Below are 115,343 nucleotides of genomic sequence, written 5' to 3'. Positions count from 1 at the left end.
TCTTCAAACGAAGCCTGTTTGAGCTCCTTACGGTCTGCCAGATAATTATTGCTGACTTTCCACGGAGCATGTTTGCCTTGCTTTGGCATGACGTCTGCAGCCCGGGCAATATAACCCGAACTGAGACTGCCCATGACGGTATCCTGAAGCAATTCACTCTGATCTCCCTGAGGAATTACCTGTGCATAACCTTGCTGATCCATATAGTTCAACAGACGGCAAATATATTCTGCTGCAATGTCGACTTTAAGCGTCCAGGAGGCATTAATATAGCCAATAATCAGCGCCATATTTGGTATATCACTGACCATGATGCCTCTATACAGCATATGCTGTGAGGTATCGATAGGCTGACCATCCATCGTCGCCTGAATCCCGCCGAGGATTTGAATATTCAGACCCGTTGCAGAAACAATAATATCAGCATCCAAATGTTGACCTGATTTCAGCTGAATTCCAGTTTCGGTCAAGGTTTCTATCTGATCCGTTGCAACCGATGCCTGCCCTTCACGTAAAATTTCAAACAGATCCCCATCCGGCACCACACAGAGACGCTGATCCCAAGGTTCATAATTCGGGGTAAAGTGCTTCATGTCCACTTTACCTTTCAGCTGGAATTGCACCGATTTAAGCAAAAGTGATTTTAATAATTTTGGCTGTTTCTGTGCCAAAGCATAAATCCCGCGCTGCATGCCGATATTACGCGCACGTGTCAGCTTGTAGGCGACCTCCTCAGGCAGATATTTACGCATTTTTGAATAAATAAAATCGACCGAGGGTACAGAAGCAATATAAGTTGGGGAACGTTGCAACATGGTGACATGCCCTGCTCCACCTTTCACCATCGCAGGAACCAAGGTAATCGCGGTCGCACCACTGCCAATGATGACCACTTTTTTGCCTTTATAGTTTAAATTTTCCGGCCAATGTTGCGGATGAATAAATTCACCTTTGAATGCATCTTGATTTGGAAACTCCGGCTGAAAACCCTGATCATAATTATAATAACCGGTACAACCCAGTACAAAGTTGGCGATCCAGATCTGCTTCTTACCGTGTGCATCCTCGATCTCTACTGACCATTTGCAGGTTGTAGAATCATAATTGGCACTTAAGACCCGATGCTGAAAATGGATTTTCGGCTGTAGCTTAAACTCATCCACCACTTCAGTCAGATAATTTTTGATGGATGCGCCATCGGCAAGCACGCTTTCTTTCTTCCAGGGTTTAAAATTAAAACCAAAAGTCGACATATCCGAATCAGAACGGATTCCCGGATATTTAAACAGGTCCCAAGTTCCGCCAATACTTTCGCGGCGTTCAATAATCTCAAAAGAGCGTTGTGGACAATGTTTAGAAAGATGCGCTGCCAGACCAATCCCCGAGATCCCCGCACCCACGATTAAAATATCTACCTGCTTTTCCATCTTGTTCTTTTACCTAAGCGATGCTATCTGTTTTTATTAAATCACAAAACTGACAATACACAATGTCAAGTTTATTAAAAAGGCGTTATTTTTTTATCTTTTGAGGCCAGATCAGTTATCTGAAACTGAATCACTCTAAATTAAAATATACAGACAATAAAAAAGGCCGGTTTATTCAACCGACCTTTTCGAACAACTTGCGTTATTCTTCACGAAATTAGTTAACTTCGCGATCTACTAGCTCAACGTAAGCCATCGGTGCAGCATCACCTGCACGGAAGCCCGCTTTAAGAACACGTAGATAACCGCCGTTACGCTCTTTGTAACGAGGGCCAAGAACGGTAAATAATTTACCAACAGTTGCTGCTGAACGAGTACGAGCAAACGCCAAACGACGGTTTGCTACTGTATCGTTTTTAGCTAAAGTGATTAAAGGCTCAGCTACACGACGTAACTCTTTTGCTTTAGGCACAGTTGTTTTGATCAACTCGTGCTCGAACAAAGAGTTAGCCATGTTTTGGAACATCGCTTTACGATGACTGCTTGTACGGCCTAATTTCACACCACTATTACGATGACGCATGGTGATAGTCCTACTTAATTAACGGCTACGATAGGCGAAACGATCGTCCATACGGAGACTAGCCGGTGGCCAGTTCTCTAAACGCATGCCGAGTTGTAAGCCTTTAGAAGCCAGAACATCTTTGATCTCAGTAAGCGATTTTTTACCCAAGTTAGGAGTTTTAAGCAACTCAACTTCGGTACGCTGTACAAGATCACCAATGTAGTAAATGTTTTCTGCTTTCAAACAGTTAGCAGAACGAACAGTTAGCTCTAGATCATCTACTGGGCGAAGCAAGATTGGGTCAACTTCTTCACGAGGCTCTTGAGCAACAGGTGCTTGATCTTTCTGAAGGTCAACGAAGATCGCAATTTGTTGCTGCAAAATAGTTGCAGCTTTGCGGATCGCTTCTTCAGGATCTACAGTACCGTTGGTTTCAAGATCAATGATTAGTTTATCAAGGTCAGTACGTTGTTCTACACGCGCGTTTTCCACGGTGTATGAAACACGTTTGATTGGGCTGTAAGACGCATCTAACTGCAAGCGACCCACTGGGCGAGTTTCGCCTTCTGGGAAGCGTGAATCAGAAGTCTCGTAGCCACGACCTTGAGCCACTTTCAGACGCATTTTCAATGAGCCTGAGGCACTTAAAGTACCGATCAAATGTTCAGGGTTAACCACTTCAACATTATGAGGTAAACGAAGGTCAGCCGCAGTTACGTCGCCTGCACCTTGTTTCTCTAATGTTAAATAAGCTTCATTTTGATCGAACAGCTTAATCGACAATCCTTTTAGGTTCAGCAAGAGCTCGACGATGTCCTGCTGCAAGCCTTCCAAAGTACTGTACTCGTGCTCGACCCCTTCAATCTCAACTTCTACCACAGCTGCGCCAGGTAGAGAAGAAAGAAGGATGCGACGTAAAGCATTACCAAGAGTATGACCAAAGCCACGCTCTAATGGTTCTAGAATAACTTTTGCCGAGGTCCCGCTTGCCGCTTCGACCTTGATCGCTTGCGGAGTTAGAAACTCATTTGCAGTACGCGTCATATTGCTTCCTCAAGGATTATTTAGAATACAATTCTACAATCAAGCTTTCGTTGATTTCAGCAGGTAAATCAGAACGATCCGGTGCAGCTTTGAACGTACCTTCTAATTTAGAATGGTCAATTTCCATCCAAGAAGGCATGCCACGTTGAGTAGCTAATTCAATTGCGTTTTTGATACGTAATTGTTGCTTAGCGCCTTCGTGAACTGCGATCACATCACCCGCTTTAACTTGGATAGACGCAATGTTAACACGACGGCCATTCAAAGTGATGCTACGGTGAGATACTAACTGACGAGCTTCTGCACGAGTAGAACCGAAACCCATACGATAAACAACGTTATCAAGACGGCTTTCAAGTAGCTTCAACAGGTTTTCACCAGTTGCGCCTTTAACACGAGCAGCTTCTTTATAGTAGTTACTAAATTGACGCTCTAAAACACCGTACATGCGACGTACTTTTTGTTTTTCACGTAATTGTAGTGAGTACTCAGATTGTTTACCACCACGAGCCCCGCCGTGTTGGCCAGGAACTTTCGCATGTTTTTTTGTCTTAACATCAAACGGTTTAACGCCTGATTTAAGTTGCAGGTCTGTCCCTTCGCGACGAGAGAGTTTGCATTTTGGACCAATATAACGAGCCATGAATGTTTCTCCTTACACGCGACGTTTTTTAGGTGGACGGCAACCGTTGTGCGGGATTGGCGTCACATCGGTAATGCTGTTAATTTTATAACCCACTGCACCTAAAGCACGAACCGCAGATTCACGACCAGGACCAGGACCTTTTACAAGGACGTCCAAGTTTTTCAAACCGTAGTCTAAAGCAGCTTTACCAGCAACTTCAGCAGCCACCTGAGCAGCGAACGGAGTTGATTTACGTGATCCACGGAAGCCTTGTCCACCTGAAGTGGCCCAAGCCAGTGCATTACCTTGACGATCGGTAATAGTCACAATGGTGTTATTAAAAGAAGCGTGAATGTGTGCGACACCTTCAGAGACGGTACGAGTGACCTTCTTGCGTGCGCGAGTATCTTTAGCCATCTTTTAGCTTCCAGAAATCTTATTTCTTAATAGGTTTGCGCGGACCTTTACGGGTACGAGCGTTAGTTTTGGTGCGTTGACCGCGGACAGGCAAGCTGCGACGATGACGAAGACCGCGGTAGCAGCCTAAATCCATTAAACGTTTAATGTTCATGGAAATTTCGCGACGTAAATCACCTTCGGTCGGAACCTTAGCAACTTCTGCACGAATCGCATCAAGCTGAGCGTCATCTAATTCACGAATCTTAGTAGTTGGAGCAATACCAGCAGCAGCTAAGATAGCTTTTGAAGTATGGCGACCAATACCAAAGATATACGTTAGAGAGATAACAGCGTGCTTGTTATCCGGAATGTTTACACCGGCAATACGAGCCATTCAATTTTCTCCAAAAAGGCAGTAGATAATCAACCGCCCCACAAAAATCTTGAGGGGCGGATAATAACCTAATTCGCCTACAGAAATCAACAGGTCTTAATCAGATTAACCTTGACGCTGCTTATGACGAGGTTCTGCGCTACAAATTACGCGGATAACCCCATTACGACGGATAACTTTACAGCTACCACAAATTTTCTTAACAGAAGCTTGTACTTTCATGATGAAACCTCAAGTGCGCTTATCCCTTAGGATGAGCAGTCGTTTTTCTCATTAACGTTTGATTATCGTATTGGTGCGAAGTAAGGTGTGATTGCAGCTGAGCCATAAAGTCCATCACTACTACCACAACAATCAGCAAAGAGGTACCACCCAAATAGAATGGAATACCAAATGAACTTTGCAATACCATCGGCATCAAACAAATGACTGCGATGTAAATCGCGCCAATAAAGGTCAAACGATTGAGAATATGATCTAAGTAACGAGCAGTTTGCTCACCTGGACGTATACCAGGGACGTAAGCTCCGCTGCGTTTCAAGTTCTCTGACACTTCTTTAGGACTAAATACCAGTGCTGTATAGAAGTAACAGAAAAAGATAATTAACGCACCAAAGAGCACCAAATACAACGGCTGACCAGGCGACAATACCAATGCGACATCTTGCAGGCTACGCTTAATAAATCCAGCATTTGGATCTGCACTACCCACCCACTGACCTAAGCTCGCAGGGAACAAAAGCAATGAGCTGGCAAAAATTGCCGGAATCACACCCGCCATATTAATTTTTAATGGCAAATGTGTCTGCTGTGCAGTAAATACACGACGACCTTGTTGTTTTTGAGCATAGTTTACCGGAATACGACGCTGCGCTTTCTCGATAAACACGATCGCTGCCAAAACACCCAGAGACAACAAACCAAAAATTACCAAGCCAATCAGGCTGGTCTGACCATTATCTACAGATGAGAAAGATTGCATAATCAGATTAGGCAATCCGGCAACAATACCTGCGAAGATGATCATGGAAATACCATTCCCCACCCCACGCTCGGTAATCTGCTCACCCAACCACATCAAGAACATGGTCCCCGCAACCAGTGAGGTTACTGCAGGAACATAAAAAGCCAAACCAGTATTCAGGGTAATCCCCTGACTGATCAGGCCTGCACACATACCTATCGCCTGTACCAGCGCCAAGAATAATGTACCTTGTCGTGTGTATTGATTAATTTTACGTTTGCCCTGCTCGCCTTCTTTCTTTAAAGCTTCCAGCGAAGGAACCACAGTTGACATCAACTGCACAATAATCGATGCAGAGATGTATGGCATAATCCCGAGAGCAAGAATAGACATTCGTTCTAATGCACCACCGGAAAACATGTTAAACAAACCAAGGATAGTACCTTGGTTTGCATTAAACAGGTTTTCTAGGGCCGCATTATTGATGCCCGGTACTGGAATATGCGCTCCTAGCCGAAACACCAACAACGCACCAATGAGAAACATCATTCGACGAATAATTTCACGGTATTTCACATGAAATGGTTGGCCTTTCATCATGTTGACATGACCTGAAGAACTAGGAGTCATAGACACTGGGGATTACTCCTCGACTTTGCCGCCAGCAGCTTCAACAGCAGCTTTAGCGCCTTTAGTCAATGCAACACCTTGAACAGTGAATGCACGAGTAATTTCACCAGAAAGTACGATACGAGCACGGATCATGTCTTTACGTACAACGTTCGCCGCTTTTAAAGTTTCTAGAGACACGATGTCGCCTTCCACTTTAGCAAGCTCAGATAAACGTACTTCAGCAGTTTTCAAAGCCAATTGGCTAGTGAAGCCGAATTTAGGCAAACGACGATAAAGTGCTGTTTGACCGCCTTCGAAACCTGGACGAGTACCACCGCTCTTACGTGAGTTTTGACCTTTGACACCACGGCCACCGGTCTTACCAACGCCAGAACCGATACCACGGCCTAAACGAAGGTTGTCACGTTTAGCACCTTCTGCAGGTGCAATTGTATTTAAACGCAGAGTCATGGCTTATTCCTCTACACTAACCATATAGTAGACTTGGTTGATCATACCACGGTTAGAAGGTGTGTCTAACACTTCTACAGTATGACCAATACGACGCAGACCTAAACCTTGCAGGCTAAGCTTGTGATTTTTCAAGCGGTGCGATGCAGATTTAGTCTGGGTAACTTTAATCGTTTTCATGATTGATTACCCTTGAATTTGTTCTACTGAAAGACCACGTTTCGCAGCAACCTTTTCAGGAGTAGTCATATCACGCAAACCATTGAAAGTTGCGTTTACTACGTTAGCAGCGTTAGTAGAACCACGGCATTTAGTCAACACGTTACGTACGCCTACAGCTTCTAGAACTGCACGCATAGCACCACCAGCAATTACACCTGTACCTTCAGAGGCAGGCTGCATGAATACGCGGCTAGCGCCGTGACGTGCATGAATTGGGTGCTGTAACGTACCATCAACAAGGTCAACAGTAATCATATTGCGACGAGCAGCTTCAAGTGCTTTAGAGATAGCAGCTGGAACTTCACGTGCTTTACCACGACCAAAACCTACGCGACCATTACCATCACCCACAACAGTTAATGCTGTGAAAGAGAAGATACGACCACCCTTAACAACTTTGGCTACACGATCAACGGCAACCAGCTTTTCAACAAGACCTTCGTTTTGTTCAACTTTAGCCATGATTAGAACTCCAAGCCGTTTTCACGAGCAGCATCAGCCAAGGCTTTGATACGACCATGATATTTAAAACCAGAACGGTCAAATGCAACTTTAGTAACACCAGCTGCTTTAGCGCGTTCTGCGATTAAAGCACCTACTTTTTGAGCTGCTTCAACGTTACCAGTTGTACCCGCACGTAGAGTAGCGTCTAAAGTAGAAGCTTGCGCTAATACTTTGCCACCATCTGCAGAGATAACTTGAGCATAGATGTGACGCGGAGTGCGGTTTACACACAAACGAGTCGCACCCAATGCACGGATGTGCAAGCGTGTGCTTTTCGCACGACGCAAACGGGATTGTTTCTTTTCGTTCATAAGAACCTCGCGCCTTATTTCTTCTTAGCTTCTTTACGAAGTACAACTTCGTCAGAATAACGAACACCTTTGCCTTTATATGGCTCTGGTGGACGGTAACCACGGATATCTGCAGCAACCTGTCCTAAAGCTGCTTTATCAGCAGATTTAAGAATGATTTCAGTTGCAGTTGGAGTTTCAGCAGTTACACCTGCAGGAAGTGCATAATCGATCGGGTGAGAGAAACCAAGGTTAAGATGAACAACGTCACCTTTAACCGCAGCTTTATAACCAACACCGATAAGCTGTAACTTACGTTCGAAACCTTCGCTAACACCTTTTACAAGGTTGTTAAGCACAGCGCGAGCAGTACCAGCTTGCATCCAAGCGTCTTTCGACTCTTGTACTGGAGCAATAGCTAGAATACCGTCTTCCTGTTTAAGCTCGACCAGCGCATGCAGGTTGAAAGACAATGTACCTTTAGTGCCTTTCACTTCGACCTGCCGGCCGTTCTGAGTAACTGTTACACCGTTAGGTACAGTTACTGGGGCTTTAGCCACACGAGACATGAGGAATCACCTATTAAGAAACAAAAGCAATAACTTCACCACCAACGCCTGCAGCACGTGCAGCGCGATCAGTCATGATGCCTTTGCTTGTAGAAACAATTGCAATACCTAAACCTTGCTTAACGCTAGGAAGTGCATCTTTACCGCGATACTGACGTAGACCTGGACGGCTTACGCGCTTCACAGTTTCGATAACTGGTTTGCCTTCGAAATACTTTAAAGTCAAAGTAAGAGTTGGTTTGCCTTCAGCATCCGCAACTTCTACGTTTGAAATATAACCTTCTTGTTGAAGTAAGTTAGCAATTGCTACTTTCAACTTAGAATTAGGCATAGAAACAGTTTGTTTCTTTGCCATTTGTGCGTTACGAACACGTGTTAGCATGTCGGCAACGGTATCTTGCATACTCATCTATAGTGCTCCTTACCAGCTTGCCTTAACAACGCCAGGTACATCACCTTGCATTACTGTTTCACGTAATTTGTTACGGCTTAAACCGAACTTACGGAAGTAACCATGAGGACGACCAGTTAAACCACAACGGTTACGTAGACGTACTGGAGATGCATTACGTGGTAATGCTTGTAATTTCATCATCGCTTCGAAACGTTCTTCGTCTGATGCATTTACGTTTGCAATAACAGCTTTTAATTCAGCACGTTTTGCAGCGTATTTAGCAACAGTAGCTTCGCGTTTCAATTCGCGATTAATCATACCTTTCTTAGCCATATCGACCTCTTATTTGAACGGGAAGCCGAATGCACGCATAAGCGCACGGCCTTCGTCATCGGTGCGAGCAGTCGTAGTAATGGTAATATCCATACCACGAATACGATCAATCTTGTCAAAATCGATTTCAGGGAACATGATTTGTTCCTTAAGACCCATTGAGTAGTTACCACGACCGTCGAATGATTTCGCAGAGAAACCACGGAAGTCACGGATACGAGGGATCGCAATCGAGATCAAACGGTCCAAGAATTCGTACATACGTTCGCCGCGTAAAGTAACTTTACAACCGATCGGCCAACCATCACGGATTTTAAAACCAGCGATTGATTTACGAGCTAACGTAAGTACTGGTTTTTGACCAGCGATAGCTTGCATATCTGAAAGAGCACCATCAAGGAGTTTTTTGTCGGCAGCAGCTGCGCCAACACCCATGTTGATCGTGATTTTAGTGATGCGAGGAATCTCCATCACATTCTTAACGCCCAATACTTCTTGTAATTGAGCTTTAAGTTCGTCGTTGTAACGTGTTTTAAGTCTGGCCATGGCCTATATCAACCTATTACTTCGCTACCGCCACTGATTCACCATTTGATTTGAATACGCGAGTTTTCACGCCATCAATCACTTGGTAACCAACACGGTCAGCCTTTTGGGTTGTAGCATTAAAAACTGCCACGTTTGAAATATGAAGCGAAGCTTCCTGAGTTACAACGCTACCTTCAGCGCCTGTAGCACGGTTCGGCTTCTGATGCTTCTTCACCAAGTTAAGGCCTTCAACCTTAACACGGTCATTAGAAACAGACAGAACAGTACCCTGTTTGCCTTTTTCTTTACCTGCGATCACAATTACTTGATCGCCTTTTTTAATCTTAGCCATGATCGCCTCTTATAGAACTTCAGGAGCCAATGAAATAATTTTCATGAACTGTTCAGTACGAAGTTCACGAGTCACTGGTCCGAAAATACGAGTTGCAATCGGCGCTTTGTTGTTGTTCAAAATAACAGCAGCGTTATCGTCGAAACGAATCACTGAACCGTCTGCACGACGGATACCGAATTTTGTACGAACCACAACCGCATTCATCACGTCACCTTTTTTAACACGTGCGCGTGGAATTGCTTCTTTTACAGTAACTTTAATAATGTCGCCAACAGAAGCATAACGACGATGCGAGCCACCAAGTACTTTAATACATTGTACGCGGCGTGCACCACTGTTGTCTGCTACGTCGAGCATAGTTTCGGTCTGAATCATTGCCCTACTCCAAAACCGAGCAACACCGGTCGAAATTTCGAAAGGCTCAAAGAGTACTCGAAATTGACCGATGATGCAACAAGAACGTTAATTACTCAGCAGCTGCTTCAACAACTTCAACTAGAGTCCAAGACTTAGTTTTAGAAATTGGGCGGCTTTCTTTAATGGTTACAACATCACCAGCTTTCGCTGTGTTGTTCTCATCATGAGCATGTAATTTTGTTGAACGGCGGATTAATTTGCCATACAACGGGTGTTGAACTTGGCGTTCAATAAGAACAACGATAGATTTATCCATCTTGTCGCTTACAACTTTGCCAGTTAACGTGCGGACTGTTTTATCACTCATTGTCCGTTCCCCTGTTTTTCGGTAAGGAGGGTCTTAATACGAGCAATAGTCTGACGAGTAAGTGCAACTTCATGCGATTTACCCAATTGACCAGTTGCTTTCGCCATACGAAGACGGAATTGGTTAAGCTGTTGCTCATCAAGCAAAGCTGTCAACTCTTCTACCGACTTTTCACGTAGATCTTTAGTTTTCATTACATTACCGTCCGAGTCACGATAGCGGTTTTAAACGGAAGCTTAGCTGCTGCAAGCGTAAACGCTTCGCGAGCCAATTCTTCGTTAACACCATCAATTTCGTACAAGACTTTACCTGGTTTGATTTGGCAAACCCAATATTCCACAGAACCTTTACCTTTACCCATACGCACTTCAAGAGGCTTAGAAGTAATCGGCTTGTCCGGGAATACACGGATAAAGATCTTACCACCACGCTTAATACGACGGCTAATTGTACGACGCGCTGCTTCAATTTGACGCGCAGTCATTTGACCACGTTCAACTGATTTAAGTGCAATAGTACCGAAAGATACTGTGCTACCGCGGTGTGCTAGACCAGTGTTACGGCCTTTCTGCACTTTACGGAATTTAGTACGCTTAGGTTGCAACATGGATTATTCTCCTTTTTCAGCAGAACGATCATTGCGACGACCACGACGCTCTTGACCTTCACCACGACCACGACCGCGTTTAGCTGGACGCTCTTCTGCTGGAGCTGGGTTCATGACTTGTTTCATGCCGCCCAAGATCTCACCACGGAAGATCCAAACTTTAACACCGATCGTACCGTAAGTAGTCTCAGCACGCATAGTCGCATAGTCGATATCTGCACGAAGCGTATGTAGAGGTACACGACCTTCACGATACCACTCAGTACGAGCAATCTCAGCACCACCTAAACGGCCTGAAACTTCTACTTTGATACCTTTAGCACCAGCACGCATTGTGTTTTGTACCGCACGCTTCATAGCACGACGGAACATTACACGTTTTTCTAATTGAGAAGCGATAGCTTCAGCAACTAGACGCGCGTCTAAGTCTGGACGATCAATTTCATTGATACTTACTTGCGCAGGAACACCCATGATAGATGTCAATTCGCGTTGTAGTTTCTCAATATCTTCGCCTTTTTTACCGATTACGATACCTGGACGAGCAGTGCTAATAGTTACTTTAGCAGCGCCTGTAGGGCGTTCGATAAGAATGTTGCTGATCATCGCGTTTTTAAGTTTTTTGATCAAAAACTCACGAACTTGAAGATCTTTAAGCAAGTATTCAGCGTATTGTTTCGGATTCGCATACCAGTTAGCGTTATGACGTTTCACAACACCTAGGCGGATACCGATTGGATGAACCTTCTGACCCATATCAAACCCCTACCTTAACGGTGATGTGACAAGTACGCTTAGTAATACGATCTGCACGGCCTTTAGCACGTGGCATAATACGTTTCAGGCTCATGCCTTCATCAACGTAGATCGTAGAAACTTTAAGGTCGTCTACATCTAAACTGTTATTGTGTTCAGCGTTTGCAATCGCAGATTCCAACGCTTTCTTAACTAGAACTGCAGCTTTTTTGTTGCTGAAGTTAAGGATGTTAAGAGCGTGCGCAACAGATTTGCCGCGGATAAGATCTGCAACCAAACGAGCTTTTTGTGCCGAGATAGCGGCACCGCGTAATTTAGCAGTTACTTCCATCATAGCACCCATTAACGTTTAGATTTCTTGTCAACACCGTGACCGCGATAGGTACGAGTTGGTGCAAATTCACCAAGCTTGTGACCAACCATGTGCTCAGAAACGATCACAGGAACGTGGTTACGGCCATTGTGTACAGAAATTGTTAAACCAACAAAATCCGGGAGGATCATCGAACGACGCGACCAAGTTTTGATCGGCTTACGGTTATTAGCCGCGATAGCCGCTTCAACCTTAGCGAACAAGTGCGCATCGACGAATGGGCCTTTTTTCAGAGAACGAGGCATTGTCAGATTCCTTTACTTGTTACTTAACGCGACGGTCGCGAATAATCATCTTAGTCGTACGCTTATTGGTACGTGTCTTGTACCCTTTAGCTTTTTGACCCCATGGGCTTACAGGTTGAATACCTTTGTTACGCCCTTCACCACCACCATGTGGATGGTCAACTGGGTTCATCGCCATACCACGAACGGTAGGACGAACACCACGCCAGCGTGATGCACCAGCTTTACCTAGTGAACGAAGGTTGCTTTCTGAGTTAGATACTTCACCTAACACAGCACGGCATTCAACGTGAATTTTACGCATCTCGCCTGAACGCAGACGAACGATAGCGTAAGAACCGTCACGACCCAACAGCTGAACTGAAGTACCAGCTGAACGAGCTAACTGCGCGCCTTTACCGATTTTAAGTTCGATGTTGTGAAGAGTAGAACCGATAGGCATGTTGCGAAGCGGCAAGCAGTTACCTGGACGAATTGGAGCATCGTTACCAGACTGTACTTTATCGCCAGCGCGAAGGCCTTTAGGAGCGATGATATAACGACGCTCACCATCAGCATACAATACAAGTGCAATGTGTGCAGTACGGTTAGGATCGTATTCGATACGCTCTACAGTTGCAGGAATACCATCTTTGTTACGTTTAAAATCAACTAGACGGTAGTGCTGCTTGTGACCGCCACCAACGTGACGAGTCGTGATGTGACCGTTATTATTACGGCCGCCAGTACGTTTTTTAGCTTCAACCAACGGAGAGTATGGTGCGCCTTTGTGAAGGTGATCGTGAACCACTTTCTCTACAAAGCGACGTCCTGGAGACGTTGGCTTACATTTTTGAATAGGCATAATTCTCGTCCTTATTCCGCTGTGCTTTCAGCGGTATCGCCCAAGTCAGCCATTTCAACATCTTGGCCAGCTTTCAGGGTGACGTATGCTTTTTTAACATCAGAACGACGTCCTAATGTTTTACCAAAGCGTTTAGACTTACCTTTAGTGATAGTCGTGTTAACTTTAACAACTTCCACACCAAAGAGTTGTTCCACTGCTTTTTTGATTTCAAGCTTGTTTGCATTTAATGCAACTTTAAACACTTGAACACCAGCAGTTTCACCTAAAACTTGTGCTTTTTCTGAGAATACAGGTCCTTGCAGGACTTGATAGATACGTTCGTTGTTCATCCGAGTTCTACCTCAATTTTCTTAGCAGCAGCTACAGACATAACAACTTTGTCGAACGCAATCAAGCTAACCGGATCGATTGCAGCAGCATCAACCACATCAACGTGTGGAATGTTGCGCGCAGCAAGATACAGGTTCTCATCAACAGCATCAGTAACGATCAATGCGCGAGTCGCATTCAAGTCGTTAAGTTTTGCAAGCAATTCTTTAGTTTTTGGAGCTGCAACAGCAAACTCTTCAACTAAAACTAAGCGATCTTGACGAACAAGTTCAGCTAGGATGCATTGCATAGCACCGCGGTACATTTTACGGTTTACTTTTTGAGACCAGTCTTGTGGACGAGCAGCAAAAGTTTTACCACCGCCAACCCAGATTGGGCTACGAATAGAACCAGCACGAGCGCGGCCAGTACCTTTTTGACGGAATGGCTTGCGACCACCGCCAGAAACGTCTGCACGTGATTTCTGAGCTTTTGAACCTTGACGGCCACCAGCTAAATAAGCTGTAACCACTTGGTGAACAAGAGCTTCATTAAATTCACGACCGAACGCAACTTCTGATAATTCAACAGCAGAGCCGGAAACAGTATTTAAATTCACGTTATTTCCCCTCAGGCCTTGATCGTAGGACGAACGATTACGTCGCCACCAGTAGCACCAGGAACCGCGCCTTTAACAACTAGAACTGAACGTTCTGTGTCGATAGCAACGATCTCAAGACCCTGTGTAGTTACGCGTTCAGCACCTAAATGGCCAGCCATTTTTTTGCCTTTGAATACGCGACCAGGAGTCTGGTTTTGACCAGTAGAACCTAAAACACGGTGAGAAACTGAGTTACCGTGAGTTGCATCTTGCGTACGGAAGTTCCAACGCTTAACACCACCTTGGAAACCTTTACCTTTAGATTGACCAGTTACGTCAACAACTTGACCAACCTGGAACAATTCAACGGTAAGCGTACCACCAACTTCACGACCTTCAAGATCAGCTTCTGTAGCACGGAATTCTTGAACTAGACGACCAGCTGCAACACCCGCTTTCGCGAAGTGGCCTTTCTGAGCGTTAGTTACGCGAGATTCGCGACGTTCACCAGTAGTGATTTGAATCGCTTGATAACCATCAGTTTCAAGCGTTTTGATTTGAGTGATGCGGTTAGGATCAACCTCAATCACTGTAACAGGCACAGAAACACCAGCATCTGTAAAGATACGTGTCATACCGCACTTGCGACCGACTAAACCAATAGCCATGTGCATAAACCTCTAAAAAAGCGGCCTAATTAACTTAGAGTGTTAATTAACCCGAAAGCCTTAACCCAATGCGATCTGAACATCAACACCAGCTGCAAGATCTAACTTCATCAATGCATCTACAGTTTTGTCTGTAGGTTGAACGATGTCGATCAAACGCTTGTAAGTACGGATTTCGTACTGGTCACGCGCGTCTTTGTTTACGTGTGGTGATGTTAAAACGTTAAAACGTTCAATGCGTGTTGGCATTGGAATTGGACCACACACTTGTGCGCCAGTACGTTTTGCGGTTTCTACGATTTCTTGAGCTGATTGATCAATCAGGCGATGATCAAAAGACTTAAGACGGATACGAATTCTCTGGTTAGACATACCAGTAAACTCCAAGCCAAATATATAAAGAATCACTCTTGACGCATCTCACCCCACTTTATGTGGGCAAGTGTCAAGAGCAGTGAAATATCACTAAGGTCATGATCGATGCCACGACTGTAACGATAGTTAACTACTTTATTCGCAGTTAACCCCCTTCCTATTGAAGGGTCGCTTATTATAGCCATTGTTTAATGCATAAGCAAATCTCTTTTATGGTTTTATCCAAGTTTTCAATTTATGACTTAAAACAATAGTTTATTGTGTAAATATTAGGCAGTTTTTGCCAAAACATATTCTATAGCACGATTTAATATCTGATTTCCTTCAATAAATTTTTGCTTCGTGGTTTTTTTTAATTCAAATAAATTTTGCACATATTTTCCTGAAAATTGTGCAAGCTCTCCTTCATTTTCTAAAAACAATTCGAGTGTTTCTGGGGTAATTTCCGGATGAAACTGGAAGCCCAATACATTTCTACCCAACTGGTACATCTGATTACGACAGGCTTCATTTTCTGCCAGATGGACTGCCCCTTTAGGCAATTCAAATGTTTCATTGTGCCATTGCAGAATATTAAACTGCTCCGGCAGGCTAAAACACGTCTCTGGTAGATTCGCCACTCTGTGCACCGTGGTCCACCCCAATTCCTGTTCTGGATTGCGACTAACACCTGCACCCAAAGCATTTGCAATCAACTGCCCACCCAGACACAGGCCAATTGCCGGTTTGCCATGCGAAAGATAGCGACGCAACCAGCGTTTTTCTATTTTTAACCAAGGGAAATTTGCTTCATCATTCACACTCATGGTTCCCCCCATAATGATCAGCAAATCCACCTCTTCCACTGCAGGCAGCGCCTCGATCTCCAGCGGTCGATCCACGGGTAAAGCAAAAAATTCAGTCGCTGTAATGTGCGCCTGATGCTGCTTTAAAAATTCATAACAACTACCAAAACCTTCACCAGCAATATGCTGAAAATAATGCACTTTTAAATGCGACTTCATGCTCCTCAACCTATTTTTTTAGCTATATAGATTTAGGTTTTGCAAAAATGAAGCCAACTTTTTATAAGACTTGTTGTTTTTAAACAATTCACAACGTAACTGGCAGTGAGTCACAGATTCTCTTAAGCTAGAGTAATATTTGATTACATTTGAGCGCATTCACGTGAAACAAGACTCTCAAACTCGCCTGATTCATGCACCACGAAAGGCTCCTCAAGCGATTTCCACCATTCAACCTCCCCTCTATCGTGCATCGACCATTATCTTTAACAATACCGATGCCCTGTTTAATCGCCATTGGACCGATGACTATGACTATAGTTATGGCACGCATGGCACGCCTACGACCTTTACGCTGGGCGATAACATCGCACAGCTCGAAGGTGGTTTATATCACCTGCTCGCACCGAGTGGTTTATCCGCGATTAATCTCGTGAATTCTTGCTTTTTAAGCCAAGGAGATGAGGTTTGGGTGGCTGACAATATCTATGGTCCAAACATGGAACATTTACGCAATCTGGAAAAGCGTTATGGAATTACGGTTAAGGTCTACAATCCCATAGAGCTTGATACATTTCAGCCTACAGATAAAGCCAAACTGATCTGGCTCGAGGCTGCTGGCTCAGTCACCTTGGAATTTCCGGATCTGGCTGGTTTAGTGAAAAAAGCTCAGGCACACAATATTCTTACTGCGCTGGATAATACCTGGGGCGCAGGTCTGGCTTTTGATGCCTTTGATTTTAGTGAAGAGCATTTAAGTGTAGATATGACGGTACATGCACTGACCAAATATCCAAGCGGCGGGGGTGATATTCTGATGGGCTCGGTGGTTACGCGAGATAAGGCCCTGCATCACAAACTGTTCCGCGCACATGCCATTCAGGGCATTAGTGTTTCTGGTGATGATGTGGCACAGATACAACGCAGTCTGGCTTCGATGCAACTGCGATATCAACATCAATCCAACAGTGCGCTTACATTAATGACATGGCTTAAACAGCAAACCGAGTTTGTACAGGTGCTGCATCCTGCAGATCCGGACAGTGCAGGCCATCAGTACTGGAAAGAAATTTGCAAGCAAGGTGATAGTGCCGGCCTGGTCAGCGTGATCTTTGACAGCACATACGTAATGCAGGATATCCGGAATTTCTGTGATAGCTTAAAACTGTTTAAGCTTGGCTTTAGTTGGGGTGGCCCTGTCAGTCTGGTCATGCTATATAACTTAAAAGACATGCGTGTGCTGGAACATTCACACTTAAAAGACGGCTTGCTGGTTCGTTTCTGTATTGGACTGGAATATCCGGAAGATTTGATTCAAGATATTCAGCATGCACTAGAACAAATGAAAAAACTTAAAAACGAATAATAAATAACAGGAAAAGCTATGGGTAGACCAATTGTTATTGCTAAAAAAACTGCGGATGCCACACAGGATATTGTGCTGCATTCCCAACTTGCCAATCGACATGGCTTGATTGCAGGTGCCACTGGTACCGGAAAGACTGTGACTTTAAAAGTATTGGCGGAGAGCTTTTCTCGAATTGGTGTACCTGTATTCCTCGCCGATGCCAAAGGCGATGTGTCCAGCCTGGCCAAAGCAGGTGAAAGCAGCCCCAAGTTTGATGAACGGATTAAAAGTCTCAATATCGAGTCCATTCCTTTTGCAGCCTCACCAGTGGTGTTTTGGGATTTATTTGGCGAACAGGGTCATCCGATTCGCACTACCATTTCTGAAATTGGCCCGCTGCTGCTGGCGCAAATACTGAATCTGAATGACACCCAGGAAGGCGTTTTATCTGCCGTGTTTCGGATTGCCGATGATCAGGGTTTATTGCTGATCGACTTTAAAGATCTGAAAGCGATGCTGAGTTATGTCTCTGAGCATGCGGCTGACTTTAAAGCTGAATATGGCAATCTTTCACCCGCCAGTCTCGGTGCGATTCAACGTAATTTGTTAGCACTGGCTGACCAAGGCGGTGACCAGTTTTTTGGCGAGCCGGCGCTGGATCTGATGGACTTTTTACAAACGGACAGTCAGGGCCGTGGCAATATCAATTTGTTGGCGGCTGACAAGCTGATGAATACGCCTAAGCTATATGCCACGTTCTTGCTCTGGATGCTCTCCGAGCTGTTTGAACAGCTTCCCGAAGTCGGCGATCTGGACAAACCTAAACTGGTGTTTTTCTTTGATGAAGCCCATCTCTTGTTTGATAATGCCAGCCCTGCCCTACAGGATAAAATTGAGCAGGTGGTACGCCTGATTCGCTCTAAAGGCGTGGGAATTTATTTTGTCACGCAAAATCCGTTGGACTTGCCGGAAAGTGTCTTAGGCCAGCTCGGCAATCGGGTTCAACATGCTTTACGGGCTTTCACTCCCAAAGATCAAAAAGCAGTGAAAACCGCAGCAGAGACCTTCCGAGCCAATCCTGAATTTAAAGTCGATCAGGTGATTACCGAACTTGCTGTCGGTGAAGCCCTAATTAGCTGCCTGGATGAAAAAGGTATTCCGCAAATTGTAGAACGTGGCTGGGTCATGCCGCCGTATTCATCCTTTACACCGATCTCGCTTGAAGAACGCAAGGCTCTCATGCAGCAAAGTATTGTCGCCGGTATTTATGAGCAGCCAGTCGATCGGGATAGCGCCCATGAAATGCTGCAAAACAAGGTCGCAGAACGCCAGCAACAGGCTCAGGCCGCCGAACTTGCCAAACAGCAAAGCAAGGAACAGGAAGCTCTTGCCAAGCAGCAAATTAAAGAACAGGAACGTCTGGCACGAGAACAACAAAAAGAAGCTGAACGCGCAGCCAAGCAACGAGAAAAACTGACTCAGGATATTGTCGGCACCTTTGCCAAAAGTGCTGCCCGTAGCCTGGGCGGGAGTACTGGGCAGAAAATTGTGCGCGGCTTACTGGGTTCGCTGTTTGGCCGCAAATAATCCCCCTCCTTTTCCGATCATCATCACACTTTTTATGGGATATTCTTATATCCCATAATTTTTTATGGTTTTATGACTATGCGCTATTGTAAAGCTATTTTAAAAGATGTAATTTAAATACATCTTTTAAAAAACATCTGTAGATAGCTCTCATGACTCCACAACATATTGAACTTGTACAAGCGACTGTTCCTGTTTTACGTGAAAACGGCGTAGCACTTACTACGTATTTCTATAACCGCATGCTGAACAACCATCCAGAGTTGAAAAACACCTTCAACATGGATCATCAAAGTACTGGCCGTCAACCACGTGCCTTGGCTGCCGCAGTACTTGCCTATGCTGAAAACATTACCAATCCGGGCGTTTTGGCCAAAGCCATCGAACGTATTACCACTAAACATGTCAGCCTGGATATTCAACCGGATCAATATGCGATTGTCGGTGAGAACCTGTTGCACTCGATCAGCGAAGTTTTAGATGTGCCCATGGACTCAGACCTGATTGCAGCCTGGAAAGAAGCGTATATGCAACTGGCAGATATTTTGATTGGTGTGGAAAAATCTAAATATGCCACTCTAGCTTCTGAAAATGGTGGCTGGGCGGGCTGGCGCGAATTTGAAGTAGCAGCAGTCAATGATACCGATGCAGGTAAAATCTTTACACTTAAAGCTAAAGATGGTGCAGCGATTGCAAGTGCTGAAGCGGGTGAACATATTTCAGTACGTGTACAGGTGCCTGAACAGCACATTCGTCAACCACAACAGTTTAGCTTTGATCAGGCTCAAAACGAGCAATATCAAATTACTGTGAAAGCGGAAGAAAATCCAACCGCATTCTCGGTTGCACAGACACTGATCGACCACTACAAAGTTGGTGATGTAGTTGAAGTGTCTGCCCCGCTCAAGCTTTAATTACCAAAACGGTTTAGACTAGCATCAGATTCTGATTAAAAGCTCCATTCGTGGAGCTTTTAACATTCAATTCTTTCATTTTCTAGCTGTTGACCTTATGCAACTCAATAAATTCACTGACTATGCGCTTCGGATCCTGATGTATGTCGCACAGCCACGTGATCTCCCTTATACCATTGCAGAACTTGCCGAGCGCTTGCAGGTTTCACAGAATCATGCCATGAAAATCGTGCATTTTATGGCGAAAAAGGACTGGCTGATCACCACACGTGGCAAAGGTGGCGGCATACGTTTAAATCCGGCAAGCCTGAACCTTCAACTGGGACAGATTGTGCGGATCCTGCAACGCGACAGCAATGTAGTGGAATGCAATAGCCCACCCTGCGTATTACGTCCGACCTGTGGTTTAAAAGGCATTTTAGATGATGCTGTCGAACAGTTTTATAGCAGTCTGGACCAATATGTGCTTAAAGATGTGATTAGGCCACGAAATGCGCGTTTCAGTACAAATTCTCCGATCAGCCTGATTAATCTTTAAAGTCTTCAGGCTCATGTCTTGTGACTTATTCTTGCGGCAAAGTTCGCTTGCCTGTGCGACTTCCTTTATAATGTTTCATTGTAGATCATTTATTGAAGTTGAGTTATGCACCACAGCAGAGGAAAATCCAAAAACAGTAAGACAGCCCATGCGCCTAAGCAAAAGATCAGCTACGAGAAAAAAGTTGATTCTGCCATTACTGAATATTCTGTGCGCGCACTCAACTGGCTACGCAAAGCCGAATTTTTAATGAGTGCACCCAAACTCAGTCTTTGTGTAGAAGATACTGGCTATGAAATTGCTTTTGCCGGCCGCTCAAATGCGGGTAAGTCCAGTGCGATTAATGCCTTGACCAACCAGAAACAGTTGGCACGTGCATCGAAAAAACCTGGCCGTACCCAGATGATCAACTTTTTCAGCCTGGGCAATCCGGATCAGCGTCTGGTCGACTTACCCGGTTATGGTTATGCGGCTGTGCCTGAAAAAATGAAACTGGTCTGGCAAAAAGAACTGGAAAATTACCTGATTCACCGCCAGAGCTTACAAGGCCTGGTATTGCTGATGGACATTCGCCACCCTCTGCAACACTTCGATGTGATGATGCTGGAATGGGCTTATTCCCGCCAGTTGTTCGTGCATGTGTTATTGACCAAATCTGACAAACTGAATCGTGGTCCTGCATCCAAAGCCTTGCAGGAAGTCAAAGCAGCATTGAAAAAGATGAAGCTGGATTTCTCGATTCAACTGTTCTCATCGATGAATAAACAGGGTCTGGAAGAACTGGCCAGCGTCATGGGTGGCCGTTTGAACTTTACCTTAGATCAAGCATCTGAATATGATCTGGACAGTATTCCGGAAGCATCAGCGCATGATTTGAATGAATCTGATGAACCGCTTGAAGAACTCGAGCTTAGTGAATCCGATTCGGAGCATGTTACTGAAGTATCGACGCATGATTTAAATGAAGCTGAAGAACCGCTGGAATTACTTGAACAGGATCAATCCGAGCTTAAAGCGGCAGATGAGCTAAATCAGAATAAGCGTTCAGCGGATTAAGACCATATCACCTAAATGATCTGTGATCATTCTTGATTTATTAAAACTCAACGTACAAATAAAAAAGCAGGTCAAATACCTGCTTTTTTTTTATTTTTTTAAATGTTTTAGCTATCTGTAGCTTGAAGATCGGGTTCACGCGTATGCCGGTCCACCACCACGCTGATCATCATATCTCCCTGAACATTCACCACTGTACGTACGGTATCCAGTAAACGGTCGATCGGTAAAAGAATGGCAATCGCCTCGGCAGGTAAACCAACCGATTGCAAGACCATAATCATGGTCACCATACCGGCACTCGGAATTCCCGGTGCACCTAAGGATGCAATCATCGCAGTTGCACAGACCACCAGTTGCTGCCCCAGACTCAGATCCAGCCCCATTAAATTGGCAATAAACAGAGCTGCAGCTGCTTCATACAGCGCCGTACCATCCATATTCAACTGTGTACCAAGTGGAATCACAAAGCCTGCAGTATGTGGACGTACCCCTAAATTTTCCTGCGCGCATTTCATCGACAAGGGCATGGTGGCCGAACTGGAACTGGTGGCAAAGGCAGTAATCAAGGCAGCACGTGTGCCTTTAAAGAACGTGACCGGATCCATCTTGCCGAAAATCCACAGCAATAAAGGCAAAACCACGATGCCATGAAAAATCGTCGTACCGGTGACTACCGCAGCGAATTCAGCCAGACGACTAAGAACCGACACATCCTCAGTGGCAATTAATTTAGCCAATAAGGCAAAAATACCGAGCGGTGCCAGTTTCATCACCCAGCCAATCATCAACATCATGATTTCAAAAAACTGGTGACTCAGCTTGCGCACAGTACGGAATTTATCTCCACCTGCGACTAGTGCTACACCCACAAATAAGGCAAAGACTACCACCGCCAAGACATTCCCATCGGCAAATGCTTTAAACGGATTGATCAGGGTATTCTGAATAAAGTTGGTAAAGAAAGAAGATGGCGTAAGCGTATCCGGTGTTTGATGTTGCGCCATGGCATCCTGGAACATCAGCACATCAACACCCTTACCGACATTAAACAAATGCGCACACGCCAGCCCCAAAATGAGTGCTAAGGTAGTGGTGGTCACACAGCACATCAGGGTAATTTTCCAGGTGCGGCTTAGCTGCCCACCCGCCTGCAGATTGGATACGCCGACCACGATCGAGCTAAAAATCAGCGGCACTAACAGCATTTTTAACAAGCCAATAAAAATACTGCTGACGATGCCGATGCCATATAAGCTGATATCAAAAAATGAGGTCTGCGGAAATATCGTCAATAGAAATCCAAACAGCACCCCCAATACGGCGGCAATTAAAATTTGCGTATTTAAGCTCATCTTTTCATGCATTTTTAATATTGATCTTAAGCCGCACTATGCCATGCAGTGTCTATAGAATCGAGTAATATTTTATAAACGCATGGTTGAAGCATGGCATCAAATGGCCTTTTTCATCCGGCTTAAAAACAAAAAACCCAATCTAGGATTCGGCTTTTTGAGCAAGAAAAAATTACTGCGTTTCGATTTCACGTAAGCGGATCAGGCCTTCCTGAGAGGTACTGCAGACCAGCTCGCCGTTCTGCCACATCCGGCCAAAATTCAGGCCGCGCGAACTGGCGCTTTGGGTGGCATCCATATCGTAAAGCATCCACTCATCCGCACGGAACGGTTTATGGAAGTACATGGCATGGTCAATACTGGCACATTGCAAACTTGGCGAGATATAGCTCAGACCATGTGGACGAAGCGCTGTGGTCATCAAGGTAAAATCAGAATAGAAAGCAGCAATAGCCTGATGCAAGGAGATCTGATCGACTTCTGCAGCAATACGGTCATGCGTACGGATATAGTGCGCATAAGACGGCGCTTCCGGTTGCGGCTGAAACGGATTTTGCGGATTGATCGGGCGAATCTCGACATGACGATCACGGGTGAAAGACGCACGGACATTTTCCGGAATAAACTCAATCATTTGTTTGATCAGTTCTGCTTCATTTTTCAGGCTTTCTGCTGGCGGATATTCCGGCTCTGAAATCTGGTAATTGAGACCTTCTTCCTGATGCGCAAAAGACACCATACACATAAAAATAGTGCGACCATGCTGAATCGCACGTACTTGACGGCTGACAAAGCTCTTGCCGTCACGGATACGATCCACTTCATAAACAATCGGTGCATTGACATCTCCACCAAACAGAAAATAGGCATGTAACGAGTGTGCCGGACGGTCTGTGGTATAAGACGCAGCGCGGAGTGCCTGCCCTAAAACCTGCCCACCAAACACGCGCTTGCCCACCAGATTACGGCTGATTCCCCGAAAAATGTTTTCTTCTAACTTTTCCAAGCTGAGCAGCTCGACCAGTTCCTGTGTTAAGGCATTCATAAGCAACCTACGTAATATTGGAGATATCCCAAAAATGGAAAAACAGATCTAAATAATTAATCTGGAATATTCTGCCACAAAATCAGACCGAAACTCTAAAGATTGCATGACTGTTCTGTCATACTGATGTCATAAGTGACTAGGAAAAGCATCTGCTTTCACGCTAAAATTAGAGCACTTCTGTTGAAGTTGTTAAAAAAAGATATATGGTTTCGCTTTGGAAACCCGCAAAAATAACCCCCCTCAGAAGTCCTGTGGTTTTGGTCAGTAAAATTAGGAGCAGCTATGTCCAAGAATGGCTTTGGTCAAATGTATCGCAAGCTTTCAAGTAAGCTACTTGATCTTGTGGTTACCCCTCATGTTCTTGGGGAAGTACCAAGTGAAGTGACAGCACCTGAACCTGATCAGACTGCAACAGAATCGCGAAAGCTGGTCTGCTACGTTTTACAGAACCATTCGCGTAGTAATGCGCTGGTCGTCGATGCAGAAACCCGCCGTTTAAAGTTGCCAGCTGCGCTCGATCCAATGCAACTGGGCAATAGTAAGGAAAAAGCTTCGCTGCTGTTTTTACAGCATCATGATGAAAATAACCTGCTCAGCTCACCGCCGCATGCGTTTCCGCCGCGCCTGTTACGCCTGATTGAAATCCTGGAACAACATCCTGAACTAGATGTGGAATTGGTACCAGTCACGGTGCTTTGGGGACGTGAACCTGAAAAAGAAGATTCCTGGTTCAAACTGCTATTTACCGATACCTGGTCTACGCCAAGCCGGGTCAAGCAACTGGTCAATATCGGTCTGCATGGCCGTCAGTCTTATTTAGAGTTTCACGAACCCCAGTCTTTACGTGCCATGATTGAGCATGCCAAAGAAACGCATCCAAATTCAGCGCCAGCAACTTATATTGTTAGCACTTTAAATGATTATCTGGATGGTCAGCGCGAAGTCATTCTCGGGCCCGACCTGTCCGATCGCCGTAATGTCATGCACAGTCTCATCAAATCGCCAGATGTACAGGCTGCGATTCGCAATGACAGTATTCGCAGTAAAATCTCGATGCTGGAATCTGAACGTCGTGCCATTGGTTATCTGAACGAAATTGTTTCCGATTATTCTCATTCGACTGTACGTTTTGCCGATAAAGCCCTGACCCGCTTATGGACTCAGCTCTATGACGGCGTGGAAGTACATAATTTCAGTACCGTGCGTGAACTGGCCAAAGATTATGAGATTGTCTATACCCCATGTCACCGCAGTCACATCGACTATTTGTTATTGTCTTATGTGATCTATCGTCGTGGCTTGATGGTGCCGTATATCGCTGCGGGCGATAACCTGAACATGCCTTTTGTGGGTCAGATTTTACGTGGTGGCGGTGCCTTCTTTATCCGCCGTACTTTCGGTGGCAATGCACTCTATACCACAGTCTTTAAAGAATATTTATATAGCGTTCTGTCACGTAATACCCCACTGGAATACTTTATCGAAGGTGGTCGTTCACGTACTGGTCGTTTGCTACCACCTAAAACTGGGATGCTGGCGATGACCGTGCATGGTCATTTACGCGGCAAGGCCAAGCCGATTGTCTTTGTACCGACCTATATCGGTTATGAACGCCTGATGGAAGGCGGCACTTATGTCGGTGAGATGAGCGGCAAGCCGAAAGAAGCCGAATCTATTTTTGGTATTGTCAAAACCCTGCGCAAAATTGAACGCATTTTCGGTAAAGTGCATCTGAATTTTGGTGAGCCGGTATTTCTGGATGACATCCTGAAACAGCATGGCGCAGAAAATATTAAAATTGAAAAGAACGATGATCCAATTCCACAAGCAGTTTCTGATGCAGTAAACAGCTCTGCGCAAGCGATTCTGGAAAATATCAACCGTGCAGTGGTGATCAATCCGGTATCGCTATTATCATTGATCCTGTTGGCCACGCCAAAACATACGCTGGATGAAGAAATCTGTATCAAGCAGCTTGATACTTATCGTACCCTGCTGGCGGCATTACCTTATGATGAACGGATGGAAGTTACACCGCTTTCAGGCAAAGAAATTATTGCCTATGCAATGAAGCTGAAACTGATCAAGCGGGTAAAACATGTGCTGGGCGATATCATTGCCATTGAAGATAATCAGGCAGTTTTGCTGACTTATTTCCGTAACAATATCGTGCATTCCTTTGTGCTTCCGTCATTGATTGCAGCACTGGCTGAACACAATGGAACGATTCGCCGTGATGATGTCGTCAACATCAGCAGCACCCTGTACCCATTCCTAAAAGCAGAGCTGTTTTTAAAATGGCGTGAAGATGAGATTCAGGATCAAGTCAATGCGCATATTGATAACTTGATTTCTGCCAAACTGATCACGCAAGATGGTGAAAATCTGCTTACTCCGGCACCCAATACTGAAGTCCATCATCAGCTCGAAGTTCTGGCTGCACCCGTGACTCAAAGTCTGGAACGTTATTACATGACTTTGGCACTGATTACCCAGCGTGGTTCTGGCAATATCTCGACCCGTCAGGTTGAAGAGCTGAGTTATCTGGTCGGTCAGCGCCTGTCTGTGCTGTACGAGTTCAACTCACCAGAGTTCTTCGATAAAGCCTTATTCCAGAGCTTTATTAAAGTCTTAACCCAAAAAGGTTATCTGTGTACCAATGAAGACAATGCCATTGTCTTTGATGAGCAGCTGACCAATGTGGCGCAATATGCGGATCTGGTACTGGATGAGGTGAAGTTACAGATGCTGCACCACATCACCGACTTTACGGATGAAGAACTGAAAGAAGCCCTGGATGCAGTTGCAGCTGAACAAGCCAAGAAACGTGCGAAGCGGAAGAAGAAGTAAGATTATTTAAGCCCCTAAGCTCCTTCTCCCTCCGCGGTGAAAAGCACTGCTTCGCAAGGGAGATGAGGAAAAATGTTCAAAAAATTCTCCACCTCTCCCTAGCCCTCTCCTAAAAGGAGAGGGAATTTAATCCTCCCTCTCCCCTTCGAGAAAAGGAGGAATGTTCCTCTTTTAAAAGAAGGGGCTAAAGATTATTTTTCCATCAACTCCAAATAATCCTCATAACAATCTGGATGCTCTAACTCAAATCCCATTTTCTGCATTCGAGTCGCATAAAGTTTCTTACCTGTCACCTGTTCGCTTTCTACTTGCAGCAAAGGAAGTCCCATCTGTTGTTGGAACCATTGCAATATTTCATGCATTAATTTTGGCCGGTTATCAGTCACAATATAAGACCTTTCAGGATGTTCCACGTGAATCATATGTGATAAGAAACGTGATAAATCTTCAACATGAATCCGGTTGGACCAATGCAGATTCGGATATCTCAACATCGAGGCGGCCATTTTCTGCAGGCGTATTACTGAAGTACCGTAAATGCCGCTCGGACGAATGATCGTACATTGCTCAGGATAAGCAGCGAAATAAGCCTGCTCCATCTGCTGCAAGATTTTGCCCTGAGCATCAATTGGGTGAATTTTAGTTTCGTCATCTACGATTCCAACGGTATCTTGCCCATAGACCCGGGTGGATGACACCACCACAATCCGTTTCACCGGATGCTGTTTCAAGGCAGCCACAATAGATTGAACCGAATCCAGATAGGTTTGCTGATAGCCTTCAACCGTACTTTGTTCTGGACTAAGTAATACATAGACCCAATCAACTGGGGTAACTGCAGTTAAATCCAGTTGATGCACATCCTGAATCAGATGAGTTGCGAATGAATCTGTTTTGGGACTCTGGCTAATTGTGCTAATTTGATGACCTTGCTCAAATAGTTGTTTAGCCACACGTCGGGATGTTTTACCATAACCGATAAATAAAATATGCATTGAGCACCGAATCACAAATCTGGTTGAGGGGACATGGCTGCAGTCCATCAGTTACAAGGCGTTGGCAATGCCGCCGCTGCATTACTCGAAAAACTAAATATCTTCAATACTGATGATTTGCTTTTTCATCTACCACGTGACTATGAAGACCGTAGCACGATCATTCCTATGAATCAATTGAGCGTGGGACGCAGTTATCTGCTGGAAGGGATCGTTAAAGGTGTAGATTTTCCACCCGGTAAACGCAAATCTATGGCTGTGCTGCTGGATGATGATTTTGGCAAGGTTACTTTACGTTTTTATCATATCTATAAAGGTATTACTGACCGCTGCAAACTGGGTAACCGTTTAAGAATTTTTGGTGAAGTGCGGGTCGGTGCGCGCGGTCTGGAAATGTATCATCCCGAACTGCAAGTCATTACTGAGGACACACCTTTACCTCAAACCCAGCTCACGGCGATTTACCCTGCGACTGAAGGCCTGACCCAACCCAAAATACGGGATTATATTCAGCAGGCCTTGGCTCAATACAGCGACCATCTGCCTGAACTACTGCCAGCAAAATTTAGCAATGGTTATGCACTGAAACAGGCACTGGAATATATCCATCACCCGCCAGTCAATGCCAATATGCTGCAACTAGCACAAGGCTCACATCCTGCACAGCAGCGCCTGATCTTTGAAGAACTAGTAGCGCATCAGATCAGTTTATTGACACGTCGGGCCTTTATTCAGCAAGTCAAAGCGCCTTCATTTGCGCCCAGTAAAACCTATGCCAAACAGCTCTTAGCCAGTCTGGCTTTTGAAATGACCAGTGCGCAAAAACGTGTATCCAGAGAAATCGTGCAGGATTTAAAAAGCAATAAACCGATGTTGCGTCTGGTGCAAGGCGATGTCGGCGCGGGTAAAACCCTGGTGGCTGGTGTTGCAGCTTGCCATGCACTGGAAGAAGGCTGGCAAGTTGCATTGATGGCACCGACCGAGATTCTGGCCGAGCAGCATTATCTGAATTTTAAACGCTGGTTTGAGCCTTTGGGCTTAAATGTGGCCTGGCTTTCCGGCAAGCAAAAAGGTAAAGCTCGCGCCGCAGCGGAACAGGTGATTCGGGATGGCAGCGCCCATCTGGTGATCGGAACGCATGCCCTGTTTCAGGAAAATGTCGAGTTTGCCAAACTGGGTCTGGTGATTATTGATGAACAGCACCGCTTTGGTGTGGATCAGCGCCTTGCACTCAGAAATAAAGGGCTAGATGGTATGTCTCCGCATCAACTGGTGATGACTGCGACTCCGATTCCCCGCACACTGGCCATGTCTGCCTATGGTGATCTGGATACCTCGGTGATTGACGAGCTGCCGCCGGGCCGTACCCCGATTCAGACCGTGACCATTCCATTAGATCGACGCGAAGAAGTCTTGCAACGGATTGCCAGCAACTGTGCTGAAGGTAAGCAGGCATATTGGGTGTGTACACTGGTAGAACAGTCCGAAACCCTGGATGCTCAGGCCGCAGAAGCGACCTTTGCCGAAATTCGCGAGCGCTTTCCTGCGCTGAATATCGGACTGGTACATGGCAAGATGAAAGCCGATGAAAAACAGGCGGTAATGCAGCAGTTTAAAAATAATGAATTACAGCTCCTGATTGCCACCACCGTGATCGAAGTCGGCGTCGATGTACCCAATGCCTCCATTATGGTGATTGAAAATGCCGAGCGTCTGGGTCTATCTCAATTGCATCAGCTACGTGGCCGAGTCGGTCGTGGCGCCAAAGCCAGCTTCTGTGCCCTGCTGTATAAGCATCCACTTTCGCAAAATGGTCAGGAACGTTTAAGAATCATGCGCGAAACCAATGATGGTTTTATGATTGCCGAGAAAGATCTGGAGTTACGTGGCCCGGGTGAGCTGCTCGGGACCAAACAGACCGGGGACATGAATTTCCGTGTGGCCAAACTTGAACGTGATGATCACCTGCTCAATCAGGCACATTATGTGGCTCAGCAGATGCTCAAGGATTATCCCGATCAGGCCGAAGCATTATTGCAACGCTGGCTACCGGAAGCACCGCGCTATGCCTATGTTTAAATTACTGCAACATGGAAAATCCTGGCTGACCCGCTTACAGCCCTGCCAGCTCTGTCTGACCGATCATCAGTCCATTCATTCAGTCTGTGAAGATTGCTGGCGACAATTACCCTGGGCACATCAAACCATTCAACGGCAGGAAATGCAGTTCCAGATTGCCTGCGATTATGCTTACCCGATGGACCGGCTGATTCAACTGTTTAAATATGAACAGAAGCTGCATTTGCAAAATTTACTGGCAGGTGTGCTGTTAAGTTTAGACCTACCTAAAGTCAGTGCGATAGTACCGATGCCGATCTCGAATGAGCGTCTGGCCGAGCGCGGGTATAATCAATCTCTGGTGCTGGCAAAACATGTGGCGAAACAGCTGAATGTACCCATCTGGCAACCTGTTCAACGACTGAAACAACACTCGCAAAAGGGCTTAAGCCGGCTGGAGCGGATTGAAGACATCCAGTCACAATTCCAGGTCAGCACGATTTCCAAGCTGCGGTATCGTCGGGTGCTGATTATCGATGATGTCGTCACGACTGGCAGCTCGATTCGGGCACTGAGCCAAACACTTGAACAACTGGGTTGTCAAAAAGTTTATGCGGCCTGTCTGGCCGGTGCGGGAATCTGAACATTTACGCCTGAGCAAGTAACTGTGACTTCACCCATGGAATGACAATTTCGGTGGTCAAGGGTGCCAGCAAGAACTGCTTTTCGTCCAGATCTATCCATTTCATTTCAGCAATTTCCGCTTCAATTTTTGGCGCTTGATCCAGACTGACCCAATAGACATAACTCACCAGTTGATGATCAGGCTCATTCGCCGTCTGGGTTTCAAAACGCCCAATGAATTGCTGAATCTGTGCCTGTGTGCCAATTTCTTCCTGAATTTCACGCAACATCGTTGCTTCTGGTGCTTCATTTGGCTCCAGTTTGCCACCGACCTGCATAAAGCAGGACGTCCCTTTTTTACGAACCACCAGCAGTTGCTGCGCCTCATTTAAAATAATGGCCGCAGCCACCGTAATCACTTTCATTTATTTTCTACAAATCATGCTGTGGACAGCTTATTTTACAAGATCGGTCTGATCGACCATACCCCATTTCGCTTCAGGCGGCTGATAACTTTCAAATTGGCGCAAAATATCATCCAGATTATCACTCACAATTAAAGCATCGCTAAAGCGCGCTTTAGTAAAACCTTTCTCAGTCGTCATATAGATAAATTTGAGTAAATCATCATAGAAACCATCTACATTTAAAAAAGCACAAGGCTTTTTATGAATTCCCAACTGTGCCCAGGTCCATTGTTCAAAAATTTCCTCTAGGGTTCCGGCACCACCCGGAATGGCAATAAATCCCTGGGCCAGTTCCGACATGCGGGTTTTACGTTCATGCATATTATCGACCACAAATAGCTCGGTAATATGCGGATGCGCCAGTTCACGATTGACCAGCTGTCTTGGAATTACACCAATCACCTTGCCACCAGTAGCCAAAGCACTATCAGCAACAATGCCCATTAAACCGGAGCGACCACCGCCATAGACCAGCGTCTGATGCCTTTCTGCCAAGGTCTGACCAACCTTTTCCGCTATCTGGGCATAGAGAGGATCCGAGCCCAGTGCTGAACCACAAAAAATTGCGATAGAATTCATCATTTCACTCTCCAATTGACGCTATATTGTACGAAATCGCTACAAGCGCGTTTTTTCCAAAAATAACTGCTTAATATCAGTGTTTTTATTCAATTCCTTGTCTAAAATACACCCATTCCAATTCACATACTGCGCCAGGGAGAAAAGACAGCATGCTTGAAGCCTTTTACGCCACAGAGCGCGGTAGCTTAGAAGATATCACGATTAACGGTGATTTCGACCTGCATCCAGATTTAGTATGGCTTGATCTGATTGCACCTTCACAAGAAGAGCAGCAATGGATTCTAGATGCCTATGCGCAAAACTTACCGACCTTAAAATCGCTGGAAGATATCTCCTCTAGTGCTCGATTTTACCGTGATGATGACGGTATTTTGCATATCAGCACCTATTTTTTAACCAAAAATAAAAACTATCAGGTCGAGAATGAAAACGAAGATGAATCCAGCATGCTGGCGACGGTACAAACCGTAGCATTCATTCTGCATAAGGACCGTCTTTTTACCTTGCGTGGCGAAAAACTGGTGGCCTTTCGTGCCTTCCGTGCCCGTGCGCGCCGTAATGATTATGAAATCGATTATAAAGATCCAACCTGGATTTTATTGGGCCTGCTCGAAGCCAAACTGGATGAGCTGGCCGATATTCTGGAAGATGTACATAAAGATTTAGAGAAATATTCAACTGAAGTGTTGAATAATCGCCATCGTGAGCAGATTCTTGATCTGGATGACATGATTACCCGACTAGCTCAACTGGAAGATATGCTCGGTAAAGCGCAGCTCTGTCTGATCGATTTACGTCGTGTTCTGACTTTCCTGTCTCGTCCACGCGCCTTGGGCAGTCATATTTATGATGCGGATATCCGAGAACTCAGTGAAGATGTGCGCTCGCTGGTGGAGCATGATGCCTTCCTGTTCCAGAAAGTGCGCTTCCTGCTCGATACCACGTCCGGATTCATTAACACGGAACAGAACGATACGATTCGTCGATTCTCGATCCTGCCAAGTATGCTTGCACCGCCGATGCTCATTGCCAGTATTTATGGCATGAATACCGAAGTTCTGCCTTTTGCACAAGGCTCCATGAGCTTCATTATGGTCAGTATTATTTTGATCGGCTTTTTGATCGGGCCATTGATTTACTTTAGATGGAAGAAGTGGATTTAATTTCTTCACCCTCTCTCTCACTCTCTCCCATAGGGAGAGAGGACTTCCAATATTTATTGAGATAGTAGTTTTTAAAAATATCATTTCTATCCATAAATTTAGAGAGGAAGTTCCCTCTCCTTTTAGGAGAGGGTTAGGGTGAGGTCATATTTTAATCCTTCCTAACGTCCTTTTGATAAAGGAAGGAATTTACTTTTAAAATGTATCAACAATAAAAAAAAGCACCTTTCGGTGCTTTTTTATTTTTTTTATTTACTGAATGATCTGTAAATCATCCTGTAAATGACAGGCCTGAATGATATTCATCATTTTAGCAGGGACAGCTTTAAACTGTAGTCCTTGCGCTTGAGGCGTCTGGCGCAACCAGCGCACCAATACTGCCAAAGCCAAAGTACTACCACTTTCAAGCCCAGCTAGATTAACCACAAGCGGAAACTTGCTCTGTGACTGAACCACACGCAGACCATTTAGGTAATAGTCCTGCGCATTGGCATAGTCAATCTTGCCTGAAACCTGCAATTCCTGATCCTTGAATACAATCACGGCTCACCTATCTGATTATTTCTTGTTCTTGTCGATTGCAGCTTCTGCATCCGGTTTGAAGTTAGCAATAGCTTTATCTATATTACCGCCATTACGTTTTACTGTCGCAGCAAACTGGTTACGGAATTGCAAACCTAGATCGATACCCGATACGTTGATGTTGCGGATTTTCCATTGTGAGCCTTTGTCCACCAGCTGAAACGCTACCGGAATTTTCTCGCCTTTATTATTAAAGTCGATGGTTACAACAGGGTTTTTGCTGTTGCTGGCCTTATATGGACGCACGCTATAGGTCTGATTACTAAACTTGGAAAATGCAGAACCATAATTTTCAATGAGCGTTTCACGGAAATTCTTTTCAAACTGCGCGCGCTGTGCAGCAGTACTATACTGGTTCGTCGCATAAGTCCCCATCACAATACGCGTGAAAGACTGTGAATCAATGTATGGATCCAGATTCTGGCGGACAATCGCTTTTACCAGCGCCGGATTGTTCTGCAATTTTGCATTATCAGCTTTGAGGCGCTCAATCAAACCATCTGCCACTTTTTTAATAAAAGCAGGTGGTGCTTCAGACGGTGCAGCAAACACTGTACCAGCAACCATTGTGGAAAGAATGCTTGCTGCAAGCGTTTGTTTTACTAAAGTTTTCACTGAAATCTCCTCAATCTATTATTCAACAAATGCAGGTTCTGCATCAGTCGATTCTGAAACTGTCGCCTGTTCTGGGGTAGTTTCTTGACTATCCGACGATTTACCGGCACCGCCAGTAATGAACTTCGTCACTAAATCTTCAATTTCCATGGTGCCTTGGGTATTGGCAATCTGATCACCACGTTTCAAATAGTTCAGACCACCACCTGGAATAATTTTCAGGTATTTTTCACCCAATAACCCATTGGTCGCTACCATAATATAAGCATCCTCATCAATATTGGTGATGGATTTCATGTTAGCTAACAGTTGTTTTTCCATGTCTTTTTGTTGCGCAGGTGCAGCCGCAGTATAGTCCGAACTATAACGTAACTCTTCCAGTGCTTCCTGCTGAACCTGCTTTAACTGTTCAGCATTAAATGAGGTCAATGAGCCATCCAGGGTCATATGCACGGTTGCCAGACGCGTCACTGGATCCAGGGTAATGTCATCCACCTGCCCCACTTTCACACCACTCAATGCCACTTTGGCACGTGGCTTGATCCCATTTACATTTTCAAAAGTCGCTGTCATTTTATAGCTGTCGGAAATATTGTGTCCGACCAGACCACTGACACGCATCGCCAGGAAAAATAAGGCAATACCAAACAAAATAACAAAAACACCAACGGCCAGCTCACTAGTACGTGATTTCATTAAACACCTCCGAACATGACCGCAGTCAACACAAAGTCAAAGCCTAAAACGCACAGTGAAGAATACACGACTGTACGCGTTGTAGAAGTTGCAATACCTTCCGATGTCGGGACACAGGCATAGCCTTGGTATACCGCAATCCAGGTACAAATTAATGCGAATACAAAACTTTTAATAATGGTGCCATTCAAGACATCTTTATAGAATTGCACGCTGCTTTCCATGCCGCTCCAATAAGCGCCTTCATCGGCACCCAGAAAATCTACGCCGACCATTTTTCCGCCCATAATGCCGACTGCGGCAAAGATGACGGAAAGCATTGGCAAGCTAAAAATCCCTGCCCAAAGACGCGGCGAAATTACCCGCTTCAATGGATCGACACCGATCATTTCCATACTGGACAATTGCTCAGTGGCTTTCATCAGACCAATTTCAGCAGTCAAGGCTGAACCGGCACGTCCCGCAAACAGCAAAGCAGCGACCACAGGTGCCAGTTCACGCAGCAAGGTCAGCGCGACTGCTGTTCCTAGCATCGACTCACTACCAAAGGTCGACAAGATGCTGAACATTTGCAAACCAAGCACGGCTCCAATAAACAGGCCAGAAACCACAATAATCAGCAGGGACAATACCCCAACCCGATACATCTGATAAACAAACAGCTTTACGCCAAGCCAGGTCGGCATGGAAAATAAAATCTGCAACAGCATCAGGGTTGCGACCCCAATCCCCTGTACACGTTCAATAACGCGTCTACCTAATGCGGCAATTGCATTCATGAACGTACCTCATCACTTAAATAAGCCCGATGACTAAACTGATAATCGACTGGACCTTCCACCGAACCCGTCAGGAATTGCTGCACAAAAGTTGAAGGATGCACTTTTAGCTCTGCCGGTGTCCCCTCGCCCTGGATCTTGCCTTCTGCCACAATATAAATGTAATCAGCAATGGATAAGGTTTCTGTCACATCATGCGAGACAATAATCGTGGTCAGATCCAGTGCTTCACGCAATGAACGGATCAGGCGAGTCAATACCCCCATCACAATCGGATCTTGTCCGGCAAAGGGTTCATCGTACATGATCAGTTCAGGGTCCAGCGCAATCGCCCGGGCCAGAGCCACGCGTCGGTTCATACCACCAGATAACTCGGATGGCATCATCTGCTCTGCACCACGTAAACCGACCGATTCCAGTTTCAGTGCCACGATTTCCTTAATCAGATGTTCTGGCAGTTTGGTATGTGCCCGAATCGGAAATGCGACATTTTCATACACGCTCATATCGGTAAACAAAGCACCGCTCTGAAACAGCATGCCCATACGTGCACGTGCTGAAAAAAGTTCGGAACGTGACATCGAGGCAATATCTTTGCCATCCAATAAGACCTGACCATGTTCGGGCGTCAGCTGTCCACCAATCAGTCTTAATAAGGTGGTTTTACCGGTTCCCGATGGCCCCATGATGGCGGTAATCTGTCCACGACGAATAGTTAAACTCACGTCGTCATAAATCACGCGCTCACCCCGCTTGAAGCTCAAATTCTTGACTTCAATCAGAGACTGAGTATCTCGCGCTGTTTGATTTTTCATAGCTGAGTTTATTCCTACATTTTTTCAGCATGCATACTATAAAGGAACGAAGTTCAAAATGTTAGCAGTTGAAAAAGGTGGGTGAATATCATAAAAAGATGACAATAATTGATTATTTCGTGTTTTTTATAATAAAAATATGTACTTAGGCTTAAAATGATTAGATTGATTAATTAAAAACACTGTATAAATAATAGATAATATTACATAAAATCAAAGTCAATGCGATATATGGCATATGCACCTCTATCAATTGAGATCGAGCAGCTAAACTTTTCATATTAATAATTATCATAACCCTGACAAAATATGAATTAGTAGACATTTTACGTTAAAAAGCAAAAAACTCAATGCATAAAAAACCGGTATTTCTACCGGTTTTTTTATCTTCATCTAGCGACTCTATTAGTCGTTAAATTTACGACGTGGACGATCTTCACCACCGAACGAACGTTCACCACGTGGTTTGTCATCAAAGTTGCGACGTACTGGACGATCACCGAAATCACGTTTTGGACGGTCATCACCGAATGAACGCGCTGGACGATCACCGAAACCACCTTCACGACGTGGAGCAGGACGATCACCAAAATCACGTTTTGGACGATCACCATAACCGCCTTCACGAGCTGGCTTGTAATCTACACGGTTGCCACGGTTGTCATCATTAGAGCGAGGACGGTCACCAAAACCACCTTCACGACGCGGAGCTGCACGATCACCGAAGTCACGCTTTGGACGGTCATCAAACGAACGTTGTGGACGGTCGCCAAAACCACCTTCACGACGCGGAGCTGCACGATCACCGAAGTCACGCTTTGGACGGTCATCAAACGAACGTTGTGGACGGTCGCCAAAACCACCTTCACGACGTGGAGCTGGACGATCACCAAAGTCACGACGTGGACGATCTTCACCAAATGCCGGACGTTCGCCACGAGGTTTGTCATCGAAGCTACGACGTGGACGATCATCACCGCCTTCACGACGTTTGAAGTTGCTTTCGCCTTCAAAACGACGACCGCCACCGAAACCACCACGACCGCCATCACGACGACCGCCATCACGGCCACGACCGCGACCAGCGCCATCACGGCTACCACGTGCAGGAGGTGGAGATGGCTCAAGACCTTCAATTTCAGATACGTTTAGACGCGCATCAAGGAAGTCTTCTAAAGCACGGATTTTACCGCGTTCACGGTAAGTCGCCAAAGTAATTGCTTTACCAGTACGACCCGCACGACCTGTACGACCGATACGGTGTACATAGTCTTCGTTCTTCATTGGAAGACCGAAGTTGATGACGTGTGAAATTGTTGGTACGTCAAGACCACGCGCTGCAACGTCAGTTGCAACCAAGATCTTCGCACGACCTTCACGGATGCTGCGTAAACGACGGTTACGAACAGTTTGTGGCATAGCACCGTGAAGTGCTACAACTGATAGACCTGCTTCAGCAAGTTCTTCAGCCAACATATCTGTGTCTTCTTGAGTTGACGCAAATACTACTGCTTGATCAACGTCTTCTTCGTTCAACCAGTGAGTAAGAAGTTTTTTCTTGTGCTCGAAACCGTCAGTCCAATGCAAAGTCTGAGTAATATCAGTATTTGTAGAGTGACCAGTTTCGATCGAAATACGCATTGGATCATTCATCATGCGTTCTGCAAGTGTAATGATACGTGGTGCAAAAGTCGCAGAGAACATAAGAGTCTGTTTGCGGTTTGCAGCCAATTCACCAATTGCTTCTAAGTCTTCAGAGAAACCTAGGTCAAGCATACGGTCAGCTTCATCGACGATTAACGCGTCAACTTTATCCAATTTGATTTGACGACGATTTACCAAGTCCAGTAGACGACCTGGAGTTGCAACAACAACTTGCGCGCCTTTTAACTGTTGAATTTGCTTACCAAAAGGCATACCGCCCATGATTGCCGCAATACGAACACCTTTCATGTGACGTACAAATGCGATTGCGTCTTGACATACCTGTTGTGCCAATTCACGAGTCGGTGAAATCACCAAAATATTCGGTTGAGTAACCGCTTTCATACGGTCTTTAAACGGCACTAATGTATCTTGGTTTGCCAACGCATTTAACGTAGGCAGTAAGAATGCAGCAGTTTTACCAGAACCTGTTTGGCTTGACACAAGAAGGTCTTTGCCTTCAAGCGCAGCTGGAATCGCTTGTTCTTGTACAGGAGTAGGAGTAGTAAAGCCTAAAGCGTCGAGAGCCTGGGTTAGAGAGTCGTCGAGGGAAAAATCAGCAAAAGTTTTGCTCATAGAGAGTATTCACCCTGAAGTGGGTGCTCCATTTAATAAATAACAATTATGGACATCGGCAAAAAGCGGCACAGCAAATAATGCTGAAAATATTAGGATTCAGCAGCGATCCGAGTAACGACGATGTGGATATAACGCACGCATGATTACGGCCGCAAACCTGAAGGAATCGCTTAAGCGATTGGGGCGCGAAGGATATGTCCTCTCTATGGACAGCACGCGCATACAATGATTAGAAGATAGTGTTCAGGTAAAGAACAGAAATTAAGTGCGTGGCGGAATTATAGCAGAATATTCCACAATGTCATTAAGTTTTAAAACTAATTTTCCTCATTCATAATTTTTGTATATATTTCTAATACTTAAAATACAATAAAAAATGTAACAGTCGGTATAAAAAGTCACTTTTCGCCAATTCACCTAATATTTCCAGTATTCAAGCAAACATCAATAACCTTACACTAGTCTCTGGCGACTTAAATTTCCATGCATAAAAAAGGCATCCCTAAGGACGCCTTTTCTCAATATTAGATCTGATTCATCTAAACCCGATTATTTTGCTGCTTCACCCCAAGCAGGAACAACTGCTTGCATTAAAGGCTTAAGCATTTTCATTGAACAAGCCAAAACTTGACCATTTTCCATAGAGTCGCTACCACCACGTGCATCAACTACAGTACCGCCTGCTTCTTTCACGATCAATTCGCCAGCTGCGATATCCCAAGGCTTTAAACCAAGTTCGAAATAACCATCGAAACGACCTGCAGCAACATAGGCTAAATCCAATGCTGCAGAACCTGAACGACGATATTGCGCGCCAGCTTCGGTTACGTTTAACAGGGTTTGAAAATGATTCTTGGCATAAGACACAACTTCGCCATTACGCTTGGCACGATAAGCGTGACCAACAGCCATAAAGGTATTTTCCAGGCTGTCTTTAACATTCACACGAATACGGCGCTGGTTCATCATGGCACCACGACCACGACTCGCAGAGAATAGCTCATCTTTCACCGGGTCATAAATCACCCCGTGTTGAGTAATGCCTTTGTGCTGAACTGCGATAGAGATACAGAAATGCGGGAAACCGTTAATGAAGTTTAAAGTACCATCTAGCGGATCGATCACCCAACACCAATCGGCGTCATGACCTTTACCTTCCTGATAGCCAAACTCTTCACCAAGGAAACTGTGATTTTTATAGCTTTTACGTAGGGTATCGATGGTCAACTGTTCCAAATAACGATCTACACGCGTTACCGGACCATCAATTCCTTTTTCTTCGACTTGTAGATCGAGTTTATGACGATTCTGATGCGCTTTTAAAAGCTCTTGACCAACTAACTGAGCCGCACGCGCAGCCATCACCACCATAGGTTCCATTGAACACCCACTACAAATTTGAAGACACTGATAAAGAATAATGCATAAAAGCCCCGATATCTTAGCAAATATCAGGGCTTTTTTGGGAAAAATGTGTCTAAAATTTTTAAGATATTATGACAAGACGCTTTGCCCCAGGCTGGACCAAGCCTGATTGATCGATTTTTCAATGCCTTGCGCATCCAGACCCGCTTGCTGCAACATCTGTGCATGGGTCGCTTGCGCCATAAACGTATCATCCAGACCCAGATTCAACATCGGTTTGACAATCTGTGCTTCTGCCAGATATTCATTCACGGCACTACCTGCACCGCCCATCACTGCATGTTCTTCCACCGTGACAAACAGACTGGTGCTTAAAGCGAGATCATCGAGCATTTGGGTATCTAACGGTTTGACAAAACGCATGTTAACCACACGCACACCAATCTCATGTTTTACTGCAAAGGCTTCAGCAGCATCGACTGCAGCCTGTACCCGGCTACCAAACGCCAGCACAGAAATATATTCGTCATACTGCCCGTTAAAACTGGCCACAATTTCCGCCTGACCGATTGGAATCTCGATCATTTTTTGCTGGATCTCGACGCCCAGTCCATTGCCACGCGGATAACGTACGGCTGCAGGTCCTGGATACAAATACGCAGTATGCAGCATTTGACGGCATTCATTTTCGTCTTTTGGCGCCATGATCACGATATTCGGGATAGTACGCATATAGGCATAGTCATAAGCACCGGCATGCGTCGGGCCATCTTCACCAACCAGACCGGCACGATCAATACCGAAAGTAACATCCAGATTCTGCAAAGCCACGTCATGTACCAGTTGATCATAACCGCGTTGCAGGAAAGTCGAGTAAATTGCAACCACCGGCTTCAAGCCTTCACAAGCCATACCGGCAGCCAAGGTAACCGCATGCTGTTCGGCAATCGCCACATCAAAGAAACGTTCCGGATATTCTTTGGCAAATTTGACCATGCCTGAACCTTCGCACATGGCGGGAGTAATCGCGAGCAAGCGTGTGTCTTGTGCCGCTTCATCGCAAAGCCATTGCCCAAATACATCCGAATATTTCGGCGCAGTATTGCTGGCAGCAACGGCATTGAGTTTGCTAATCGCGTGATACTTGATTTGATCCGATTCTGCCGGAGCAAAGCCCTTGCCTTTTTTAGTATAGACATGAATCAGGCGTGGGCCTTTACGCTTTTTCAGCGCATTAAAGACATGCACCAGCTGTTTGACATCATGACCATCGTACGGGCCAAAATAGTCAAAGCCGATGGCTTGGAATAAGTTATCTGCAGCATCGGTTGCTGCACTGTGCAAACGCGAGTTATACAACCATTCTGGATGTGGCTGTACATATGCCTCACCCTGCTCGGTAACATTAACGAACTCACCGCGCTCCCAAATGGCAGCCAGATGTTTGGCAAAACCACCGGTACTGCAAGAAATCGACATATCATTGTCGTTCAGCACCACCATCAGATCAGCACTGTGTGCCACGGCATCATTCAAAGCTTCAAAAGCCATACCTGCCGTCATGGCGCCATCGCCAATAATCGATACCACTTCACACGGCTTGTTCTGATAACGACGTGCCAGCGCCATACCTAGGCCAGCAGAAATCGCCGTCGAAGAATGCCCTACCCCAAAGGTATCAAATTCAGATTCTTCACGAGCCGGGAACGCTGCCAGACCGTCTTTGGCACGAATGGTGGTGAGCTGTTCACGACGACCAGTCAACACTTTATGCGGATAGGCCTGATGACCTACATCCCAGATCAGGCGATCATGTGGAGTATTAAAGCAATAGTGTAAGGCCACGGTGAGTTCAATCACACCGAGATTGGCACCAAAATGTCCGCCACTTTGCCCGGCAGCATACAAAATGAATTGACGTAACTCATCCGCCACTTGTTCTAGCTGGCTTTGCTCGAGTGCACGCAGTTGCTCAGGATGATTGATCGCATCAAGCAACGGTGTTACAGGGCGTTGAGTTGGGATTTCTGTATACAGCATATTATGGCAAAGCCTTCTAAAGCCTGGCAAATCTAAAGCTAGGTCAATGGGGAGTACCCGATCATATAGCTGAATTGTAGCAGCTTCAATTCAGCTACGCTTCTAGCGATGCAATATTAAATAATGATCTCGTCGGGGTGAAAAATTGCAGCCTACGATTATCCTGAATAATCTTACTATTTATCAACTATTATCGTTCGCTTTCTACAAAAAAGAAAATCTATTGCAGAATTTCGACTTTGCAATTCTACCAATGTTCAAGCATTACGCTATACTTTAGCCAATTTCAGGATTTAACGGGTTCAGCTGTGCCAATCGAATTTGTCGCAACGTCAAGATTACCTACCGCTCACGGTCAATTTAAAATTACTGTATTTCAAGACCCTAAGACTGGCGAAGAACATGTCGCACTTTCCAAAGGACTTGAAGAAGTATCAGATGAGCCGGTGGTGGTGCGTGTACATTCTGAATGTTTAACCGGTGACGCCTTTGCTTCACTCAAATGCGACTGTGGCCCGCAATTGCAAGCGACTTTAAAACTGATCAATGAATTGGGCCGCGGAGTCATTCTGTATTTGCGTCAGGAAGGTCGTGGCATTGGCCTGACCAATAAAATTCGCGCTTATGCTCTGCAAGATCAGGGACATGACACCGTAGATGCCAATTTAATGCTGAACCTGCCGGCAGATGCACGCCAGTATGATATGTGTAGCATCATGCTGGATCATTTACAGGTGAAAGCAGTACGCCTGGTGACCAATAACCCTTCTAAAATTGAGGCTTTAAAAGCCCAGGGAATTAACGTGATCGATCGTGTGCCTTTGACTGTGGGTTTAAACCCTTTTAATGAACAATATCTCAAGACCAAGCACGAACGCATGGCACATCTTTATAAAAAGGATGATTTTTAATATTTTTAAAACCCTGTCCTACCTTATTTTAACTTAATCCCTCCAAACCTCCCTTTCTTGCGCTTCGACTTAAAGCAATGCTTAAGTCTTGCTCGGGGAGGTTTTCCCTATCTTTCTTAAAAATGGGGTTAGGGGAAGATTAAATCGTCATCGAGAAAATCCGGTTCTCCGGTATGCGTCGCTTTAAACGTAAATCAAAAGCCATACAAATATTGCGTACAAATGGTTTCCCTTTCTCCAGAATCGTGACTGACGAGTCTGAAAATTGAATCAAACCATCCTGTGCCATTTCGTCAAGCTGTTCCAAAACCTCATCAATTTCAGGGAAAAGCATCTCGGAATTTTCCCATGAGGTGCTAAAGCTGCACATCAAATTTAGAATATGTTGCCGGATGATCAAATCTTCCTGATTTAAGACATGTCCTTTAAATACCGGAATTTCATTGCGCGCCAGGCATTCATAATATTCTTCAATGGTTTTCACATTCTGCGCAAAGCTGTACCAGCTATCACTGATTGAAGAAATGCCTAGCCCAATCATCACCTGGGTTTTAGAGGCTGTGTATCCCATAAAGTTGCGGTGCAATGTTCCCGCTTGAAAGGACTGGTACATCGCATCTTTCTCTAAGGCAAAATGATCCATACCGATTTCATGATAGCCATGTGCCAGAAGTTTCTTTTTACCCGCTTCATAGCATTCCCGTTTGATCGCATCTTTGGGCACATCGGCATCTTTAAAACCGCGCTGACCATTACCTTTAATCCAGGGCACATGTGCATAGCTATATAAAGCCAGACGGTCCGGCAAGAGCGAATTGGTTTGTTCAATAGTATTTAAAACATCATCCAGACTCTGAAATGGCAGACCAAAGACCAGATCATGGGAAATCGATTCATAGCCAATTTCTCGCGCCCATTCGGTCACCTGTTTAACATTTTCATAAGGCTGAATCCGGTGAATCGCCTTTTGCACGGTTTCGTTATAATCCTGCACACCATAACTGACCCGACGAAAACCCAGGTCATACAATCCCTGCAAATGTTCACGCGTAGTATTATTGGGATGACCTTCGAAACTGAATTCATACTCAGGCGCTACGTCTGCTTTGGCCAGAATGCCTTGAATTAGTTGAGCCAGATGTGCCATTGAAAAAAAGGTCGGCGTTCCTCCACCAAAATGAATCTCTTTAATGATGGGCTTTTCTTGTAATAACTCGCAATATAGACCCCATTCTTTCAGCAGTGCCTGAATATAAGGTTGTTCGACTTCATGGCGTTTGGTCACGCGCTTATGACACCCGCAGAAGGTACACAGGCTTTCGCAAAATGGCAGGTGGATATACAAGCTAATGCCTTCGCTTTGATTGGATTCATCAAAAGACTTTTTTAGCGTTTGCTTCCATTGTTCCAGCGAGAAATTCTGCTCTTCCCAATACGGAACAGTGGGATAACTGGTATAGCGTGGCCCGGGAACATTGTATTTTTGAATCAGGGAATTGACCTGTACCGACATGAGACCCACCTATTACCGTCGAGAAATGCTTAAGCCAATGAGCGCTTGTGAGTTATTGTGCTGAGCTTGAAAAAAGAATTCAACCTAGCCATTTAGTCGGATTTAATGATGCATTCTGCTTATGAATAGTGGAATGTAATGTCTGGGCTGATGAATTGCATCACCAAATTAGACCTTAATCTTTGACTGATTTTATGCTTTGATGTCGTTAGTTTTTTATTTCCCTACGAGGGCTCTGATGCAGCATCCTACATCTACGGATATTCAACACGTTCGTGAATTTCTCCTCGACTTGCAGGCACGGATTTGTGCAGCATTAGAACAGCAGGAACGTGCTGGCGGCGGTACGGCCGAATTTATCATCGATGACTGGGAGCGTCCAGAAGGTGGTGGTGGCCGTTCACGTGTTTTGCAAAATGGTACGGTGATTGAAAAAGGTGGGGTAATGTTCTCCCACATCAACATTTCCAAGCTACCTGCTTCTGCGACCGAACGCCATCCCAATATTGCCGGTGCCAAAGCGCAAGCGATGGGGGTATCACTGGTCATCCATCCAAAAAACCCGAATATACCGACTTCGCATGCCAACGTGCGTTTATTTGTGGCTGAAAAAGAAGGCCAAGATCCGATTTGGTGGTTTGGTGGCGGTTTTGACCTGACCCCGTTTTATCCGAATAATGAAGATGTACTGTCTTGGCATCAAACGGCGCATGATCTATGTGCGCCATTCGGCGAAGAGGTTTATCCTGAACATAAACAATGGTGTGATGATTACTTTTATCTGAAACATCGTGATGAACAGCGTGGCGTTGGCGGCTTGTTTTTTGACGACCTGAATCAATGGGATTTTGAAACCTGTTTCCAGTATATGCAGGCTGTAGGCAATGGATATCTAGAAGCCATTCTGCCGATTTTCCAGCGCAATCAGGATAAGCCTTATACCGAAGCACAACGCGAGTTTCAGTTATACCGTCGCGGTCGTTATGTGGAATACAATCTGGTTTATGACCGCGGCACCCTGTTTGGCTTGCAGACTGGTGGCCGGATTGAATCGATTCTGGTCAGCCTGCCCCCGCTTACCGGATGGTCATATCGCCCTGAATGGGATGAGGGCTCACCGGAAAAACGTTTAACAGATTACTACCTGAAACCACATAACTGGTTAACAGAATTAAAATCCAACGCAATGAAATGATACAAACGGCCCTCAAATAGAGGGCTGTTTTAATAGATATATCCTCTATACTGCTGCATAGAAATACCTGATTTGATCGCGGCACCCTATCGCTACATCGATCATATTCCATTTGATGTTTAGTGAGAATAACAATGCATAATCTTCAATTAAATCTACCTGTGTTGGCCTTTTGGCTTTTTCTGGCTCTCGCCATCAGCGCGATGAGTACCGCAATTTTGAGTCACAACCTGATTCTGGATGGCGCCGCTATTCTGGTGAGTATCCTGACTGGGTTTGGGGTTGTTCTCAGTATGGCGCTGATGTTTGCGGAACATATTATGGATATTTGCAGTTCCTAAAACCCGGATCACTTAACAGCAATTTAAAATCGCGCAGGCTTTAGTCTCTGCGCTTTTTCACGTATATTGATGGCCATTTCCGCACATGGACATTGTGAAATGAGCAAACAATTTTCCGTGATTGGTAACCCGATTGAACAATCACGTTCTCCAGAATTGCATCACGCCTTTGCTGCTAAAACTGGTGTCGACCTGAGTTACACCAAGCGTCTGGCGCCACTGGATGGCTTCGTAGCCAACATTCAGGAATTCTTTAGCAATGGCGGTAGTGGCATGAATGTTACTGTCCCCTTTAAAGAACAGGCTTTTGCCCACTGTCAGGTGCTGAGTGAACGGGCCAAAATTGCCAAAGCCGTGAATACGCTATGGATGGAAAATGGTGTGCTGCATGGCGACAATACCGATGGTCAGGGACTGGTTGAAGCAATTCGAGCACTAGATTGGCCACTGGAAAATACAGATATTTTAATTATTGGTGCAGGCGGTGCCACGCGTGGTGTAATCTATCCCCTAGCCCAGGCAGGTGCGAAAAAAATCGTGATCGCCAATCGTACCTTGGCACGGGCGGAACAACTGGTCCATGATCTTCAGGATGCCGTACCGCAAGTCGAATTACAGGCGATTTCACTAGATAATTTAGCCGGTAAATTTGATCTGGTGATTAACGCCACCTCTGCAAGCCTCAGTGGTGATGCTTTGGTTTTACCAGAGGCGTTACAGTTTAAACGGGCCTATGAAATGGCTTATGGCAAACCGTCTTCATTTCTGGATCAGGCCAAAGTACGCGGTGTACCGACATCTGAAGGCTTTGGCATGCTGGTCGGTCAAGCAATTGAATCTTTTTACATCTGGAATGGTATCAAACCGGATTTAAAAGAGTTTCTTTAAAACCCCTATCTCTCTAATGAGTTCAGTTCGGGTTGCAACTGCAACCCTTTACTTCCCTCTTACTACTTTTTATAAGCTGAAAAACCATGGATTGGTTTTAATGACATTTTAAAATGAGTTATTTTGCCACCTGAATCCGAGCACAATTCATACAAAAATATACTGGAAAAATCACCTTTTAACTCATTAAATTCCATTGATATAACAAGTTTTTAATCTTCCTGTAATGTAAATACCTAATGATGAAATTCGATGATTTCATTCATTAGCCTTAAAAATCGATTCGCTTTTCTGACATTTTTATTCACTGAATTCATCAATGTTTTTTTATCCCGAATGTGAATAATCAAAGAATCGATACAGATAATCCAAAACTAATTTCAATCAGGATTAAACGCATGCCAGCATATAAAGCCCCTTTACACGACATTCGCTTCCTTATGAATGAAGTGCTTGACTACCCTGCGCACTACCAGAATTTGTCGAATGGTGAATATGCCGATGCCGACACGGTAGATATGATCTTAGAAGGCGCTGCAGATTTCTGTGAAAATGTACTGTCGCCGTTGAATCAAAGCGGTGATGAAGAAGGCTGTCATTTTGAAAATGGCGAAGTAAAAACACCGAAAGGCTTTAAAGAAGCTTACGACCAGTTCGTACAAGGTGGCTGGCAAGGTCTGTCTTATCCTGAAGAATTTGGTGGCCAAAACCTGCCAATGTCTTTAAACCTGATCAAATCGGAAATGATGGGGACTGCAAACTGGTCATTCCAGATGTATCCGGGTTTAAGTGTGGGTTGTATCAACACTATCATGCAATATGGTACCGATGAGCAGAAAAACACGTATCTGCCTCACTTAGTTGCAGGAACTTGGGCGGGCACCATGTGTCTGACTGAGCCGCAATGTGGTACTGACTTGGGTCAAGTTAAGACCAAAGCAGAGCCGAAAGAAGATGGCAGCTATGCCATTTCAGGCACCAAAATCTTTATTTCCGCAGGTGAGCACGACCTGACTGAAAATATCGTACATATCGTACTGGCACGCCTTCCAGATGCGCCGCAAGGTACCAAAGGGATTTCTCTGTTTATCGTACCGAAATTTATTGCTGCTGCAGATGGCGGGATCGGCGAGCGTAATCCAGTGAACTGCGGTTCGATTGAACACAAAATGGGGATTCGCGCTTCAGCAACGGCTGTACTGAATTTTGACAATGCGACTGGCTACCTGATTGGCGAACCGAATAAAGGCTTGCACGCTATGTTCACCTTTATGAACACGGCGCGTATTGGTACTGCGATTCAGGGTATTTGTCATGCTGAATTGTCATTCCAGGGTGCTTTACCGTATGCCAAAGAGCGTATGTCAATGCGCGCCCTGTCTGGCAAAAAAGATCCGGAAAAAGTAGCGGATGCGATCATTCACCATGCTGATGTCCGCCGTATGCTATTGACGCAAAAAGCCATTGCTGAAGGTGGCCGTGCCATGATTTATCATGCAGCAAAAATTGCCGACAACATGAATGATGCTTTGCTGCGTGGCGATACTGCAGCATTTGAACAGCATGATGACCATCTTGGGTTCTATACTCCAATCCTGAAAGGCTTCCTGACCGAAATGGGTTATGAGGCATCAAATCACGGTATGCAAGTCTTCGGTGGACATGGCTATATCAAAGAATGGGGCATGGAACAGATCGTACGTGACTCACGTATCTCTACCCTGTATGAAGGCACAACAGGTGTTCAGGCACTGGATCTGATTGGCCGTAAAGTGCTGTTGACATCAAAAGGTAAAGTTATTCGTGATTACACTGCTGAAATCCTGAAATTCTGCGGTCAGCATGCACGCAATAAATACATGCGCCGCTTTGCCTGGGATTTAACCAAGCTCTGTGCACAGTGGAATGCACTAACTGTGCGTATCATGCTGGCTGCACGTAAGGACCGCGACATCGTTTCTTCTGCATCAGTCGATTTCTTGATGTTCTCCGGTTATGTAATGATGGCATACTTCTGGGCACAGCAAGCTGCAGTCGCTTCAGCCAAACTGGCATCTGGCGAAGGTGCTGAAGTACCAGAGTTCTATAAAGCAAAAATCAAAACTGCTGATTTCTACTTTGAACGTATTCTGCCACGTACTCAAGGTCATGCTGAAGCGATGGTGAATCCCTCTAAAACCATGACGGCACTGGCACCAGAACACTTTAGCTTTGACTACTAAGCTGTAAATTGAGTTAAAAAGGGCGCTTCGGCGCTCTTTTTATTGATGTAGATACCCTTGTTTAACTTAAAAAACCTTTCTGGATAGAAAATATACAAATTTAATTTTATATTTTTCAACATCCTAATAAATTAGCCAAATAAAACGCTTGTATATCTGAAAATAAGCGGTATGATAATCCCAACTAGAAAAATTCTTGTTTTGGTTAGTCTTCTTTTAAGTATCGCAGTTTTAGTCATAAACCTTCGTATTACAGATCAAAAAGCTCCATCCTTTTTATTTTTCAAAGTTACAGTTAGTCATCTGAAATTTTGGCTATAAATTCATACGATTCAATAGGTTATATTATGTCTAATACAGTTAACGGTACAGTAAAATGGTTCAACGAAACTAAAGGTTTTGGTTTCATTCAACAAGAATCAGGTCCAGACGTTTTTGCTCATTTCAGCGAAATCACTGGTTCAGGTTTCAAAACTTTAGTTGAAGGCCAAAAGGTTTCTTTCAGCGTAGCTCAAGGTCAAAAAGGCCCGACAGCTGTAAATATCGTTGCTCTATAATTTAGAAGCAAGATATTGAAAAAAGCACTCTTAGAGTGCTTTTTTTGTGCCTATCATTTCTCTCATACCGCTCGCTTTTAAAGATCATTGGGTTGTTCTAAAAAACGGTGTGCTCTATGCCAGGCTAAAAATACCGGATCAGGGGCAAAACGTTTTGGTACGTCGATTCGTTTACCGTGATAAAGTTTTAAATAGGCGTATAAACTTGCATCTTGCTTGGCTTGATTCGCAATACACACTTTAAGCCCTTTATCTAGCGTGATAAATCCCTGATCGAAAGCTTGATCCAATAAAGAAGATAAACAAATTCCATTACGCGGATTTCTTCTATGTACCTGATTTTCAGACCAAGGTACGATATGAGAAGCCACTAAAAAGGCTTTGGTCTTAATACCAGAGATCGCACATTGATATTGATAATTAAGTTTAACTTGTAAAGCAAATTCCTGGTGTGGCGAACCGCGAACTTTTACATTGGCATATTGATCTTCAACACTATAATCGAGGATTTCTTGACGTAAATGCGTATCTAACAAAGCATCCTGTTTTTCTCCTCTTCCTGCTAATTTAAGTAATCGCCAAAAATCATCTGCCGTGATCTCATTCATGCCATATTGTTGAAAAAAATGTTCCCAAGTATTTCCGCGTGGTTTAAAAGTCCATTGAAAATCTTCCAAATCGGACTGCAGAATAGGATCTATAAAACGTATACCATCGATCACTTTCGCAAAGACCGGTTTGGTTCGGCGTTTTTGATGATTTTGAGGAATGGCAGTAGGTGCAATAATCTTGGCTATACGGCCTGCACCATAAAGATAGAATTGATTTTTAATTTCAGAGGCTTTTTGCGGTCGTCGATATAAAAAGAAATCCCCTTCCCTGACTCGATTATATTTAGACTGATCCCAATGATATTCTTTAAAGTCCCGATCTTCATAAACCAGATGATCACTTTTACTATCAAAAATAAAGAATCGGGTATTAGTTAAATCCAGCTGTTGAAAATCCCATAATGTATCCACCTGCCCACCCTCTAGAAATTATAATATTCATTTAATTTAATCTTTGAATATTCTCAGAAAACTTCTCTCTAAGAAAGCGTCAATCAGAATTTAGGCATTTTATTTAAGGCAATAAAAAAACCCAATAGAATCCTATTAGGGTTTCTTTTAGAACAATGGGGAAATTAAATAATTAAAGAAATTCTTCCAGTACCGAATTTAAAAAGATATGCCCCTGCTCGGTACATGAAAGCCGGTTTTGATCATCGACCATTAATTTTCTGTCACGCAAAGAGCTCAGCAACTCATGTAAAGTATCCAGACTCAAACCGGTACGTTCGGCATAGAGTTTGGCTTCCACACCCTGATTTAAACGTAACGCATTCATCATAAATTCAAAAGGCAGGTCGGCATCTTCAATGCGCTTAAACTGCACATGCTCGGCAGGTACTTTGGCTAAGTAATCTTTAGGTAACCGGGTTTTCTGGAACCGATACACACCATCTGGCTGAGTCACTTTGCCATGTGCTCCGGCACCAATCGCCAGATAATCGCCAAACTGCCAGTAATTCAGATTATGCGCTGAAGGTAGCTCTTTACGCCAAGCCGAGACTTCATAGTTGACAAAACCCTGAGCTTTTAAGTAAAGCTCACCCTGCTCCTGAATATCTTCCAATACTTCATCGACAGGCAAAATCGGTTGAGTCCGGAAAAATACCGTATTTGGCTCAATCGTCAACTGATACCAGGAAATATGGGTAGCACCCTGCTCCACTGCCAATTTTAAATCATGCAAAGCCTGTTCTAAAGTCTGTTCCGGCAAACCATGCATCAAGTCAACATTGATCCGCTGAAAACCTGCTTCACATGCCAACCCAATGGCAGAAATTGCATCTTCATTGCTGTGAATCCGTCCCAAACGCTTGAGATGATCGGTATTAAAACTCTGTACCCCAATCGACAGACGATTAATACCGGCCTGCAAATAACCGGCAAACGGATCATGTTCAACCGTGCCGGGATTGGCTTCCAGCGTAATTTCACAGTCTTCAGCAAAGGGAATAATGGCTTTGAGCTGATCAAATAACCATTGATAACCTGGGGCAGAAATCAGTGACGGCGTTCCCCCACCAATAAAGACACTGTGAATCTGCCGGCCTTGGGCAAAATCGACCTGAGTTTTAAAGTCTTCAACCAATGCTCGTAAATATTCCTGTTCCAATTCCAGTGATAGCTGACCATCTGGAACCGCATGCGAATTGAAGTCACAATAAGGACATTTGCGCACACACCAAGGCATATGAATATATAAGGACAAAGGGACAGCAGCAGGATTCAATTCAGCCAAAGAACTACTCAAAAACGATTACAAGATATAGCGGAATTTTAACATGACTCGGCGGCAACACTGCTAAAATTAAATTTGATCGTGTGATATGTCTAAAAATTTAAATAGAATTAGTCAGTTAAAATTATGAAAATATCTTCTCAACTTATTATTTTACTTCCTTTGGTTTTTGCAATCGGTGTTTTATTGACACTCCAGACCGCAATTAATACACAACTGAAAGAATATTTATATTCTCCTATTCAAGCTGCATTTTTTTCCTTTTTGATTGGTACAATAGTGCTCGCCGTAATCGTACTTTTTCAGTCCAATCCCAAACCCGGTTTACAGGAATTGATGAGTGTTCCCTGGTATTTATGGCTCGGGGGAATTGTGGGTGTATACGCGATTAGTATGAGCATTTATGCAGCACCCAAACTTGGCTTTCTGGTTCTTAGCGGTCTCATTATTTTTGGTCAGATGGTAATGTCGATGCTGGTCGATCATCTGGGATTATTGGGTAATGAAAAATTGCCGGTTAACTGGCAACGTCTTTTAGGCGGCGTGGTAATTTTTATTGGTGTGCTTCTCACTTTACAACGCTAAACCTTCTATTTAAGCACATGATCACGATGAGTAATTTTTGTGTCGAATGTTTCACCAGTCACAACCTTTGGTTTTGAATTAAAAAAACTGTTTCATCTGATGCTGCCTATTCTGGTGACCCAATTTTCTCAGGCTGGTCTGGGCCTGATTGATACCATTATGGCCGGTCACCTGTCTGCTACCGATCTTGCCGCGATTGCCGTCGGAGTAGGACTCTGGATTCCGGTGATGCTGCTGTTTAGTGGCATTATGATTGCCACGACGCCTTTGGTTGCCGAAGCTAACGGCGCACGTACACCTGAAAAAATTGCCACCATTGCACGTCAATCGCTTTGGGTTGCTCTGATTCTTGGGGTAATTGCCGGCTTGATTCTACAAGTTTTGCCAGCCCTTTTACCTCTCTTGGGTGTACCGGAAAGCTTGCAGCCTAAAGCCAGTTTATTCCTGCATGCGATTGGTTTTGGTATGCCTGCGGTAACCATGTATGCAGCCTTACGCGGCTACTCAGAAGCGATTGGAAATCCTCGCCCGGTCACCGTGATTAGTTTATTGGCCCTGGTTTTGCTGGTTCCGCTGAACTATATCTTTATGTATGGTCTTGGCCCTGTTCCAGTCCTAGGCAGTGCAGGCTGTGGGTTTGCCACAGCGATTTTGCAGTGGTTAATGCTCATGACTCTGGCATTGTATATCTTTAAAAACAGAGCCTATCAGCGTACTCAACCTTTTACTCACTGGGAAAAAATCAACCCGGAATGGGTGAAGCGTATTCTGCAACTGGGTTTTCCGATTGGATTGGCGATCTTCTTTGAGGTCAGTATTTTCAGTACAGCAGCAATTGTGCTGAGTCCTTTGGGAGAGACCATTGTCGCTGCCCATCAGATTGCTATTTCTGTCACTTCACAACTGTTCATGATTCCCATGTCACTGGCGATTGCCCTGACTATTCGGGTCGGCACCTACTATGGTGAACAGAACTGGCAAGCGATGCGTAAAGTGCAATATCTCGGCCTGATCACTGCCACTATTCTGGCGATCCTGACCATGATTCTGCTTTGGGTTTTTCGCAATGAAATCGTGGCGCTCTACACCTCAGATCTGATCGTGACCCAAATTGCGGTGTATCTGATTCTGTTTGCCATTGCCTATCAGCTGATGGATGCCTGGCAGATCAGTGCAGCAGGTTGTCTGCGCGGCATGCAGGATACCAAGGGGCCAATGTGGATTACTATGCTGGCTTACTGGGTCATCGCCTTCCCGGTCGGGGTATATCTATCCCGCTTTACCGAGATGGGCGCCGCCGGTGTTTGGGTTGGCCTGATCGTGGGTCTGAGTGTTGCCTGTGTTTTATTGCTGGCACGACTCTATAGCAATAACAGACGTTTAAGCTTAAAGTTGTAAAAACTTAGCGACTTTCAAGCAATCTTAAATATTGGGTAGGTGACATGAATGTCACCATTGAGCTGTGATACAGGGAAGTATCATCAGACCAACGAAATGGTTCTGTTACTTTTGTCATGACAAAAGTAAGAGCTGCCTACGCGACAGCATAAAAATAAAAGATGAGGCTATAGCCTTAAGCATTCTAATTTCCATGTAGAAGTTAAGAATTAGCAGCTAATGCTTCCTTGAATCTTTGTGGAATCTCCGATTCATCCGCTACATCTTTAATCACCACCTGCCCCACAATTACATCCGTACCATTAAAAGTCATGGTCGGTGAACCATATAGCTCATAACCTTCATTTAAGGCACGGGTCACTCGCGCACAAAAATGTACATCATCTTTCCCGGTAAAATATCGATAGACTCTCATTGAATTTTCTTCATTACTACACTCTGTTTATTCTAAGCTTTTAGCCATAAAACAACATTCAGAATTAATACTCAGCCTTATCTAAAACGATGATGGATTCCGGCATATTTTTTAGTTTAGCCAAGGAGATAAAGATAAATCTTTTATCAAATCAAAGATGATGCATTAAACATGGAGAAGCTGAAGAAAATCACAACACAACCTCTACAATTAAATCTAGGCAATTGAACCTTTGTCACCTATGATCAAATACATCCATTCATAGTTGGTTTCAAGGAATCTCGCATGGCAAAAACGGCTAGCACACCCGGTCGTCGCTTTATGAAACTTGCCGGAATGACCGCAAGTATTGCAGGTAAAACCCTCTCCAATTCCATTAAAAATTTAACTGCCGATGACGAGCAGAAAAACACTGCGCGCAGTAAATTATTTCAGGATATTGGTGTGCAGATTGCGGATACCTTGGGGGAAATGAAAGGCGCAGTCATGAAAGTTGGCCAGATCGCCTCTCAATATAAAGATGTTTTCCCGCCCGAAGTCGCTAAAGCCATTGCCAAGTTACAGCGTCAGGCGCCACCGATGCCGTTTAAAGAAATTCAGGCACAAGTGGAAAAAGAATTGGGTAAACCTTTACAGCAACTTTTCCAGCAGTTTGATGAGCAGCCATTTGCCGCGGCCTCGATTGGTCAGGTGCATAAAGCCACCCTACCGAATGGCCAGCAAGTTGTGGTCAAAGTACAATATCCTGGTGTGGATGAAGCCTGCGAAAGCGACCTGAAACAAGTCCGTCTGGCACTGCGTATGATGGGCGTATTAAAGATTGATCGTAAACTTCAGGATCAGCTTTTTAAAGAAATTCAGCACAGTCTGGACAATGAGCTGAACTATGAAATTGAAGCCCAGAATCTGGAAATCGCCCGTGCCTTCCATGAGCCTCTGGACAATAAAATTGTGATTCCGAAAGTGTTTCATGAGTATTCATCGCGACATATTTTGACCTTAAGCCAAGAGCTTGGTGAAAGTATCGAAACTGCCAGCACTTGGCCACTCGAAACCCGAAATGCTTTAGGCCGCCGCCTCTTCCGCGCCATTGGTCAGGAAATTTTTTATCTGAAACGCTTTCACTGTGACCCGCATCCAGGCAACTTTGCATTTCGTGAAGATGGCTCTGTGATTGTTTATGACTATGGTGGCGTCAAAACCTTATCGACTGAAGTGATTGGACATTTTAGGGAACTGATCCATGCTGCACGCGAGAAGAATATTCCCGTGATCGAGCAACAGCTGGATGCGCTGCATTCCTTGACTGAAACTGGAAAATTCCCGAAAGAATTATATGAACAGTGGCTGGAAGTGCTCATGCGTCCTCTGGTCACTGACTATGATTTTGCCGAAAACTCAGCGCATCATGATGGGATGGAGTTGCTGAAACCTTCGTTGAAATATTGGGATGTATTTAAGCCCTCTCCTGATACCTTGATGGTGAATCGCACAATTTCAGGACAATACTGGAACCTGATTCATCTCAAAGTACATGATGATTTAAGTGATGTATTTGAAGAACTGGTACCGAGTCGAAGCTAAGTTGAGACGATAGGCTTACACGCTGTAACCCTAGATTACTTGAAATATCAAATGTTACATTATAACATTTAATCAAGAATCATGAGGAAGTTAGATATGCGTTCAGATATCCATCCCGAGTATCGTGAAGTGTTATTCCATGATACCAATGCCGATGCCTATTTCGTGATTGGCAGCACGATGAACTCGAGCCAAACTAAAGAATATCAAGGTAAAACATATCCTTATGTAACACTAGATATTTCGAGTGCATCACATCCTTTCTATACGGGTGAGCAACGTCAGACCAACAATGAAGGACGTGTGGCAAGCTTTAACAAACGTTTTGGCCGCTTTAAACGGGGCTAAAACCGAAAACCCTCAGTTATCTTAAGATTTAAATCGTGGTTTATGTCAGGAAATGACCTCCAATTTCCTGACTTTTTTATGCGCTTATTTTAACTCTGTGCCAATACGATTGAAGTTAAATAAAAGCCCAGCGCCAGAACAATAATGCCGACAATTAAGCTGGATAATGCATATAACAGCGCTAGGCCCATAGCACCTTGCTTGAATAACAAAAAGCTTTCCAGACCGAAACTGGAAAATGTGGTAAAACCACCGAGAATTCCCACCATTAAAAACAGACGAGCTTCTTGTTGGAGTACTGGATACTTTTGGCTACAGGCAAAAAAAATCCCGGCACATAAACAGCCCAGAATATTGATCCACCAGGTGGGCCAAGGAAATTGCATTTGTGGTTTGAACAGCCAAAGTCCGGCTGCATAACGCAGACTGGCACCGATTGCCCCACCCATTGCCACCCAAAGCCAGCCCATATTTTTTTCCTGTTCTATTTATTGATCAAGTTTATTTTATCCAAAGTTTCATATTCATCATGGATAATTTTCACTGTTATCTTGAACCGAAAATCAATGAAATACCATGGAACTTCGCAAGAAAATTGCTATATTTATTGCATCCAATTTTCATGAATGGCACAGGAAAAACAGCATGGCACAGGATTTATTGGCCCAGTTGGCAGCAGGCGAAGCAAAATTTGCAGATGTGATTACTTATATCGAATCGCGTTATACGCATACACCGACTGCATTTAAAAATGGCCAGCAGAATAATGCGGCCACAGAAAACCAGGGCAGCGCCAAAGTCTTTTCTTTTGCACAATTAAATGGTCTGGATCAGGCACAGACCTTAAGCCTGTTTGCTGAGCATTATGCTTCTGTACTGGCGACGCCAGAGGCGACTGATCATCAGAATATCCGCCAGTTTATGCTCAATGGCTGGGATGGAATTGCCTTTGAAGGTCAGGCTTTAACTGCGAAGTAAGTCCTAAGCAGATAAAAAAACCGCTCAAAGGAGCGGTTTTTTATACAACTCAGAAGTGTATAGGATGTCTGTTTTAGCTCTTACCGACTTTTTCAATCCACTTAATGGAACTGACGCGGAAAACTTCACAGGCACCATCACCCGTATCGGTCGGCGTTAAAGACGATTTCCAGACCAGATCTTTGTCACGCACTTCAACCAGTTCCCCTTGCATACGCACCAGATCGCCACGCTTTACCTTTTTAATTGCCTTAGCAATTTCAGGGTTAGCGGGAATGATATGCATATTGGACACCATCTGCTTGGCTTGTTCTACCGGCACTGGCACCCGATCCATTTTCCAGTTCAAATAGCGGTCATATTGATTGACCGTGATATGTCGAGAAATTTCAGGTTCGGCAAACAGCCCCCAACTGACAGCATAATCAATCGGAGAGAATTTGGCTTGCGGGTCAGAACTATAAACCTTGGAACCCAGAATACGAAAATCACCTTTAAAAGGCTGCAAGACCGAAATTGACTGGCCTTTAACGACAGGAGGCAAACCTTTGGCAATATTGTGGTCGACCGAGCTATAGCCCGAAATAGGCAGCAACAGGCTGGCCAGCAAAGCATAATGTTTAAAGTATTTGAGCATAATTTTTAATCTAATCCTAATCAAGTTGATCAAACGTTTTAAGGATATCTTCCATGATCTTACGGATTTTTTAATGAATAAACAGTTGAACTTGGTAACAAATTGCACGTATTTAGTCAGCTCTATAATGCCTGTCATTTTATTTTTCAGTTAAGCTAGAACGTATTTCTATTAAATTAAAATAACTCAAATGCTGTATAAACTTTATCAACAACATATCTTTCCGCATCTGCTGAATCAGGTGATGCAAACACCATCCTTGATGGACTTGCGTCGTGAATTGCTTTTAGACATTTCTAGTGAAGTGCTGGAAATTGGTTTTGGTACCGGCTTGAATCTACCTTTTTATCAATCGGTTGATAAGGTCTATGCGCTAGAACCAAATCCGGCGATCTTCAAACTGGCAGAATCACGAATTCAACAGACCGCTTTTCAGGTCGAGCATATTCAGGCCAGCGTAGAACTTTTGCCTTTTGCCGAAAATAGTGTGGAAAATATTGTGTCTACCTGGACGCTTTGTAGTATTGCAGAGCTGGAACAGAGCCTGCAGGAAATTTATCGTGTGCTACAACCGGGTGGAACTTTACATGTCGTCGAACATGTTCTGAATCGACAAAATTTAAATATTCAGCGTCTACAACATTTACTCACTCCCATTCAAAAGAAAGTCGCAGATGGCTGTCATCTGAATCGGGATATTGAGACCGCCTTGCTGGAAACCGGTTTTGAAATAGAAACTTTAAGTTATGTAGATGCCGAGGGTATACCCAAGATTGGCCAACGTATGTTGTTAGCACGTGTTCGTAAACCAGGAAGCTAATTTACGACCATCTTATATTTAGTGTGGCTGAAGGTGGGTTACTTGCAGCAACTGACAATGAGCACGATATTCAGAGCCCGTCCCGACCCGGAATTCTTGTCCAGTCGTGCCTGAATGAACTGTTACCAGATCACCAGTGAGCGTGATTTTCTGCCCCGATTTTAGCCGGCGAATCTGATCGGCAATTTTTTCAGTGGCAGCAATCAGACTGAAATGCTGCACATGCGTATTGATGAAGTCACGCTCCGCTTTATTGGTTTGTCCTTCGAGCTGATAGCAGCGTTTTGCTTCATCAAACTCCAGTTTTGCCTGTATAGCGGGCAGCGGTTGAGTCAGCAACAGCACATCAATATTACTCAGATAGGCCAGATCATTAAAATGCCCCACCACAGGGCTGGCCTGATGCAGCACCCGACGATCAGGTTTTACGAAACGGTGATCATGCACAATATAAGTCGCGGAAATGCGCTTAACGGGTTCTACTTTAAAGTTTTTAAGTACGCCCTTTTCTTGCAGATGCGGAATGGCACGAAAAAATTCATTCCACACCCAGAGTCCTAGCATAAACAGCAGCGCAGTGATCAGTAATTTTTGCATAATTTTTTATTCTTCACTGGATTTTGGTCAATCCTGAAAATCAATCCGAATGGTTTCAAAACGTACCCGCCCTTCCTGAACCGCACGGGCAATGGCTTGCTGGCCTTTGGTCAGACGTGCTCCGCCACTTTTAATGTCAATCAAAACCACTTCAATATCTTCAGCGTCGCCTTCGCCATCACGAAAATCGGTATAACCATCAAAGACCACATAATCCACCGGATCACCCAAAAACTTGGCATCACTCGGCAGATATTGAAATTCCGGCATGATCGGCGCGAGCTGTTCCGCCATTTTTCCTTTGAGAACTGCACGGCTGGTATTCACGCTGCGTTTTTGCGCGGCAATGAGGGACTGCTGATGCTCTAGTTCCAGCTCGGCAATATACTGCTCATATTCGGCCTTGATCCGTCCATTGCGCGTCTGACTTAAAATAATAGTGGTCAATACCACCCCGATACATGCGCCAATCAACATGGCCATCCATATGGACATTCAATCTTCCTAATTTGCCTGATTTTTATAGCATCGCATTCGACTGAAGTTGAGGACTTCGGCCATTTGCATACTTGAAAAGAATGATATGCTAGGCCGGAACAGAATAAAATCACCTTGAGTCATGAAAACAATTTTAGTTGCGAATCAGAAAGGCGGTTGTGGCAAAACCATGACAGCCATTAGTTTGGCGTCAGCACTCGCACAAAAGGGTTATAAGGTGGCATTGGCCGATGCCGACAACCAGAAATCAACATTGCAATGGCTCAAGCATCGTCCGGCACAGGCAGCGCAGATCCAAAGTCTGGACTGGCGCAATAGCAAGTCCATTGGTGATGCGCCGAAACAGATCGAATACCTGATTATTGATGCACCAGGTGCTTTGACCGATGATCATGCCGAACAGCTGATCAGTGAAGCACATGCGATTATCATCCCGATCCAGCCTTCTTTTTTTGATATCGATTCGACCCGCCGTTTTCTCAAACATTTGCAGGACATCAAACGCATCCGTAAGGGCAAGGTTGAAATTTTACTTTTGGCCAATCGCACCAAAGCAAATGCAGCCAGCAATCAGGACATACAGCAGTTTTTTGACAAGATCGACCAGCAGCCAGTGGCCTGGATTTCGGAACGTGCCCCTTATAGCCGACTGGCTATGGAAGGCCTTTCAGTCTTTGATAAACCTCAGAAAATCTACCGGGAACTGCAGGCTCAATGGCAACCGGTACTGAATGCCATTATTGATGATCCGAGTCAGTGGTTTTGAGTCAATCCTCTGAATCGTGGTATAGCTTTGGGAAAATAATCTCGCTACTTGGCTAGCTATCATTTTCGATCGCTTTTTTTTCAGTTAATATGCCTGAACACGACCTAAAAAATGAGTCATTAAATTCAGTGCAACAGTACGCGCCTACATTACAAAAAGTCTTATTATTTGGATTGTTCTTTATCCTGATTTTTTTGAGTTTTCATATACTCAAGTATTTCATCATTCCTGTAGTTTGGGCAGCCATTATTGCCTATATGACTTGGCCCTTGTATCAATCGGTGTTACGCCTATGCGGCAATCGACCGACATTAAGTGCAACCGTAATGATCTTGGCCGTGATTCTGGTCTTTGGTCTGCCGTTTATTTTCGCCATTTTCATGCTGCAGCACGAAGGTCGTAACCTGTATTTTGAATTGCAGCGACAGGTCTTTTCCGGTCACCTGAATGTCCCTGATTTTATTCGCGGGCTTCCGATTGTCGGCAAGGAAATTACCCGAACCTTAAATGAAATTAACACTGATCCGCAGAGTATTGCACTGTCGGTATCGACCTGGATTCAAGGCCATCTGAATTACGGCAAAGTGGTGTTGAATGAAGTTAGTAAAAACATCTTTAAATTATGTTTTGCGATACTTTCGCTGTTTTTCTTCTACCGTGATGGTCAGACCATTTTAAATCAGGTGCGTAAAGCCTTTGAAATGGTGGTCGGTCCACGTGTACATCATTATTTTTCCACCATTTCTGCGACTACACGTGCCGTAGTATATGGCGTCGGTTTGACCGCAATTGCACAATCCTTATTGGCTGGTCTGAGCTATTTTGTTGCAGGTGTGCCGAATCCGATGGTTTTAACCATTGTGACCTTTATTTTTGCCCTGATTCCCTTTGGCCCACCCCTCGCCTATAGTGCGGTGGCGTTATGGCTGTTTTCACAAGGACAAACCATTGAGGCTATCGGGGTCATGGTGTGGGGTGTCTGTATTGTCAGTACTGCCGATAACGTGATTCGTCCACTGGTAATTTCTGGTGCAACCCAGATTCCATTCCTGCTGATCATGTTTGGAGTCTTGGGTGGTATTGCCAGTTTTGGTCTGGTCGGGGTGTTTATTGGACCGGTGATTCTGGCTGTACTGCTTGCAATCTGGCGTGAATGGTTACATGAAAGTAATCTGAATGAACCTTTAATGATGCCTAAAGCCACCATGGCACATGAGATTGATCCGGAAACACAAGACACACCGCCCAAGGCACCTTAAAGCATAGATAGAATCGACTTAAACAAAACAAAACATTTAAGTACTGATTCTATATAGAGCTTCTGATCTTGCTCTGTTTAAATGAATCCACAAAACAGAATAAAGATCAGGATGCCAAAATCATGTCTTCATTGTTTAAAATTACGACACTTTGCGCGTTAAGCGCCGCACTTTTTACTGGTTGTGCATCAACCTCCCCATCAAATGAAGTAGTCAGAGCAGTGACTGTGAATGCTGTAACTGCTCAAGGTGTGGCCCAAGAGGTTGGTACCGTATTACTCAGTGACAGCCCAGCCGGTCTGGTTATTCGTACCAACCTGAAACAACTTCCTGCGGGTGAACGTGGTTTCCATATTCATGAAAATGGTTCATGCGCACCTGCCATGAAAGACGGCAAGATGGGCGCAGCACTGGCTGCAGGTAGCCATTACAATCCAAATCAGGCTCCACATCACGGTACACCAGTGACCGGTCATCTCGGTGATTTACCCGCATTGAAAGTCAATACTGACGGAACTGCACGTGTGACCCTGCTTGCGCCACGTCTGAAATTGGCTGATGTTCAGGGTCGTGCCATTATGGTTCATGCCGGTGGCGACAACTATTCCGACAACCCATTACCCTTGGGCGGCGGCGGTGAACGTATTGCCTGTGGTGTGATCTAAACACCTTCATGCCAATGACTCAATAGAAAAACGGGCACTATGCCCGTTTTTTATAGACATTTCCTTTATTTTGGCGTCTAAATTGCATTCAGAACTTTGCGTTTTTACTTCCCGGATCCTGTCCTTGTGAATGCTGCCCGACCTGCGACTGCTACTTTTGTTAAAATTATAAAACCTGTCCTGCTGCCCTTTCAGTCTAGTGCGCTGATGACTTATTGCCTGCAAATCTTGCTAGTGTTTTTAGGTACCACTTTCGGTCTGAAATTTCTGGGTTATGAGTTCTTGATCGTTCCAGTAACTTTAGGGGCAATTGCCACGGCACTGACTGATTTTGATGACCGGCTAAGCCTGCGTTTGCGCAACCTGTTACTGGTCATCATTCTGTTTTTTAGTGTCAGCAGCATTCTGGAATTTCTTGCTCCACATAAATTCTGGTTTGCACTGTGGCTATCCCTGTCGAGTGCGCTGTTTATTCTAATGGGTGCATTAGGCCAACGTTATGCCATGATTTCATTTGGCACCATTTTACTGTCAATCTATACCATGTTCGGCCTGGGCGAATATCAGCACTGGTATGAACAGCCGCTTTATTTTGTCATTGGGGCGCTATGGTACGGCCTGACGTCTATTCTATTTTTTCTGCTGCGTCCTACTTTGCAGGTTCAGGAAAATCTCGCACAAAGCTTGCAGCACATGTCGGATTTACTGCTGAGTAAAGCCAAACTGTTTGATCCAGACCAGTATCCAAATGTTGAAACCCTGCTCTATGAGTTGTCACTTAAAAATACTTTAGTCATTCAGAGTTTTAACCGTAGCAAAGATTCGCTATTGACACGACTCAAAGCTTCGCGTGCCAATCGTAATACCATTTACTGGCTGAATCTGTATTTTTTGATGCAGGATATTCATGAACAGGCCACCGCGAATTATCTGCATTATGAACAGATCGAACAGCATTTTAGCCGCACTGACCTGATTTTCCGGATTCAGAAAAATATCCGTCTGCAAGCCCTTGCCTGTCAGCATTTGGCAGAATGTGTACTGCGCAATGAGAAATTTTACCTGTCTACAGATGATGAACTGGCATTAAAACATTTACAGGAGTCGATGCAGGACTGGATTGCTCAACACCCACAAAATATTGAAGTCAAAAATTTACAGCTTATTCTGGCCAATCTGCTGAGTGTACATGAACAGTTACAACACCTGCATGATCAACAGGCACTGTATAAACCACGCTATCAGCAGCATTTTGATGACTTGAGTCTGTTTGATGATGATATTCGCGATAGCACAGATCTTTGGCTGAAACTCAAACCACACTTAAGTTCGCAATCGGCACTCTTTCGGCATGCGGTGCGGATTGCGATTGTGTTTTTAGTTGGCTATGCCATTTCATTATTACCTTTTGCGAAAAATGGCTACTGGATTTTACTGACCAGCCTGTTTGTCTGTCAGATCAGTTATTTTGCCACCAAAAGCCGGCTCAAATTGCGGACTCTGGGAACATTATTGGGGGTCATGCTAGGTGTTCCCATTCTGTATTTTGTGCCAAGTGTCGAAGGTCAGTTACTCCTGACAGTAATTTTTGGTGTCGGTTTCTTCTATCTACGTTCCAAAAAATATGCCATGGCCACCCTCATGGCGACCTTGATGGTACTCCTGATTTTTAACCTGAAAGGTGCCGGTTATGCGATCATTTTGCCACGTATTATTGATACCCTGTTGGGCTGTCTGATTGCCTGGATGGCAGTAAGCTGGATCTGGCCTGACTGGAATTTTCGTAATATTTCCAGCAATATTAAAAAATCATCGCTTGCTACGCTGGACTATTTTGCTGCAGTGGTCGAGCAATATCGAAACGGTAAAGATAACAGTATTGCTTACCGGACTGCACGGCGTCTGGCCCACAATGCACAGATTGATTTATCCAGCATGATTTCAAGTCTGAGTACCGAACCGAATCCAGATCCGCAACTGGTCAAAAGTGCCTTTCGCTATCTGGTCTATAGTCATAGCCAACTCAGTTATATTGCAGCATTGGGGAGTCACCGTGAGCAGGTTACTGATACACAAATTCTGGATTTAATGCACTGGTGCCAGCAAACCTTAACTGGGGTATTGCTGCAACAACAGCCTTTAGATACCTACGACATCGATCATAAACTGGCAGAAATTCAACGCTTAAGTACACAGGAAAACCTGTCAGCACATCTGCTTTTGGTGTTGAAACAGATCAGTTTATTGCTAGAAACCTTACCGGAATTACTAAAATTACGTCATGAATTATTAGGTGCTGAGATTAAATAACCAACTGCTTCACTTGGTTATAACTTATTAAAAATATTGAATATATCTTTATTATTAAGATTCAATATTCAGGTGATATTCGGTACACTCAAAAATAATTCGGTTAAAGCAATATGTATTATGAACATCAAAACTTTGCGTCTGGTCGGTTTGCTGGAAGGGATTTCTTTTCTGCTGCTGTTATTTATCGCGATGCCAGTGAAATATATGATGGATAATCCGATTCTGGTGAAATATGTCGGCATGGGTCATGGCGTACTGTTTGTGCTATTTCTGGTGGTGTTATTTGCGGTATGTGAAAAACAGAAATGGTCTCTCAGCATGTTTGTGATGGGTTTAATCGCTTCGATTCTACCTTTCGGTCCATTCCTGTTTGATATGAAACTGAAGAAGCTGGAACAGCCCGCTGAAGCTTAATTGTAGAATCCTAATATAATTAGATCAGTCAAAAGAAAATTCTCTCTCCCTTTGGGAGAGAGTTAGAGAGAGGGAACTTATTAAATACTTAACCTCACCCTAGCCCTCTCCTAAAAGGAGAGGGAAATTCAATACTGAACATATGATTTCAATAATTTATAATTTCCCTTAATAAGGAATCAAAACTCCCCACGCTCCTGTCTTTCCAGCATTAACTGTTTGAGTTGCATGCGTGGCAAAGTAAACCAGAGTGCAATCAGAATCAAAGAGGCAGCACAGTAGGCCCAGATATCGTAGGTTTCATACGCCATTCTTACTGCTTCAATTACCACAAAAAAGCTGAGCATCAGGATAATAGAAACCGTCGCGGCCACCGTGCCTTTGGACACTTCTGAAGACATCAGCGCAAAACGGTACAGCACCGAGAAACTTACGCCCTCACCTAGACTGATACAAGTGGTGCCGATAATCAGACAATGAATAAAATATTCTGGAATCAATAAGCCTAGCATCAATAAACCGGCACCCAATAGCATCAGTGGCAGACCCAATAATACGGTTTTACCCAGCGGCATTTTATCGATAATTTTCAGCAAAATCAGATTACCTGCAATCAGGCCACCCAAGACTGGAAACTGCGCCAGACCATATTGCATACTGCTGAATCCAAATTGCTCGACCAGAATCACTGGTGACAAGGCAATCCATAACATCAAGGGCAGACTTACCAAAGGCAGAGCTACAGTCATGATCACAAAGCGTTTATTTTTTAGAACCTGTTTAAAGTCATCCAGAATATAGCTAACCGGCTGTCTGGGAATACTGACTTTTAGGTTTGGCATTTTGGCTTTCAGGCCGAACCAACTCAGAAATGACAAAAATGCGATACCGATAAAACCCCAATGCCAGGAGATATGATCAATCATAAAGGCACCCAGCACTGGTCCTAGCAAGGGTGCCAGCAAAGACACATTGGCCATCAGTGCCATGACTTTGATGGCATCACGTTCTTCAAAGCTTTCCTGAATGGCGGCATAACCTACAGCGGTAATAAAGGACAGCCCAAAGCCCTGTAAAAAGCGCAGAAATAAGAAACTTTCGATATTGGGTGTCAATAAAATAGCCAGACAGCTGAGGGTAAAAAATGCCACACCGCCGAGCAGTACCGTTTTACGTCCAAGACGATCGGACAAAGGTCCCAAAATCGCTGCAACAAATGCCCCGCCCAACAGGAAAAAGGACATGGAGGATGGTGCCCATGAGCTGCTCACGCCAAAGTCACGGGTAATCGTCAGCATGGCCGGCTGAATCAGGTCATTACAGATATAGACTGAGAATTCAAACAGGACCAGTGCCAGCGGGAACATGAGTGTGGCACGGGTCAGTTTTTGGGTCTGGATATTTTGCATGGGAGTTTTTATTGTCAGTCTGCCCAGTGAAAGCAAACTAAACTTTATCTAAAAGAGAAAGAAGAAATTTTAACAGATGAGATATTCAAACGCTCTGAATAAATATAATAGATCGTAGAGATAATCTTCCAAACAAAAAAGCGCATCCTTAGATACGCTTTTAACCAAAAACTGCCTAAAGATCAAACACTATTATGGACAGACCGCTTTCTGGAAAGTTTTGGTATTTGCCCCACGTGCACAACGATACAACTTCTCGGTATTTTGCAGCATCCAGCTGTTATCTTCCCGTTTAAAATAATAAATGGTCTGTACCGAATGTACCGAATCATCCATTAAACCGGTTTCAGTGACTTTGACCTGTCCAATCGTGGGCGACTCTACCTTGTCAAAGAACTGCCGTAATTCAACCGTTGCCAGTTCCTTGCGTAAATCCGGTCTTAATTGTAAAACCTGTTCCAAAGGCGTATCCGAAGACGACTGTACCTTTGCAATGACCTGTTGAGCAGTTGCACAGCCTGAACCCAATATACCAAAAGCGAGAGTTGCGACTGCCAATATCCGGAACATATTATTTAACCCTTTATCGTCATTCTTATTCCAACCCATCATGCCGAGCTTCTTACTACAAAACCATTTAGACTCTGTAACTGTATTTACACAGCAATAAAAAAGCGCACCTTTCGATGCGCTTTTTTCAATTCCGACCGATTAAAGATCGAAAAGTTTACCCGGGTTCATGATGCCATTTGGATCGAACACTTTTTTCAGGGCTTTCATATATTCAATTTCTTCCACAGAACGTGAATATTCAAGATATGGCTTCTTGGTCATGCCCACACCATGTTCCGCAGAAATTGAACCGTCATATTTTTTCACGGTATCAAAGACATACTTGTTCACCACCTGACATTTGGCAAAGAATTCATCTTTAGACAAATCAGCAGGTTTTAAGATATTTAAGTGCAAGTTACCGTCACCGATATGACCGAACCAGCAGATTTCAAAGTCTGGGTAATTCGTCGATACAATCGCATCAATTTCTTTAATGAATGCAGGAACGTGCGTGATCAGAACGGAAATGTCATTTTTGTATGGAATAAATGGCGCGATAGATTCAGAAATATCTTCACGTAAACGCCATAAACTTTCTACCTGATCCAGGCTTTGGCTCATTACGCCGTCCAGTACCCAACCTTGTTCCATGCAATGCTCGAAGATTTCCATCGCCTTGTCCATAATCGGCTCAAACGGCGCTTCAAACTCAAGCAATACATAGAATGGGCATTCAGTTTCAAATGGACGTTGCACGTGACCATGGGCCAAGACTTTCTGCATCGCCAGTTCACCAAAGAACTCAAATGCAGTCAGGTCAATTTTCGCCTGGAAGGCATGCAATAACGGCATGATCGCATCAAAATCAGGTACACCCAATACCATCACTTGCAGGTCTTGTGGCTGACGTTCAAGCTTGATTTCCGCTTCCGTCACCAGACCCAGCGTGCCTTCACCACCAATAAATAAATGTTGTAGCGCATAACCGGTTGCATTCTTGATCATACCTTTGTTCAGACGCAATACATCGCCCTTACCCGTCACAACGGTCAGGCCAAGTACCCAGTTACGGGTCATGCCGTATTTAATCACTTTGATGCCGCCAGCATTGGTGCCGATGTTACCGCCAATTTGCGATGAACCTGCCGAAGCAAAGTCAACTGGGTAATACATGCCCTGCTCTTCAGCATAGTTCTGTAACTGTTCAGTCACCACACCTGCCTGTACGCGCACCATACGATCTGCCGGGAAAAACTCCAGAATCTGGTTCATCTTGTCCATGCTGACCACGATCTCGCCATTGGCTGCGACTGCACCTGCAGAAAGACCGGTACGACCACCCGATGGAGTCACTGCAACATTAAATTGGTTCGCCAGTTTTACGATGTCTTGAACTTGCTCAGTTGACGACGGAAAAACGACGACTGACGGGTTTGGATCAAAGTGCTTCGTATGATCGCGACCCCAATTCTGGAGGCTGTCCGTATCGGTTTTAATACGGTTTTCACCCACAATTGCAGTCAATTGGGTCAATAACTCAGGGGTTAAAGCGACTGGAGCATTCATCGTTTGCAGACCTAGCATGATTTAAACAAGAGAGACTTCGCTGGTTCATTTGCACAATTTTTACGCATAAAAACATGGATACAAATCAGGCGAAACATGATTATTAAAGCACCGGATCACGCTGCTTTAAAAGCATGGCGCAATATTATAAGCTATTTTTTGGTGTTTCCCTGAAAAAATGACAATTTTGATAATATACCTTTGAAAATACAGATTTAAATCAAACACCATGATCATTATTATCAATATGTCTTGCCAGAATAGCTGATGTGAGCGTCATTAAGGAAATGTATAAGTGCGCTTTTCCTGTGCTATTATACCGCGACTAAATTTGGCCTTTGTAGCGGAGCCGTAATGAGCCAACATCTATCTCTACCTAAAGATAAAATCCGTTTCTTGTTGTTAGAAGGCGTTCACCAGAATGCAATCGACACTCTAAATGCTGCTGGATATACCAACATCGACTATCGTAAAACTGCGCTTGAGGGTGAAGCGTTGAAAGAAGCGATTAAAGATGCACACTTTGTAGGTATTCGTTCCCGTACTCAATTGACTGAAGAAGTCTTTGAAGCTGCGAACAAATTGATTGCTGTCGGTTGCTTCTGTATCGGTACCAACCAGGTGAACTTGGATGCAGCAATGCGTCGCGGTATTCCAGTCTTTAACGCACCTTACTCAAATACGCGTTCAGTGGCTGAACTTGTACTTGCTGAAGCAATTCTTCTTCTACGCCGTGTACCTGAAAAATCAGCAGACACACACACAGGCGGCTGGAACAAATCTGCAGTTGGTTCGTTCGAAACACGTGGTAAAACTTTAGGTATCGTAGGTTACGGTTCAATTGGTTCACAACTTTCTGTACTTGCTGAAAGCATGGGTATGAAAGTGATCTATTTCGATACAGTGACTAAATTGCCTTTAGGTAATGCACGTCAAGTCGGTAGCTTGGGCGAACTTTTGGCAAATGCCGATGTGGTTTCTCTACACGTTCCTGATGTTCCGTCTACACGTAACTTCATGACCAAAGATCAGTTCGCGCAAATGAAAGAAGGTTCAATCTTCATCAACGCGGCACGTGGTACCTGTGTCGTGATCGAAGATCTGGCAGATGCGATCAAATCTGGTCACATTGCTGGTGCTGCGGTAGATGTATTCCCGAAAGAACCTAAAGCGAACGGTGAAGAATTTGTTTCTCCACTGCGTAACCTGCCAAACGTGATCCTGACTCCGCACGTGGGTGGTTCGACCATGGAAGCGCAAGCGAACATCGGTCTGGAAGTCGCTGAGAAATTTGTCGCTTATTCTGACAAGGGTATGACGCTTTCTGCGGTGAACTTCCCAGAAATTGCATTGCCATTGACTGAAGGCAAACACCGTTTACTGCACATCCATCAAAATATTCCGGGCGTGTTGTCTAAAATCAACAACCTGTTTGCTGAACAAGGCATCAACATCTCTGGTCAGTCACTGATGACTAAAGGTGATGTCGGTTACCTGGTGATGGATGTAGATGCTGCTGCATCTCATGAAGCACTTGATATGCTTTCGAATGTTGAAGGTACAATCCGCGCACGCGTATTGTTCTAATTCAAGATTTCAAAAAAACCACAGCTCTCGGGCTGTGGTTTTTTGTTTTTAAGGTTTGTATTTTTAATACCTTTTTCAGCTTATGCTGCTCTTCCGCTATTCGAGAAATCGAAACCTATTTAGTCATGCTGAATTTTAAAATTGCACCAATGGTGCAAGCGCCGCTGATTCTGTTGATCGCCATGATCAGTATGCAAAGCAGTGGCTCCTTTGCCAAATATCTGTTCGGTCAGTTTCCCATCCTGACCGTTTCCGCCATGCGTCTGCTGTTAGGCGCTATGATTTTGGCACTGATTTTTAAAATTTGGCGAATCCATTTCAGACAGATCAAGTGGCCGGCCATTATCAGTTATGGCATTGCTCTGGCCGGCATGAACCTCTTGTTTTACCTGTCGATTGATCGCCTGCCGCTGGGAATTGCTGTCTCTTTTGAATTTATTGGCCCCTTAAGTGTTGCCCTGTTTTATGCGCGGCAAAAATTCGACTTTGTCTGGGTCGGTCTGGCGATTCTGGGCCTGGTTCTGCTATTCCCTTTTGATCAGGCTGCCCAGCCGCTTGACCCGATCGGAATTCTATTTGCCTTGGGCGCCGGTGGCTGCTGGGCACTCTATATTGTCGCGGGGCAAAAGCCTTCAGGAGTTTCAGGCAATCATACCGTATGTCTGGGCATGTTTGTCGGCATGTTGCTGCTGATGCCAATCGCACTCTTTGCAGGAATGCCGGCACATACCTTTGAGCCGGTGAGCTTGCTGTATTTTATAGCTTTGGCCGTACTGGCCAGTGCAGTACCCTTTAGTCTGGAAATGATCGCATTACGTAATTTAAGTGCCCTGAGTTTTGGTACCTTGATGAGTCTGGAACCCGCCATTGCCGCACTCTCGGGGCTGGTCTTTCTAGGTGAAACCTTGTTGTGGACACAATGGCTGGCATTGGCCACGATTATCAGTGCTTCAGTGGGTTGTACGGTGACCAGCCAAAGAAGAAAAAATACAGTTGAGCACTTTTAAATTTAAAATTCGTTATAAGAAATACTACTCACTTTGAATTTAAAAAAATATTAGCTGGAAAAGCCTACTCAAAGTCGATAAATTCAGTCTAATACTCTTCTAAGATCAAAATTTTCTCTTTTTAAAAGTAACTTTAAATTTAAAATTATTTCCACCCCTACTCATTAAAAATTAACCGTTTTGCTATAATCCCGCTTTCTTCCATGTCCTGATTACACCTTTCTGGTGTAAGTAACTCCCATGCCAAACGCCCAACTCCTTGCTGTGTTGTACATGGTTTTATCCATGATGTCGTACCAGATCAGCGCATCCTTCGCCAAGCAACTTTTTCTGGTCCTTGACCCTATCACAGTGACCATTTTAAGACTCTGTTTTGCAGCGATCATTGTCGGCGTGATGTTCCGTTCCTGGAAAATTATTTCCCGTTTGCCTTTTTTGAAATGGCGGGATCTCCTTTGCTATAGCGCTGCTTTAGGGATCATGAATATTTTATTCTATCTGTCTCTGGGAGGATTACCGCAGGGAATTGCAGTCGGTCTGGAGTTTATTGGTCCTTTAGGTCTGGCCCTGCTCTCGATCAAACATCGTAGTGATTATATTTGGGTATTGATGGCCATTTTAGGCATTGCGTTAATGGTGCCATGGGGACAGGCCAATAGTAGTAATTTCGACCTTCTGGGCGCCGCCTGTGCTTTAGGTGCGGGTTTATGTTGGGCACTGTATATTTTCTTCGGGCAACGCGTAGTTCAGCAGAATATCGGCATGCATGCGCTGACCATTGCCATCAGTATCTCGGCTTTGTGTCTGCTACCTATCGGTCTCTACAACAACACGCCCGCATTGATTGATACGCAACATTGGGGCAAGGCAATTAGCATTGCTGTACTGGCAACAGCCATTCCTTATGCTCTGGATTTAAAGGCACTTCAGCATTTGAATAAAACCAGCTATGGTACCCTGTCCAGCCTGTCTCCGGCTTTGGCTGCACTGGCCGGTTTTGTACTATTAGGCGAAAAAATTACGCTTCTTCAGACCGTGGCACTGATCTGTATCATGCTGGCATCAGTCGGTGTGACTGTACGTGCCGCCCGTCAAGGATCGGCAGAAAAGAATGGCTAAAAGGCTTATTGGAATTTGAACAACTAAATATATCTCATCATTAATCTCTTCACTTTATCCTTTTGAGATAAATACAAAAAAAGAGATGAATGAATAAAAATCCCATATCTCCAGATAAAAAGATGATCAGATGCCCTAGTTGCAATGAAGAGATTTTTGATACGCGAGTGTGGCAAGGATGCCACATGTTACCCATCACGACAGGACGTCGTGTATGGGTAACAAAAGACTTTTGCCTACTTTGGGTCTTTCCAAAGTAGGGAGATTGCCTATACAAAAGCATTTAAATTTTTAAAGAAAATGAGGCTGTACAAGCTTCTTAAGCTAAACATGCATAACGATTAACTCAAACATCTAATTTGAGTTATAAGTTATGGAAAAGTAGCTAATCAAATGTCATCTTTTCGATGTTTAGTTTTGTACCAGCATATCTTTTTTCATGTCTTTATAACGCTGGTATTCATTCTTGTACTGCACTGCTAAAGCGGTCTTCTGCTCTTCACCCAGAATTTTACCGGCCTGCTGGAAGAAACCATGTTCCTCTTCTTTTAAGTGATGATGCACTTTTTCGGAAAGTTTTTTAGCAATGGCAATCCAGCCTGGATTACTCAATTCAGTTGCAGTTAATTCCTCGATCATTTCATCCATTTCATGATGTTCCGCCAAGGCATGGCGGGTAATATTCAGGCCCGAATCGGTCATCATCAAGGGAATATAAAAATAACGGTCTTCCGCAGCTTCATGGGCAAATAATTCATTTTTGAGTTGCTTGAACAGCTCGCGGCGTTCTGGTGTATCCCCGGAAGTCTGTAATAATTTTTCTGCAAGATCACGCTGAATCTCATGACTCTCTCTTAATGCTTCAAAAATAGTCGTCATTCCGATATTTCTCCGATTGTTTTATTTTTCATATCATTGATTCTAGAAGATTTTCAGAACAGGTTCAGACGCAGTTTATACAGTGATTTGTTAAGAAATTTTAATATCGAGAATGATTTACATCGGGTTTAGATCTAAAAAAACATCTGGTATGCCATCCGGCAAATCAGCAGACTGACCAGAATCAGGAATAAAATCCGGATAAAGCCACTGCCATATTTAAATGCCAAGCGCACCCCGACCAAGGAACCACAAATATTGGCTACCGCCATCATTGCCCCAACCATAAACAGCACATTGCCACTGGGAATAAAAAAGCTTAAGGCGGCCAGGTTGGTGGTGAAATTGGCAATTTTCGATAAAGCCGATGCATGCAGGAAGTCGACGCTTAAATAGCGAATAAAAAAGAAAATAAAGAAACTGCCGGTGCCCGGACCAAAGATACCATCATAAAAGCCTATCGCCAGACTGCCCAAAGCGGCCAGAATCAGCATTTTCCGATTCAGTTTTTGTTCGGTATGCACCTGGCCAAACTGTTTTTTCATTAAGGTATAGATTGCGATCACGATCAACATGACCAGCACAAAAGGCTTAAGGATCTCGACTGGAATTAGCGTAACGCTGGCTGCACCCATAAAAGAACTGACAAAACTGCACAGTGCAATCACGCCCAAGAGCAGCCACGGCAGTTTTACCTGACGCAGATAGGAAAATGCCGCAGAAGCGGTGCCACAAATGGACGCGAGTTTATTGGTGCCAAAGACCGTAGCAGGCTGTAAATGCGGTAAACTCCCCATAATTGCCGGGATCTGGATCAGACCACCACCACCCACGGCAGCATCAATCGCCCCTGCAAAAAATGCAAAGACAACCAGACTGATGATGATCTCTATTTCCATATCTTGACTCGATTAGAGGTTCAGGACGCGTTTGGGTACCAGACGTTTTTTGTCGGTAATTTCTGCCAGCCCCAGACATTTCTCGCCATCAAAAACCAGCACCTGTTCAGCTGCTTCATGTTCGATATCGCTTTCCATGCCGCGGCTAAAATATTCTGCGCGACCTTCGGGTACCTGCACTTTTGGAAAATGATCAACCGGTGCATAGGCCGGCAACAACAGTGCATCACGCTCTGCATCGCTCAGGCTTTCCAGATATTCAATGGTATAACTCGGGATCAAATCAAAATGACCGGTTTTGATGCGGTGCAGATAAGTCAGATGGCCATAAGTTCCCAGTGCTTTGGCAATATCTTCACCCAATACCCGGATATAAGTGCCTTTAGAACAGGTAATATCCAGCGTAATACTGTTTTCGGTAAAGGATAAAAGCTCAATCGCTAAAATTGTAATCGGACGTGCTTCACGCTCAATCTCGATACCTTTGCGCGCCAGTTCGTATAAAGGACGGCCTTCTTTTTTCAAGGCAGAATACATCGGCGGCACTTGCTGGATATCCCCGATAAACTGTGCCAATGTGTCCTGAATCAAGGCTTCCGAGAGTTCAGGAACTGCTTTTTCCAGAAGTACCTCGCCTTCCACATCACCCGTGGTGGTGCTATGTCCCAAAAACACGGTCGTCTGATAACGCTTGACCGAATCTAATAAATAATGCGAAAACTTGGTCGCCTCCCCCAAACACACGGGCAATAAACCGGATGCCAACGGATCCAGCGCACCAGTATGGCCGGCTTTTTGTGCACGGTACAACCAGCGGACTCTTTGCAATGCAGCATTGGAACTGATGCCCAAAGGCTTATTAAGCAGGAAGACACCACTAAGATGACGACGCTGAATTTTAGGAGATGATGCTTTCATGGCAAAAAATCAGACATTTTATAAATTGGCGCCATGGTAAAACCCTGCGAGAGGATTTACAACTTTTCTATAGTCTCTAATGATTTTTATGGCATATTGAGCCGGCTTGAACATCTAAAAGCTTTAATATCTAAAAATAATGAAATAACGAGAAAATAGGTGCATAGGATATGCAGAAATATAAAATATGGATCATTCTGGCGTTGCTGGTGCTATGCATCCTCACACTGATCTTATGGCTGTCTCCAAAAGGAAATACCCAGGCAGATACCGGGACAAAAACGCCTGTAACCGAAACTCAGGCAGAGCAAACCGCACTCTTGGTCAATGGCCCTGTCAATGCAGCCTTCCCCAGTGCCAGCCAGCAAGATACCGAAATTAATTGTCAGATGCAGCTAGACGCCAGCAACCGTCTGATTGTGAATGAACAGACCCGCAACTGTTTTGAATATTTTATTACCCAGTTCGGTGAAAAAAATCTGCAGCAGATCCAACAGGATTTTAAAGCCTATATTCGCCAGAATCATAAAGAGCCTGCACTCTCGCAAATTCTGGATTTATGGGATCGTTATCTCCAGTACCGTCAGGGCTTGGGCCAGCTCACTGCACCGGCCGGGCTAAATCAGGAAGATCCTGCCTATTATCGCAGTATCTATAACAGTACCCAGAATTTGCGCCAGCAATACTTTTCCAAGTATGAAATCGAAGGCTTGTTCGGTACAGAAGATGCCTATCATGAATATACCCTGGACCGGATGAGTGTACTGGCAGACAAAAGCTTAACGGAGACTGAAAAAGCGCAAAAGCTCAAAGCACTGTTTCAGCAGCTTCCGCAGGACTGGCAGGAAAATTTGGAACAACTGAATAAACTGGAAGATCTGCGCAAACTCACCGCTGATATTAAAGCCCGTGGTGGTTCCCGTGATGAAATCCGGCAGATGCGGATAAATCTGGTCGGTGCTGAAGCAACACAACGTCTGGAACAACTGGATGTGCAACGCAGCGACTGGAAAAACCGGGTGACTGGCTATTTAGATGAACGGGATCAGATTACCCAGTCCGGCATGTCCGATACTGCCAAACAGCAAGCCATTGCCCAACTTCGCAGCAAACATTTTAATACACCGCAAGAACAGCTGCGGGTAGAAACCTTTGAACAGGTTCATGATCAGGGAGCCAAGCTGCCCTTTGCTGACTAAGCCTAAAAGCCATCACCTGTTGATGGCTTTTTTATAAATGCCCTTTTGATAACTTTATATTTTTTCTCAAAATGATCTTTTATAGTTGTTTCTAAATATTTCGAATTTACACAAAATAACTTAGACAAATTTCAATTATTTCAAAGACTTTTTATTTAAATACATCTGCAAATAAAACACATACTTACAATGTAAATTCCTCCTGTCCTGCATGTCCCCAAATGACATGGTTTTAGACCTCTGAAGTGAAAAAATACCGCTTCATTAAAAGAAAATTTGCTTAGCCACTGAAGGCCGAAACTGTATTTTCATCGTCTGATTTGTGGCTTGCGACACTCTACAAAAAGCAATGATTGCTTGAATAAAGATAGAATTAAAAAAGGGACAGCTATGCATACTTTCAGCAAGACAGCCCAGTTACTGACTGTGGCTTTAGCGACTACTCTGGGATTCAGTTTTTCTGCACAGACTCAGGCTGCAGCGAGTGCAACACAAGTCATCGAAAAGAGTCGGTCTGACTATGCCAAGACCAAATATCCGATCTTGATGGTGCATGGCTGGCTAGGCTGGTCACGCATTGGCACCGATAGTATCGGGCTGGATTACTGGTATCAGATTCTGCCAGATATGGCACGTAATGGCTCAACCGTCTTTGCGGCACAATTGTCTCCAGCAAATACAACGGCGCATCGCGGTGAACAACTAGTTCATCAGGTTGAAGAGGTTGTGGCAATTACCGGCAAGAAAAAACTGAATTTGATTGGTCACTCTCATGGCGGACCAACAGTGCTGTATGTTGCAGCGACCCAGCCGCAGTATATCGCCTCTATTACTGGCGTTGCAGGAACCTACCATGGCTCCAAAGTGGCAGATGATATTCAGAACAATAGCCTGACGCGTACCGCCTTTAACATTTTAGGTGATTATATTATTGGTCCATTGATTGCACTGGGTCAGTTTAAGCCTGAACTGGAAATTGATTTTGATGCTTCCATGAAATCCCTGACCCAGACCGGCTCAAATACTTTTAATGCCACAGTGGCACAACAGGTAGTCAAAGATGGCGTATTGGCGTCCACAGAAAACTGCAATAAAAATTTAAAACAGAAAGATAGTAAAGGCATTCATTATTATTCATGGACGGGTGTGGCCCAAGCCACCAATGCCCTGGATATTGATACGATCCTGATGCAGCTCGGCCCTTTATCTTATGGCAGTAAAGACAATGATGGCATGGTTTCACGTTGTAGTGCGTTCATGGGCAAGGTGATTCATGACCAGTACAAACTCAATCATACGGACCTGGCCAATATGATGTTTGGTCTGAAAGGCGTGTTTGCACCAGATCCGGTCGCCCTCTACCGCCAGCATGCCAACCGACTCAAATTAGAAGGTTTATAACCCCAGAGTGCCTGTATTTTCAGCTGAAATATAGGCTTTTTTTCTGGTTCTTTTTATTTGACCTATCCGCGATCGGGAAGCTGCAATGAAAAAAATAATATCTTACTTAAGCTTTTTGCTACTGGTTTCCCTATTAACTGGCCCTTTGCAAGCCTCGGCATTACAGGAATATAAAAGCAATTTTGTCCTCTCGAGTTATGCCAAGACAAAATACCCGTTGGTCTTTGTTCATGGTTTTGGTCTAGGTTTGAACCGGATTGGAACAGATCACATCGGTTTAGATTATTGGTATCAGATTCCCCAAGACCTGAGCCGGCATGGTGCACGGGTGTTTTCTGCCGAATTGTCTGCTGTTGCGTCCAATGAACTGCGCGGTGAACAGCTCTTGATGCAAATTGATGAAATACTGGCACTGACGGGCCAGAAGAAAGTCAATCTGATTGGGCATAGCCAAGGTGGCCCAACAATTCAATATATCGAGGGCGTTGCACCGCATAAAGCCGCCTCTTTAACCGCCATTGCCGGGGCGATGCAAGGCACCCCGGTTTTTGTCAATGCCAGCCAGACGCCACTGCTTGAACCCTTTATCCATGCCATTGGTACAATTTTGGGCCATAGCATGAATCTGGTTACAGCTAACCAGTATCCGGTCAGTATTATCGAGGCACTGCAAGCCATGAATCCAGAGGCGATTCAGGCCTTCAATGTGAAATATGGCTCCTCTGCCATTCCCCAAAACTGTCAGACCCAAGGCAGCAAACTTACATCCAATGGAATTTACCACTATTCCTGGATGGGCAACCGGCAGGCAACCAATTCCTTGGATGCGATAGAGTCTACAGTCGTGACTTTAGGTAGCAGTTTCCTGAAAGGAGAAGCCAATGATGGTGCTCTACCGCTGTATAGCGGACGTTATGGCCAAATCATTCGTCAGGACTATGCCCATAACCACTTTGATGAAGTAAACCAGTTTTTTGGTATTTTGGGCCCTTTCGCGCAGGATCCGGTCGCACTGTATCGCCAACATGCCAACCGGCTCAAGCTGCAAGGCTTATAAATCACTTATTTTATGAATAGATCATCTTTATTAATTAAAAAAACTTAGGAAACTGAGTCCCTGCTACATAGGGGAACTTTAGGCAACTGGATGAGGATCATCCCGTTAAAACAACAAAAGTGAGGAAAATATAATGAAATTCGGAATATTAATCACCGGCCTGCTGCTGGCAGGTACATGTCTCAGCACCCAGGCATCCACCCAGGCCAGTCAGGTCACAGCAAAAGCCAGTTCACAATATGCCAAGACCCAATATCCGATTGTCTTTGCACATGGTATGGCGGGTTTCATCCGGATCGGTACTGACCAGTTTGGACTGGATTACTGGTATCAGATTTTACCGGATCTGGCGCGTAATGGCGGTAATGTCTGGGCAACACGTGTCTCGCCTTTTAACTCATCGGAAATTCGGGGTGAGCAACTTTTAGAGCAGGTAAATGAAATTCTGGCCATTACCGGTGCAAAGAAAGTCAATCTGATCGGTCATTCCCATGGCGGCCCGACCATTCGTTATGTCGCAGGTGCAGGGAATGGAATAGTCGCTTCCCTGACTTCTGTCGGTGCTCCGCATAAGGGCTCCCCGGTTGGAGACCTGATCCTGCAAGCAGAAGGTACACCGATACAAGGGCCTTTAGTCGGTGGTATCAACCTGGTGTCTAAGGCCATCACCTGGGCACAAGGGTTGGATCCGAACAGTTTCCCGCATGATTCTCTGGCCGGTGGTAGCAGCCTGACCCTGGCAGGATCCGCTCAATTCAACCAGAAATATCCGCTCGGTATGCCAACCACCGCCTGCGGTGAAGGTAAGGAAAAAGACGGTGATATTCGTCATTATTCATTTACCGGTATAGGTCAAGTCACCAATCCGCTCGATCCTGATTCAGCCTTGACAGTTACAGCTCTACTCATTGATGGCGGCAAGGAAAATGATGGTCTGGTCTCCCGCTGTAGTGCCAAATTCGGTAAAACCATTCGGGATAACTACAACTGGAACCATCTGGATGAAGTGAACCAGTTCCTCGGATTAAAAAATATCTTTGCTCCAGACCCAGTCGATGTTTATCGCCAGCATGCCAACCGGCTCAAATTGCAAGGCCTGTAATTCAATCTCATCCCTGTCATCCCAATGCACAGGGATTTTCTAATTTTTAAACCGCCAAAATGGAACTTTATGAAAATTAGAACGCATTTTATAACCTTATGCTGCGTATTATTTGCGGGCCAATATGTGCAGGCTTCCAATTTGCAGCAAGCAGAATCCAGATTTGTCGTGTCCAATTATGCAAAAACACAATACCCGATTGTATTTGCACATGGCATGGTCGGCTTTAATCGAATTGGTTTTGATGCCTTAGGCATGGATTATTGGTATCAAATTTTGCCAGATTTAGCCCGTAACGGTTCAACTGCCTTTGCCACCCGCATCTCACCTTTCAATTCCAGCGAAATCAGAGGTGAACAATATGTGGAGCAACTGAAAGAAGTCATGGCAATCACCGGCGCCAAAAAACTGAATTTAATTGGTCATAGTCATGGTGCGCATAGCGTGCGTTATGCAGCCGGGGTGATACCGCAACATGTAGCCTCCGTGATGACTGTGGGGGGTGCCAACCAAGGCACCATTGTCGCCTCTGATGTCATGCGACTTGCTAATCAAACCGGAACATCTGAACTGCTCAATACCCTGATCAGCAGTTTTGGCAACGTCATCATGTGGGCACAAGGCTTAGACAGTCAAGCTTTCCCACATAATACTCTGGCAGCAGGACACAGCACGTCGATTGAAGGCACAGCCGAATTTAACCAACGCTTTAAACTCGGGCTTTCGCTGAGCCCATGTGGTGAAGGCAAATATACAGACCAAGGCATTGCACTGTATTCAATGACGGGCAATCAACCCGTGACTAATCCCCTAGATGTCAGTGATGCAGCCATGAAAGCCTTGGATCTACTTTCTGCAAGTAAGGCTGGCGCGAACGATGGAATCGTGTCGGTATGTAGTGCCAAATTTGGTAAAACGATTCGTGATGATTTTCAATGGAATCATCTGGATGAAATCAACTTGTTATTTGGCATCAAAGGTACCTTTGCACCTGATCCGGTTGCTGCCTATCGTCAACATGCCAACCGTTTAAAACTACAAAGTTTATGATTTTTATAAAAATAGCCAGATATAAAAAATGCGCCCAAAGGCGCATTTTTTTACTCGTATAAAGCTTAAAATTAAGCTTTAGTTTTACGAGCTGGTAATTTTTCACGAATACGTGCAGCTTTACCAGACAATTCACGTAGGTAGTAAAGTTTAGCACGACGAACGTCACCACGACGTTTCACTTCGATACCAGCAACGATTGGAGAGTGAGTTTGGAATACACGCTCAACGCCAACACCGCTAGAAATTTTACGTACTGTGAACGCAGAGTTCAAACCACGGTTTTTCTTAGCAATTACAACGCCTTCGAACGCCTGTAAACGCTCACGGTCGCCTTCTTTTACTTTAACTTGAACAATAACTGTATCACCTGGTGCAAAAGCAGGGATGTTTTGTTTCAATTGTGCGTTTTCAATTACTTGAACTAAAGGATGCTTACCGCTCATGGGGTATCTCCAATATGTGCGAGTCAGAAGAGGTCTGATCATCGCTGGGTATAGAGGCTAAAGCGCATACACCCGATTATCTTTCCCTTTATAGTTGACCATCTCAACCATAAAGAGCCTATTAAAGAATACTTAAATAATTTTAAGTACTTGCTTGAAGATAGAAATGATTACTCATCAATATCTTACAAATCTTTTAGCCATTTTTTCTGCTGCTTGGTCAGCTCGACTTTTTCCACCAACTCTGGGCGGCGTTCAAGTGTACGCTGATATCGCTGCAAAAACCGCCATTTTTCAATATTGGCATGATGCCCGGACTTTAACACCTCAGGCACATCCAAACCTTCAAAATGATCTGGCTTGGTATATTGTGGGCAATCTAGAAGACCATCCACAAATGAGTCTTGCACGTGTGACTGTTCATCAGACATGGCACCCGGAAGTCTCCGGATAATACTGTCCAATAAAACCATCGCAGGCAGTTCACCACCCGACAAGACGTAATCTCCAATTGACCATTCCTGATCAACGTATTGCTGGATCAAACGTTCATCGACGCCTTCATAACGTCCGCACAGTACGATGATTCCGTCATATTTGACAAAATCCTGTACCGCAGTTTCGTTTAAGGTTTTTCCTTGCGGTGACATATACACCACAGGAACCTGAACTGCACCCGCTTGCCTTGCAAGCTCTTTGGCATGCTGGATTGCTTTTGCCAGAGGCTCAGCCATCATCACCATACCCGGACCACCACCGAATGGACGTTCATCCACGCGTTTATAGTTGCCCGTCGCATAATCGCGAGGATTGATGCAATGAATTTGCATCAACTCACGTTTTGCTGCGCGCCCGCTAATCCCATAGGCTGTAATCGCTTCAAACATTTCAGGAAAAAGCGTAATGACTGCAAAAAACATCGCAGACTCCCGTATTTCCGAAAAATTCTTAGTAGTCTACGCCCCAATTGACGTAGATACGACCAGCTTCAAGATCAACGCGTTGCACCACATCTTTATGCCATGGGATCATTCGCTCTTCGCCATCGATGCTGTCGGCAGTTGCGCGAACCACCATCACATCGTTAGCACCTGTCTCAAACAGCTCAAAAATTTGACCGAGATTGACTTCTTGCTCTTCATCGTCCAGACCTAACACAGTTAGACCTTTTAAATCAGACCAATAGTACTCATCTACGCCTGCTTGAGGCAGTTGCGATTTAGAGATCCAGACATTGGAGCCAACCAGTTCGTCTGCACCAGTGCGATCACTCACACCTTTCAGCGAAACAACCAGGCCTTTACCATGTGGTTTCCAACGTTTTACATCGACAATTTGCCAACCTGCTTTGGTCTCAATGTACCAAGGCAGATAGTCAAATATGTTGCTCATAGGTTCTGTATTGGAATAGACCCAGAGCCACCCATTTAATCCATATGCTGAACGCAACTGTCCAATCTGAATACGATCTTCGGGAACATTCTGTGTTGGTGTCATGGGCAAGCTACTACCTAATTTATAGAAAAATTATGCAGCAACTGCAGCTTTTTTAGCTTGAGCAGCTAAAGAAGCAACACGATCAGAAGGTTGAGCACCTTGAGAAACCCAGTGAGCAAAACGTTCAGCATCTAAACGAAGTTTCTCTGCTTTACCTTGAGCTGTAGGGTTGAAGAAACCGATACGTTCGATGAAACGACCGTCACGTGCATTACGGCTATCAGTCACAATGATTTGATAGAACGGACGTTTTTTAGCACCACCGCGTGCAAGACGAATAACAACCATGATAGAACCTTATAGTTTTTACGGATTATCCTTGTACCGACCATCGATACAGCTCAAACCCCTTTCATAGAGGGCAGTATTTTACTTGAACTTTGCCCTGAATGAAAGATCAAAAAGTGTTTGGCTACAATTTTGAATTTACTTGTCTGTCCATCCTAAACATAACCCTGTTGCATCATCTTTGCTCTTGTACCAACATTGGGTACCACTATGAGTCAGGGTTAATGCACCATCATTTTTTTGAATACCTGTGGTTATAGGAGTAGCTGTTAATGTCCATGATGAATCAGGAGCATTTGTTATAGTTAAATTATAATAAGCCGATCCAGTTCTAGGTGAAACTGTTTTGCCATACACCTCAGGATTAGTAAGTGGATTAGCTGCATAACCCAGAGTTGTATTATTTTTTCCATAATCTCCATTTGCTAATTTATAAGATTGTAGTTTTTGTGCTATTTCCATCATCGTACTTTGAGTTTCCATACGATTTTTTTGTTTTACATAACTTTGATAAGATGGATAAGCCACAGAAGCCAGAATAGCTAAAACTGCCACAACAATCATAACTTCAATAAGTGTAAAGCCCTTAATCTTACTCATTATTATTTCCATTCCTTGGTATTTGCACCACAATTCGTACTAGTAATACCCAACGAATCTTTAGTCATACACTTTATTCCTCTAGAATCCAATAAAAGATATTCAGAATTTCTAAGCGCACTACCTCTAGTTTGATTGGGAATAGCAATCATTTTCCAGCCCTGCCCAATTGTAGAGTCTTCTAAGGCCTTAGTTGAATCGTTAATATCAACAATCTTGATTTGATAGTTGTAGTTACTTGCAGAATCATATGGAATATTGACCTCTCCTTTTGTTGAGGTTTGATGCTCCGGAATATAACCAGCATAACTTAATTGCTTTCCTTTGTAATTTTCTAAACGCTCAGCAATTTTAAGCATTTCTGACTGTGCCTTTGATTTATTCGCTCTCGCGATGTAAATTTCATAGCTTGGAATAGCGATTGCTGCAAAAACTGCAACAATCACTACTACAATCATCAACTCAATTAAAGTAAAACCTGTATTTTTAATTTGAGGTTTGATCATCGTTATCTTCCTCACCATTCAAACCAACGTACAGGTTTAATTTTTCTATATTGACTATAGGTATAAGTCTTTTGCTCAGTAGGCACTGTATTGTTATTATTACAATTACCCACACACATCTCCTTAGTTTCAGGATTAGGATTTACTAATATTTGTTTTCGGGGATCATTAGAAGTAGGACCAAAATTTGGGCCTACAATTCCTAGATAATCTTTTTTCAAATAAGCAGCACACTCTCCATAAGGCATACATATACGATAAATCGTTGAAAGACCTCTTACTCCACCAGTACAACTATTTGCTACTTCCCCAGTAGCAGTAGCTTTTGGATCATACAAAGAAACATATAGATCACCGCCTTTAAGATCCAACTCCTCATATGCTCTTGCATAGTTACCGGAGTCGGTAGATCTCAATTCAAATGCCCACCCCTTTAACATTTTATTTTTGATACTTGTAATATTAGCTGAGCTAATCTGTGCGGTAGCAGTTTTCCCAAGTACACCTGATTTAGCTAAATCACCATATTGAATAATTGCAGAAGGGGTATAATTAGTTGCTAAAGTATTGCTAACTACATCTCGGTCGATAATACCGTAAACCTTATTTTTTGCTTTCTCTTCTTCAAGTGGGAAACTTCGATTACCTGATCCTGCTGTCAACAATACAAATCGCTCTTGCCCTTCATCAAATACAGCCACAGACAAACGCTCATAGAAACGAGGAACAAATAGTGTGGAACCTCTTCCTGTCTGTAGGTTTGCAATAGTCTGAACACGAACTGCTAAATTGCTATCTACATTTGTAGAGATTTGGTTCGCATTATTTAAATCGACTCTGAATATTTGCCCACCTAAATCTGCAAAATAGATAACATCAGTTAAACCATCTGCATCATAGTCCAATACAGTAGGTTGACCCACAACACTATAACGAATATCAGAATTCTGTGTATATTTATGACTTTGAGTAATGTCTGAAGTATCTGCACTTGTCATCCAGAGTAAAGAACCATTGCTTGCATCTACAATATATAATGCGTTCCCTCTCGTAGAGGTGGTAGGTTCAACATAACTACTTGCAGGTTTCTCATAGATAGACTGATCATATCCTCCACCAAAAATTAATACTCTTTTCTTCTCCCCTTTAACCCGTACATTGGCAATTGTAGGTTTAGACCAGATTTGTGCCATACGCGAAAAACCTGGTGTAGCCGGAGTATTATGAAATAATAAAGATGGTGCAGAAGGTGTACTTATATTCAGCCCATAGAGAGCCTCTCCACCCATTCGTAATCCACCATAAATATTCATTTTATCTGCTTCATATTTCGCAGTAGTTACTGCCCCACTAGTTACAGTAGTAACCTTAAAGGTATTATCAGCTGTCCAAGGAGCATCCACGCCATATTTAATACCATTTGCAGATATTGCATTTTCACTAGCTAATGTTTCAGGCTGATTTACTAATATTTCTTTGGGTATAAAGACGGATTGTTCCTTACCACTGATAGCATCAACAATATGTAAACCACCTTCAATTGAACCATAAATTACATATTCATCCCTACTAGTTACTTTATTATTTAAAATATTGATATCTGATGACTTAGTGACAACTAATGGTTTTGAATGTACAACCCCTCCTAAGAAGCGATAAGGATCTGTAGGATGTGCTATAGCGTTCAAGGTTGCTTTATTTAAATTTACTGGTTCAGCCTGATATCCTAGATACTTAAGTAAGGCTTTACGAACATCTGCAGAGAAATCGCTTGGGGTTCCTATCTTGTCATTATTAGGAATATCCTCAGCAAGGTTATCTTTAGTAACTTTCTTGATATTCCCATTTGATAACACATAGACATTACGGTTGCTATTTATATTACTTATTGCATCATTAGCTACCAAACGCGAGGATGGAACAGGGATTTTATTCCATGCCCCACCTATATTTATTGGACTATTATCACCTGCCGTATTTGACCATAGGTCTTTTGCTAAAGGATTAATTTCTTGAGAAGAAGTGTAAAGTGTATTACCACCAGTCGCACTGTCACTCAATGTTCCATTATAAACATAATATTTTTTCAGGTTTCCTAACCAAGTTACACGGGTAGGATCCTGTAGTGGTTGCAACATCGGGAAGAAACCAGTATTCATGGCCTTCGTTTGATCAAGAGGGTCTTTAGGTATACTTATGACTCCAAGGTTAGATGGTTTAAACTCTACCTGCAACCCGCTTAGGAATTGCGTCATACTACTAATAATATCTTCTGAATTTGATGCCTGATAAAAACCGCCAGTCCCATAATCAGAAGTTCCCCATAAACAGGAGTTTTGAATATCTTTGGAAAGCCCCGATGCATTACAATTATAAGTCCCATCTGCATTTTTCGAGATATCGGCAAAAGAACTCCCGAAGCCGATCACAGCAGTTTGAATTTGCACTCCTTGCGGATTACTTTTATTCATGAGTGCTTTTGAGTACTCACCAATACATTCCCAAGCTGAATTATTTCGATCCGATGACCCAGTTGATGAAAGACTGGAACTACAATTGTTTGCCATACTTATAGCATTAGTACCATCACTCTTTTTGAGTGTTAGATGCATTAAATTTCTGATAGCTTTGGGTTCTGTACCATTTGGATAACCATCGGTAAGGAAATAAATCCCATTGCCACTACAAGTTGAATTAGCGACAGCAGGGCTTATATAGTTTGAATCATTTTCAATATCTGTAAGAGTAGAATAAGTGGTATGCGCTGTCGTATTAGAATAATTTCCTGAGCCTGAAATATATTTACCGATATTTGAATAACCACTATAGACTGAATCCGTTCCATTAGTAATGGGATGTTGTTGATCTGTTATCTCTGCATAAACTGCTGAATCAAAAAAACCACTATAGCGAGTTATGATATGACCTTGATTTAACAAATTTTGCTGAGTTTGATTAGTAGTATTTTGCCAACCATTTCCTGCAAACTCTGAAATTAGTGCTCCCAATCCACCTGAATTACACTTTTTATAAGCATATCCATTTTCACTAATAAGAGTAGAAGCTCCCCATTTTGTACACTCCAACCAGCCGAGTACAGGAGAATAAGCATACTTATCTTTATATATAGGTATATTTTCTGTAGTAGTCCCACTAGTCTTAGTACCCATCATATAAGCGCCAGCTTCTGCATACGCGGCAGCCGTTGGCGTACCCCCAGTTGCTTTTAAACCGGCAACAAAATTTTTTAAATCTGTAACATGAGTAGGATCACTCATCGCTTTTGCCGGTATAGAAACAATACCTTTTTGCCCTTTACCTTCGTATGAATAATAACCTGCCCCCAATTTAATTCCAGATAATGCTCGACTATTTAGCAAAGTAAACATGGCATCTTTTAAACGTGTTAAACGGTCATAACATTTATACCCTGTATCTATTTTAACGCAATCATTTTGAATGCGTTTCTTATATGTATCTGTATTTGCTAATTTATTATAGTCAGTATTACTTATTGTACAATAATATTTTTTATATACTGGCGAAGTACCTGAATCTTCATTAGAAACTGCTTTACTACCTCCGTTTCCATTACGATCTACAACACATATATTGTAATCATCCTGCAAACTCATACTCGAGCCACCGTATCCAGCACCCCACCCCATACTTCCTGAGGTATCTAGCATCATAAAAATACTGGTCTTACCAGAACTATTTCCTTGATAAATACTTAAATCGCTGGCATAACTCCCATTCATACAGCCGAAAAGTAGAACAGGAGATAAGGCCATTATTTGATATTTAGTTTTCATGACTACCCCTTATTTAAATGTTTGATTTCGATTCATTTAATCGAACAATATACTCAGCCACTTGTGTATTTAATGGAACACCCAATTTATTTAAACATTCATGTAAAGTCTCTATCTTTACTTGCCCTAAGGTAGTATCTGCACGATTTTTTAATAATGAGTCATCCATTAATCTATTTCTTAGACATACATTCATGTCGGCAATACTCGCTGATGTCATAGCAGGAGCAAACGAGGTAACTGTGACTCTTACTCGTTTAGTATTAGTATTAGTAGAATCTTTTGGATCCCCGCCTTTATTGACATATTCAAAGCGATTAACTTCAATAGCAGGATCATCCGGACTTACAACAGCAACTTGGGTTACAATTGCCTTGCGGCTTATAGAGAACATAGAAGTTGGATCGCAAAATGCATTAATATTTCCTGATTCTGCAGTCGATTTAGCTTCAATAGAATTTTTTGCTTTTCTTTCTATAATCCTAAAATCACTTAGATTAAAAAATAAATTATTTTTTACCTTACTTTTATTTACTTCTACTTCAGTTGGCTTAAAACACAATTGTAATTCTTTACCTTCATTACCATCGAGTAAAACATGCCCCACTGGAGTTCCAGCTAAATTTTCTGATTCATTTGTATTAAAGTTTTTTTCTAGATGATCTAATGCAACATCAGAAGTTTGCATTAATAAAGTTTGAACCTGTGCATTAGTTGCGATTTTTAAACTAAAAATACTGTTACGTATTGCGTATAAACCAATAATAGTAATTAATACTAATAATATTAATACCGTAATAAGTGTTGCACCTGTCTGGTAATTAGAACGATTTATCATTGAATAACATCTCCTAATCCACCATTACGCAAAGCAACTGTAGTGGTATATACATGTCGCATATAACCATCACTTGGCGCAGTTATCGTTTTATCCAAAACAACAAAACTGTTTTTATTTGACATTGCCACTTTTTCAGATGATCTAACCAGCCAGCCTAAATTTATCCCTATAACAGCTGGCCGATGTTTAACACTAGCCGTGATAGCGATATTGTTATATTCATCTATTCCAAGAGTACGAGTTGAGCCGTTATTATTCCTGACAATTAGCTGTACTCGCATGTACTCAACATTTTTAGCAATCATTTCACCCGGATTTGTCGCATAGCTTCCGGTAAGCGTATTTACCGCTGAAATTGTGGTTGACTCATACGTTTGAGGAACAATCTCCCCCGTCGCAATAAACATTGCATCGGAGCAATTCAAATTTGCTTCATCCTTACCAGAAACTTTATTTATATAATATCTTTCAATTACATACCAACCTTTAGAATGAGTGGTAGCTGTCTTAATAGGTCCCTTCACTTTTTGACCAGTGCATGTAAACATATTCTGGGGAGCTTGATAAATTATTACCAACTGATCACTTTTTAAATAGCTATCAAATGCACTATCGTTATTTAAATTAGATGAAACTAAGTTACTTCCACTTAATAAAGATGTTCCTATTTTTAATCCCTTTAAATTTCCATCTGCCAAAGGAGTAGCTGATCCACTAGTTTGATTACTTAGAACAATTCCTCCATAAAGTGACTCATCATTCATTGCACCTGCATTACCGTGATTCGCCAATCTAATATTCTTAGTCACATAGTTGACAGCAAAAACTCCACTATCTTGTAATGAAGATGCTGAAGTCTGAATGCGATAATTCACTTGTCCACTAATCAATAGTTGAATAGCCACCGCCACCAGAATCAATCCGAGAGTGATAGCAATCATGAGTTCTATAAGGGTAAAACCTGATTGATGAGTAATTTTCATTAATATGCCTCCAACACCAAGCAGTTTGAGTCACTCACATATTTACCATCTGTTTTTAAACATGCATTCTCAGGTGTTTCAGCTTCCGAACTTGCTTTAGCATCCGTAATTGCCTCAGTGTCATTCCATGCAGCAATTAAGCACAATCTTTTTTGGCTTTCTGATGTATTCAAACAATCGATCACCCCCAAAGTAATATCTTTAGTCAAGGCTGCATCACCATATTGTTTTAAATCATATAAAGCTTGATCGTCTGCATCACATCCATTGCTACAATCAGGCAAATCCTCTGGTATTGCTTCCTTATAATCTCCATTCGGATTTAATCTAATTTTTTCTGCCAACCCATTTAAAATAATCAGAGCATCCGATCTTTTCATTGATTCTTCAGTCGCAGTAGTTGCTCTAACTTGTAAGGCCGCATAACCCAGAATTGCAATTGCCAGAATTAGCATCGCTACTAACACTTCCATCAGTCCCACACCTTTCTGATAATGACTATTTATCATTAGCATGCAGCTCCTTGAGAAATATCTACAGTTCCAGGAATGCTAACTGATAAAATATAAGACCCGACTGAAGAACATAAAGTAATAGTTTTAGTACCATTTAAATTTCCTCTAGATGAAAAAACAAAGCTGTCATCCGAGGTATTCTTTAAAGTAATTTTCTTTTCCACATTTACAATAAAAACACTAGTGTTTTTGAGAGAGTTTGTCATGCTAGAGTAATTAGTTAAATGTGCTCCACATACGCTTTCAGTTACTGCACTAGCAGACTTATTGATCGATGTGCAGAGGACTGTTTCATTTCGATTTAATACAGCTCGGCTTCTAGCTTCCTTTAAAGTATCTCTTATATTGTAAGCTGTAGTTTTGAGATTTTCTTTTATCAATAAATTCCCAAACGAAGGAGCAGCTATACTTGCAACAATCGCCAACACCGCAATCGTCACCATCAGCTCAATTAAGGTAAATCCTTTTTCTTTCTGCATGCTGCCCCCAAACTAAAACTTTAACCCAGTTAAAATAATACATATTAAAGTTACAAAACCTACACAATTAGAGATAAATGGCATAAAAAAACAGATAACTGCAAAAAGCAGTTATCTGTTTTAAAAAAACTATAAATCAGGTGATAAGTGCGTCACATCTTAAGCTTGAGTGACTGGAATACGCAATTCTTTCGGTAAGCTAAAAGTAATATTCTCTTCTCTTCCATCTAATTCGTGCGGTGCCTGCGCACCCCAGTCCTGTAACCGCTGAATGACCTGCTTAATCAGAATTTCCGGTGCTGACGCGCCTGCTGTTACCCCAATCTGGATATTTTCTGCAAACCATTCCTGTTTGAGCTCATCGGCATTATCAACCAGATAAGCAGATTTACCCATACGTTCAGCCAGTTCACGCAAACGGTTTGAGTTAGATGAATTTGGTGAACCCACAACTAAGACTACATCACAACGTTCAGCCAGATCGCGCACTGCATCCTGACGGTTTTGCGTAGCGTAGCAAATATCATCTTTACGCGGGCCTTGGATCATTGGGAATTTTTGACGTAAGGCATCAATCACTTTCGCCGTATCATCAATTGATAAAGTGGTTTGAGTGACAAATGCTACTTTTTCAGGATTTCGCACAGTTAACGCAGCAACGTCTTCTTCGTCTTCTACTAAATAGATATCACCGCCATTTTTCTTGTCATATTGGCCCATGGTACCTTCAACTTCTGGGTGTCCCTCATGCCCAATCAGAATGGCTTCCACTCCTTCGCGTGCATATTTCGTCACTTCAATATGTACTTTAGTGACCAACGGGCAAGTCGCGTCAAAAACTTTTAAACCACGGCGTTCAGCCTCAAGCTGGACGGCTTTCGAAACACCATGTGCACTAAAAATCACGATATTATCGTCAGGCACTTCATCCAGCTCATCAACAAAAATTGCACCACGCTGGCGTAAGTCATCGACCACAAATTTGTTGTGCACCACTTCATGACGCACATAAATTGGTGGGTTAAAGCATTCTAGGGCACGGTTCACGATCGCAATGGCACGATCCACACCAGCACAGAAACCACGCGGGTTGGCTAAAACAATTTCCATAGAATCCTCAATACTCACTCAATTTATGCTGCAACAATTGAAATAAATGTAAAACAATCGACGTACAACTATTTAGTTTAAAGTCGCTCTACTCTAAAATAGAGAAGATATTTTATCATATCAGGAAAAATATCATGTCGGGTCTCTTGTTTGTCGTTTCTGCTGCGTCTGGAACAGGCAAAACATCCCTCGTTAAAGCATTACTTGAACGTGTCAACAATCTTCATGTTTCTGTTTCTCATACGACACGCGGTCAACGACCTGGCGAACTCGATGGTGTGCATTACCACTTCTCTACCAAAGAAGATTTTCTCAATCTGGTCAATGAAGGTGGCTTTATTGAATATGCTGAAGTCTTTGGTAACTATTATGGTACTGCGCAAGCGACTGTAAAAGAACAACTGGCTAAAGGTCATGATGTCCTGCTCGAGATTGACTGGCAGGGTGCACAGCAGGTCCGTCGCTTATTTCCTGAATCAAAACAAATCTTTATTCTGCCACCAAGCCAGTTTGACCTGCGTGAACGCCTGTCTAACCGCGGCACCGACACGGTGGATGTGATCGAACATCGTCTCAGCTGCGCGGTAGAAGATATGCAACAATATAGCAACTTTGACTATATTATTATCAATGATGACTTTAATAAGGCGCTGCATGACCTGGAAGCGGTCATTATCGCTAACCGCTTGACCTTGTCGCAACAGGCCAACCGTCATGAAAAACTGATTCAGCAGCTCATCACACCAACTGAACAGTGATTAAAACTTGAGTCTATAGACAAAGCCTTTTATACTGTGCAGTCTGTTAAAATTTATTATTCAAACGAGAATTCTTATGGCACGCGTCACCGTTGAAGATTGTTTAGACCATGTAGACAACCGCTTTGAGCTTGTACTAGTGGCAAGCAAGCGCGCGCGTCAATTGGCACGTCAAGGTATTGAACCAACTGTAGAATGGGACAATGACAAACCGACTGTTGTTGCTTTACGTGAAATCGCTTCAGGTCATGTCTCAAAAGATATTTTGAAACAACGTGATCAAGACTATCAAACATCAAGTCTAGACCTTGCACTTTCTGCAAATAATCTAAACTTAGACGGTTTTTCTTTCCAATAAGAGATCGTCACTGAAAAAGCCTAGTTCTAAACTAGGCTTTTTTTGTTATGTGACTTTTATATTTATGCCAGAACGGTTATAACATAAGGGTTAGCTATCAAGTTTGTATTGGTTTTCTGCTCTGTAGCAGCAAAAAACCATCAAGCCAAGAAATTCACATTTCTAGAATGCTTTCAGGTTTTATTTGTAAAAAATTCAGTTGAAAAGGTGTTTTATGCCAGGCCCACAGGTCAGTCAAGCCAAGCAGCAGTTAGAGATCATTATCGATGCGTATTTAAGTGAAAGCGATGTCGAACGTGTGCTTGCGGCCTGTGATTATGCAGATATGGCGCATGACGGGATTGTGCGTAAAAGTGGTGAACCCTATATTCTGCATCCGATTGCGGTCAGCTGTATCTTGGCGCATATGCGTTTGGACACTGAAACTTTAATGGCTGCCCTGCTGCATGATGTGATTGAAGATACTGAGTTCAACAAAGACGATATTAGCAAGATTTTTGGTTTTACCGTCGCTGAACTGGTCGATGGTGTCACCAAACTGAGTCATTCCAGCGATAAAGAATATAATAAAGCGGCTTCTTTCCGGAAAATCCTGCAAGCGACTCTACAAGATCCACGTGTCATTATCGTGAAACTGGCCGACCGTTATCACAACATGACCACTTTGGACGCACTGCGTCCCGACAAACGCGCGCGTATTGCCCGCGAAACCTTTGAAATTTTTGTTCCAATGGCACGTATTGTCGGCATGAATGAAATGGCCGATAACCTGGAACATCTTTGTTATCAGAATCTAGATCTGGACATGTATAATAATGTGCAGGCCGCCCTGCTGGAAACCAAGCCAAAACGTTGTGAATATCAGGCCAAGTGGGAAAAGAACCTGACCGAACTGCTGCAACAGAATGCCATTCAGGGTCGAATTAAGAAGAAAAATAACAACATTGAGCTACTGCGTCACTTCGTTAAAAATGACATCGATCTACAAGAATTGACTCACAGCCATGCTTTTGAAATTATTTTACAGAGCATTGCGGACTGTGACCGACTGGCAGAAATTCTGACGCAAAGTTTTAAAATCCAGAGTTATGAAGATCATATCCGCCGCCCATTACCGGGAGGCAACCAGTCCTTAATGATGCGTTTGAAAGGCGAAGAGACGACCCTATCGCTTACCATTCAAACAGAACTCATGCGTAAAGCGGCACGTTTTGGCGTCGTGCTCGGTGAAAGTGCTCCTCAGGCCTGCCGCTCTGCGATTCAGGCCTCAATGCAGAATCTGAATGTACTGGTCGATGGTGAATGTGCCAAAACCACTTTCAGTGAACTACTGGACTATTTACATCAGGAAAAAATCTGGGTCTATACCCCACACGGTCATTTACATGAATTGCCGCAAGGCGCCACGGCGGTTGACTTTGCTTATGCCGCGAGTTTATTCCTAGGCAACCATGCGGTTGGTGCAAAAATTAACAATGAAACCAAACCCCTGTCGACTCCTTTAGTCAGTGGTCAGGTGGTCGAAATCATTACTGATGTCCTTGCGACTCCTAATCCGGATTGGCTCAGTTTCATCAATACCCAAAAAGCTCGTCGTGCTATTCAAAATATTCTGCGTGATCAGGATCCAGATGAGCAACGTCTGGTTGGACAACAGGCTCTCAATCGTGCCTTGAAACTATTCCATCGTTCAATTCGCGATCTGACTGAAGCAGACTGGAAGAACCTCTTGGAATGGCGCCATGTTTCCAGCAAGGAACAGCTGTTTGAACAGATTGCAGTCGGTGATTTATTACCGCAACTGGTGGCCAATCATTTATTTGCCCAAGATCAGCATCAGAATATTGCCAGTTCAGATCGTCTGATTCAGGGAACGGAAGGTGTCGATGTCAAATATGCACATTGCTGCAATCCTGTGCTGGGTGATCCGATTCAGGGTCATTTGACCCGTCGCGGTCTGATTGTGCATCGTGCGCGCTGTCATAACCTACTGCATGAACAGCATCAGCATCCAGAAAATATCATGTTGTTGCAGTGGACCTCTGATGATCTGGAAGATATCAGCTTTACTGCCTATCTTAGCATTGACCTGGACATGAATGACGAGCAGATTTCCGACCTGATTTACCAATGCCGTAAAGCGCATTCCGGGGTGGAAATGGTGCGTACTCAGGATGACAAAACCTATGTCAATATCGTGGTGCATAACCGTAAACAGATCGCGCAGATTATCCGCGATTTACGCATGTATTTCGGTTTTCCACGAATTATCCGCCTGGCACAGCCCGTCGTTTTCAGTGAAGCCTCTAAAGCGAGTTAATCATTTAAAACGATAGTGCTTTGATCGGCCGAATTGATCGAATATGATGTATGTCGATGATAAAAGGAGAAATTAATGTCCCGCCAAGTAATCCATACTGAAAATGCCCCTGCTGCGATTGGCACTTATTCGCAAGCTATTCTTGTAGGCGATACCCTGTATCTATCCGGTCAAATTGGCCTGGATCCTTATAGTATGGAACTGGTTGAAGGCATTGAAGCTCAAATTCGCCGGGTGTTTGATAACTTAAAAGCAGTCTGTGAAGCCGCTGGTGGCTCTTTGGCAGATATCGCCAAACTGAATATTTTTCTGACCGACTTATCTCACTTTCAACTGGTCAATCAAATTATGGGGGAGTATTTTGCCCAACCCTATCCAGCACGTGCCGCTTTAGGTGTGGCCGGCCTGCCTAAAGATGCCTTGGTTGAAATGGATGGCATTGTCATAATTAATCAATAAGTTATAAAAATCACTCAGTCCCCACCCTGCAATATCTCATTCTAAATCATGAATCGCTCTTGCGCGGAAATTTAATTAATACTTAGATTTCCGCTCAGGTGGTGTTTTTTTATCTAAATCATCAATCATGATAAAAGCTATTTCAAATGATTTTTATTGACAAACGATAACAATTATCAATAATATTACTTATCTTATTTAATCACTGTGGTTGTGTCCTATGTACGTTTGTCTATGCCGTGGCATTACAGATCAAGACATTAAAGATGCTATTGCAAATGGCGCTGAAAGTTATCGTGATGTCCGCGATATGTTGGACTTGGGAACTTGCTGTGGCCGCTGCGCACCAGAAGCCCGCATGATCATCAGTGATGAGGTTTCACAAATTGCAGCTCGACTGGCTGTTGCAGCATAAATTTAGAAAGATTTCTCCCAATAAGCATAATGAAAAACAATGATCTTTGATCATTACTCCTCCCCCGCCTTTGACTCTGGCGGGTTTTTATTGCCATTCATCTGAGTCTGAATCGATTCGATGTCGATTTTCATTTGCTGTTCCTTGACATCCTCACCTCTCTAAATAGAGCTGATTCCTCCTGCGAGACGCTTATGCCCAAGCGCAAGTATGTTCTTAGCACTATTCAAGTCCCGATCCAGAACACTTGAACAGTTTTCACATTCCCATACTCTTATTCGCAAATCTGCTCTACCTTTCGGACTGCTTGCAGTGACCTCACCACAGCATGAACACATTTGGGTTGTGAAACTTTCACTAACTTCTTCAAACCATACTCCTGCGTTCTCGCATTTATACTTGAGCATGGTCTTGAATGCTGAAAATCCGGTATCCAGAACAGACTTCGCCATCTTGGTTTTCACCAGTTTTTTCGCACTCAGATCGCCTACAACAATTAGTGCATTTTTCTTTATAAGCATTGTACTCGCTTTGTGCAAATGGTCTTTACGACAGTTTGCAATCTTGGCGTGTAATGCACGGACCCGTTTTCTATTTTTCGCTCGTTGAGCAATCCCTAATTTCTGTTCATATTGACGGTAGAACTTGGGATTTGAAATTATCGTACCATCCGAACAAGTGGCTATATCCTTTAAGCCCAGATCAATCCCAATCAAATTAGTCGCAGTCGATTTCTCAATTTTAGGGCTATTCACAACTAAGCAGACATACCAGCGGCCACGCGCATCCTCGACAAACGAACCAGTCTTGATACTGTAATTTGACAGTCCATAGCTATCCCATATTTTAAACTGATGCTTGCCATACTGGATATGGCCATCAGCATACTTGATTGCTACTTTCTTAAAGGGTATCCAACCTAGTGATCTTCTGGCTGGTTTCTTATGACTGACCCGCCATCTTAGTTTGGTCTTCTTGAATTGCTTTCTGCGTATGACTAATTCTTCGGTAATAGCCTGAATGGTTTGACTATGTAACCCACAAAGCCTAGATGTACCTTTCGTATATTCAGCAATATCGTAAGCACTGAGAAATTCACCTTTTCTTTTAAGGTGTTTAAAGCTTAAATCATTGACATAATTCCAGACGAAATTCACTTCAGATGCTAATTGCTCTAATATCTTGGAATGTTTATCTTTAATGCGTAATTTAAGTGTTTTCATGCGATTATTTTATCAATGAAAATAACCAATAGAATATCCAAAGTTAAAAATGTTAATTTGAAACGACATTTCATGTCGTATGGCTTAGGTCACTCATTTATATCCCTGCCTTGAAAACGAGGTTTTACGTTTGATTTGATAAATTACTCGCCATTTGCCCCTGTCTTGCTTTACTATCAGGATTAGAGTGCTTTCTTAGAAAGATAAAACAGGTCCAAATGGAGTTATGCGATGAAAGGCAATCGTGATGTGATTAATCAGCTCAATCAGGTGTTGTATCACCACTTAACTGCCATTAACCAGTATTTCCTGCATTCGCGCATGTTTAATGACTGGGGCATTGAGAAACTGGGCTCGGCAGAATATAAAGAATCCATTGTTCAGATGAAACATGCCGACAAAATTATTGAACGTATTTTATTTTTGGAAGGCCTGCCGAATTTACAGAATCTGGGCAAGCTGTATATCGGTCAGCATACTCAAGAAGTGCTGCATTGTGACGTGCGTAAAGTCAAAGAAAATATTGAAGTCATCCACAAAGCAGTCGCGCTGGCTGAAACCCAAATGGATTATGTAACGCGTGATTTGGTTCAGGAAATCCTAGAGAAAGAAGAAAACTATCTGGACTGGACCACAACACAAATTGATTTGATCGAAAGCATTGGCATCGAAAACTATATTCAAAGTCAGCTCTAAACTTAAAATTAAGCCAAGAAAAAGCCAGCAGCTGCTGGCTTTTTTGTATTTAGCGCGGCATATCCTGCGTTAACTCTTTATAACTCATTTCAGTTTTCTGAATGATCTTTAAGCGTTGCAGCTGATGCTTGGCTTCCGCCTCATATCCATTAAAAGCTAAAAGTTTGGCATATTTGATCAGGTTATATTTAGTCGGATAACTCAAGACCATTTGTTCACCTTCCAGAATCTGATCAGCAGATGCCTTGCTATAAAGATTCAGACGAATCCAGGCAATGCGATGATTAAACTCGGTCAGCAAATAAATTGGTTTTTCATTGGTGATTTTTTCTGGCTGCTTCTCATAACGAATACTTTGTCCGAGTTTTGGTACAGCGGTATCATAATCTCGGTAAATGACTGCAATTAAAATAACACCTGTAATGAAGACTACTTTCATTAACCATACCGGCATGACAAGCTGCTTAGCTACATCTGAACGCTGCGCCAGTACTGTCCCCATAATAAAACCCACTGGTAATAGGAAATAGGCATAGTGCTGTGGAAATTCAAACATCGCATGCGTAACAAAAGTACCGATCATTAATATGCCAATGACTGACTCCGGCGTCTTTACCCATCGCTGCATTTGATAGCCCAAGTAGCCGAAATAAGCCAAGAAAGGCACACCAATCACTGCCCCGTTCCAGATCAGGAAATCGATAATAAAATTATGTGCGCTACGAATCCAGACCGGACCCTGAACCGTATCAGTTATCGAGACAAAAGCAACACTGGTTTGATACCAACCATAACCAAACCATGGCTGGGCCTGAATCGCGGCCAACATTTGCTGCCAGATGGCGAGTCGTGACATATCACCAGTTGCACGTGATACCAACTCACGACTACGGATCACCTCTGCATCTGTCATCTGTGCAATCAGTAGACTCAATACAGGGAACAACCAGATAAAGAAAATAAATAGGAATAGCAAGAGACTGCTGTAATACCATTTCAGACGAATAATGCCTTTATATTGATAAATGGCAAGATAAATCATGATGGCTATGGCAGCTACCCACGAGGTACGGGATTGGCTAAGCGCGATGCCCATAATGATCGGTAATGCGCAAGTCATTAACCACTTTGTTTGAATCTTTTTCTTTTCATAAAGATATAGGCAACTCATCAGCGACATAAGTAAAAACGTCGCCATATTATTTGGCTGGGCAAAATTGGCATAGGGACGTTGAGTACCACTGATATTCACCATGCCTAGCAAGACTGAATCCAGATTTATCCACTGACATAGAGCAATTAAGCCTGTAATGGTGCCTGACACCAAGAATACATAGCTTAAATGGGTAAAGGTTTCTTCTCGGCTATTGTTTCCTGTAGAAAAATTATAGCCAAGTACACTTGCCAGCCAAAAGCTAAAAACAAAAATAAAGCCCATCATGGCAGTGCTAAAGAAAAATACCTGTCCTGTCAGAAAATGTATCAGTGGTACACAGGCGAGTAGCAATAATGGCAGACTGAGAGCTGGAATTTTGAGTTTTTCTTTGAGGCAAATTGCCGCTAAAGAAAATAAGGCAAAAAATGCATATAGCTCACCGGTATAGGTCACCCAAGGTCGGTAATGGACAGGGATGAGCCATGCGAGGGAGATAAGAATGGCTGCAATGAGGGCAAGTGTGGCTTTCATGAAAGTATCAATGCTTTTCGATGTTGCACATGATAAGCAAAAAGCAGATTAAAAGGTAATCTGCTTTTTTGAAAAACTTAAATAGGGCACTTACTTCCAAGGACGTAAATCGACTATCTTGAGTGGCTGACCATGTTTATCAAGTAATACAGTCATGTCTGTTTGATTCGCTTTTAGGGGCACATAGCCTGAAGCCTTAGGTGTGCTATTGAAAATTTTCTCTACCGCAGACTTTTCATTATAATTATATAAAGAATCAAGATTTTTTATATATTTACCTTTAAGTAATATTTTTTGATCAAATTCAATATAACGGTCCGGCATTTGTGATAAAGATACCCCACCGAAAACTTCTGTAAATAAATCTTCATTTCTCTGTTTATTATCTTTTGAATTTTCAACCATTACATATTGTGGCTTAAAAAATGAAACCTGCTTAAATTGCGGTCGCGCCTTTTCAAGATTATCATTAATGATTTCATTTTTTCGAACTAGCTCAAAACGATCAACATTATAAACAATCCATACAGGTCTACCTTGCTCAAGTGTAAATACGCCATACAATAAAGCTGACATTTGAACCAAAATGATGATTGTCAGATCAAATTTTAACGATTTTTTATGCTCTTTATAGACCAATAATCCTAATAAAGGACCAATAATGATATCAATCACGAATAGCATCAAAATAATGCTTGTTACCCCAACAGCTTTTGCAAGTGGTGCTGGATACCAAAACAGAAATACTAAGCCGAGCAATAATAAAGCTACAACCAATGACAAAGTTAAATGTTTAATAAAAAACCGAATACGCTTAGACATAAATCATCACTTCATATTTAAATTTAGTGTACTAACACTTTTTTCGAATAATGATGAAATACCATTATCCTGACTGGTATTAATTTTCGATAAATCTTCAAATAATGCTTTTTTATTATAAAGCGCATTATATACGTCAAGATAATAAGTAGCTCTAACCATACTTTCATTAAAATAAAAAATTTGAGCCATTTTATATAAATTATACTCAGTTGGCTGGCTTTTCACATAATGCTCAAAAAATTCTAAATTTGATTCAGTGTAATTATGATCTATTTTTGCAACAATAAAATCTGCTCGATCTGAAAATTGAGAAAATAACAGAGAATTTTGGTGTTGTGATTTTCCAGTATTTTGCATACCAGATGCATAACCAAAATTAGTTAGCCATTGATCATACTGTTTAAATATTAAAGCATAGAAACAAATGCAAATAAGAAAAATCGATTGTTTTAATTTTTCATTCAACAAAAAATATTTACAATTACAATCAATAAGTAATACACCAATAAAGAAGCCTAATGGAAATAAAAAATAGCTATAATATAAAGGAAACTCAAGTTGAGCATGCACTAATATACATAGCATCATCATAAACACATATAACTGTGGCAAACTGTGAATACTTAAAAAAATTCGTTTGATAAGATATAAACCATATCCAATAATTAAGACTGTAAATGGAATACCCACCCACAAGACTAAATCAATCACAATATTATGTGCGCTTGATAAATTCCCTTCATTTTTAAATATTAAAACACCTTCTAGCTGTGCGATTGTTGTTTGAAACCAACCATAACCTAACCATGGTTGTTGCATTGCGGCATAGTACATATGCTTCCACATTTCAATACGACCTACCCCCCCATTCAGTCGTTCTTGCATTGGAATTGGCTTGACTAGATTTAAATATTCAGAAATCTCAGCATTGAATATAAAAATAAATAAATAAATAAATACTGAAATTAAAGCGATATAAGCCGTTGATTTTTTTTCAAATCGAACTTTTTTAACGATGTAAATAATAAATAATATAAATAAAGTAACCCATGTTGTTCTTGACTGAGTTAATGCAAGTGCCCAAACTATAATAGGGAGAGAAAGAATTAAAAATACACTTTTAGACCTCATACGCTCATATAAAAATAAAAGACTACAAATACTGAGTATGAGCAGTGTTGCCAATTGATTTGGCTGTCCTAAATTCGCATAAGGTCGATTATGACTTAAATTTAACATATAAGGATGAGAAATTTGAAGCCATTGTGCTATAGCCAATAAGCTACTAAAAAACCCAACTAAACTAAAAAAGTATGCAATATACTTAATTATATTTTCTTTTCCTGCTAACCGAGTACTATTATAGCCATAGAGAATTGAAGCTAAAAATCCAAATAAAAAACAGAAACTAAAAAAAGTGGTCGAAAAATAATAAACCTGACCGAATATAAATTGGATAAAAGGGATTAAACAAATAATAAATAGTGGAATTAGTAAGATTGGGACATTAACATTTTTTTTATAAAAAAGGACAAGAAATAATATAAGCCCTAAGAACCATAAATAATCTTGTGAAGATGCAGTCCATGGAAAAGGAGATATACCTATAAAATAAGATAAGCCAAAAAAAATTAAAATAATAAAAACTATAATTCTCATTGTAATTCATTATAAAAAAGCTGACCAAAGTCAGCTTTTTTATATTATTTATTTAAGAACCTTGAGCCGTACGACAAGATGCTGGTAAATATTTAGCCATCGTTACTGCCTTCGCAGTAGATTCTGGACCACAAGACCATTCTTTAATTAAAGCACCAGCTGCGCCAGTTGAATTAGAAGTTGCACCACCCACACCAGAAACAGTTGCTGCAGTTAAGAAATCCGTAGCACCCGAACCAGTTTTAGGAGTCATAACGATTTTTTCACCTGATGCACCTTTTAGCTCACCTAATGTCGCTAATGTAACTGTAATACGACCAATTGCAGGGTTTGCACTCGCAACTTCAATTTTTTGTACATATTTCGAAGCAGCAGCAGCATTAGTACCTATACCTTGCTCACAACCCCACTGACCTGCTAATGGAACAAGTCCTGAATCAATTGCTTCCGTAACTGCAGTACGACAAGAAGATGCAGCCAACATACCTTCAGATACTTTTGCACGAACGGTGTAATCTTGATAAGCAGGTAGTGCAACAGCCGCCAAAATACCGATAATCGCGATCACGATCATTAACTCGATAAGCGTAAAACCTTTTTGAATCGTATTCATAACATTCTCCACAAATGTTTATTGTTTATTTATAAAGCTTAAAAGTTAAAGCTATTTATAGTTAGCATCTAACGTGCCAAGTTTTATTATAGTAATTTTGACAGAAAAAACAGCACTTTAAAAAAATATTTTTATTTTTGTAATTATTATGTTTTCTTTTGTGTAACTAACTGACAAAAAATGTCAGTTAGTTGACTAAAATCATCCCAGAATAATCGGTTTATTCCCTAATTCATTCTGTAAATCATCTATTTTACGATCGTAATACTGATCTAAAACCAGACCAATCTGCTTAACACCTTCAACTACCCCTTCTTTAAACTTCTGCTGGACTAAATGGTGAATAATGTTTTGACAGATTTCATCCCAAACTTTCTGGGTCGTCGCATTCTTAATTCCACGATCAATCACAATTTCAACCTTATGTTCACAAAGGTTTAAGTAGAGAAGTACACCACTGTTATATTCGGTGTCCCAAACGCCCAGTTCAGCAAACAACTGACGGGCACGACACAACGTATCCTGATAATAGGCCGATCGTGAAGGTAAACAGCCTTCAATCACTACCTGAATTTCCCCCACATGCCCATGCTCAGCTTCTTCAACAGCTAATGCAATTACATGCTGATCTTGCTTAGAGAAAAACCGCTTGGTTGCTGGCATATAAAAGAAATGCTTGAACCATCGCTTAAAACTCGGCTGTGCATATTCTTCCAGCTTCGGTTGTGTGACAATTTCTGTTGTATCTGTAGTTGTTACCATGAGCCTGATGCTCCTCCCCCACCAAAACCGCCACCGCCACCGCCGAAGCCGCCGCCGCCAAAACCACCTCGACCACTACCGCCGCCTCGGCCGCCACCGGCTAAAAAGGCATGTAATATCAGCTGAGCTATAGAAGTTATCAATAAAAAGAAAATACCTGTACCAATCATTAAACTTGCAAGCAAACCCATGCCATTGACCAGACCGGCAGCTGTACCTGCCACCGCTGCAATTGCTGCGCTCAGACGTTTACCAAAGATCATGGAGCCAATAACACCTGCAATAATAATAAAGATAACGCTTCCAAAAGTAGCTTGCGATGCTTTTTGAGCTTGATAAGCTTGCTCCTGGCGCTCTTTGATTTCATCCGCTGCCTGTGCAGCAATTTCAGGATCTAAATTTAAAATACGTTCAATTTCGGTTAGTCCGGAATCAATGCCTTGTGCATACTGACCTTGCTTAAAAAATGGCGTAATTTTGTCATGAATAATACGGCCCGCTACAATATCGGGTAGAATCCCCTCCAAGCCATAACCGGTCAAAATTTGAATACGGCGATCATTAATGGCAATGGTCATCAACAAACCGTTATCACGTTTGGCTGAACCCAGCTGCCAGGCTTCAGCAACGCGCATGGAGTAATCAAAAATATCTTCCTGCCCGGTGGTCGGAACAATGACTACACCTATTTGCCCTTTGCCTTCATTATAAAGTTTCAGAATACGCTGACTGAGTTGCTGTTTTTCAGCGGGACTCAGTAAATTTGCCTGATCAATGACCGGTTCATTCAGGCTGGGCAAGTCGCGCTGAAGCTGCCCTTCCGCCATGTCATTGGCAATTTGTGGCTGTGACGCTGCAGTTTCTGTATTTTGAGTTTGAGTATTTTGATTATTATTTTTAGGCTGCAAGATTTCACGGGCTACGATGACTTCTTCAGTATCTGTAGCCGTGGCTGTTTCTGCTGACACATGCGTTGTCATTCCCATGCCCAGCATGAGAAGCAAACCAGCACAGTATTTCAGCAGCATCTCGGACATCTGATCTCTCGCTTATTTACAGATCTTACTTATTCAAAGGAAACCGTTGGCGCTTTCTGTGCACTTTGCTCGGCGCTAAAGTTCGGTTTGGTGTCCATACCAATCACTTTAGCGGTCATGACTTGCGGGAACTGACGTGCATAAGAGTTGAAGTCCTGAACCGTGGTAATATAACGGTTACGTGCCACAGCAATCCGGTTTTCAGTCCCTTCTAGCTGTACCTGTAAATCACGGAACTGTTGATTCGCTTTCAGGTCCGGATAATTCTCAGTGACAGCTAAAAGACGAGACAAGGCGCTGGTCATCTGGGCCTGTGCTTCCTGATAACGCTGGAATAATTCAGGATCTTCCAGTACGTCACGATCTACTTTTAAACCGGCAACATTGGCACGTGCCTGAGTCACTTCGGTGAGCACCTGTTCTTCATGTGCAGCATAACCTTTCACGACATTGACCAGATTCGGCACCAGATCGGCACGGCGTTGGTACTGGTTCTGCACTTCTGACCATGCAGCCGTCACCGCTTCATCTTTAACCTGTAAGGTGTTATAGCCACAACCCGTCAGCGTGAGGGTACTGGCCAGCATCAAGGCGATAAGAGATTGTTTGAATACACGCATGATATCTTGTCCTCAATTCTTTATTAATATTTATATAATTAATTTGATTTTAAACAGTATTTTCTAAAGTTTTGTTACTTTTTATAATCTTTTTTAATGGCCTCTCTTTAAGTTAGACAATATCCAAAAACAAAAAACCCGCCGTAGCGGGTTGTTTACATGACTTCAGTGAATTTTCAACTGTTAAACATCCAGATAATCCAGAATCCCTTCAGCTGCCTGACGGCCTTCCCAGATTGCGGTTACAACGAGATCTGAACCGCGCACCATATCACCACCAGCGAAGATTTTTGGATTCGAGGTCTGAAATTTGTACTGCTGCTGTTCAGCAGCAACCACACGTCCTGAACCATCCAGATTAATACTTACATCAGCAAACCAGTCCGCAGGACTGGTACGGAAACCGAATGCCAGCAGTACTGCATCCGCAGGCAGAATTTCTTCTGAACCCGGAATTGGTTCCGGGCTACGGCGACCACGGCTATCTGGCTCACTGAGTTGGGTAGTGACAAATTTCACGCCAGTGACTTTGCCATTTTCACCAACGATTTCGATTGGTTGACGGTTAAACTGGAATTCCACACCCTCTTCACGCGCATTTTTTACTTCACGACGTGAACCCGGCATATTTTCTTCATCACGACGGTAAGCGCACACAACAGACTCAGCACCCTGACGGATCGAGGTACGGTTACAATCCATAGCCGTATCACCACCGCCTAAAACGATGACTTTCTTACCTTCAACGCTGATGTATTCCGATGGATCTTTTTCCCAACCCTGGCAACGGTTTACATTGGCAATCAGGAAATCCAGTGCATCATACACACCATCCAGATCTTCACCGGCAAAACCACCTTTCATGTAGGTATAGGTTCCCATACCCATAAATACCGCATCATAATCGGCAAGTAACTGGTCGATGGTCACATCTGTGCTAATTTCAGTATTCAAACGAAATTCCACCCCCATACCGGTGAAAATTTCACGGCGGCGCTTCATTACGTCTTTTTCCATTTTGAATTCTGGAATACCGAAAGTCAGCAAACCACCAATTTCTGGACGTTTGTCAAAAACTACAGGCTTTACCCCGTTACGTACCAGAATATCCGCACAGCCAAGTCCTGCAGGACCTGCACCAATGATTGCGACTTTCTTATTGGTCCATTGCACATTGGACATATCTGGACGCCAGCCCAAAGCAAAAGCTGTATCGTTGATATATTTTTCTGCATTCCCGATCGTCACCGCACCGAAACCGTCGTTCAGGGTACACGCCCCTTCACACAGACGGTCTTGCGGACAGACACGGCCACAGACTTCCGGTAAAGTATTGGTCTGATGACACAGTTCAGCCGCCTGAAACAGACGTCCTTCAGACACCAGTTTTAACCAGTTTGGAATGTAGTTATGTACCGGACATTTCCACTCACAGTACGGGTTACCACAGCCTAGGCAGCGATGCGTCTGATTGGCTGCAATTTCCGCTGTATAAGGCTTATAAATTTCCACAAATTCTGCTTTGCGGACATCAATCTCTTTTTTCTCTGGGTCTTGGCGTGCGACATCCAGGAATTGAAAGTCATTATTCAGGCGTTCTGCCATGTCTCTCTCCGTGGCTAGATGTAAGGGGTTCACAGTTGCCTTACATCTGGCTTTATATCTGTTCGTCGTGGAATTATTGTGGATCAGCTTGAGTTGTTTTTAACAGCGTTTGCAAGTTGGCTGCTTTTGGTTTTACCAACCAGAACTTGCGGCTGTAGAAGTCAAACTCATGGCGGATCTTGTACGCCCAAGCACTACCCGTTTCTTTAATATGTTCATCCAGAATACGACCCAGGAAGGCTTTATGCTCTTCCATCGCTTCGGTGGAAATACGGTTCAGCTCAATCAGCTCGTGGTTATAATGATCAACGAAGTCATTATCCAGATCAAGCACATAAGCAAAACCACCAGTCATACCTGCACCGAAGTTATGCCCAACTTTACCCAGTACCGTCACAATACCGCCGGTCATATATTCACAGCAGTGATCACCTGCACCTTCAATTACGGCAAATGCACCCGAGTTACGCACCGCGAAACGCTCGCCTGCTGTACCCGCTGCATATAACTTACCGCCAGTCGCACCGTACAAACAGGTGTTACCAATAATCGCGGTATTTTGGGTCTGGAATGGCGAACCTTTTGGCGGAAAGATCGAGATGCGACCACCGGCCATACCTTTACCGACATAGTCATTGGCATCACCTTCCAGACTGATATGTAAGCCACCAGCATTCCATACACCCAGCGACTGACCCGCAGTACCATTCAGGTGAACTTTCACTGGATGGGCTTCCATGCTCAGGTTGCCATAGCGTTTCGCAATTTCACCAGACAGACGGGCACCAATCGAACGGTCACAGTTACCGATCGTGAAGCTATATTCGCCGCCTGTTCCGGCTTCAATCGCAGGCAGAATCTCATCCACCATTTTCTCTGCCAGAATCCCTTTATCGAATGGTGCATTGCCTTGAACCTGACAATACTGTGCTTTACCTTCTGCAGCAGGATGTGACTCAAGCAATTTGCTTAAATCAAGATGTGCATGCTTTGCAGTTTCACCCGGCAAGACTTCCAGCAGATCCGTACGGCCAATCAGGTCTTTCAGACTTGATACACCGAGTGCTGCCAGCCATTCACGGGTTTCTTCAGCAATAAAGGTGAAGAAGTTGATCAGCATTTGTGGCTCGCCAATATAATGCTCTTGACGTAAATGATCTTGCTGGGTTGCTACACCGGTTGCACAGTTATTCAAGTGGCAGATACGCAGGTATTTACAACCCAATGCGATCATTGGGGTTGAACCAAAGCCAAAGCTTTCTGCACCCAGAATTGCTGCTTTTACGACATCCAGACCGGTTTTTAAACCACCATCTGTCTGTACGCGAACTTTACCACGCAGGTCATTAACACGAAGGGCCTGATGCGCCTCAGAAAGACCAAGTTCCCACGGTGAACCTGCATGATGAATTGAAGAAAGTGGAGAAGCCGCTGTACCACCATCATAACCAGAAATGGTAATGAAATCGGCATACGCTTTCGCCACACCTGCCGCAATCGTACCGACACCCGGTTCGGAAACCAGCTTAACTGACACCATCGCCTGTGGGTTAACCTGTTTTAAATCAAAGATCAACTGTGATAAATCTTCAATTGAATAGATGTCGTGATGCGGAGGTGGCGAAATCAGGGTAACGCCCGGTACAGAGTAACGTAAACGGGCAATGAGACCATTCACTTTACCACCCGGCAACTGACCACCTTCACCTGGTTTTGCACCTTGCGCGACTTTAATTTGAAGGACTTCTGCTGATGTTAAATAAGCAGGCGTCACACCAAAACGGCCCGATGCAATTTGTTTGATTTTCGAGTTACGGATGGTACCGTAACGCGCTGGATCTTCACCGCCCTCGCCTGAGTTTGAACGACCGCCAATCGTGTTCATGGCAATCGCAATCGCTTCATGTGCTTCAGGTGACAGTGCACCCAAAGACATGCCGGCAGAGTCAAAGCGAGGCAGGATATCTTCCACAGATTCCACTTGCTCAACTGGAATCGAATTGTCTGTTTTCAGTTTGAACAGGTCACGAATCGTCGCAATTGGACGCTTGTTCACCAGTTCTGCATATTCTTTAAAGTCTGCGTAGTTCCCAGAACGTACGGCTTTATGCAGCGAGTTGATTACATCCGGGTTAAAGGCATGATATTCCTTGCCAAAGACAAACTTCAGCAAACCGCCCTGATCAATTGGCTTACGGTTTTTCCAGGCAATATCCGCCAACTGTTTCTGGTCATTTTCAAGATCGACAAAAGTTGCACCCTGAATACGGCTTGGTACACCGATGAAGCATTTATCCACCACTTCATTAGATAAGCCCACGGCTTCAAACAACTGACCACCACGATAAGAAGCAACCGTAGAAATCCCCATTTTAGACAGGACTTTCAGCAGACCTTTTTCAATCCCCTTACGGAAATTGTTTTGCGCATAGATTGGGTCACCCAATAATTCGCCTTTGGCGACCAGATCATTGATCACGTCATAAGCCAGATATGGGTAGATGGCTGTTGCACCAAAGCCAAGGAGTACCGCAAATTGGTGTGGATCACGAGCAAAACCGGTTTCAATAATCAGGTTGGCATCAGTACGCAAACCTGTATTAATCAGGTGATGATGCACTGCACCAGTAATCATGAAAGCATTGGCAGGCAAGTAACCTTCACGGATTTTCTTGTCTGAAAGCACTAGTAAGGTTTTACCATCACGAATGGCTTGTGCAGATTCTTCACAAATACGCGCAATCGCTGCTTCCAGACCTTCGGTTTCAGCATAGTTCAAGTCAATATCTGCAATTTCATAACCGGCACGACCCAGCGTACGGATCTGATGCATTTTCGAATTAGAAAGTACAGGACTGGAAATGATCAAGCGGTCTGCATGCTCAGGCCCTTGCTCAAAGACGTTTTGTTCACGACCTAAACAGGTTTCCAGTGACATCACAATCGATTCACGTAGCGGATCGATCGGCGGGTTGGTCACCTGTGCAAACTGCTGGCGGAAATAATCCGACACATGACGTACCTGACGTGACAATACTGCCATTGGAGTATCATCACCCATTGAACCTACAGCTTCCTGACCGCTTTCAGCAATCGGACGCAACAACTGATCACGCTCTTCAAAGGTCACCATGAACATTTTTTGTGCCGCTTTCAGGCCATCGCCTTTTAAGCCTTGATCACATAAATATTCTTCCAGCTCTGGACTACCTTGCAAACGCACAGAATTTTCACGTAACCATTCACGGTATGGACGCATACGTTTCAGATGATTATTGACATCTTGCGTATCCAGTACCTTGCCAGTCTGCGTGTCGATGACCAGCATCTGGCCTGGGCCGACACGGCCTTTAGAAATCACATCTTCAGGTTGGTAACCCCATACGCCAATTTCAGAAGCCAGCGTGATATAACCATTTTTGGTAATCACCCAACGCGCAGGACGCAGACCGTTACGATCCAGCATACAGATCGCATGACGCCCATCCTGAATCACCAAACCTGCAGGACCATCCCAGGCTTCCATGTGTTTTGAGTTGAATTCGTAGAAAGCACGAAGATCAGCATCAAGCGTTTCCACGTTCTGCCAGGCAGGCGGAACCAGCATACGGAGTGCACGGAACAGATCCATGCCACCGCCAACCAGAATCTCCAGCATGTTGTCCAGGCTTGAAGAATCTGAACCGGTACGGTTCACAATTGGATTTAGTTCAGTTAAACCTGGCAATAATGGATTTTCAAATTTCGGCACACGCGCCATGGCCCAGTTACGGTTCGCGGTAATAGTGTTGATTTCACCATTGTGCGCCAGGTAACGGAACGGTTGTGCCAACGGCCAGCGTGGCAAGGTATTGGTCGAGAAGCGCTGATGGAAGACCACAATATGTGATTCCAAACGTGGATCAGCCAGATCTGTATAAAAATCTGCAATCGCTTCTGGCATCATCAAGCCTTTATAGCTGATCACTGTTGAACATAAAGTAGTGACATAGAAAGACGTATCATTCACCAACAATTGTTCTGTACGACGACGTGCCAGGAATAACTTACGGTTAAATTCAACCTCAGTCACACCCATTGGACAGTTAACAATAATCTGTTCAAATGCCGGCATCGATTGCAATGCAATTTCACCCAGTGCATCGACATTGGTCGGAATTACACGCCAAGCCAGAACGATTAAACCTTCAGCTTCAATCTCTTTGTTTAAAACCTGTTTGGCATGTGCAGCAAGTGCCGGATCAAGATTTAGAAACACCGAACCCACAGCAAACACTTCACTTAAGGTGGTATCACTTAAGCGTTTCGCTTCTTCACGGAAGAATTTTTTCGGCATCGCCAAGAGCAAGCCACAACCATCCCCGGTTTTGCCATCCGCGGCAATACCACCACGGTGGGTCATACAACTCAAACTATGAATCGCGGTCTTGACGAGATCATGGCTAGCATCACCCTGCATATGGGCGATCAAACCGAAACCACAGTTATCTTTAAACTCATCCGGTTGGTATAAACCTTGAGCGGGAGCTACATTGTTAGGCGATGGCATGTGCATAGCGTACCCTTCTTTCACGAAGCCTCAACAGGCTGTTAAACAATCTAAATTTTTCTCTGCGCTGGCGTCTAATGGACTTTCGAAGACCGTCTTGGTAGAGCAAAACTATTTTTCTTTATTTCTTCAGACTAGTCCTTTTTTAGACTAAATGCATAACAAATAAAGTTTATTCTGCTCATGAATAACATAAAAATCTGGAATAAATATGACATTCATATGGTGTCATCGAATCATTTTTCGCGCTAAAACAGGGAGATTAATTCAATTCATGCACCAATAAAGCAAATTCCATGCCAACAAACAGCGCATAAATTAAAACAATACAGATGACAAAGATTTAGCGCAGAACAGCACTCTAAGGGTTAATTTTAATGTGCATTTTTTGCACCAAAAGCGCTCATTTTTAATTCTGTAATTTTTTGGATGCGCTATTTTAGACCGGACTAATTAAATGGATCACTAATCTCATTATTTTGAGGACGAGGATTACTGCCCTGAGCAGGTCGATTATTGTTATTTTGCGGTTGAGGCGTGCCTTCTACAGCACTTTCAGATTTCTGTACATCGACCACATTTCCCGATGAATCACGGCGCACAATGGTGGTACTGGTAGTCGCAGCATCAGAGCTACGCGGCTTGGACTCAGTCTGGGTTTGCTGCTGTCTAAGTCGCACCGATTCATCTACTTTCGGCAAAGGCACATTTTTCAAACGAATTTCGTAAAGCTTTTGATTATTGGCCAATTCCTCTGAACCCAGATTATTGACCAGACTGACATATTGCTGCATTGCTACAACTTCAGGTTTGACTGAAGCCGGTAAATTTAACTTCAGTGTAGAGAGTGCCTGATTGGCTTGCGCAGCCGTCTTATATTGACCATATAACAATACATATTGTTCTGGCTGTTTTTCACTCGAGATTCTTAAATAAATAAAAGGTTTACGATCGGACTGTTTTTTAAGAAAACTTTTTAAAATGGCTTCATTGGTCACACGAAATAATTCAATGGCGTGCTGGTTTTTCGCTTCATTGACAAATTTGGTACCACGGAATTCCGGCTCATGACTGGCATTCACGACGGTACGCGTATTTAGATCCAGTGGTTTCACTTCCTGAAAAAGTGCACCAAGATGGGTCATTGTGGCGACTTTTTCTGGTTGAATCTGCAACTGAACTTCAGTTTCAGGCTTTTTTTCAATTTCGACGACATCATCTGAATCAGTCACCGCCCAAAAAACTAAGGCAGCAAATAGGCAGCATACACCACAGACCAGCCAGAAATAATGCTGAATCTTTTGCCAAGGAGTATGTAATGCTGCCATAAAACTAAACCTATGCCTGACTGGCTAAAATTGCCTGTTTCATTAACTCGAGATCAAAGTCTCGGGTAATCACTGCTTCGCCTAATTGCTTTAATAACACCAGACGCAATTGTCCATTTAAGACTTTTTTGTCATGGGCCATATAGGCCAGAAAATCATCCATAGGGATTTTAGGACAAACCACAGGAAGTTTGGCACGAGAAATGATTTTTTTTGTACGTTCTAAATCTTCTTGAGAAATCCAGCCCATACGCTGTGACAGATCCGCAGCTATCACCATACCGGTGGCAACAGCCTCGCCATGTAGCCAGACACCATACCCCAGGTAGGATTCAATCGCATGCCCAAAAGTATGACCTAAATTGAGTAAAGCACGTTCCCCCTGCTCCTTCTCATCATTGGCTACAATCCGCGCCTTATGCGCACAGGAACGGTAAACGGCTTCAGCAAGCAACTGTTCATCTCGAGCGGCCAGAGCATCCATATTATCTTCAAGCCAGACCAGAAATGACTCATCGCCTAGCAGCGCATATTTAATCACTTCAGCCAAACCTGCTGAAAGCTCTCGATCAGGCAAAGTAGCAAGCTGCGACATATCCGCCAGTACCACTTGAGGTTGCTGGAAAGCGCCAATCATGTTTTTACCGAGTGGATGATTGATCCCGGTTTTTCCACCAACACTTGAATCTACTTGCGACAGCAAGGTCGTCGGTACCTGAATAAAATACACTCCGCGCTGGAAACAGGCCGAAGCAAATCCGGCCATATCTCCAATCACACCCCCACCCAACGCAAGCACAGTACAGTCCCGATTAAACCTGGCTTCAAGCAGTGCATCAAAAATCAGGTTCAGATGCTGGCTATCCTTATATTTTTCACCATCAGGCAGAATGCAGGTCGCAACACGTTTGTCTAGAGCCTCAATCGCCGTTTGATAACGCTGCAAATAAAGTGGTGCAACCGTAGTATTGCTCACAATCATTACTTGCTTGCCATGAATATAGGGTGCCAATAAGGCCTGTGGATCCAGATCGCTCCCGATAAAAATAGGGTAACGACGTTCTCCGAGTTCTACATATAAGGTTTGCATGCTTGATTAACCACTTTATTCAATGAACTTAGTTTTTGGAAGTAATGAGATTGAGAATCCGCTGCGCCAGATCACGCGCAGCACCCTGATTGGTCTCAATAATATGATGCGCTACTTCACGATACAAGGGATCGCGGACCGCCAATAAATCACGTAACTTTTGTTCCGGATTTTCGACTTGAAGGAGTGGACGGTTTTTATCGCGATAGGTACGTTGCAGTTGAATTTCAACCGGCGTATAGAGATAAACAACGATTCCGCGCTGTTTCAAATAATCCCGATTTAAGGTCTGAGTAATGGCACCACCGCCGGTAGCTAAGACCAGATGGGGACGTGAGGTAAGGTCATTAATCACAGCAGTTTCACGGTCACGGAAACCCTGCTCCCCTTCTTTTTCAAAAATCCAGGGAATGGTCGCGCCTGTTTTACGTTCAATTTCATGATCACTGTCTAGAAATTCACGTCCTAACAATTCTGCGAGATGTCGTCCTACTGTTGTTTTACCGGCCCCCATCGGCCCTACCAAATAAATATTTGGTAGGGTTTCAAACTCTTTGCTTGGCAAGGAGTCACCTATTCGTTTTGTTAAATTCAAAATATATTAATGATTTCTTGAAACACTGTCATTAACAATTCGAGGTGTAACGAAAATCAGTAGCTCACGTTTATTATCAGACTTTAAATCTTTACGGAATAAACGCCCTACATAAGGAATATCCCCCAGGAATGGTACCTTGGTTTGTGCATTACGGGTTTCTTGCTCAAAAATACCACCTAGAACCACTGTTTCACCATTATCGACCAAGACATTGGTAGTGATCTGGTTTTTGTTAATAGTAAGCTGTCCAGTCGGTGTCGGGTTCCCTGGTGAGTCACTGGTAATATTGAGTTCCATCTGTACTTTACCATCTGGGGTAATGCTTGGCGTGACATCCAGACTTAAAGTCGCATCAATAAATGCTGTAGTCGACACGGCATTAGTACCCCCGCCTTCAGCAGATTGATACGGAATTTGTGAGCCCGAAGCCACAGTCGCTTTTTGCTTATCCGCAGTCAGTACTTTAGGGGTAGAAATCACCTCGCCATAACCATCTGCCTGAAGTGCAGAAAGCTCAAGATCAAGCATAAAATCAGAGAGACTGATTAAACCAAAGGCAATACGGCTTGCACCCTGACTAGTAACGCCCAAGTCCACATTAAGATTATCCGGTCGTTGAATCGTATACTTACCATCATCATCAGGTGTTTTTAAATCCCATAATGTAGTATCACTACCACCTACCAATAAATGAT

Annotated in this window: 121 protein-coding genes and 2 pseudogenes (2 of these 123 cut by a window edge); 40 read left to right on the top strand and 83 right to left on the bottom strand. The window is 43.5% G+C overall.

The features are described 5' to 3' along the window. The 30 genes and pseudogenes from H0S56_RS02160 to H0S56_RS02015 all read right to left on the bottom strand — a co-directional run. Positions 1-1,427 carry the 5' portion of a flavin-containing monooxygenase gene (locus tag H0S56_RS02160; RefSeq protein ID WP_148335047.1) on the bottom strand. 64 nt of this gene lie to the left of the window's left edge, so only the first 1,427 of its 1,491 coding nucleotides appear in the window; its start codon is at positions 1,425-1,427; the stop codon falls past the left edge of the window. A 217-nt stretch (positions 1,428-1,644) separates the two neighbouring features. Further along, the gene (gene rplQ, locus H0S56_RS02155) at positions 1,645-2,010 is read right to left on the bottom strand and encodes a 50S ribosomal protein L17 (protein ID WP_004281488.1); all 366 of its coding nucleotides are present in this window, start codon (positions 2,008-2,010) and stop codon (positions 1,645-1,647) included. Positions 2,011-2,028: 18 nt separating this feature from the next. Beyond that, on the bottom strand, positions 2,029-3,036 hold the full coding sequence (locus tag H0S56_RS02150) for a DNA-directed RNA polymerase subunit alpha (protein ID WP_004281489.1): 1,008 nt from the start codon (positions 3,034-3,036) through the stop codon (positions 2,029-2,031). Positions 3,037-3,052: 16 nt separating this feature from the next. After that, positions 3,053-3,679 (bottom strand): 30S ribosomal protein S4, encoded by a 627-nt coding sequence (gene rpsD, locus H0S56_RS02145; protein WP_004281490.1) that lies wholly within the window; start codon positions 3,677-3,679, stop codon positions 3,053-3,055. A 12-nt stretch (positions 3,680-3,691) separates the two neighbouring features. Then, positions 3,692-4,078, bottom strand: a complete 387-nt coding sequence (gene rpsK / locus H0S56_RS02140) for a 30S ribosomal protein S11 (RefSeq protein WP_004281491.1) — start codon at positions 4,076-4,078, stop codon at positions 3,692-3,694. A gap of 19 nt (positions 4,079-4,097) precedes the next feature. Beyond that, positions 4,098-4,454 carry a 30S ribosomal protein S13 gene (rpsM, locus tag H0S56_RS02135; protein ID WP_004281492.1) on the bottom strand — a complete coding sequence of 119 codons (357 nt, stop codon included), beginning with the start codon at positions 4,452-4,454 and terminating at the stop codon, positions 4,098-4,100. 105 nt (positions 4,455-4,559) lie between these two features. Next, positions 4,560-4,676 (bottom strand): 50S ribosomal protein L36, encoded by a 117-nt coding sequence (rpmJ, locus tag H0S56_RS02130; RefSeq protein ID WP_000867907.1) that lies wholly within the window; start codon positions 4,674-4,676, stop codon positions 4,560-4,562. Between the two features lie 19 nt (positions 4,677-4,695). After that, positions 4,696-6,015: a preprotein translocase subunit SecY gene (secY, locus tag H0S56_RS02125; RefSeq protein WP_171054339.1), complete on the bottom strand. Its 1,320-nt coding sequence runs from the start codon at positions 6,013-6,015 to the stop codon at positions 4,696-4,698. 45 nt (positions 6,016-6,060) lie between these two features. Then, positions 6,061-6,501: a 50S ribosomal protein L15 gene (gene rplO, locus H0S56_RS02120; protein WP_004281494.1), complete on the bottom strand. Its 441-nt coding sequence runs from the start codon at positions 6,499-6,501 to the stop codon at positions 6,061-6,063. A gap of 3 nt (positions 6,502-6,504) precedes the next feature. Continuing rightward, positions 6,505-6,681, bottom strand: coding sequence for a 50S ribosomal protein L30 (gene rpmD, locus H0S56_RS02115; RefSeq protein WP_004281495.1), 177 nt, complete (start codon positions 6,679-6,681; stop codon positions 6,505-6,507). A 6-nt stretch (positions 6,682-6,687) separates the two neighbouring features. Beyond that, complete coding sequence (rpsE, locus tag H0S56_RS02110) at positions 6,688-7,185, bottom strand: 30S ribosomal protein S5 (protein WP_004281496.1); 498 nt, start codon at positions 7,183-7,185, stop codon at positions 6,688-6,690. Positions 7,186-7,187: 2 nt separating this feature from the next. Next, positions 7,188-7,538, bottom strand: a complete 351-nt coding sequence (gene rplR / locus H0S56_RS02105) for a 50S ribosomal protein L18 (protein ID WP_004281497.1) — start codon at positions 7,536-7,538, stop codon at positions 7,188-7,190. A gap of 14 nt (positions 7,539-7,552) precedes the next feature. Further along, on the bottom strand, positions 7,553-8,086 hold the full coding sequence (gene rplF / locus H0S56_RS02100; RefSeq protein WP_004645059.1) for a 50S ribosomal protein L6: 534 nt from the start codon (positions 8,084-8,086) through the stop codon (positions 7,553-7,555). Between the two features lie 13 nt (positions 8,087-8,099). Continuing rightward, positions 8,100-8,495: a 30S ribosomal protein S8 gene (rpsH, locus tag H0S56_RS02095; protein WP_004281499.1), complete on the bottom strand. Its 396-nt coding sequence runs from the start codon at positions 8,493-8,495 to the stop codon at positions 8,100-8,102. Between the two features lie 12 nt (positions 8,496-8,507). Then, positions 8,508-8,813: a 30S ribosomal protein S14 gene (gene rpsN, locus H0S56_RS02090; protein ID WP_004732275.1), complete on the bottom strand. Its 306-nt coding sequence runs from the start codon at positions 8,811-8,813 to the stop codon at positions 8,508-8,510. 9 nt (positions 8,814-8,822) lie between these two features. Beyond that, positions 8,823-9,359: a 50S ribosomal protein L5 gene (gene rplE / locus H0S56_RS02085; protein WP_004645057.1), complete on the bottom strand. Its 537-nt coding sequence runs from the start codon at positions 9,357-9,359 to the stop codon at positions 8,823-8,825. A 16-nt stretch (positions 9,360-9,375) separates the two neighbouring features. Next, positions 9,376-9,693: a 50S ribosomal protein L24 gene (gene rplX / locus H0S56_RS02080; RefSeq protein ID WP_004281502.1), complete on the bottom strand. Its 318-nt coding sequence runs from the start codon at positions 9,691-9,693 to the stop codon at positions 9,376-9,378. 9 nt (positions 9,694-9,702) lie between these two features. Continuing rightward, positions 9,703-10,071, bottom strand: coding sequence for a 50S ribosomal protein L14 (gene rplN / locus H0S56_RS02075; RefSeq protein WP_004281503.1), 369 nt, complete (start codon positions 10,069-10,071; stop codon positions 9,703-9,705). Positions 10,072-10,162: 91 nt separating this feature from the next. Continuing rightward, a complete protein-coding gene (gene rpsQ / locus H0S56_RS02070) occupies positions 10,163-10,420 on the bottom strand; it encodes a 30S ribosomal protein S17 (RefSeq protein WP_004281504.1) in 258 nt (85 codons plus the stop codon). Beyond that, complete coding sequence (gene rpmC, locus H0S56_RS02065) at positions 10,417-10,614, bottom strand: 50S ribosomal protein L29 (RefSeq protein ID WP_004281505.1); 198 nt, start codon at positions 10,612-10,614, stop codon at positions 10,417-10,419. Before rpmC ends, rpsQ begins: the two co-directional genes overlap by 4 nt. Then, positions 10,614-11,027, bottom strand: a complete 414-nt coding sequence (gene rplP / locus H0S56_RS02060) for a 50S ribosomal protein L16 (RefSeq protein ID WP_004281506.1) — start codon at positions 11,025-11,027, stop codon at positions 10,614-10,616. The genes rpmC and rplP overlap by 1 nt, the downstream gene beginning before the upstream one ends. Next, a pseudogene (gene rpsC / locus H0S56_RS02055) lies at positions 10,967-11,783 on the bottom strand (30S ribosomal protein S3). Before rpsC ends, rplP begins: the two are co-directional and overlap by 61 nt. A gap of 1 nt (position 11,784) precedes the next feature. After that, positions 11,785-12,114, bottom strand: a complete 330-nt coding sequence (gene rplV / locus H0S56_RS02050; protein ID WP_001982638.1) for a 50S ribosomal protein L22 — start codon at positions 12,112-12,114, stop codon at positions 11,785-11,787. 11 nt (positions 12,115-12,125) lie between these two features. Then, positions 12,126-12,401 (bottom strand): 30S ribosomal protein S19, encoded by a 276-nt coding sequence (gene rpsS, locus H0S56_RS02045; RefSeq protein WP_004281508.1) that lies wholly within the window; start codon positions 12,399-12,401, stop codon positions 12,126-12,128. Between the two features lie 19 nt (positions 12,402-12,420). Beyond that, positions 12,421-13,245, bottom strand: a complete 825-nt coding sequence (gene rplB, locus H0S56_RS02040; protein ID WP_004281509.1) for a 50S ribosomal protein L2 — start codon at positions 13,243-13,245, stop codon at positions 12,421-12,423. Between the two features lie 11 nt (positions 13,246-13,256). Continuing rightward, positions 13,257-13,577 carry a 50S ribosomal protein L23 gene (gene rplW / locus H0S56_RS02035; protein WP_004281510.1) on the bottom strand — a complete coding sequence of 107 codons (321 nt, stop codon included), beginning with the start codon at positions 13,575-13,577 and terminating at the stop codon, positions 13,257-13,259. After that, positions 13,574-14,176 (bottom strand): 50S ribosomal protein L4, encoded by a 603-nt coding sequence (rplD, locus tag H0S56_RS02030; protein WP_004281511.1) that lies wholly within the window; start codon positions 14,174-14,176, stop codon positions 13,574-13,576. Before rplD ends, rplW begins: the two co-directional genes overlap by 4 nt. An 11-nt stretch (positions 14,177-14,187) precedes the next feature. Then, positions 14,188-14,826, bottom strand: coding sequence for a 50S ribosomal protein L3 (rplC, locus tag H0S56_RS02025; RefSeq protein WP_004645054.1), 639 nt, complete (start codon positions 14,824-14,826; stop codon positions 14,188-14,190). A 60-nt stretch (positions 14,827-14,886) separates the two neighbouring features. Continuing rightward, positions 14,887-15,198, bottom strand: a complete 312-nt coding sequence (gene rpsJ, locus H0S56_RS02020) for a 30S ribosomal protein S10 (protein WP_000070912.1) — start codon at positions 15,196-15,198, stop codon at positions 14,887-14,889. A 272-nt stretch (positions 15,199-15,470) separates the two neighbouring features. Beyond that, positions 15,471-16,205: a type 1 glutamine amidotransferase gene (locus H0S56_RS02015; RefSeq protein WP_148335048.1), complete on the bottom strand. Its 735-nt coding sequence runs from the start codon at positions 16,203-16,205 to the stop codon at positions 15,471-15,473. A gap of 163 nt (positions 16,206-16,368) precedes the next feature. On the opposite strand from H0S56_RS02015, the gene H0S56_RS02010 reads away from it, so the two are divergent. The 5 genes and pseudogenes from H0S56_RS02010 to yihA form a co-directional block, all read left to right on the top strand. Continuing rightward, complete coding sequence (locus tag H0S56_RS02010) at positions 16,369-17,571, top strand: PLP-dependent transferase (RefSeq protein ID WP_195725558.1); 1,203 nt, start codon at positions 16,369-16,371, stop codon at positions 17,569-17,571. Between the two features lie 18 nt (positions 17,572-17,589). Next, entirely contained in the window at positions 17,590-19,140 is a 1,551-nt protein-coding gene (locus tag H0S56_RS02005) for a helicase HerA-like domain-containing protein (RefSeq protein WP_195725557.1), read from the top strand. Between the two features lie 152 nt (positions 19,141-19,292). After that, entirely contained in the window at positions 19,293-20,054 is a 762-nt protein-coding gene (locus H0S56_RS02000; RefSeq protein ID WP_005101211.1) for a globin domain-containing protein, read from the top strand. 97 nt (positions 20,055-20,151) lie between these two features. Continuing rightward, positions 20,152-20,592, top strand: coding sequence for an RrF2 family transcriptional regulator (locus H0S56_RS01995; protein WP_195725556.1), 441 nt, complete (start codon positions 20,152-20,154; stop codon positions 20,590-20,592). A gap of 105 nt (positions 20,593-20,697) precedes the next feature. Further along, positions 20,698-21,474: pseudogene (gene yihA / locus H0S56_RS01990) on the top strand (ribosome biogenesis GTP-binding protein YihA/YsxC); the annotation flags it as partial. Between the two features lie 281 nt (positions 21,475-21,755). Here yihA and H0S56_RS01985 read toward each other — a convergent pair. Together H0S56_RS01985 and H0S56_RS01980 are read right to left on the bottom strand one after the other, a co-directional pair. Then, positions 21,756-23,003 (bottom strand): dicarboxylate/amino acid:cation symporter, encoded by a 1,248-nt coding sequence (locus H0S56_RS01985; protein WP_114541566.1) that lies wholly within the window; start codon positions 23,001-23,003, stop codon positions 21,756-21,758. A gap of 172 nt (positions 23,004-23,175) precedes the next feature. Continuing rightward, positions 23,176-24,048 (bottom strand): acyl-CoA thioesterase, encoded by an 873-nt coding sequence (locus H0S56_RS01980; RefSeq protein WP_195725553.1) that lies wholly within the window; start codon positions 24,046-24,048, stop codon positions 23,176-23,178. A gap of 285 nt (positions 24,049-24,333) precedes the next feature. On the opposite strand from H0S56_RS01980, the gene plsB reads away from it, so the two are divergent. Then, on the top strand, positions 24,334-26,901 hold the full coding sequence (plsB, locus tag H0S56_RS01975; RefSeq protein ID WP_195725552.1) for a glycerol-3-phosphate 1-O-acyltransferase PlsB: 2,568 nt from the start codon (positions 24,334-24,336) through the stop codon (positions 26,899-26,901). Between the two features lie 191 nt (positions 26,902-27,092). On the opposite strand, the gene H0S56_RS01970 is transcribed toward plsB, so the two are convergent. Then, positions 27,093-27,896, bottom strand: coding sequence for an NAD(P)H-binding protein (locus H0S56_RS01970; protein WP_195725551.1), 804 nt, complete (start codon positions 27,894-27,896; stop codon positions 27,093-27,095). Between the two features lie 33 nt (positions 27,897-27,929). Between H0S56_RS01970 and recG the strand changes: the two genes are divergently transcribed. After that, positions 27,930-29,975 (top strand): ATP-dependent DNA helicase RecG, encoded by a 2,046-nt coding sequence (recG, locus tag H0S56_RS01965; RefSeq protein WP_195725550.1) that lies wholly within the window; start codon positions 27,930-27,932, stop codon positions 29,973-29,975. Continuing rightward, positions 29,962-30,597, top strand: a complete 636-nt coding sequence (locus tag H0S56_RS01960; RefSeq protein WP_195725549.1) for a ComF family protein — start codon at positions 29,962-29,964, stop codon at positions 30,595-30,597. The genes recG and H0S56_RS01960 overlap by 14 nt, the downstream gene beginning before the upstream one ends. A gap of 4 nt (positions 30,598-30,601) precedes the next feature. On the opposite strand, the gene H0S56_RS01955 is transcribed toward H0S56_RS01960, so the two are convergent. Both H0S56_RS01955 and H0S56_RS01950 read right to left on the bottom strand, forming a co-directional pair. Continuing rightward, positions 30,602-31,003 carry an NUDIX hydrolase gene (locus H0S56_RS01955; RefSeq protein WP_195725548.1) on the bottom strand — a complete coding sequence of 134 codons (402 nt, stop codon included), beginning with the start codon at positions 31,001-31,003 and terminating at the stop codon, positions 30,602-30,604. A gap of 30 nt (positions 31,004-31,033) precedes the next feature. Next, complete coding sequence (locus tag H0S56_RS01950) at positions 31,034-31,624, bottom strand: LOG family protein (RefSeq protein ID WP_195726032.1); 591 nt, start codon at positions 31,622-31,624, stop codon at positions 31,034-31,036. A 152-nt stretch (positions 31,625-31,776) separates the two neighbouring features. Here H0S56_RS01950 and H0S56_RS01945 point away from each other — a divergent pair, with 152 nt between their 5' ends. Next, a complete protein-coding gene (locus tag H0S56_RS01945) occupies positions 31,777-32,790 on the top strand; it encodes a CorA family divalent cation transporter (RefSeq protein WP_004732304.1) in 1,014 nt (337 codons plus the stop codon). A gap of 252 nt (positions 32,791-33,042) precedes the next feature. Here H0S56_RS01945 and H0S56_RS01940 read toward each other — a convergent pair whose 3' ends face one another. The 8 genes from H0S56_RS01940 to dxs form a co-directional block, all read right to left on the bottom strand. After that, positions 33,043-33,333: an STAS domain-containing protein gene (locus tag H0S56_RS01940; RefSeq protein ID WP_004281528.1), complete on the bottom strand. Its 291-nt coding sequence runs from the start codon at positions 33,331-33,333 to the stop codon at positions 33,043-33,045. 15 nt (positions 33,334-33,348) lie between these two features. Then, entirely contained in the window at positions 33,349-33,987 is a 639-nt protein-coding gene (locus H0S56_RS01935; protein WP_004281529.1) for an MlaC/ttg2D family ABC transporter substrate-binding protein, read from the bottom strand. Between the two features lie 18 nt (positions 33,988-34,005). Continuing rightward, complete coding sequence (mlaD, locus tag H0S56_RS01930; RefSeq protein ID WP_195725547.1) at positions 34,006-34,683, bottom strand: outer membrane lipid asymmetry maintenance protein MlaD; 678 nt, start codon at positions 34,681-34,683, stop codon at positions 34,006-34,008. Then, positions 34,683-35,462 carry a lipid asymmetry maintenance ABC transporter permease subunit MlaE gene (gene mlaE / locus H0S56_RS01925; protein ID WP_005248230.1) on the bottom strand — a complete coding sequence of 260 codons (780 nt, stop codon included), beginning with the start codon at positions 35,460-35,462 and terminating at the stop codon, positions 34,683-34,685. The genes mlaD and mlaE overlap by 1 nt, the downstream gene beginning before the upstream one ends. After that, positions 35,459-36,277, bottom strand: coding sequence for an ABC transporter ATP-binding protein (locus H0S56_RS01920; protein ID WP_195725546.1), 819 nt, complete (start codon positions 36,275-36,277; stop codon positions 35,459-35,461). The genes mlaE and H0S56_RS01920 overlap by 4 nt, the downstream gene beginning before the upstream one ends. A 405-nt stretch (positions 36,278-36,682) precedes the next feature. Beyond that, on the bottom strand, positions 36,683-38,557 hold the full coding sequence (locus H0S56_RS01915; protein WP_195725545.1) for a DEAD/DEAH box helicase: 1,875 nt from the start codon (positions 38,555-38,557) through the stop codon (positions 36,683-36,685). Between the two features lie 552 nt (positions 38,558-39,109). Further along, positions 39,110-39,940, bottom strand: a complete 831-nt coding sequence (locus tag H0S56_RS01910) for an inositol monophosphatase family protein (protein WP_004281534.1) — start codon at positions 39,938-39,940, stop codon at positions 39,110-39,112. Between the two features lie 114 nt (positions 39,941-40,054). Beyond that, positions 40,055-41,965: a 1-deoxy-D-xylulose-5-phosphate synthase gene (gene dxs / locus H0S56_RS01905; RefSeq protein WP_195725544.1), complete on the bottom strand. Its 1,911-nt coding sequence runs from the start codon at positions 41,963-41,965 to the stop codon at positions 40,055-40,057. A 308-nt stretch (positions 41,966-42,273) separates the two neighbouring features. Here dxs and ribA point away from each other — a divergent pair, with 308 nt between their 5' ends. Beyond that, positions 42,274-42,876: a GTP cyclohydrolase II gene (ribA, locus tag H0S56_RS01900; RefSeq protein ID WP_195725543.1), complete on the top strand. Its 603-nt coding sequence runs from the start codon at positions 42,274-42,276 to the stop codon at positions 42,874-42,876. Between the two features lie 139 nt (positions 42,877-43,015). Here ribA and hemN read toward each other — a convergent pair whose 3' ends face one another. Then, positions 43,016-44,389 carry an oxygen-independent coproporphyrinogen III oxidase gene (gene hemN, locus H0S56_RS01895; protein ID WP_195725542.1) on the bottom strand — a complete coding sequence of 458 codons (1,374 nt, stop codon included), beginning with the start codon at positions 44,387-44,389 and terminating at the stop codon, positions 43,016-43,018. Between the two features lie 238 nt (positions 44,390-44,627). On the opposite strand from hemN, the gene hemF reads away from it, so the two are divergent. From hemF to H0S56_RS01870, 5 genes are all read left to right on the top strand, one after another. After that, a complete protein-coding gene (gene hemF, locus H0S56_RS01890; RefSeq protein ID WP_195725541.1) occupies positions 44,628-45,584 on the top strand; it encodes an oxygen-dependent coproporphyrinogen oxidase in 957 nt (318 codons plus the stop codon). Between the two features lie 134 nt (positions 45,585-45,718). Continuing rightward, entirely contained in the window at positions 45,719-45,925 is a 207-nt protein-coding gene (locus H0S56_RS01885; protein WP_004281539.1) for a hypothetical protein, read from the top strand. Between the two features lie 99 nt (positions 45,926-46,024). Continuing rightward, positions 46,025-46,813 (top strand): shikimate dehydrogenase, encoded by a 789-nt coding sequence (aroE, locus tag H0S56_RS01880; protein ID WP_195725540.1) that lies wholly within the window; start codon positions 46,025-46,027, stop codon positions 46,811-46,813. A 398-nt stretch (positions 46,814-47,211) separates the two neighbouring features. Then, a complete protein-coding gene (locus H0S56_RS01875) occupies positions 47,212-49,035 on the top strand; it encodes an acyl-CoA dehydrogenase C-terminal domain-containing protein (protein ID WP_085064904.1) in 1,824 nt (607 codons plus the stop codon). A 347-nt stretch (positions 49,036-49,382) separates the two neighbouring features. Beyond that, positions 49,383-49,592: a cold-shock protein gene (locus tag H0S56_RS01870; RefSeq protein WP_004281542.1), complete on the top strand. Its 210-nt coding sequence runs from the start codon at positions 49,383-49,385 to the stop codon at positions 49,590-49,592. A gap of 77 nt (positions 49,593-49,669) precedes the next feature. Here the strand turns inward: H0S56_RS01870 and H0S56_RS01865 are convergent, their stop codons facing one another. After that, complete coding sequence (locus H0S56_RS01865; RefSeq protein WP_195725539.1) at positions 49,670-50,614, bottom strand: HNH endonuclease; 945 nt, start codon at positions 50,612-50,614, stop codon at positions 49,670-49,672. Between the two features lie 172 nt (positions 50,615-50,786). Then, on the bottom strand, positions 50,787-51,941 hold the full coding sequence (gene hemW, locus H0S56_RS01860) for a radical SAM family heme chaperone HemW (RefSeq protein WP_195725538.1): 1,155 nt from the start codon (positions 51,939-51,941) through the stop codon (positions 50,787-50,789). 126 nt (positions 51,942-52,067) lie between these two features. Here hemW and H0S56_RS01855 point away from each other — a divergent pair, with 126 nt between their 5' ends. Both H0S56_RS01855 and H0S56_RS01850 read left to right on the top strand, forming a co-directional pair. Continuing rightward, the gene (locus H0S56_RS01855) at positions 52,068-52,526 is read left to right on the top strand and encodes a DMT family transporter (protein WP_195725537.1); all 459 of its coding nucleotides are present in this window, start codon (positions 52,068-52,070) and stop codon (positions 52,524-52,526) included. A 39-nt stretch (positions 52,527-52,565) separates the two neighbouring features. Then, complete coding sequence (locus H0S56_RS01850) at positions 52,566-53,924, top strand: MATE family efflux transporter (RefSeq protein ID WP_320157416.1); 1,359 nt, start codon at positions 52,566-52,568, stop codon at positions 53,922-53,924. Between the two features lie 202 nt (positions 53,925-54,126). On the opposite strand, the gene H0S56_RS01845 is transcribed toward H0S56_RS01850, so the two are convergent. Beyond that, positions 54,127-54,339, bottom strand: a complete 213-nt coding sequence (locus H0S56_RS01845; protein ID WP_195725536.1) for a DUF1737 domain-containing protein — start codon at positions 54,337-54,339, stop codon at positions 54,127-54,129. A 285-nt stretch (positions 54,340-54,624) separates the two neighbouring features. Here H0S56_RS01845 and H0S56_RS01840 point away from each other — a divergent pair, with 285 nt between their 5' ends. Both H0S56_RS01840 and H0S56_RS01835 read left to right on the top strand, forming a co-directional pair. Further along, on the top strand, positions 54,625-55,923 hold the full coding sequence (locus H0S56_RS01840) for an ABC1 kinase family protein (RefSeq protein ID WP_005248249.1): 1,299 nt from the start codon (positions 54,625-54,627) through the stop codon (positions 55,921-55,923). Positions 55,924-56,019: 96 nt separating this feature from the next. After that, on the top strand, positions 56,020-56,271 hold the full coding sequence (locus H0S56_RS01835) for a type B 50S ribosomal protein L31 (protein ID WP_195725535.1): 252 nt from the start codon (positions 56,020-56,022) through the stop codon (positions 56,269-56,271). Between the two features lie 89 nt (positions 56,272-56,360). On the opposite strand, the gene crcB is transcribed toward H0S56_RS01835, so the two are convergent. Next, on the bottom strand, positions 56,361-56,741 hold the full coding sequence (gene crcB, locus H0S56_RS01830) for a fluoride efflux transporter CrcB (protein WP_005101255.1): 381 nt from the start codon (positions 56,739-56,741) through the stop codon (positions 56,361-56,363). Between the two features lie 175 nt (positions 56,742-56,916). Between crcB and H0S56_RS01825 the strand changes: the two genes are divergently transcribed. Continuing rightward, positions 56,917-57,249 carry a HopJ type III effector protein gene (locus H0S56_RS01825; RefSeq protein WP_005101257.1) on the top strand — a complete coding sequence of 111 codons (333 nt, stop codon included), beginning with the start codon at positions 56,917-56,919 and terminating at the stop codon, positions 57,247-57,249. A gap of 73 nt (positions 57,250-57,322) precedes the next feature. On the opposite strand, the gene H0S56_RS01820 is transcribed toward H0S56_RS01825, so the two are convergent. Beyond that, positions 57,323-57,886, bottom strand: coding sequence for a hypothetical protein (locus H0S56_RS01820; RefSeq protein WP_195725534.1), 564 nt, complete (start codon positions 57,884-57,886; stop codon positions 57,323-57,325). 190 nt (positions 57,887-58,076) lie between these two features. Here H0S56_RS01820 and H0S56_RS01815 point away from each other — a divergent pair, with 190 nt between their 5' ends. Then, a complete protein-coding gene (locus H0S56_RS01815; RefSeq protein ID WP_195725533.1) occupies positions 58,077-58,706 on the top strand; it encodes a class I SAM-dependent methyltransferase in 630 nt (209 codons plus the stop codon). Positions 58,707-58,724: 18 nt separating this feature from the next. Here the strand turns inward: H0S56_RS01815 and H0S56_RS01810 are convergent, their stop codons facing one another. Both H0S56_RS01810 and H0S56_RS01805 read right to left on the bottom strand, forming a co-directional pair. Further along, on the bottom strand, positions 58,725-59,303 hold the full coding sequence (locus H0S56_RS01810) for a hypothetical protein (RefSeq protein ID WP_195725532.1): 579 nt from the start codon (positions 59,301-59,303) through the stop codon (positions 58,725-58,727). A 27-nt stretch (positions 59,304-59,330) separates the two neighbouring features. Next, positions 59,331-59,798, bottom strand: coding sequence for a Holliday junction resolvase-like protein (locus tag H0S56_RS01805; RefSeq protein ID WP_004645008.1), 468 nt, complete (start codon positions 59,796-59,798; stop codon positions 59,331-59,333). 124 nt (positions 59,799-59,922) lie between these two features. On the opposite strand from H0S56_RS01805, the gene H0S56_RS01800 reads away from it, so the two are divergent. The 5 genes from H0S56_RS01800 to H0S56_RS01780 all read left to right on the top strand — a co-directional run bounded on the left by H0S56_RS01800 (position 59,923) and on the right by H0S56_RS01780 (position 65,218). Then, positions 59,923-60,567: a ParA family protein gene (locus H0S56_RS01800; RefSeq protein WP_004281566.1), complete on the top strand. Its 645-nt coding sequence runs from the start codon at positions 59,923-59,925 to the stop codon at positions 60,565-60,567. 128 nt (positions 60,568-60,695) lie between these two features. Continuing rightward, a complete protein-coding gene (locus H0S56_RS01795) occupies positions 60,696-61,826 on the top strand; it encodes an AI-2E family transporter (protein ID WP_224216247.1) in 1,131 nt (376 codons plus the stop codon). A gap of 122 nt (positions 61,827-61,948) precedes the next feature. After that, the gene (gene sodC, locus H0S56_RS01790; protein ID WP_195725531.1) at positions 61,949-62,491 is read left to right on the top strand and encodes a superoxide dismutase family protein; all 543 of its coding nucleotides are present in this window, start codon (positions 61,949-61,951) and stop codon (positions 62,489-62,491) included. Positions 62,492-62,617: 126 nt separating this feature from the next. Next, the gene (yccS, locus tag H0S56_RS01785; RefSeq protein ID WP_195726030.1) at positions 62,618-64,801 is read left to right on the top strand and encodes a YccS family putative transporter; all 2,184 of its coding nucleotides are present in this window, start codon (positions 62,618-62,620) and stop codon (positions 64,799-64,801) included. A 120-nt stretch (positions 64,802-64,921) separates the two neighbouring features. Then, positions 64,922-65,218: a DUF3817 domain-containing protein gene (locus H0S56_RS01780; RefSeq protein ID WP_004645001.1), complete on the top strand. Its 297-nt coding sequence runs from the start codon at positions 64,922-64,924 to the stop codon at positions 65,216-65,218. A gap of 179 nt (positions 65,219-65,397) precedes the next feature. Here H0S56_RS01780 and craA read toward each other — a convergent pair whose 3' ends face one another. The 3 genes from craA to H0S56_RS01765 all read right to left on the bottom strand — a co-directional run bounded on the left by craA (position 65,398) and on the right by H0S56_RS01765 (position 68,748). Beyond that, positions 65,398-66,627: a chloramphenicol efflux MFS transporter CraA gene (gene craA / locus H0S56_RS01775; RefSeq protein WP_195725530.1), complete on the bottom strand. Its 1,230-nt coding sequence runs from the start codon at positions 66,625-66,627 to the stop codon at positions 65,398-65,400. Between the two features lie 192 nt (positions 66,628-66,819). Next, the gene (locus H0S56_RS01770) at positions 66,820-67,197 is read right to left on the bottom strand and encodes a hypothetical protein (protein WP_195726029.1); all 378 of its coding nucleotides are present in this window, start codon (positions 67,195-67,197) and stop codon (positions 66,820-66,822) included. Between the two features lie 141 nt (positions 67,198-67,338). Further along, complete coding sequence (locus tag H0S56_RS01765) at positions 67,339-68,748, bottom strand: FAD-binding oxidoreductase (RefSeq protein ID WP_195726028.1); 1,410 nt, start codon at positions 68,746-68,748, stop codon at positions 67,339-67,341. Positions 68,749-69,102: 354 nt separating this feature from the next. On the opposite strand from H0S56_RS01765, the gene serA reads away from it, so the two are divergent. The 3 genes from serA to H0S56_RS01750 all read left to right on the top strand — a co-directional run bounded on the left by serA (position 69,103) and on the right by H0S56_RS01750 (position 72,461). After that, complete coding sequence (gene serA, locus H0S56_RS01760; protein ID WP_004732371.1) at positions 69,103-70,335, top strand: phosphoglycerate dehydrogenase; 1,233 nt, start codon at positions 69,103-69,105, stop codon at positions 70,333-70,335. Positions 70,336-70,460: 125 nt separating this feature from the next. After that, a complete protein-coding gene (locus tag H0S56_RS01755; RefSeq protein ID WP_195725529.1) occupies positions 70,461-71,342 on the top strand; it encodes an EamA family transporter in 882 nt (293 codons plus the stop codon). A 240-nt stretch (positions 71,343-71,582) separates the two neighbouring features. Then, positions 71,583-72,461 (top strand): EamA family transporter, encoded by an 879-nt coding sequence (locus tag H0S56_RS01750; protein ID WP_195725528.1) that lies wholly within the window; start codon positions 71,583-71,585, stop codon positions 72,459-72,461. Between the two features lie 411 nt (positions 72,462-72,872). Here H0S56_RS01750 and H0S56_RS01745 read toward each other — a convergent pair whose 3' ends face one another. The 3 genes from H0S56_RS01745 to truB form a co-directional block, all read right to left on the bottom strand. Further along, positions 72,873-73,340 carry a hemerythrin domain-containing protein gene (locus H0S56_RS01745; protein WP_004281581.1) on the bottom strand — a complete coding sequence of 156 codons (468 nt, stop codon included), beginning with the start codon at positions 73,338-73,340 and terminating at the stop codon, positions 72,873-72,875. Between the two features lie 134 nt (positions 73,341-73,474). Then, entirely contained in the window at positions 73,475-74,239 is a 765-nt protein-coding gene (locus H0S56_RS01740) for a sulfite exporter TauE/SafE family protein (RefSeq protein WP_004281582.1), read from the bottom strand. 12 nt (positions 74,240-74,251) lie between these two features. Beyond that, the gene (gene truB / locus H0S56_RS01735) at positions 74,252-75,157 is read right to left on the bottom strand and encodes a tRNA pseudouridine(55) synthase TruB (protein WP_195725527.1); all 906 of its coding nucleotides are present in this window, start codon (positions 75,155-75,157) and stop codon (positions 74,252-74,254) included. Between the two features lie 170 nt (positions 75,158-75,327). On the opposite strand from truB, the gene H0S56_RS01730 reads away from it, so the two are divergent. From H0S56_RS01730 to H0S56_RS01710, 5 genes are all read left to right on the top strand, one after another. Then, the gene (locus H0S56_RS01730) at positions 75,328-76,356 is read left to right on the top strand and encodes a lipase secretion chaperone (RefSeq protein WP_195725526.1); all 1,029 of its coding nucleotides are present in this window, start codon (positions 75,328-75,330) and stop codon (positions 76,354-76,356) included. Between the two features lie 390 nt (positions 76,357-76,746). Beyond that, entirely contained in the window at positions 76,747-77,757 is a 1,011-nt protein-coding gene (locus H0S56_RS01725) for an esterase/lipase family protein (RefSeq protein ID WP_195725525.1), read from the top strand. A gap of 85 nt (positions 77,758-77,842) precedes the next feature. Continuing rightward, positions 77,843-78,814 carry an esterase/lipase family protein gene (locus tag H0S56_RS01720; protein WP_195725524.1) on the top strand — a complete coding sequence of 324 codons (972 nt, stop codon included), beginning with the start codon at positions 77,843-77,845 and terminating at the stop codon, positions 78,812-78,814. 133 nt (positions 78,815-78,947) lie between these two features. Beyond that, the gene (locus H0S56_RS01715) at positions 78,948-79,916 is read left to right on the top strand and encodes an esterase/lipase family protein (RefSeq protein WP_044109069.1); all 969 of its coding nucleotides are present in this window, start codon (positions 78,948-78,950) and stop codon (positions 79,914-79,916) included. Between the two features lie 69 nt (positions 79,917-79,985). Further along, positions 79,986-80,966 (top strand): esterase/lipase family protein, encoded by a 981-nt coding sequence (locus H0S56_RS01710; RefSeq protein ID WP_195725523.1) that lies wholly within the window; start codon positions 79,986-79,988, stop codon positions 80,964-80,966. Positions 80,967-81,037: 71 nt separating this feature from the next. Here the strand turns inward: H0S56_RS01710 and rplS are convergent, their stop codons facing one another. The 12 genes from rplS to ispH all read right to left on the bottom strand — a co-directional run bounded on the left by rplS (position 81,038) and on the right by ispH (position 92,046). Further along, positions 81,038-81,412, bottom strand: coding sequence for a 50S ribosomal protein L19 (rplS, locus tag H0S56_RS01705; RefSeq protein ID WP_004281205.1), 375 nt, complete (start codon positions 81,410-81,412; stop codon positions 81,038-81,040). 185 nt (positions 81,413-81,597) lie between these two features. After that, positions 81,598-82,332 (bottom strand): tRNA (guanosine(37)-N1)-methyltransferase TrmD, encoded by a 735-nt coding sequence (trmD, locus tag H0S56_RS01700; protein WP_004281202.1) that lies wholly within the window; start codon positions 82,330-82,332, stop codon positions 81,598-81,600. 28 nt (positions 82,333-82,360) lie between these two features. Continuing rightward, the gene (gene rimM / locus H0S56_RS01695; RefSeq protein ID WP_004281200.1) at positions 82,361-82,909 is read right to left on the bottom strand and encodes a ribosome maturation factor RimM; all 549 of its coding nucleotides are present in this window, start codon (positions 82,907-82,909) and stop codon (positions 82,361-82,363) included. Positions 82,910-82,939: 30 nt separating this feature from the next. Next, positions 82,940-83,197 (bottom strand): 30S ribosomal protein S16, encoded by a 258-nt coding sequence (gene rpsP / locus H0S56_RS01690; protein WP_085064356.1) that lies wholly within the window; start codon positions 83,195-83,197, stop codon positions 82,940-82,942. Between the two features lie 138 nt (positions 83,198-83,335). Continuing rightward, entirely contained in the window at positions 83,336-83,797 is a 462-nt protein-coding gene (locus tag H0S56_RS01685) for a type IV pilin protein (RefSeq protein ID WP_195725522.1), read from the bottom strand. A 2-nt stretch (positions 83,798-83,799) separates the two neighbouring features. Further along, entirely contained in the window at positions 83,800-84,303 is a 504-nt protein-coding gene (locus H0S56_RS01680; protein ID WP_005223432.1) for a type IV pilin protein, read from the bottom strand. An 11-nt stretch (positions 84,304-84,314) separates the two neighbouring features. Beyond that, positions 84,315-88,118, bottom strand: a complete 3,804-nt coding sequence (locus H0S56_RS01675) for a pilus assembly protein (protein ID WP_195725521.1) — start codon at positions 88,116-88,118, stop codon at positions 84,315-84,317. Between the two features lie 13 nt (positions 88,119-88,131). Then, positions 88,132-88,956, bottom strand: a complete 825-nt coding sequence (locus H0S56_RS01670; RefSeq protein ID WP_004809945.1) for a hypothetical protein — start codon at positions 88,954-88,956, stop codon at positions 88,132-88,134. Continuing rightward, the gene (locus tag H0S56_RS01665; protein WP_085064354.1) at positions 88,953-89,942 is read right to left on the bottom strand and encodes a PilW family protein; all 990 of its coding nucleotides are present in this window, start codon (positions 89,940-89,942) and stop codon (positions 88,953-88,955) included. The genes H0S56_RS01670 and H0S56_RS01665 overlap by 4 nt, the downstream gene beginning before the upstream one ends. Continuing rightward, positions 89,942-90,451: a type IV pilus modification protein PilV gene (pilV, locus tag H0S56_RS01660; RefSeq protein WP_086044408.1), complete on the bottom strand. Its 510-nt coding sequence runs from the start codon at positions 90,449-90,451 to the stop codon at positions 89,942-89,944. Before pilV ends, H0S56_RS01665 begins: the two co-directional genes overlap by 1 nt. Then, positions 90,451-90,936 (bottom strand): GspH/FimT family pseudopilin, encoded by a 486-nt coding sequence (locus H0S56_RS01655; RefSeq protein ID WP_195725520.1) that lies wholly within the window; start codon positions 90,934-90,936, stop codon positions 90,451-90,453. Before H0S56_RS01655 ends, pilV begins: the two co-directional genes overlap by 1 nt. A gap of 159 nt (positions 90,937-91,095) precedes the next feature. After that, the gene (ispH, locus tag H0S56_RS01650) at positions 91,096-92,046 is read right to left on the bottom strand and encodes a 4-hydroxy-3-methylbut-2-enyl diphosphate reductase (protein WP_195725519.1); all 951 of its coding nucleotides are present in this window, start codon (positions 92,044-92,046) and stop codon (positions 91,096-91,098) included. 134 nt (positions 92,047-92,180) lie between these two features. Between ispH and gmk the strand changes: the two genes are divergently transcribed. The 5 genes from gmk to H0S56_RS01625 all read left to right on the top strand — a co-directional run bounded on the left by gmk (position 92,181) and on the right by H0S56_RS01625 (position 96,356). After that, the gene (gene gmk, locus H0S56_RS01645; protein WP_114541860.1) at positions 92,181-92,804 is read left to right on the top strand and encodes a guanylate kinase; all 624 of its coding nucleotides are present in this window, start codon (positions 92,181-92,183) and stop codon (positions 92,802-92,804) included. Between the two features lie 76 nt (positions 92,805-92,880). Then, positions 92,881-93,162 carry a DNA-directed RNA polymerase subunit omega gene (rpoZ, locus tag H0S56_RS01640; RefSeq protein WP_004281186.1) on the top strand — a complete coding sequence of 94 codons (282 nt, stop codon included), beginning with the start codon at positions 92,881-92,883 and terminating at the stop codon, positions 93,160-93,162. A gap of 214 nt (positions 93,163-93,376) precedes the next feature. Then, positions 93,377-95,482, top strand: coding sequence for a RelA/SpoT family protein (locus H0S56_RS01635; protein WP_005101314.1), 2,106 nt, complete (start codon positions 93,377-93,379; stop codon positions 95,480-95,482). A gap of 75 nt (positions 95,483-95,557) precedes the next feature. Next, complete coding sequence (locus H0S56_RS01630; RefSeq protein WP_005101316.1) at positions 95,558-95,941, top strand: RidA family protein; 384 nt, start codon at positions 95,558-95,560, stop codon at positions 95,939-95,941. A gap of 220 nt (positions 95,942-96,161) precedes the next feature. Beyond that, positions 96,162-96,356: a bacterioferritin-associated ferredoxin gene (locus H0S56_RS01625; RefSeq protein WP_004644972.1), complete on the top strand. Its 195-nt coding sequence runs from the start codon at positions 96,162-96,164 to the stop codon at positions 96,354-96,356. Between the two features lie 161 nt (positions 96,357-96,517). Here H0S56_RS01625 and H0S56_RS01620 read toward each other — a convergent pair whose 3' ends face one another. After that, positions 96,518-97,579, bottom strand: a complete 1,062-nt coding sequence (locus H0S56_RS01620; protein WP_195725518.1) for an RNA-guided endonuclease InsQ/TnpB family protein — start codon at positions 97,577-97,579, stop codon at positions 96,518-96,520. 231 nt (positions 97,580-97,810) lie between these two features. On the opposite strand from H0S56_RS01620, the gene bfr reads away from it, so the two are divergent. Continuing rightward, complete coding sequence (gene bfr / locus H0S56_RS01615) at positions 97,811-98,275, top strand: heteropolymeric bacterioferritin subunit Bfr (protein ID WP_195725517.1); 465 nt, start codon at positions 97,811-97,813, stop codon at positions 98,273-98,275. A 49-nt stretch (positions 98,276-98,324) separates the two neighbouring features. Here bfr and H0S56_RS01610 read toward each other — a convergent pair whose 3' ends face one another. From H0S56_RS01610 to pilQ, 13 genes are all read right to left on the bottom strand, one after another. Next, a complete protein-coding gene (locus H0S56_RS01610; protein WP_195725516.1) occupies positions 98,325-99,962 on the bottom strand; it encodes a PglL family O-oligosaccharyltransferase in 1,638 nt (545 codons plus the stop codon). 90 nt (positions 99,963-100,052) lie between these two features. After that, a complete protein-coding gene (gene tfpZ, locus H0S56_RS01605) occupies positions 100,053-100,784 on the bottom strand; it encodes a TfpX/TfpZ family type IV pilin accessory protein (protein WP_195725515.1) in 732 nt (243 codons plus the stop codon). 6 nt (positions 100,785-100,790) lie between these two features. Further along, positions 100,791-102,446, bottom strand: a complete 1,656-nt coding sequence (locus tag H0S56_RS01600) for an O-antigen ligase family protein (protein WP_195725514.1) — start codon at positions 102,444-102,446, stop codon at positions 100,791-100,793. 52 nt (positions 102,447-102,498) lie between these two features. Continuing rightward, complete coding sequence (locus H0S56_RS01595) at positions 102,499-103,059, bottom strand: pilin (protein ID WP_195725513.1); 561 nt, start codon at positions 103,057-103,059, stop codon at positions 102,499-102,501. Positions 103,060-103,260: 201 nt separating this feature from the next. After that, the gene (locus H0S56_RS01590; protein ID WP_195725512.1) at positions 103,261-103,821 is read right to left on the bottom strand and encodes a TPM domain-containing protein; all 561 of its coding nucleotides are present in this window, start codon (positions 103,819-103,821) and stop codon (positions 103,261-103,263) included. Continuing rightward, the gene (locus tag H0S56_RS01585) at positions 103,815-104,858 is read right to left on the bottom strand and encodes a TPM domain-containing protein (protein ID WP_195725511.1); all 1,044 of its coding nucleotides are present in this window, start codon (positions 104,856-104,858) and stop codon (positions 103,815-103,817) included. The genes H0S56_RS01590 and H0S56_RS01585 overlap by 7 nt, the downstream gene beginning before the upstream one ends. A gap of 29 nt (positions 104,859-104,887) precedes the next feature. After that, a complete protein-coding gene (locus tag H0S56_RS01580; RefSeq protein ID WP_195725510.1) occupies positions 104,888-105,478 on the bottom strand; it encodes a LemA family protein in 591 nt (196 codons plus the stop codon). Between the two features lie 183 nt (positions 105,479-105,661). Then, the gene (locus H0S56_RS01575) at positions 105,662-107,083 is read right to left on the bottom strand and encodes an FAD-dependent oxidoreductase (protein WP_195725509.1); all 1,422 of its coding nucleotides are present in this window, start codon (positions 107,081-107,083) and stop codon (positions 105,662-105,664) included. A 73-nt stretch (positions 107,084-107,156) separates the two neighbouring features. Then, complete coding sequence (gltB, locus tag H0S56_RS01570) at positions 107,157-111,632, bottom strand: glutamate synthase large subunit (protein WP_195725508.1); 4,476 nt, start codon at positions 111,630-111,632, stop codon at positions 107,157-107,159. Between the two features lie 449 nt (positions 111,633-112,081). Further along, positions 112,082-112,960 (bottom strand): hypothetical protein, encoded by an 879-nt coding sequence (locus H0S56_RS01565; RefSeq protein ID WP_195725507.1) that lies wholly within the window; start codon positions 112,958-112,960, stop codon positions 112,082-112,084. A 10-nt stretch (positions 112,961-112,970) separates the two neighbouring features. Beyond that, positions 112,971-114,050 (bottom strand): 3-dehydroquinate synthase, encoded by a 1,080-nt coding sequence (gene aroB, locus H0S56_RS01560; protein WP_195725506.1) that lies wholly within the window; start codon positions 114,048-114,050, stop codon positions 112,971-112,973. 28 nt (positions 114,051-114,078) lie between these two features. Next, positions 114,079-114,615: a shikimate kinase AroK gene (gene aroK / locus H0S56_RS01555; RefSeq protein ID WP_005101380.1), complete on the bottom strand. Its 537-nt coding sequence runs from the start codon at positions 114,613-114,615 to the stop codon at positions 114,079-114,081. Positions 114,616-114,651: 36 nt separating this feature from the next. After that, positions 114,652-115,343, bottom strand: partial view of a type IV pilus secretin PilQ family protein gene (gene pilQ / locus H0S56_RS01550; RefSeq protein ID WP_195725505.1) — the final stretch only. 1,462 nt of this gene lie beyond the right edge of the window; the window shows 692 of its 2,154 coding nt (coding positions 1,463-2,154); its start codon lies off the right edge, out of view; its stop codon occupies positions 114,652-114,654.

The sequence above is a fragment of the Acinetobacter lwoffii genome, from assembly GCF_015602705.1.
GTDB classification, from domain to species: Bacteria; Pseudomonadota; Gammaproteobacteria; order Pseudomonadales; family Moraxellaceae; genus Acinetobacter; species Acinetobacter lwoffii_E.
This window is presented reverse-complemented; position numbering and strand designations above follow the sequence as displayed.

Coding starts and splice junctions, on each gene's coding strand:
- rplQ (WP_004281488.1), bottom strand. CDS start 2,010: ATGCGTCATCGTAATAGTGGTGTGAAATTAGGCCGTACAAGCAGTCAT.
- H0S56_RS02150 (WP_004281489.1), bottom strand. CDS start 3,036: ATGACGCGTACTGCAAATGAGTTTCTAACTCCGCAAGCGATCAAGGTC.
- rpsD (WP_004281490.1), bottom strand. CDS start 3,679: ATGGCTCGTTATATTGGTCCAAAATGCAAACTCTCTCGTCGCGAAGGG.
- rpsK (WP_004281491.1), bottom strand. CDS start 4,078: ATGGCTAAAGATACTCGCGCACGCAAGAAGGTCACTCGTACCGTCTCT.
- rpsM (WP_004281492.1), bottom strand. CDS start 4,454: ATGGCTCGTATTGCCGGTGTAAACATTCCGGATAACAAGCACGCTGTT.
- rpmJ (WP_000867907.1), bottom strand. CDS start 4,676: ATGAAAGTACAAGCTTCTGTTAAGAAAATTTGTGGTAGCTGTAAAGTT.
- secY (WP_171054339.1), bottom strand. CDS start 6,015: ATGAAAGGCCAACCATTTCATGTGAAATACCGTGAAATTATTCGTCGA.
- rplO (WP_004281494.1), bottom strand. CDS start 6,501: ATGACTCTGCGTTTAAATACAATTGCACCTGCAGAAGGTGCTAAACGT.
- rpmD (WP_004281495.1), bottom strand. CDS start 6,681: ATGAAAACGATTAAAGTTACCCAGACTAAATCTGCATCGCACCGCTTG.
- rpsE (WP_004281496.1), bottom strand. CDS start 7,185: ATGGCTAAAGTTGAACAAAACGAAGGTCTTGTTGAAAAGCTGGTTGCC.
- rplR (WP_004281497.1), bottom strand. CDS start 7,538: ATGAACGAAAAGAAACAATCCCGTTTGCGTCGTGCGAAAAGCACACGC.
- rplF (WP_004645059.1), bottom strand. CDS start 8,086: ATGTCTCGTGTGGCTAAAGCCCCAGTAACTGTACCTAACGGTGTAACA.
- rpsH (WP_004281499.1), bottom strand. CDS start 8,495: ATGAGTATGCAAGATACCGTTGCCGACATGCTAACACGTGTTCGTAAC.
- rpsN (WP_004732275.1), bottom strand. CDS start 8,813: ATGGCTAAGAAAGGTATGATTAATCGCGAATTGAAACGCGAAGCTACT.
- rplE (WP_004645057.1), bottom strand. CDS start 9,359: ATGGCCAGACTTAAAACACGTTACAACGACGAACTTAAAGCTCAATTA.
- rplX (WP_004281502.1), bottom strand. CDS start 9,693: ATGGCTAAGATTAAAAAAGGCGATCAAGTAATTGTGATCGCAGGTAAA.
- rplN (WP_004281503.1), bottom strand. CDS start 10,071: ATGATTCAGACCGAAACTATGCTCGACGTAGCAGACAACAGTGGTGCA.
- rpsQ (WP_004281504.1), bottom strand. CDS start 10,420: ATGAGTGATAAAACAGTCCGCACGTTAACTGGCAAAGTTGTAAGCGAC.
- rpmC (WP_004281505.1), bottom strand. CDS start 10,614: ATGAAAACTAAAGATCTACGTGAAAAGTCGGTAGAAGAGTTGACAGCT.
- rplP (WP_004281506.1), bottom strand. CDS start 11,027: ATGTTGCAACCTAAGCGTACTAAATTCCGTAAAGTGCAGAAAGGCCGT.
- rplV (WP_001982638.1), bottom strand. CDS start 12,114: ATGGAAGTAACTGCTAAATTACGCGGTGCCGCTATCTCGGCACAAAAA.
- rpsS (WP_004281508.1), bottom strand. CDS start 12,401: ATGCCTCGTTCTCTGAAAAAAGGCCCATTCGTCGATGCGCACTTGTTC.
- rplB (WP_004281509.1), bottom strand. CDS start 13,245: ATGCCTATTCAAAAATGTAAGCCAACGTCTCCAGGACGTCGCTTTGTA.
- rplW (WP_004281510.1), bottom strand. CDS start 13,577: ATGAACAACGAACGTATCTATCAAGTCCTGCAAGGACCTGTATTCTCA.
- rplC (WP_004645054.1), bottom strand. CDS start 14,826: ATGGCTATTGGTTTAGTCGGTCGCAAGTGCGGTATGACACGTATCTTT.
- rpsJ (WP_000070912.1), bottom strand. CDS start 15,198: ATGTCTAACCAGAGAATTCGTATCCGTCTTAAGTCTTTTGATCATCGC.
- H0S56_RS02015 (WP_148335048.1), bottom strand. CDS start 16,205: ATGAAGTCGCATTTAAAAGTGCATTATTTTCAGCATATTGCTGGTGAA.
- H0S56_RS02005 (WP_195725557.1), top strand. CDS start 17,590: ATGGGTAGACCAATTGTTATTGCTAAAAAAACTGCGGATGCCACACAG.
- H0S56_RS02000 (WP_005101211.1), top strand. CDS start 19,293: ATGACTCCACAACATATTGAACTTGTACAAGCGACTGTTCCTGTTTTA.
- H0S56_RS01995 (WP_195725556.1), top strand. CDS start 20,152: ATGCAACTCAATAAATTCACTGACTATGCGCTTCGGATCCTGATGTAT.
- H0S56_RS01985 (WP_114541566.1), bottom strand. CDS start 23,003: ATGAGCTTAAATACGCAAATTTTAATTGCCGCCGTATTGGGGGTGCTG.
- H0S56_RS01980 (WP_195725553.1), bottom strand. CDS start 24,048: ATGAATGCCTTAACACAGGAACTGGTCGAGCTGCTCAGCTTGGAAAAG.
- plsB (WP_195725552.1), top strand. CDS start 24,334: ATGTCCAAGAATGGCTTTGGTCAAATGTATCGCAAGCTTTCAAGTAAG.
- H0S56_RS01970 (WP_195725551.1), bottom strand. CDS start 27,896: ATGCATATTTTATTTATCGGTTATGGTAAAACATCCCGACGTGTGGCT.
- recG (WP_195725550.1), top strand. CDS start 27,930: ATGGCTGCAGTCCATCAGTTACAAGGCGTTGGCAATGCCGCCGCTGCA.
- H0S56_RS01960 (WP_195725549.1), top strand. CDS start 29,962: ATGCCTATGTTTAAATTACTGCAACATGGAAAATCCTGGCTGACCCGC.
- H0S56_RS01955 (WP_195725548.1), bottom strand. CDS start 31,003: ATGAAAGTGATTACGGTGGCTGCGGCCATTATTTTAAATGAGGCGCAG.
- H0S56_RS01950 (WP_195726032.1), bottom strand. CDS start 31,624: ATGAATTCTATCGCAATTTTTTGTGGTTCAGCACTGGGCTCGGATCCT.
- H0S56_RS01945 (WP_004732304.1), top strand. CDS start 31,777: ATGCTTGAAGCCTTTTACGCCACAGAGCGCGGTAGCTTAGAAGATATC.
- mlaD (WP_195725547.1), bottom strand. CDS start 34,683: ATGAAATCACGTACTAGTGAGCTGGCCGTTGGTGTTTTTGTTATTTTG.
- mlaE (WP_005248230.1), bottom strand. CDS start 35,462: ATGAATGCAATTGCCGCATTAGGTAGACGCGTTATTGAACGTGTACAG.
- H0S56_RS01920 (WP_195725546.1), bottom strand. CDS start 36,277: ATGAAAAATCAAACAGCGCGAGATACTCAGTCTCTGATTGAAGTCAAG.
- H0S56_RS01915 (WP_195725545.1), bottom strand. CDS start 38,557: ATGAGCAAAACTTTTGCTGATTTTTCCCTCGACGACTCTCTAACCCAG.
- H0S56_RS01910 (WP_004281534.1), bottom strand. CDS start 39,940: ATGGAACCTATGGTGGTGATGGCTGCGCGTGCGGCTCAGTTAGTTGGT.
- dxs (WP_195725544.1), bottom strand. CDS start 41,965: ATGCTGTATACAGAAATCCCAACTCAACGCCCTGTAACACCGTTGCTT.
- hemN (WP_195725542.1), bottom strand. CDS start 44,389: ATGTCGGTACAGGTCAATTCCCTGATTCAAAAATACAATGTTCCCGGG.
- hemF (WP_195725541.1), top strand. CDS start 44,628: ATGCAGCATCCTACATCTACGGATATTCAACACGTTCGTGAATTTCTC.
- H0S56_RS01885 (WP_004281539.1), top strand. CDS start 45,719: ATGCATAATCTTCAATTAAATCTACCTGTGTTGGCCTTTTGGCTTTTT.
- aroE (WP_195725540.1), top strand. CDS start 46,025: ATGAGCAAACAATTTTCCGTGATTGGTAACCCGATTGAACAATCACGT.
- H0S56_RS01875 (WP_085064904.1), top strand. CDS start 47,212: ATGCCAGCATATAAAGCCCCTTTACACGACATTCGCTTCCTTATGAAT.
- H0S56_RS01870 (WP_004281542.1), top strand. CDS start 49,383: ATGTCTAATACAGTTAACGGTACAGTAAAATGGTTCAACGAAACTAAA.
- H0S56_RS01855 (WP_195725537.1), top strand. CDS start 52,068: ATGAAAATATCTTCTCAACTTATTATTTTACTTCCTTTGGTTTTTGCA.
- H0S56_RS01845 (WP_195725536.1), bottom strand. CDS start 54,339: ATGAGAGTCTATCGATATTTTACCGGGAAAGATGATGTACATTTTTGT.
- H0S56_RS01840 (WP_005248249.1), top strand. CDS start 54,625: ATGGCAAAAACGGCTAGCACACCCGGTCGTCGCTTTATGAAACTTGCC.
- H0S56_RS01835 (WP_195725535.1), top strand. CDS start 56,020: ATGCGTTCAGATATCCATCCCGAGTATCGTGAAGTGTTATTCCATGAT.
- crcB (WP_005101255.1), bottom strand. CDS start 56,741: ATGGGCTGGCTTTGGGTGGCAATGGGTGGGGCAATCGGTGCCAGTCTG.
- H0S56_RS01825 (WP_005101257.1), top strand. CDS start 56,917: ATGGCACAGGATTTATTGGCCCAGTTGGCAGCAGGCGAAGCAAAATTT.
- H0S56_RS01820 (WP_195725534.1), bottom strand. CDS start 57,886: ATGCTCAAATACTTTAAACATTATGCTTTGCTGGCCAGCCTGTTGCTG.
- H0S56_RS01815 (WP_195725533.1), top strand. CDS start 58,077: ATGCTGTATAAACTTTATCAACAACATATCTTTCCGCATCTGCTGAAT.
- H0S56_RS01810 (WP_195725532.1), bottom strand. CDS start 59,303: ATGCAAAAATTACTGATCACTGCGCTGCTGTTTATGCTAGGACTCTGG.
- H0S56_RS01805 (WP_004645008.1), bottom strand. CDS start 59,798: ATGTCCATATGGATGGCCATGTTGATTGGCGCATGTATCGGGGTGGTA.
- H0S56_RS01800 (WP_004281566.1), top strand. CDS start 59,923: ATGAAAACAATTTTAGTTGCGAATCAGAAAGGCGGTTGTGGCAAAACC.
- sodC (WP_195725531.1), top strand. CDS start 61,949: ATGTCTTCATTGTTTAAAATTACGACACTTTGCGCGTTAAGCGCCGCA.
- H0S56_RS01780 (WP_004645001.1), top strand. CDS start 64,922: ATGAACATCAAAACTTTGCGTCTGGTCGGTTTGCTGGAAGGGATTTCT.
- craA (WP_195725530.1), bottom strand. CDS start 66,627: ATGCAAAATATCCAGACCCAAAAACTGACCCGTGCCACACTCATGTTC.
- H0S56_RS01770 (WP_195726029.1), bottom strand. CDS start 67,197: ATGTTCCGGATATTGGCAGTCGCAACTCTCGCTTTTGGTATATTGGGT.
- H0S56_RS01765 (WP_195726028.1), bottom strand. CDS start 68,748: ATGAATGCTCCAGTCGCTTTAACCCCTGAGTTATTGACCCAATTGACT.
- serA (WP_004732371.1), top strand. CDS start 69,103: ATGAGCCAACATCTATCTCTACCTAAAGATAAAATCCGTTTCTTGTTG.
- H0S56_RS01755 (WP_195725529.1), top strand. CDS start 70,461: ATGCTGAATTTTAAAATTGCACCAATGGTGCAAGCGCCGCTGATTCTG.
- H0S56_RS01750 (WP_195725528.1), top strand. CDS start 71,583: ATGCCAAACGCCCAACTCCTTGCTGTGTTGTACATGGTTTTATCCATG.
- H0S56_RS01745 (WP_004281581.1), bottom strand. CDS start 73,340: ATGACGACTATTTTTGAAGCATTAAGAGAGAGTCATGAGATTCAGCGT.
- H0S56_RS01740 (WP_004281582.1), bottom strand. CDS start 74,239: ATGGAAATAGAGATCATCATCAGTCTGGTTGTCTTTGCATTTTTTGCA.
- truB (WP_195725527.1), bottom strand. CDS start 75,157: ATGAAAGCATCATCTCCTAAAATTCAGCGTCGTCATCTTAGTGGTGTC.
- H0S56_RS01730 (WP_195725526.1), top strand. CDS start 75,328: ATGCAGAAATATAAAATATGGATCATTCTGGCGTTGCTGGTGCTATGC.
- H0S56_RS01725 (WP_195725525.1), top strand. CDS start 76,747: ATGCATACTTTCAGCAAGACAGCCCAGTTACTGACTGTGGCTTTAGCG.
- H0S56_RS01720 (WP_195725524.1), top strand. CDS start 77,843: ATGAAAAAAATAATATCTTACTTAAGCTTTTTGCTACTGGTTTCCCTA.
- H0S56_RS01715 (WP_044109069.1), top strand. CDS start 78,948: ATGAAATTCGGAATATTAATCACCGGCCTGCTGCTGGCAGGTACATGT.
- H0S56_RS01710 (WP_195725523.1), top strand. CDS start 79,986: ATGAAAATTAGAACGCATTTTATAACCTTATGCTGCGTATTATTTGCG.
- rplS (WP_004281205.1), bottom strand. CDS start 81,412: ATGAGCGGTAAGCATCCTTTAGTTCAAGTAATTGAAAACGCACAATTG.
- trmD (WP_004281202.1), bottom strand. CDS start 82,332: ATGTTTTTTGCAGTCATTACGCTTTTTCCTGAAATGTTTGAAGCGATT.
- rimM (WP_004281200.1), bottom strand. CDS start 82,909: ATGACACCAACACAGAATGTTCCCGAAGATCGTATTCAGATTGGACAG.
- rpsP (WP_085064356.1), bottom strand. CDS start 83,197: ATGGTTGTTATTCGTCTTGCACGCGGTGGTGCTAAAAAACGTCCGTTC.
- H0S56_RS01685 (WP_195725522.1), bottom strand. CDS start 83,797: ATGAGTAAGATTAAGGGCTTTACACTTATTGAAGTTATGATTGTTGTG.
- H0S56_RS01680 (WP_005223432.1), bottom strand. CDS start 84,303: ATGATCAAACCTCAAATTAAAAATACAGGTTTTACTTTAATTGAGTTG.
- H0S56_RS01675 (WP_195725521.1), bottom strand. CDS start 88,118: ATGAAAACTAAATATCAAATAATGGCCTTATCTCCTGTTCTACTTTTC.
- H0S56_RS01670 (WP_004809945.1), bottom strand. CDS start 88,956: ATGATAAATCGTTCTAATTACCAGACAGGTGCAACACTTATTACGGTA.
- H0S56_RS01665 (WP_085064354.1), bottom strand. CDS start 89,942: ATGAAAATTACTCATCAATCAGGTTTTACCCTTATAGAACTCATGATT.
- pilV (WP_086044408.1), bottom strand. CDS start 90,451: ATGATAAATAGTCATTATCAGAAAGGTGTGGGACTGATGGAAGTGTTA.
- H0S56_RS01655 (WP_195725520.1), bottom strand. CDS start 90,936: ATGCAGAAAGAAAAAGGATTTACCTTAATTGAGCTGATGGTGACGATT.
- ispH (WP_195725519.1), bottom strand. CDS start 92,046: ATGGAAATTGTTTTAGCCAACCCGCGTGGTTTCTGTGCTGGTGTGGAT.
- gmk (WP_114541860.1), top strand. CDS start 92,181: ATGTCGGGTCTCTTGTTTGTCGTTTCTGCTGCGTCTGGAACAGGCAAA.
- rpoZ (WP_004281186.1), top strand. CDS start 92,881: ATGGCACGCGTCACCGTTGAAGATTGTTTAGACCATGTAGACAACCGC.
- H0S56_RS01635 (WP_005101314.1), top strand. CDS start 93,377: ATGCCAGGCCCACAGGTCAGTCAAGCCAAGCAGCAGTTAGAGATCATT.
- H0S56_RS01630 (WP_005101316.1), top strand. CDS start 95,558: ATGTCCCGCCAAGTAATCCATACTGAAAATGCCCCTGCTGCGATTGGC.
- H0S56_RS01625 (WP_004644972.1), top strand. CDS start 96,162: ATGTACGTTTGTCTATGCCGTGGCATTACAGATCAAGACATTAAAGAT.
- H0S56_RS01620 (WP_195725518.1), bottom strand. CDS start 97,579: ATGAAAACACTTAAATTACGCATTAAAGATAAACATTCCAAGATATTA.
- bfr (WP_195725517.1), top strand. CDS start 97,811: ATGAAAGGCAATCGTGATGTGATTAATCAGCTCAATCAGGTGTTGTAT.
- H0S56_RS01610 (WP_195725516.1), bottom strand. CDS start 99,962: ATGAAAGCCACACTTGCCCTCATTGCAGCCATTCTTATCTCCCTCGCA.
- tfpZ (WP_195725515.1), bottom strand. CDS start 100,784: ATGTCTAAGCGTATTCGGTTTTTTATTAAACATTTAACTTTGTCATTG.
- H0S56_RS01600 (WP_195725514.1), bottom strand. CDS start 102,446: ATGAGAATTATAGTTTTTATTATTTTAATTTTTTTTGGCTTATCTTAT.
- H0S56_RS01595 (WP_195725513.1), bottom strand. CDS start 103,059: ATGAATACGATTCAAAAAGGTTTTACGCTTATCGAGTTAATGATCGTG.
- H0S56_RS01590 (WP_195725512.1), bottom strand. CDS start 103,821: ATGGTAACAACTACAGATACAACAGAAATTGTCACACAACCGAAGCTG.
- H0S56_RS01585 (WP_195725511.1), bottom strand. CDS start 104,858: ATGTCCGAGATGCTGCTGAAATACTGTGCTGGTTTGCTTCTCATGCTG.
- H0S56_RS01580 (WP_195725510.1), bottom strand. CDS start 105,478: ATGCGTGTATTCAAACAATCTCTTATCGCCTTGATGCTGGCCAGTACC.
- H0S56_RS01575 (WP_195725509.1), bottom strand. CDS start 107,083: ATGGCAGAACGCCTGAATAATGACTTTCAATTCCTGGATGTCGCACGC.
- gltB (WP_195725508.1), bottom strand. CDS start 111,632: ATGCCATCGCCTAACAATGTAGCTCCCGCTCAAGGTTTATACCAACCG.
- H0S56_RS01565 (WP_195725507.1), bottom strand. CDS start 112,960: ATGGCAGCATTACATACTCCTTGGCAAAAGATTCAGCATTATTTCTGG.
- aroB (WP_195725506.1), bottom strand. CDS start 114,050: ATGCAAACCTTATATGTAGAACTCGGAGAACGTCGTTACCCTATTTTT.